At 51.3% G+C, this 115,343-nt stretch carries 104 protein-coding genes, 1 other RNA gene and 1 other annotated feature (2 of these 106 cut by a window edge); of the genes, 64 read left to right on the forward strand and 41 right to left on the reverse strand.

The window, feature by feature from the left end:
* Nucleotides 1–1,058: the 3' portion of a diguanylate cyclase AdrA gene (gene adrA, locus FEK66_RS01835; RefSeq protein ID WP_130260319.1), read on the forward strand. 58 nt of this gene lie to the left of the window's left edge; 1,058 of the gene's 1,116 nt are visible here — the last part of the coding sequence; its start codon lies beyond the left edge, outside the window; it ends in the stop codon at nucleotides 1,056–1,058.
* A gap of 16 nt (nucleotides 1,059–1,074) precedes the next feature.
* Here adrA and proC read toward each other — a convergent pair whose 3' ends face one another.
* Nucleotides 1,075–1,884: a pyrroline-5-carboxylate reductase gene (gene proC / locus FEK66_RS01840; RefSeq protein WP_135494311.1), complete on the reverse strand. Its 810-nt coding sequence runs from the start codon at nucleotides 1,882–1,884 to the stop codon at nucleotides 1,075–1,077.
* 119 nt (nucleotides 1,885–2,003) lie between these two features.
* Between proC and FEK66_RS01845 the strand changes: the two genes are divergently transcribed.
* From FEK66_RS01845 to FEK66_RS01875, 7 genes are all read left to right on the forward strand, one after another.
* Nucleotides 2,004–2,462, forward strand: a complete 459-nt coding sequence (locus FEK66_RS01845; protein ID WP_130223265.1) for a YaiI/YqxD family protein — start codon at nucleotides 2,004–2,006, stop codon at nucleotides 2,460–2,462.
* Between the two features lie 182 nt (nucleotides 2,463–2,644).
* Nucleotides 2,645–3,190 carry a shikimate kinase AroL gene (aroL, locus tag FEK66_RS01850; protein ID WP_130223263.1) on the forward strand — a complete coding sequence of 182 codons (546 nt, stop codon included), beginning with the start codon at nucleotides 2,645–2,647 and terminating at the stop codon, nucleotides 3,188–3,190.
* A gap of 28 nt (nucleotides 3,191–3,218) precedes the next feature.
* The gene (gene yaiA, locus FEK66_RS01855) at nucleotides 3,219–3,410 is read left to right on the forward strand and encodes a protein YaiA (RefSeq protein ID WP_130206195.1); all 192 of its coding nucleotides are present in this window, start codon (nucleotides 3,219–3,221) and stop codon (nucleotides 3,408–3,410) included.
* A 253-nt stretch (nucleotides 3,411–3,663) separates the two neighbouring features.
* Nucleotides 3,664–4,341 carry an AroM family protein gene (locus FEK66_RS01860; protein ID WP_131160963.1) on the forward strand — a complete coding sequence of 226 codons (678 nt, stop codon included), beginning with the start codon at nucleotides 3,664–3,666 and terminating at the stop codon, nucleotides 4,339–4,341.
* 71 nt (nucleotides 4,342–4,412) lie between these two features.
* Nucleotides 4,413–4,697, forward strand: coding sequence for a pyrimidine/purine nucleoside phosphorylase (gene ppnP / locus FEK66_RS01865; protein ID WP_130206199.1), 285 nt, complete (start codon nucleotides 4,413–4,415; stop codon nucleotides 4,695–4,697).
* A 144-nt stretch (nucleotides 4,698–4,841) separates the two neighbouring features.
* On the forward strand, nucleotides 4,842–7,121 hold the full coding sequence (locus tag FEK66_RS01870; RefSeq protein WP_138211395.1) for a DUF2773 domain-containing protein: 2,280 nt from the start codon (nucleotides 4,842–4,844) through the stop codon (nucleotides 7,119–7,121).
* Nucleotides 7,118–7,573: a hypothetical protein gene (locus FEK66_RS01875; RefSeq protein WP_130260317.1), complete on the forward strand. Its 456-nt coding sequence runs from the start codon at nucleotides 7,118–7,120 to the stop codon at nucleotides 7,571–7,573. Before FEK66_RS01870 ends, FEK66_RS01875 begins: the two co-directional genes overlap by 4 nt.
* Before the next feature lie 82 nt (nucleotides 7,574–7,655).
* On the opposite strand, the gene rdgC is transcribed toward FEK66_RS01875, so the two are convergent.
* The gene (gene rdgC, locus FEK66_RS01880; protein WP_130206205.1) at nucleotides 7,656–8,567 is read right to left on the reverse strand and encodes a recombination-associated protein RdgC; all 912 of its coding nucleotides are present in this window, start codon (nucleotides 8,565–8,567) and stop codon (nucleotides 7,656–7,658) included.
* Between the two features lie 124 nt (nucleotides 8,568–8,691).
* Here rdgC and mak point away from each other — a divergent pair, with 124 nt between their 5' ends.
* Complete coding sequence (mak, locus tag FEK66_RS01885) at nucleotides 8,692–9,600, forward strand: fructokinase (RefSeq protein ID WP_135494309.1); 909 nt, start codon at nucleotides 8,692–8,694, stop codon at nucleotides 9,598–9,600.
* Nucleotides 9,601–10,125: 525 nt separating this feature from the next.
* Here the strand turns inward: mak and araJ are convergent.
* The 3 genes from araJ to sbcD form a co-directional block, all read right to left on the reverse strand.
* Nucleotides 10,126–11,310, reverse strand: coding sequence for an MFS transporter AraJ (araJ, locus tag FEK66_RS01890; RefSeq protein ID WP_130260315.1), 1,185 nt, complete (start codon nucleotides 11,308–11,310; stop codon nucleotides 10,126–10,128).
* A gap of 125 nt (nucleotides 11,311–11,435) precedes the next feature.
* Complete coding sequence (gene sbcC, locus FEK66_RS01895) at nucleotides 11,436–14,579, reverse strand: exonuclease subunit SbcC (RefSeq protein ID WP_135494307.1); 3,144 nt, start codon at nucleotides 14,577–14,579, stop codon at nucleotides 11,436–11,438.
* Entirely contained in the window at nucleotides 14,576–15,778 is a 1,203-nt protein-coding gene (sbcD, locus tag FEK66_RS01900; protein ID WP_130206213.1) for an exonuclease subunit SbcD, read from the reverse strand. The genes sbcC and sbcD overlap by 4 nt, the downstream gene beginning before the upstream one ends.
* Before the next feature lie 189 nt (nucleotides 15,779–15,967).
* Between sbcD and phoB the strand changes: the two genes are divergently transcribed.
* The 5 genes from phoB (at nucleotide 15,968) to malZ (ending at nucleotide 23,157) form a co-directional block, all read left to right on the forward strand.
* Nucleotides 15,968–16,657, forward strand: coding sequence for a phosphate response regulator transcription factor PhoB (gene phoB / locus FEK66_RS01905; protein ID WP_000113933.1), 690 nt, complete (start codon nucleotides 15,968–15,970; stop codon nucleotides 16,655–16,657).
* A gap of 57 nt (nucleotides 16,658–16,714) precedes the next feature.
* Nucleotides 16,715–18,010 carry a phosphate regulon sensor histidine kinase PhoR gene (gene phoR / locus FEK66_RS01910; protein ID WP_130206215.1) on the forward strand — a complete coding sequence of 432 codons (1,296 nt, stop codon included), beginning with the start codon at nucleotides 16,715–16,717 and terminating at the stop codon, nucleotides 18,008–18,010.
* A 405-nt stretch (nucleotides 18,011–18,415) separates the two neighbouring features.
* Nucleotides 18,416–19,735 (forward strand): branched-chain amino acid transporter carrier protein BrnQ, encoded by a 1,320-nt coding sequence (gene brnQ / locus FEK66_RS01915; protein WP_130206217.1) that lies wholly within the window; start codon nucleotides 18,416–18,418, stop codon nucleotides 19,733–19,735.
* Between the two features lie 76 nt (nucleotides 19,736–19,811).
* The gene (proY, locus tag FEK66_RS01920; RefSeq protein ID WP_130223251.1) at nucleotides 19,812–21,185 is read left to right on the forward strand and encodes a proline-specific permease ProY; all 1,374 of its coding nucleotides are present in this window, start codon (nucleotides 19,812–19,814) and stop codon (nucleotides 21,183–21,185) included.
* Between the two features lie 154 nt (nucleotides 21,186–21,339).
* A complete protein-coding gene (gene malZ / locus FEK66_RS01925) occupies nucleotides 21,340–23,157 on the forward strand; it encodes a maltodextrin glucosidase (protein ID WP_135494305.1) in 1,818 nt (605 codons plus the stop codon).
* A gap of 4 nt (nucleotides 23,158–23,161) precedes the next feature.
* Here the strand turns inward: malZ and acpH are convergent, their stop codons facing one another.
* The gene (acpH, locus tag FEK66_RS01930) at nucleotides 23,162–23,743 is read right to left on the reverse strand and encodes an ACP phosphodiesterase (RefSeq protein WP_130206223.1); all 582 of its coding nucleotides are present in this window, start codon (nucleotides 23,741–23,743) and stop codon (nucleotides 23,162–23,164) included.
* A 92-nt stretch (nucleotides 23,744–23,835) separates the two neighbouring features.
* Here acpH and queA point away from each other — a divergent pair, with 92 nt between their 5' ends.
* The 8 genes from queA (at nucleotide 23,836) to yajD (ending at nucleotide 30,404) form a co-directional block, all read left to right on the forward strand.
* Nucleotides 23,836–24,906 carry a tRNA preQ1(34) S-adenosylmethionine ribosyltransferase-isomerase QueA gene (gene queA, locus FEK66_RS01935; protein ID WP_135494303.1) on the forward strand — a complete coding sequence of 357 codons (1,071 nt, stop codon included), beginning with the start codon at nucleotides 23,836–23,838 and terminating at the stop codon, nucleotides 24,904–24,906.
* 54 nt (nucleotides 24,907–24,960) lie between these two features.
* Nucleotides 24,961–26,088, forward strand: a complete 1,128-nt coding sequence (gene tgt, locus FEK66_RS01940; RefSeq protein WP_000667317.1) for a tRNA guanosine(34) transglycosylase Tgt — start codon at nucleotides 24,961–24,963, stop codon at nucleotides 26,086–26,088.
* A 22-nt stretch (nucleotides 26,089–26,110) separates the two neighbouring features.
* Nucleotides 26,111–26,443, forward strand: coding sequence for a preprotein translocase subunit YajC (yajC, locus tag FEK66_RS01945; RefSeq protein WP_000007629.1), 333 nt, complete (start codon nucleotides 26,111–26,113; stop codon nucleotides 26,441–26,443).
* Nucleotides 26,444–26,470: 27 nt separating this feature from the next.
* Entirely contained in the window at nucleotides 26,471–28,318 is a 1,848-nt protein-coding gene (gene secD / locus FEK66_RS01950) for a protein translocase subunit SecD (protein ID WP_130206228.1), read from the forward strand.
* Between the two features lie 10 nt (nucleotides 28,319–28,328).
* On the forward strand, nucleotides 28,329–29,300 hold the full coding sequence (secF, locus tag FEK66_RS01955) for a protein translocase subunit SecF (protein WP_130206230.1): 972 nt from the start codon (nucleotides 28,329–28,331) through the stop codon (nucleotides 29,298–29,300).
* A gap of 152 nt (nucleotides 29,301–29,452) precedes the next feature.
* Entirely contained in the window at nucleotides 29,453–29,695 is a 243-nt protein-coding gene (locus tag FEK66_RS01960) for a type II toxin-antitoxin system ParD family antitoxin (RefSeq protein ID WP_001226938.1), read from the forward strand.
* Complete coding sequence (locus FEK66_RS01965; RefSeq protein ID WP_135494301.1) at nucleotides 29,688–29,969, forward strand: type II toxin-antitoxin system RelE/ParE family toxin; 282 nt, start codon at nucleotides 29,688–29,690, stop codon at nucleotides 29,967–29,969. The genes FEK66_RS01960 and FEK66_RS01965 overlap by 8 nt, the downstream gene beginning before the upstream one ends.
* Nucleotides 29,970–30,056: 87 nt before the next feature.
* Nucleotides 30,057–30,404 carry an HNH nuclease YajD gene (yajD, locus tag FEK66_RS01970; protein WP_000974823.1) on the forward strand — a complete coding sequence of 116 codons (348 nt, stop codon included), beginning with the start codon at nucleotides 30,057–30,059 and terminating at the stop codon, nucleotides 30,402–30,404.
* Between the two features lie 216 nt (nucleotides 30,405–30,620).
* On the opposite strand, the gene tsx is transcribed toward yajD, so the two are convergent.
* Together tsx and FEK66_RS01980 are read right to left on the reverse strand one after the other, a co-directional pair.
* Nucleotides 30,621–31,505, reverse strand: coding sequence for a nucleoside-specific channel-forming protein Tsx (gene tsx / locus FEK66_RS01975; protein ID WP_116836751.1), 885 nt, complete (start codon nucleotides 31,503–31,505; stop codon nucleotides 30,621–30,623).
* Between the two features lie 296 nt (nucleotides 31,506–31,801).
* Nucleotides 31,802–32,344 (reverse strand): DUF3251 domain-containing protein, encoded by a 543-nt coding sequence (locus tag FEK66_RS01980; protein ID WP_130206232.1) that lies wholly within the window; start codon nucleotides 32,342–32,344, stop codon nucleotides 31,802–31,804.
* A gap of 150 nt (nucleotides 32,345–32,494) precedes the next feature.
* Between FEK66_RS01980 and nrdR the strand changes: the two genes are divergently transcribed.
* The 6 genes from nrdR (at nucleotide 32,495) to pgpA (ending at nucleotide 36,601) form a co-directional block, all read left to right on the forward strand.
* Complete coding sequence (gene nrdR, locus FEK66_RS01985; RefSeq protein ID WP_064527125.1) at nucleotides 32,495–32,944, forward strand: transcriptional regulator NrdR; 450 nt, start codon at nucleotides 32,495–32,497, stop codon at nucleotides 32,942–32,944.
* Nucleotides 32,945–32,947: 3 nt separating this feature from the next.
* The gene (ribD, locus tag FEK66_RS01990; RefSeq protein ID WP_135494299.1) at nucleotides 32,948–34,051 is read left to right on the forward strand and encodes a bifunctional diaminohydroxyphosphoribosylaminopyrimidine deaminase/5-amino-6-(5-phosphoribosylamino)uracil reductase RibD; all 1,104 of its coding nucleotides are present in this window, start codon (nucleotides 32,948–32,950) and stop codon (nucleotides 34,049–34,051) included.
* An 88-nt stretch (nucleotides 34,052–34,139) separates the two neighbouring features.
* Nucleotides 34,140–34,610 (forward strand): 6,7-dimethyl-8-ribityllumazine synthase, encoded by a 471-nt coding sequence (gene ribE / locus FEK66_RS01995; protein ID WP_001021161.1) that lies wholly within the window; start codon nucleotides 34,140–34,142, stop codon nucleotides 34,608–34,610.
* A 19-nt stretch (nucleotides 34,611–34,629) separates the two neighbouring features.
* Entirely contained in the window at nucleotides 34,630–35,049 is a 420-nt protein-coding gene (gene nusB, locus FEK66_RS02000; protein ID WP_000801121.1) for a transcription antitermination factor NusB, read from the forward strand.
* A 78-nt stretch (nucleotides 35,050–35,127) separates the two neighbouring features.
* Nucleotides 35,128–36,105 (forward strand): thiamine-phosphate kinase, encoded by a 978-nt coding sequence (gene thiL, locus FEK66_RS02005; RefSeq protein WP_135494297.1) that lies wholly within the window; start codon nucleotides 35,128–35,130, stop codon nucleotides 36,103–36,105.
* Nucleotides 36,083–36,601 (forward strand): phosphatidylglycerophosphatase A, encoded by a 519-nt coding sequence (gene pgpA / locus FEK66_RS02010; RefSeq protein WP_130223239.1) that lies wholly within the window; start codon nucleotides 36,083–36,085, stop codon nucleotides 36,599–36,601. The genes thiL and pgpA overlap by 23 nt, the downstream gene beginning before the upstream one ends.
* A 53-nt stretch (nucleotides 36,602–36,654) precedes the next feature.
* Here the strand turns inward: pgpA and yajO are convergent, their stop codons facing one another.
* Genes yajO through xseB form a run of 4 tightly spaced genes read right to left on the reverse strand, consistent with a single transcriptional unit; the run spans nucleotide 36,655 to nucleotide 40,712 of the window.
* A complete protein-coding gene (gene yajO, locus FEK66_RS02015) occupies nucleotides 36,655–37,629 on the reverse strand; it encodes a 1-deoxyxylulose-5-phosphate synthase YajO (RefSeq protein ID WP_032082754.1) in 975 nt (324 codons plus the stop codon).
* A gap of 54 nt (nucleotides 37,630–37,683) precedes the next feature.
* Nucleotides 37,684–39,546, reverse strand: a complete 1,863-nt coding sequence (dxs, locus tag FEK66_RS02020) for a 1-deoxy-D-xylulose-5-phosphate synthase (RefSeq protein WP_123178148.1) — start codon at nucleotides 39,544–39,546, stop codon at nucleotides 37,684–37,686.
* A 24-nt stretch (nucleotides 39,547–39,570) separates the two neighbouring features.
* Nucleotides 39,571–40,470 carry a (2E,6E)-farnesyl diphosphate synthase gene (ispA, locus tag FEK66_RS02025; RefSeq protein ID WP_131160975.1) on the reverse strand — a complete coding sequence of 300 codons (900 nt, stop codon included), beginning with the start codon at nucleotides 40,468–40,470 and terminating at the stop codon, nucleotides 39,571–39,573.
* Nucleotides 40,470–40,712 carry an exodeoxyribonuclease VII small subunit gene (gene xseB / locus FEK66_RS02030; RefSeq protein ID WP_001124935.1) on the reverse strand — a complete coding sequence of 81 codons (243 nt, stop codon included), beginning with the start codon at nucleotides 40,710–40,712 and terminating at the stop codon, nucleotides 40,470–40,472. The genes ispA and xseB overlap by 1 nt, the downstream gene beginning before the upstream one ends.
* Before the next feature lie 205 nt (nucleotides 40,713–40,917).
* Here xseB and thiI point away from each other — a divergent pair, with 205 nt between their 5' ends.
* Nucleotides 40,918–42,366, forward strand: a complete 1,449-nt coding sequence (thiI, locus tag FEK66_RS02035; RefSeq protein ID WP_000668682.1) for a tRNA uracil 4-sulfurtransferase ThiI — start codon at nucleotides 40,918–40,920, stop codon at nucleotides 42,364–42,366.
* Nucleotides 42,367–42,419: 53 nt separating this feature from the next.
* Here the strand turns inward: thiI and yajL are convergent, their stop codons facing one another.
* Both yajL and panE read right to left on the reverse strand, forming a co-directional pair.
* Complete coding sequence (yajL, locus tag FEK66_RS02040; protein ID WP_135494295.1) at nucleotides 42,420–43,010, reverse strand: protein deglycase YajL; 591 nt, start codon at nucleotides 43,008–43,010, stop codon at nucleotides 42,420–42,422.
* Nucleotides 42,973–43,884 (reverse strand): 2-dehydropantoate 2-reductase, encoded by a 912-nt coding sequence (gene panE / locus FEK66_RS02045; protein WP_130206244.1) that lies wholly within the window; start codon nucleotides 43,882–43,884, stop codon nucleotides 42,973–42,975. The genes yajL and panE overlap by 38 nt, the downstream gene beginning before the upstream one ends.
* A 167-nt stretch (nucleotides 43,885–44,051) precedes the next feature.
* On the opposite strand from panE, the gene yajQ reads away from it, so the two are divergent.
* The gene (gene yajQ / locus FEK66_RS02050; RefSeq protein ID WP_001138904.1) at nucleotides 44,052–44,543 is read left to right on the forward strand and encodes a nucleotide binding protein YajQ; all 492 of its coding nucleotides are present in this window, start codon (nucleotides 44,052–44,054) and stop codon (nucleotides 44,541–44,543) included.
* A 127-nt stretch (nucleotides 44,544–44,670) separates the two neighbouring features.
* Here the strand turns inward: yajQ and FEK66_RS02055 are convergent, their stop codons facing one another.
* Nucleotides 44,671–46,035, reverse strand: coding sequence for an MFS transporter (locus FEK66_RS02055; RefSeq protein ID WP_130206246.1), 1,365 nt, complete (start codon nucleotides 46,033–46,035; stop codon nucleotides 44,671–44,673).
* A gap of 393 nt (nucleotides 46,036–46,428) precedes the next feature.
* Between FEK66_RS02055 and FEK66_RS02060 the strand changes: the two genes are divergently transcribed.
* Together FEK66_RS02060 and FEK66_RS02065 are read left to right on the forward strand one after the other, a co-directional pair.
* Complete coding sequence (locus FEK66_RS02060) at nucleotides 46,429–47,928, forward strand: SEL1-like repeat protein (RefSeq protein WP_138211396.1); 1,500 nt, start codon at nucleotides 46,429–46,431, stop codon at nucleotides 47,926–47,928.
* A gap of 10 nt (nucleotides 47,929–47,938) precedes the next feature.
* Entirely contained in the window at nucleotides 47,939–48,877 is a 939-nt protein-coding gene (locus tag FEK66_RS02065) for a tetratricopeptide repeat protein (RefSeq protein ID WP_138211397.1), read from the forward strand.
* Nucleotides 48,878–48,902: 25 nt separating this feature from the next.
* On the opposite strand, the gene cyoE is transcribed toward FEK66_RS02065, so the two are convergent.
* From cyoE to FEK66_RS02100, 7 genes are all read right to left on the reverse strand, one after another.
* Nucleotides 48,903–49,793: a heme o synthase gene (gene cyoE / locus FEK66_RS02070; RefSeq protein WP_130206252.1), complete on the reverse strand. Its 891-nt coding sequence runs from the start codon at nucleotides 49,791–49,793 to the stop codon at nucleotides 48,903–48,905.
* Nucleotides 49,794–49,804: 11 nt separating this feature from the next.
* A complete protein-coding gene (locus tag FEK66_RS02075; protein ID WP_130206254.1) occupies nucleotides 49,805–50,134 on the reverse strand; it encodes a cytochrome o ubiquinol oxidase subunit IV in 330 nt (109 codons plus the stop codon).
* The gene (locus FEK66_RS02080) at nucleotides 50,134–50,748 is read right to left on the reverse strand and encodes a cytochrome o ubiquinol oxidase subunit III (protein ID WP_032328763.1); all 615 of its coding nucleotides are present in this window, start codon (nucleotides 50,746–50,748) and stop codon (nucleotides 50,134–50,136) included. Before FEK66_RS02080 ends, FEK66_RS02075 begins: the two co-directional genes overlap by 1 nt.
* Nucleotides 50,738–52,729, reverse strand: coding sequence for a cytochrome o ubiquinol oxidase subunit I (gene cyoB, locus FEK66_RS02085; RefSeq protein WP_130215449.1), 1,992 nt, complete (start codon nucleotides 52,727–52,729; stop codon nucleotides 50,738–50,740). The genes FEK66_RS02080 and cyoB overlap by 11 nt, the downstream gene beginning before the upstream one ends.
* 21 nt (nucleotides 52,730–52,750) lie before the next feature.
* Nucleotides 52,751–53,698, reverse strand: a complete 948-nt coding sequence (gene cyoA / locus FEK66_RS02090; protein ID WP_001239440.1) for a cytochrome o ubiquinol oxidase subunit II — start codon at nucleotides 53,696–53,698, stop codon at nucleotides 52,751–52,753.
* Between the two features lie 460 nt (nucleotides 53,699–54,158).
* Complete coding sequence (gene ampG, locus FEK66_RS02095) at nucleotides 54,159–55,634, reverse strand: muropeptide MFS transporter AmpG (RefSeq protein ID WP_130260304.1); 1,476 nt, start codon at nucleotides 55,632–55,634, stop codon at nucleotides 54,159–54,161.
* 43 nt (nucleotides 55,635–55,677) lie between these two features.
* The gene (locus tag FEK66_RS02100) at nucleotides 55,678–56,256 is read right to left on the reverse strand and encodes a lipoprotein (RefSeq protein ID WP_130206262.1); all 579 of its coding nucleotides are present in this window, start codon (nucleotides 56,254–56,256) and stop codon (nucleotides 55,678–55,680) included.
* A gap of 305 nt (nucleotides 56,257–56,561) precedes the next feature.
* Between FEK66_RS02100 and bolA the strand changes: the two genes are divergently transcribed.
* The 9 genes from bolA (at nucleotide 56,562) to fadM (ending at nucleotide 66,890) form a co-directional block, all read left to right on the forward strand.
* Nucleotides 56,562–56,879, forward strand: a complete 318-nt coding sequence (gene bolA / locus FEK66_RS02105) for a transcriptional regulator BolA (RefSeq protein WP_000973459.1) — start codon at nucleotides 56,562–56,564, stop codon at nucleotides 56,877–56,879.
* A 343-nt stretch (nucleotides 56,880–57,222) separates the two neighbouring features.
* Nucleotides 57,223–58,521, forward strand: a complete 1,299-nt coding sequence (gene tig / locus FEK66_RS02110; RefSeq protein ID WP_001198386.1) for a trigger factor — start codon at nucleotides 57,223–57,225, stop codon at nucleotides 58,519–58,521.
* A gap of 245 nt (nucleotides 58,522–58,766) precedes the next feature.
* On the forward strand, nucleotides 58,767–59,390 hold the full coding sequence (gene clpP / locus FEK66_RS02115; protein ID WP_000122253.1) for an ATP-dependent Clp endopeptidase proteolytic subunit ClpP: 624 nt from the start codon (nucleotides 58,767–58,769) through the stop codon (nucleotides 59,388–59,390).
* A 125-nt stretch (nucleotides 59,391–59,515) separates the two neighbouring features.
* Nucleotides 59,516–60,790 carry an ATP-dependent protease ATP-binding subunit ClpX gene (clpX, locus tag FEK66_RS02120; protein WP_000130305.1) on the forward strand — a complete coding sequence of 425 codons (1,275 nt, stop codon included), beginning with the start codon at nucleotides 59,516–59,518 and terminating at the stop codon, nucleotides 60,788–60,790.
* A gap of 187 nt (nucleotides 60,791–60,977) precedes the next feature.
* Nucleotides 60,978–63,332, forward strand: coding sequence for an endopeptidase La (gene lon / locus FEK66_RS02125; protein ID WP_064527151.1), 2,355 nt, complete (start codon nucleotides 60,978–60,980; stop codon nucleotides 63,330–63,332).
* A gap of 190 nt (nucleotides 63,333–63,522) precedes the next feature.
* Nucleotides 63,523–63,813: a nucleoid-associated protein HU-beta gene (hupB, locus tag FEK66_RS02130; RefSeq protein WP_254892905.1), complete on the forward strand. Its 291-nt coding sequence runs from the start codon at nucleotides 63,523–63,525 to the stop codon at nucleotides 63,811–63,813.
* 191 nt (nucleotides 63,814–64,004) lie between these two features.
* Complete coding sequence (gene ppiD / locus FEK66_RS02135; RefSeq protein WP_130206268.1) at nucleotides 64,005–65,876, forward strand: peptidylprolyl isomerase; 1,872 nt, start codon at nucleotides 64,005–64,007, stop codon at nucleotides 65,874–65,876.
* 150 nt (nucleotides 65,877–66,026) lie between these two features.
* Nucleotides 66,027–66,398, forward strand: a complete 372-nt coding sequence (locus tag FEK66_RS02140) for a helix-hairpin-helix domain-containing protein (protein ID WP_130206270.1) — start codon at nucleotides 66,027–66,029, stop codon at nucleotides 66,396–66,398.
* Between the two features lie 93 nt (nucleotides 66,399–66,491).
* Nucleotides 66,492–66,890: a long-chain acyl-CoA thioesterase FadM gene (fadM, locus tag FEK66_RS02145; RefSeq protein ID WP_001194534.1), complete on the forward strand. Its 399-nt coding sequence runs from the start codon at nucleotides 66,492–66,494 to the stop codon at nucleotides 66,888–66,890.
* A 51-nt stretch (nucleotides 66,891–66,941) separates the two neighbouring features.
* Here fadM and queC read toward each other — a convergent pair whose 3' ends face one another.
* Complete coding sequence (queC, locus tag FEK66_RS02150; protein WP_135494293.1) at nucleotides 66,942–67,637, reverse strand: 7-cyano-7-deazaguanine synthase QueC; 696 nt, start codon at nucleotides 67,635–67,637, stop codon at nucleotides 66,942–66,944.
* A gap of 63 nt (nucleotides 67,638–67,700) precedes the next feature.
* Entirely contained in the window at nucleotides 67,701–69,401 is a 1,701-nt protein-coding gene (locus FEK66_RS02155) for an SgrR family transcriptional regulator (protein WP_135494291.1), read from the reverse strand.
* A gap of 99 nt (nucleotides 69,402–69,500) precedes the next feature.
* On the opposite strand from FEK66_RS02155, the gene cof reads away from it, so the two are divergent.
* The 6 genes from cof to amtB all read left to right on the forward strand — a co-directional run bounded on the left by cof (nucleotide 69,501) and on the right by amtB (nucleotide 76,341).
* A complete protein-coding gene (cof, locus tag FEK66_RS02160) occupies nucleotides 69,501–70,319 on the forward strand; it encodes an HMP-PP phosphatase (protein WP_135494289.1) in 819 nt (272 codons plus the stop codon).
* Between the two features lie 152 nt (nucleotides 70,320–70,471).
* On the forward strand, nucleotides 70,472–70,930 hold the full coding sequence (gene decR, locus FEK66_RS02165; protein ID WP_000884589.1) for a DNA-binding transcriptional regulator DecR: 459 nt from the start codon (nucleotides 70,472–70,474) through the stop codon (nucleotides 70,928–70,930).
* 29 nt (nucleotides 70,931–70,959) lie between these two features.
* Nucleotides 70,960–72,732, forward strand: a complete 1,773-nt coding sequence (locus FEK66_RS02170) for a SmdA family multidrug ABC transporter permease/ATP-binding protein (RefSeq protein ID WP_135494287.1) — start codon at nucleotides 70,960–70,962, stop codon at nucleotides 72,730–72,732.
* The gene (locus FEK66_RS02175; protein WP_135492533.1) at nucleotides 72,725–74,506 is read left to right on the forward strand and encodes a SmdB family multidrug efflux ABC transporter permease/ATP-binding protein; all 1,782 of its coding nucleotides are present in this window, start codon (nucleotides 72,725–72,727) and stop codon (nucleotides 74,504–74,506) included. Before FEK66_RS02170 ends, FEK66_RS02175 begins: the two co-directional genes overlap by 8 nt.
* Before the next feature lie 180 nt (nucleotides 74,507–74,686).
* A complete protein-coding gene (glnK, locus tag FEK66_RS02180) occupies nucleotides 74,687–75,025 on the forward strand; it encodes a P-II family nitrogen regulator (protein WP_059214988.1) in 339 nt (112 codons plus the stop codon).
* Between the two features lie 29 nt (nucleotides 75,026–75,054).
* A complete protein-coding gene (gene amtB, locus FEK66_RS02185) occupies nucleotides 75,055–76,341 on the forward strand; it encodes an ammonium transporter AmtB (protein WP_138211398.1) in 1,287 nt (428 codons plus the stop codon).
* A gap of 182 nt (nucleotides 76,342–76,523) precedes the next feature.
* Here the strand turns inward: amtB and tesB are convergent, their stop codons facing one another.
* Entirely contained in the window at nucleotides 76,524–77,384 is an 861-nt protein-coding gene (gene tesB / locus FEK66_RS02190; RefSeq protein ID WP_130223207.1) for an acyl-CoA thioesterase II, read from the reverse strand.
* Nucleotides 77,385–77,602: 218 nt separating this feature from the next.
* Here tesB and FEK66_RS02195 point away from each other — a divergent pair, with 218 nt between their 5' ends.
* Nucleotides 77,603–78,175, forward strand: a complete 573-nt coding sequence (locus tag FEK66_RS02195; RefSeq protein WP_064527169.1) for a YbaY family lipoprotein — start codon at nucleotides 77,603–77,605, stop codon at nucleotides 78,173–78,175.
* A gap of 30 nt (nucleotides 78,176–78,205) precedes the next feature.
* Here the strand turns inward: FEK66_RS02195 and FEK66_RS02200 are convergent, their stop codons facing one another.
* A complete protein-coding gene (locus FEK66_RS02200; protein WP_130215477.1) occupies nucleotides 78,206–78,517 on the reverse strand; it encodes an MGMT family protein in 312 nt (103 codons plus the stop codon).
* 162 nt (nucleotides 78,518–78,679) lie between these two features.
* Here FEK66_RS02200 and ffs point away from each other — a divergent pair.
* Both ffs and FEK66_RS02210 read left to right on the forward strand, forming a co-directional pair.
* Nucleotides 78,680–78,776, forward strand: an RNA gene (ffs, locus tag FEK66_RS02205) — signal recognition particle sRNA small type.
* A gap of 119 nt (nucleotides 78,777–78,895) precedes the next feature.
* Complete coding sequence (locus FEK66_RS02210; RefSeq protein WP_064529090.1) at nucleotides 78,896–79,249, forward strand: DUF1428 domain-containing protein; 354 nt, start codon at nucleotides 78,896–78,898, stop codon at nucleotides 79,247–79,249.
* 37 nt (nucleotides 79,250–79,286) lie between these two features.
* Here FEK66_RS02210 and FEK66_RS02215 read toward each other — a convergent pair whose 3' ends face one another.
* From FEK66_RS02215 to acrA, 7 genes are all read right to left on the reverse strand, one after another.
* Nucleotides 79,287–80,837: an EAL domain-containing protein gene (locus tag FEK66_RS02215; protein WP_138211399.1), complete on the reverse strand. Its 1,551-nt coding sequence runs from the start codon at nucleotides 80,835–80,837 to the stop codon at nucleotides 79,287–79,289.
* A 162-nt stretch (nucleotides 80,838–80,999) separates the two neighbouring features.
* Nucleotides 81,000–81,470: a YlaC family protein gene (locus FEK66_RS02220; RefSeq protein WP_130206287.1), complete on the reverse strand. Its 471-nt coding sequence runs from the start codon at nucleotides 81,468–81,470 to the stop codon at nucleotides 81,000–81,002.
* A gap of 113 nt (nucleotides 81,471–81,583) precedes the next feature.
* A complete protein-coding gene (gene maa / locus FEK66_RS02225; RefSeq protein ID WP_130206289.1) occupies nucleotides 81,584–82,135 on the reverse strand; it encodes a maltose O-acetyltransferase in 552 nt (183 codons plus the stop codon).
* Nucleotides 82,136–82,306: 171 nt separating this feature from the next.
* Nucleotides 82,307–82,525, reverse strand: coding sequence for an HHA domain-containing protein (locus tag FEK66_RS02230; protein ID WP_001280991.1), 219 nt, complete (start codon nucleotides 82,523–82,525; stop codon nucleotides 82,307–82,309).
* Nucleotides 82,526–82,550: 25 nt separating this feature from the next.
* Nucleotides 82,551–82,925, reverse strand: coding sequence for an Hha toxicity modulator TomB (tomB, locus tag FEK66_RS02235; protein WP_021532618.1), 375 nt, complete (start codon nucleotides 82,923–82,925; stop codon nucleotides 82,551–82,553).
* 556 nt (nucleotides 82,926–83,481) lie between these two features.
* Nucleotides 83,482–86,631 carry an efflux RND transporter permease AcrB gene (gene acrB, locus FEK66_RS02240; protein ID WP_131160987.1) on the reverse strand — a complete coding sequence of 1,050 codons (3,150 nt, stop codon included), beginning with the start codon at nucleotides 86,629–86,631 and terminating at the stop codon, nucleotides 83,482–83,484.
* 22 nt (nucleotides 86,632–86,653) lie between these two features.
* Complete coding sequence (gene acrA, locus FEK66_RS02245; RefSeq protein ID WP_130206293.1) at nucleotides 86,654–87,847, reverse strand: multidrug efflux RND transporter periplasmic adaptor subunit AcrA; 1,194 nt, start codon at nucleotides 87,845–87,847, stop codon at nucleotides 86,654–86,656.
* A 141-nt stretch (nucleotides 87,848–87,988) separates the two neighbouring features.
* On the opposite strand from acrA, the gene acrR reads away from it, so the two are divergent.
* Both acrR and mscK read left to right on the forward strand, forming a co-directional pair.
* A complete protein-coding gene (gene acrR, locus FEK66_RS02250) occupies nucleotides 87,989–88,642 on the forward strand; it encodes a multidrug efflux transporter transcriptional repressor AcrR (RefSeq protein ID WP_130206295.1) in 654 nt (217 codons plus the stop codon).
* 121 nt (nucleotides 88,643–88,763) lie between these two features.
* The gene (gene mscK, locus FEK66_RS02255) at nucleotides 88,764–92,126 is read left to right on the forward strand and encodes a mechanosensitive channel MscK (protein WP_135406155.1); all 3,363 of its coding nucleotides are present in this window, start codon (nucleotides 88,764–88,766) and stop codon (nucleotides 92,124–92,126) included.
* Between the two features lie 204 nt (nucleotides 92,127–92,330).
* Here the strand turns inward: mscK and rsmS are convergent, their stop codons facing one another.
* Both rsmS and priC read right to left on the reverse strand, forming a co-directional pair.
* A complete protein-coding gene (gene rsmS, locus FEK66_RS02260) occupies nucleotides 92,331–92,498 on the reverse strand; it encodes a pleiotropic regulatory protein RsmS (RefSeq protein WP_130206299.1) in 168 nt (55 codons plus the stop codon).
* A 13-nt stretch (nucleotides 92,499–92,511) separates the two neighbouring features.
* The gene (gene priC, locus FEK66_RS02265; RefSeq protein ID WP_130206301.1) at nucleotides 92,512–93,039 is read right to left on the reverse strand and encodes a primosomal replication protein N''; all 528 of its coding nucleotides are present in this window, start codon (nucleotides 93,037–93,039) and stop codon (nucleotides 92,512–92,514) included.
* Nucleotides 93,040–93,108: 69 nt separating this feature from the next.
* On the opposite strand from priC, the gene FEK66_RS02270 reads away from it, so the two are divergent.
* The 8 genes from FEK66_RS02270 to hemH all read left to right on the forward strand — a co-directional run bounded on the left by FEK66_RS02270 (nucleotide 93,109) and on the right by hemH (nucleotide 101,168).
* A complete protein-coding gene (locus FEK66_RS02270; RefSeq protein ID WP_130215613.1) occupies nucleotides 93,109–93,477 on the forward strand; it encodes a DUF454 family protein in 369 nt (122 codons plus the stop codon).
* Nucleotides 93,478–93,638: 161 nt separating this feature from the next.
* Complete coding sequence (gene apt / locus FEK66_RS02275) at nucleotides 93,639–94,190, forward strand: adenine phosphoribosyltransferase (RefSeq protein WP_064529079.1); 552 nt, start codon at nucleotides 93,639–93,641, stop codon at nucleotides 94,188–94,190.
* 118 nt (nucleotides 94,191–94,308) lie between these two features.
* A complete protein-coding gene (gene dnaX, locus FEK66_RS02280; RefSeq protein ID WP_135494285.1) occupies nucleotides 94,309–96,240 on the forward strand; it encodes a DNA polymerase III subunit gamma/tau in 1,932 nt (643 codons plus the stop codon).
* Nucleotides 95,573–95,637 (forward strand) — a sequence feature (DnaX frameshifting element). It overlaps the preceding gene by 65 nt.
* A gap of 52 nt (nucleotides 96,241–96,292) precedes the next feature.
* Nucleotides 96,293–96,622 carry a YbaB/EbfC family nucleoid-associated protein gene (locus FEK66_RS02285; protein WP_001515903.1) on the forward strand — a complete coding sequence of 110 codons (330 nt, stop codon included), beginning with the start codon at nucleotides 96,293–96,295 and terminating at the stop codon, nucleotides 96,620–96,622.
* Nucleotides 96,622–97,227, forward strand: a complete 606-nt coding sequence (recR, locus tag FEK66_RS02290) for a recombination mediator RecR (protein ID WP_130206305.1) — start codon at nucleotides 96,622–96,624, stop codon at nucleotides 97,225–97,227. Before FEK66_RS02285 ends, recR begins: the two co-directional genes overlap by 1 nt.
* 109 nt (nucleotides 97,228–97,336) lie before the next feature.
* Complete coding sequence (gene htpG, locus FEK66_RS02295) at nucleotides 97,337–99,211, forward strand: molecular chaperone HtpG (protein ID WP_000678201.1); 1,875 nt, start codon at nucleotides 97,337–97,339, stop codon at nucleotides 99,209–99,211.
* A 218-nt stretch (nucleotides 99,212–99,429) separates the two neighbouring features.
* Complete coding sequence (adk, locus tag FEK66_RS02300; RefSeq protein ID WP_001313630.1) at nucleotides 99,430–100,074, forward strand: adenylate kinase; 645 nt, start codon at nucleotides 99,430–99,432, stop codon at nucleotides 100,072–100,074.
* A 131-nt stretch (nucleotides 100,075–100,205) separates the two neighbouring features.
* A complete protein-coding gene (gene hemH, locus FEK66_RS02305; RefSeq protein WP_130206309.1) occupies nucleotides 100,206–101,168 on the forward strand; it encodes a ferrochelatase in 963 nt (320 codons plus the stop codon).
* Here hemH and aes read toward each other — a convergent pair.
* Nucleotides 101,143–102,111 carry an acetyl esterase gene (gene aes / locus FEK66_RS02310; protein ID WP_135494283.1) on the reverse strand — a complete coding sequence of 323 codons (969 nt, stop codon included), beginning with the start codon at nucleotides 102,109–102,111 and terminating at the stop codon, nucleotides 101,143–101,145. The genes hemH and aes overlap by 26 nt on opposite strands.
* 151 nt (nucleotides 102,112–102,262) lie before the next feature.
* On the opposite strand from aes, the gene gsk reads away from it, so the two are divergent.
* Nucleotides 102,263–103,567 (forward strand): inosine/guanosine kinase, encoded by a 1,305-nt coding sequence (gene gsk, locus FEK66_RS02315; protein ID WP_130206313.1) that lies wholly within the window; start codon nucleotides 102,263–102,265, stop codon nucleotides 103,565–103,567.
* Between the two features lie 130 nt (nucleotides 103,568–103,697).
* Here the strand turns inward: gsk and ybaL are convergent, their stop codons facing one another.
* Both ybaL and fsr read right to left on the reverse strand, forming a co-directional pair.
* Nucleotides 103,698–105,374 carry a YbaL family putative K(+) efflux transporter gene (gene ybaL / locus FEK66_RS02320; RefSeq protein ID WP_135494281.1) on the reverse strand — a complete coding sequence of 559 codons (1,677 nt, stop codon included), beginning with the start codon at nucleotides 105,372–105,374 and terminating at the stop codon, nucleotides 103,698–103,700.
* A 238-nt stretch (nucleotides 105,375–105,612) separates the two neighbouring features.
* Entirely contained in the window at nucleotides 105,613–106,833 is a 1,221-nt protein-coding gene (gene fsr, locus FEK66_RS02325; RefSeq protein ID WP_130206317.1) for a fosmidomycin MFS transporter, read from the reverse strand.
* Nucleotides 106,834–107,050: 217 nt separating this feature from the next.
* Between fsr and ushA the strand changes: the two genes are divergently transcribed.
* Nucleotides 107,051–108,703, forward strand: coding sequence for a bifunctional UDP-sugar hydrolase/5'-nucleotidase (ushA, locus tag FEK66_RS02330; RefSeq protein WP_135494278.1), 1,653 nt, complete (start codon nucleotides 107,051–107,053; stop codon nucleotides 108,701–108,703).
* Between the two features lie 36 nt (nucleotides 108,704–108,739).
* On the opposite strand, the gene ybaK is transcribed toward ushA, so the two are convergent.
* The 3 genes from ybaK to copA form a co-directional block, all read right to left on the reverse strand.
* Nucleotides 108,740–109,219, reverse strand: coding sequence for a Cys-tRNA(Pro)/Cys-tRNA(Cys) deacylase YbaK (gene ybaK, locus FEK66_RS02335; protein ID WP_130260288.1), 480 nt, complete (start codon nucleotides 109,217–109,219; stop codon nucleotides 108,740–108,742).
* A 203-nt stretch (nucleotides 109,220–109,422) separates the two neighbouring features.
* Complete coding sequence (locus FEK66_RS02340; RefSeq protein ID WP_138211400.1) at nucleotides 109,423–110,217, reverse strand: TraB/GumN family protein; 795 nt, start codon at nucleotides 110,215–110,217, stop codon at nucleotides 109,423–109,425.
* A gap of 428 nt (nucleotides 110,218–110,645) precedes the next feature.
* The gene (gene copA, locus FEK66_RS02350) at nucleotides 110,646–113,150 is read right to left on the reverse strand and encodes a copper-exporting P-type ATPase CopA (protein ID WP_135490904.1); all 2,505 of its coding nucleotides are present in this window, start codon (nucleotides 113,148–113,150) and stop codon (nucleotides 110,646–110,648) included.
* Between the two features lie 261 nt (nucleotides 113,151–113,411).
* Between copA and glsA the strand changes: the two genes are divergently transcribed.
* Together glsA and FEK66_RS02360 are read left to right on the forward strand one after the other, a co-directional pair.
* A complete protein-coding gene (gene glsA, locus FEK66_RS02355; RefSeq protein WP_130215511.1) occupies nucleotides 113,412–114,344 on the forward strand; it encodes a glutaminase A in 933 nt (310 codons plus the stop codon).
* A gap of 2 nt (nucleotides 114,345–114,346) precedes the next feature.
* On the forward strand, nucleotides 114,347–115,343 hold the 5' portion of the coding sequence (locus tag FEK66_RS02360; RefSeq protein WP_130206329.1) for an APC family permease. It continues 296 nt past the right edge of the window; the window shows 997 of its 1,293 coding nt (coding positions 1–997); its start codon is at nucleotides 114,347–114,349; its stop codon lies off the right edge, out of view.

Raw genomic sequence — 115,343 nt, forward strand, 5'->3', positions numbered from 1 at the left:
AGATACCACCATTAGCTCCTCAAAACGAACATCAGCGATCCGGGCTGCGCTTCGCCCGTCGCGTCAGACTACCGCGAGCGGTAGGACTGGCTGGGATGTTCTTACCAATCGCCTCGACGTTGGTTTCGCACCCGCTGTCAGGCTGGTGGTGGCTGGTGTTGGTTGGCTGGGCATTTGTCTGGCCGCATTTAGCCTGGCAGTTGGCGAGCAGGGCCGTTGATCCGCTTGGCCGGGAAATATACAACTTAAAAACTGATGCAGTGTTAGCCGGTATGTGGGTAGGCGTGATGGGCGTAAACGTGCTGCCTTCGATCGCAATGCTGATGATTATGTGCCTGAATTTGATGGGGGCAGGGGGCCCCCGTCTGTTTGTCGCCGGTTTGGTGTTGATGGTCGTTTCCTGCCTTGTCACACTCGAACTCACGGGGATCACGGTGTCGCTCAAGAGTGCGCCGCTGGAATGGTGGCTCTCCCTTCCCATTATCGTCATTTATCCTCTGCTGTTTGGCTGGGTCAGCTACCAGACAGCGACCAAACTGGCTGAACATAAACGACGATTGCAGGTCATGAGTACCCGCGACGGCATGACGGGCGTTTACAACCGGCGCCACTGGGAAATCATGCTACGTAATGAGTTTGATAACTGTCGCCGACACAATCGCGATGCGACGCTATTGATTATTGATATCGACCATTTTAAGAGTATCAACGATACATGGGGTCACGATGTCGGTGATGAAGCAATCGTTGCCCTTACCCGACAGTTACAAATTACCCTGCGTGGCAGCGATGTGATTGGTCGTTTTGGTGGTGATGAATTTGCGGTGATTATGTCAGGTACGCCAGCCGAAAACGCCATTACTGCCATGTTACGTGTACATGAAGGATTAAATGCATTACGCCTGCCAAATACGCCGCAGGTGATATTACGGATAAGCGTCGGTATCGCGCCGCTGAATCCGCAAATGAGTCACTACCGTGAGTGGCTGAAATCGGCTGATATGGCGCTCTACAAAGCAAAGAGAGCCGGACGTAACCGTACTGAAGTGGCGGCCTGACGTCCAGCGAGAGTCATCAGGACTTGCTGAGTTTTTCTGATTTTTCCATACACTTCGTCATCGCTTCGATCACCGCGGAACGGAATCCTTTCTCTTCCAGAACGCGTACCGCTTCAATGGTTGTGCCTCCTGGTGAGCAGACCATATCTTTCAAGGCGCCCGGATGTTCGCCGGTTTCCAGCACCATTTTCGCGGAACCCATTACCGCCTGGGCGGCAAACTTATAAGCCTGCGCGCGTGGCATCCCGCCCAGCACGGCGGCGTCGGCCATCGCTTCGATAAACATAAAGACATAGGCTGGCGAAGAACCGCTCACGCCAACCACTGGGTGGATCATCGGCTCAGCAATGACTTCCGCCTCGCCAAAGCAGCGGAAAATATTCAGCACATCGGCAGTATCTTCGGGAGTGACCAACGCGTTTGGCGTTACGGATGTCATCCCGGCGTTGACCAACGCGGGGGTGTTCGGCATGGCGCGAATAATTTTCCGGTCGTGACCCAGCGCCCGGGCAAGTTGGTCGAGCGTAACGCCTGCGGCGATAGAAACCACCAGAGAGTCTTTATTCAGGCTGGAAGTGATTTCGTTAAGGACTTTAATCATGATGCCCGGTTTGACGGCAGCAAAGACGATATCGGTGATTTGCGCCACTTCCTGTGCCGATTCTGCGGCGTTGATACCAAACTGTTCATGTAAGGCGGCAACTTTATCCGGGGAGGGGGTATACACCCAGATTTGCCCTGGAAGGACCTGACCGCTGGCAATCAGACCGCCGAGAATGGCTTTTCCCATATTGCCGCAGCCAATAAAACCGATTTTCTTTTCCATTGCACACTCCTGCCGTGAATTCATTATTTTGAAAAGCGCCTGGTCAGAAGCATAAACAGAACTATGCCGGAAGGCAAAAGCGCGACACAATAGAGGATTACCCAACAGAGGATAGCCTTATGACAATATGGGTGGACGCCGATGCGTGTCCCAATGTAATTAAAGAGATTCTGTATCGCGCGGCAGAACGTATGCAGATGCCGCTGGTGTTGGTGGCAAATCAGAGTTTACGCGTGCCGCCATCGCGGTTTATTCGCACGCTGCGCGTCGCGGCAGGTTTTGACGTGGCTGATAATGAAATTGTACGTCAGTGTGAGGCGGGCGATTTGGTAATAACCGCAGATATTCCTTTGGCTGCTGAAGCCATCGAGAAAGGCGCGGCAGCACTTAATCCGCGTGGCGAACGGTACACACCTGCGACTATTCGTGAACGTCTGACGATGCGCGATTTTATGGATACCCTACGAGCCAGCGGGATCCAGACCGGAGGACCAGATAGCCTTTCGCAACGTGACCGCCAGGCATTTGCGGCTGAACTTGAAAAATGGTGGCTGGAAGTTCAACGTAACCGTTCGTAAATGTAATATATTATTTACACTTCTTTCTCGCTCATTTCTTGATATAGTAAGGAATGTATTGAAGTTCGCTCCTTAAGTGGAATTATTTCTTTACAATCGAAATTGTACTAGTTTGATGGTATGATCGTTATTCTTACGAAACCGGCTTTCGCCGCATTGCGACCTTTTGGGGAAAACCCACGATGACACAACCTCTTTTTCTGATCGGGCCTCGGGGCTGTGGTAAAACAACGGTCGGAATGGCCCTTGCCGATTCGCTCAACTGTCGGTTTGTTGATACCGACCAATGGTTGCAATCACAACTCAATATGACGGTAGCAGAGATCGTCGAAAGGGAAGAGTGGGCAGGATTTCGCGCCAGGGAGAGCGCCGCTCTGGAAGCAGTAACTGCACCATCCACCGTTATCGCGACGGGCGGCGGTATTATTCTTACGGAATTTAATCGCCACTACATGCGTAATAACGGGATTGTGGTTTACTTGTGCGCGCCGGTGTCAGTGCTGGTAAATCGTCTGCAAGCAGCGCCAGAAGAGGATTTACGGCCAACACTCACAGGAAAACCGTTAAGTGAAGAAGTTCAGGAAGTGCTGGAAGAACGCGATGCATTATATCGTGAAGTTGCGCATATTATCGTCGATGCTAACAACGAACCCAGTCAGGTGATCTCTGAAATTCGAACCGCTTTGGCACAAACGGCAAACTGTCATTGTCCTGGCACCTATACTTAATGTTCATCCCGTGAAATAAGGAAGAACAATGCCAACGAAACCGCCTTATCCCCGAGAAGCCAGAATTGTTACGGTAGAAAAAGGCCAGCAAGGACAGACTGTGACCTGGTATCAGCTGCGAGCCGATCATCCCAAACCAGACTCTTTGATCAGCGAACATCCTACGGCCCAGGAGGCGATGGATGCTAAAAAACGCTATGAGGATCCTGATAAAGAGTGACCGCATCAAACTGCTCGGAAGGGACTCTGAGTGCTATTGCAACGGACCTGCATCACACTTTTCACAATTCATGTTTTTCAAATAATTAGAATATTAAACAATAACAATCCATTACTGGAACTATTGGGAATCTTTACATTATGCCGTGCGCGTCTGCTGCTACGCTTTTTTGCATTTGTAGCATCGGCAAGCGCCCGCTGTGGTGCTTAGTATTTGCCCGGTAATTAACGACGAAAAAGAAAGGTGGAAGACAATGAGCGCGTCGTTGGCGATTCTGACCATCGGCATTGTACCAATGCATGAAGTTTTGCCGCTTCTGACGGAGTACATTGACGAAAATAATATTTCCCATCATAGCCTGCTGGGGAAATTAAGCCGCGAAGAGGTGATGGCGGAGTATGCGCCAGAAGCAGGCGAAGAAACTATTCTTACATTATTAAATGACAACCAGCTGGCCCACGTTTCACGTCGTAAAGTGGAGCGTGATCTACAAAGCGTGATTGAGGTACTCGATAATCAGGATTATGACGTTATTTTGCTAATGAGTACGGCCAACATTAGCAATATGACAGCGCGAAATACGATCTTCCTCGAGCCTTTGCGCATTCTCCCACCCTTGGTTTCCTCCATTGTTGAAGGTCACCAGGTCGGTGTTATTGTTCCAGTAGAAGAGCTTTTGGCCGTTCAGGCGCAAAAATGGCAAATTTTGCAGAGAACACCACTATTCTCGCTGGGAAATCCCATTCATGATTCTGAACAGAAAATCGTTGATGCCGGGAAAGAATTGCTGGTGAATGGCGCAGATGTCATCATGCTGGATTGTTTAGGATTTAATCAGCGTCATCGCGATTTACTGCAAAAAAAGCTCGATGTACCTGTTTTGCTCTCTAACGTATTGATTGCCAGGCTGGCGGCGGAATTGCTGGTGTAATTTTACGTGACAGTTAGCACCTTTGGCCCCTATAGTGAAGAAGATGTTAAACCACCTGACAGGGCCAGTTTATGCTTCAAAGTAACGAATACTTTTCCGGAAAAGTGAAATCGATCGGCTTTACCAGCAGCGATACTGGCCGCGCCAGCGTCGGTGTGATGGTTGAAGGTGAATACATGTTCAGCACTGCGGAACCCGAAGAGATGACGGTGGTCAGCGGGGCGCTGAATGTTTTGCTGCCTGGCGCTACCGACTGGCGCGTGTATGAAGCTGGTGAAGTATTTAATGTTCCCGGCCACAGCGAGTTCCATCTGCAAGTTGCCGAACCGACCTCCTATTTGTGCCGCTATCTGTAATATCGCGCCTTCCCGTCTGAATGGGAGGGCATTTTTCTGAAATATTCCTTATTTCACGAATAATAAAATCTCCATTGCTGCTAATTTTTCTATTTTCGATATATTCATAATCTATCAAGGTTGATATTAATATCAGTGAAGATTATGAATAAAATAAAAATATTGATCATCTGTATGGTTGTATTTATTGCCACCGAAAATGTTTACGCTGCAGAGTGGATCACGAGCGATGATCTTATTAAGTCAGATTTCCATATCATGACCGCAGAAGAACGTAATGGAGTTAAAGATGAAACCGATGATAGTATGGAAGCCTCTTATATGCTTAAAAATAACATTCGTTGGTATTATCATAATGGAGATTTATCAATACCCAGCAATTTTAGTAATAAGCATACCCTGGTGGTCAAGGGAGATTTAACCATTAATGGTGATTATGATGATTATTCGGCAGGTGATGGTCAACTCATTGTGTTGGGCAATGTGATTGTCGATAACTTTATTAATCATGATTTCGCATACGTCAAAGGTGAGATGCAAGCGAAAGGTTTAGTCTATGCTGATTATAATGATCATAACTTTGAAGTAATGAAAGGTATTACGGCTCGCGGAATTATTGTTTCAGACAAGGCGACGCAATTTGAGGTTAATAACGCTGAGTTTTATATCAACGAAGATACCAGCAATGAAAATTATGACTGGGATGCGAATATTCGAAAAGCGTATTCGCTGTTTGAGCCCGATCTCTATGAGATTACTGAAATTGAAACCGACAATGTTTTAAATGCCTATCCTGATTATGACAGTGTAGCGGCCAGTATTGTCCAGGGATTGCCGTTGTTTCGCGATAAACCTGTATCGGGGTTAAGTGAAAAATTGCAGTGGATTGAACAGGGCAAGGTCGAAAAATTTGCGGCTGGCAACGTTAAGCATGAAGATCCGCTGGTGGCGCGTTTTCTGACTCGCATGGAGAGTCTACCAACTGATGTTATGCTGCAATTGCTACAGCATCCTGATGACCAGACACGAGAATATATGGCGCAGCGTTGGCCCGCCAGGCAAATGCATTTACTCACCGCGCCGTTTATTAAAGACCAGGCAGTGGCGAAAGGACTGATTAAAAACAGCGATATTTCACCAGTAGTGAATGAAAAATTAATGTCGACGCCTGTCGAGAGCGTCCAAGTCGAGCAGGCCAGGCAGGATAATCTTTCTCCGGAAATCATTGCCCTATTAAGTCAGAGTCCGTTTCCGATTGTGCGTAAGACGTTAGTCAGCCAGTACGATTACGCGTGGCTGGTGCCAACATCTGTGGTGGATGAACTGATAAATAGCGATGATGATGAACTACGCGAACGAATTGCTGGTGCCGATTTGACTCCACGACAAGCCGTGGCGCTGAGTAACGATCAATCAATTAAGGTCCGTGAAGCCGTAGCTCATGCCCTTGCGGAACTCAAAGTTACGCGGCTTTCTGCAAACATGAGTATTCCCGATATTGAACGTATTGCAGATCAAATGTATCTCGATAATAAAGACCATAAAAATATCGTTATGGCATTATTTATTGCTTTACCTGAAGCGCGCCAACTGTCGCTGGCAAAAGAAGATATACAATATTTACGTGAAGGTGTGCGTTATCTGACGTCAACTGAAGTGATTAACTATCTCCTGACACATCATGATAACCCCGCTGTCTGGAATAAATTAGCACACGATAAACTGCTGCCGTTGGAATATAAGAAAAAATTGTGGCAGCGCACATTGCAATTAATGATGAGCAAACGGCAAGAAGATCAGGAGCAGGCGTATGATATACAATTGGAACTGATTGATAATGGCATAATAGATGAAGCAATGCTCAATGACGCCATCGATTTGCTGCCTGATTTACCGGCTGAATATCGTTACCGGATGCGCAATCAGTTATTTGATAAAAATGATTTACCCTCAGAGATTATTGCCCGTCTTGATAAGCAATATCGCTTTAATGCTGACTGGGCGCTGTCTGTTACAGACATGGCAAATAGTAATCGTAGGCAGTGTGATAGAGGATTACGTCGCTGGAATGATGATGATAGCGTTATTTTAATCGAGCTGGATAAGCTGACAGATAAGCCTGATGATGAGTTTTGGCTGGCATTACTGCAAAGTCGGCATGAACAATTACGTAAAACGGCGTTGATTAATGCGCATACGCCGACTTCTGCATTCACAGCATTGGTTACACCGCAGGATCGTCAGGGAGCGATTGCCAATCCGCAACTGCCTGCTGAGGTGAAAACGGCGTGGTTAAAAGAGGATCCGTCATTACTGTTATTTGCCGATCATCCGGATCCACAACAATTACGTGAATTAGTTAAAACCGGATCGACACGGAAAATTCGTAGTGAAGCGCGCAATAAGCTTGAGGAATTAAAATGAGGTCACGGCCCTGGAGTAAATTACAGCGGGAAATCTATGATTTACTGACGCCGACCATCAATCTGCAAATTCACTGTACCCGTTATCCAATGCGCAGCCAAAATGGTGGAAGCACCGATTTGCCGCGTTACTGGATCACTCTGGATCAAGATGTTATCTGGGATTATCCAAAAGATTTTGTCGCGGGTAATCATGGAGTGCGAAATTTTCACGGCGAAACTTGCTGGTATCCTTACCTGACGGATATTTGTTCAATTTCTAATTTATTGCGTGAATATATTGATACACCGAAAGCGGAGCTGTTAACGAAACAGTTTGCCAGTGATAAGTGGGGGTTAGTGAATATTCTGCGTGCTGCCGACAGGCGAATCGGGACGAGGCGGTTAGATCAGTTACGGCGTAAAACACACAATATTGCAGCGTTAAAAATCATCATCCGACGTAGCGAATGATTAGATTAATGCCTGGCATGGCTTCGTACGCCGGATAAGACGCACCGAGGCGTCGCATCCGGCATTGAAGGCAAACCAGCTATTAACGTTGCGCTTCGCCGCCCAATCCTTCGATCAGGTTTTGAATTAACGCTGCCAGTTCGCCGGTCATCAGGATGAAATCGGCGTCAAAACGCTGGGCAAAATCTTCGCGGTCGATATCTTCGTTTTGATCGCGCAGCTCGTCGCAGAACTTCAGGCGCTTGAGCGAACCATCGTCGCACATCACAAACTGAACGCGTTGCTGCCAGTCGAGCGCCAGTTTAGTCACCACTTTTCCGGCTTCAATGTGATTGGTGATCTCTTCGCTGGTCAGATCTTGTTTCTTCGCGCGGATCACGCCGCCATCTTCCAGCAGCGATTTCAGCTCGGCTTCATCAAGCAGCTGGAAGCCCTGTGCCGCGCTGCCGGAGCGTACCCATTCGGTCAGCGTCAGTTCAATCGGGTTTTCCATGCTCAATGGCACAACCGGTAACGACCCCAGGCTTTTACGTAGCAGTGCCAGCGTATCTTCCGCTTTTTTGGCGCTGGCGCAGTCCACCATGATCAAACCGTTCACCGTGTCGATCCACATCATGGTTTGGCTGAAACGGCTGAAGGCGCGAGGCAGCAGAGAGTGCAACACTTCATCTTTCAGCGAATCTTTTTCGGTTTTCTTCAGCTTACGCGCCTGTTCCGCTTCCAGTTTGGCGATTTTCGCTTCCAGCGCCTGTTTAATCACCGGAGACGGGAGGATTTTTTCTTCTTTGCGCGCGCAGATAACAATTTGACCATTGGCAACGTGCGTTAACGCATCGCTGTGTGATCCCATCGGAGGAACCCAGCCCATCTTCGCCATATCCTGGCTGCCGCATGGGGTAAATGCCATCGAGGCTAGCTGTTTTTCCATCTCTTCTGCACGCAGCGAAATTTCGCGGCTAAGACGGTAAACCATTAAATTTTTGAACCACAGCATGATAATTTCCACGGCCTTGTCGTTAAATTTAGCGGGCATGATAACGAATTGTCGGCGGCCTTGCATTGCCAATCCGGTTGTCCGTCTCTACGCTATTGATATTGAAAAAAATAAGGAGAGTACCGTGCGTATAGGTATCGATTTAGGCGGCACCAAAACTGAAGTGGTTGCACTGGGCGATGCAGGGGAGCAGTTGTACCGTCATCGTCTGCCCACGCCGCGTGATGATTACCGCCAGACCATAGAAACGATCGCCACGTTGGTTGATCTGGCGGAGCAGGCGACGGGGCAGCGTGGAACAGTGGGGATGGGGATCCCCGGCTCGATTTCACCCTATACCGGCGTGGTGAAAAATGCCAATTCAACCTGGCTTAATGGTCAACCATTCGATAAAGACTTAAGCGCGCGGTTGCAGCGGGAAGTGCGGCTGGCAAATGACGCCAACTGTCTGGCGGTTTCGGAAGCGGTAGATGGCGCGGCAGCGGGAGCGCAGACGGTATTTGCTGTGATTATCGGCACGGGATGCGGCGCGGGCGTGGCATTCAATGGGCGGGCGCATATCGGCGGCAATGGCACGGCAGGCGAGTGGGGACACAATCCGCTACCGTGGATGGACGAAGACGAACTGCGTTATCGCGAGGAAGTCCCTTGTTATTGCGGTAAACAAGGCTGTATTGAAACCTTTATTTCGGGTACCGGATTTGCCACAGATTATCGTCGTTTAAGCGGACATGCACTGAAAGGCAGTGAAATTATTCGTCTCGTTGAAGAAAGCGATCCGGTTGCCGAGCTGGCATTACGTCGTTATGAGCTACGACTGGCGAAGTCGCTGGCGCATGTGGTGAATATTCTCGACCCGGATGTGATTGTCCTGGGCGGAGGGATGAGCAATGTTGACCGTTTATATCAAACGGTTCCGCCGTTGATTAAACAATTTGTCTTCGGTGGCGAATGTGAAACGCCGGTACGTAAGGCGAAACATGGTGATTCGAGCGGCGTACGCGGCGCCGCATGGTTATGGCCACAAGAGTAAAAAAAACAGGCAATTGGTGCATCATGCCTGATGCGACGCTTGTCGCGTCTTATCAGGCGTACAAAATAAGCAGCCGTAGGCCGGATAAGGCGCTCGCGCCGCATCCGGCACCGTGCTCAGATGCCTGATGCGACACTGGCGTGTCTTATCAGGCCTACAAAATGAGCATCCCGTAGGCCGGATAAGGCGCTCGCGCCGCATCCGGCACCGTGCTCAGATGCCTGATGCGACACTGGCGTGTCTTATCAGGCCTACAAAATAAGCAGCCGTAGGCCGGATAAGGCGCTCGCGCCGCATCCGGCACCGTGCTCAGATGTCTGATGCGACGCTTGTCGCGTCTTATCAGGCCTACAAAATGAGCATCCCGTAGGCCGGATAAGGCGTTCACTCCGCATCCGGCACCGTGCTCAGATGCCTGATGCGACGCTTGCCGCGTCTTATCAGGCCTACAAAATGAGCAGCCGTAGGCCGGATAAGGCGTTCACGCCGCATCCGGCAACAAGTAACGTGCATTGTGACTGCAACCTATCTCAGTGGTTTCGCCAGCACCGGACTCTCCGCTACTTGCTGGCGCTTATAGCGACCATACAGCAGCAATGAGGACATCGCAGCAAACGAGAGCAGGGCGGCAGGTAACGCCACGTAATTATACGCCAGCCCCAGCGTCAGCATCATCCCGCCGCAATAAGCACCCACGGCGCTACCGAGGTTAAACGCTATTTGCCCACCCGCGGCACCTAATAACTCCCCACCTTTGGCATTCTGCAGTAACAATATTTGCAGCGGTGCTGAAAGGGCAAATAATCCCGCGCAACATATAAAAGCAAAAATAAGCGACGTTGTTTTCATGCCGCCGAAGAAAAAGAGCATCAACAGTGCCAGTACAATAATAAAGTCAGTCACTGCCGCAATGCGTAGCGGCGAGTAACGTCCAGAAATCCGGCCACTTAGCATATTCCCCAGCACCATCCCCAGTCCGACCAGCATCATAATGAAGGTCATCGCCGTTTCCGAAAAACCGGAAATAAACATCATGTAAGGTTTAACGTAACTAAACCAGGCAAACACACCTGCGTTGCCAAACATCGTGGCGGCAAAAATTAACCACGGGGCCGGGCTGCGCAAAAAGTGAAATTGTTCGCGCAGCTTTCCTTTCGCCTCGTCGCGAATATCCGGTACCCAAAAATAGACCGATGCCATCACCGCAATATTAAAAACAGCGATCAATAAAAAGGTGTAACGCCAGCTAAATTCCTGACTTAAATACGTTCCCAGCGGAATGCCCAGCAAATTGGCGACCGTCATCCCGGAAACCATACCCGCCACGGCGGCGGTGACTTTGCCGGGTTGGATAATTTTCGATAACACGATCGCTCCGACGCCAAAAAATGCGCCATGCGGAAAGCCGGATACCAGGCGACCAATGGCGAGCATCAGGTAAGACGAAGAGAGCGTGAACATGGCGTTGCCAATGACGCACAACGCCACCAGAAACAACAAGATATGTTTGAGTGAGTAGCGACTGGAAAAAAGCGCGATTATTGGCGCACCGACCACCACCCCCAGCGCATAATACGAAATCATATGCCCGGCGGCTGGAATCGAAATTCCCACATTATGCGCCAGCTCCGTGAGCACCCCCATAATGCCAAATTCAGCCATCCCCAGGCCAAATGTGCCGAGTGCCAAAGATAAAATAACTTTTTTCATACCACCATCACAACCAACAGAGCAGCTACGAATCACCGTAGCCAATAAAGTGATAGCTTGCAGGATAACGACCAGCCGGGCCAAGAGATAATTCGCCCCTCTGTATTCATTATCCTGCTGAATAGTTATTTCACCGCAAACGCGCTTTCCAGTTTACTGTAGCCCAGTCCGTTGATCTTCTTCACTTTAATCTGCACCGGAATACGCTCTTTCATCGCTTCAACGTGGCTAATCACCCCGATGGTTTTACCACTGGCGTTCAGGGCATCCAGTGCGTCAAGGGCGGTATCCAGCGTTTCGCTATCCAGCGTGCCGAAACCTTCATCGAGGAACAGCGAGTCAATACGCGTTTTATGGCTGACCAGATCCGAAAGCGCCAGCGCCAGAGCCAGGCTCACGAGGAAACTTTCGCCGCCGGAAAGCGTACGGGTATCGCGTACCGCATCTGCCTGCCAGGTATCGACAACTTCGACCTCCAGCGCCTCGCTGGCTTTACGCTGTAACAGGTAGCGACCGTGCAGCCGGGTAAGTTGCTGGTTAGCCAGATGGACCAGATTGTCCAGCGTCAGCCCCTGAGCGAATTTACGGAATTTATCGCCCTCTTTGGAGCCAATCAGCGAATTAAGATATCCCCAGTCCTCAACCTGCTGCGTCGTCTGTGCAATTTGCTGCATTAAGGTTTGTTGTTGCTGACGGTTGTCTGCATCCTGCTTCAGCTGCTGGCGAATTTCCCCCTGGCGAGTGGTGTTTTCACGCAACTTTTGGTGAGTTTGCGCTAACTCTTGCTGAATCTGTTCCACCGTCACCGTGAGATCCAGTCCGTCAGGTCGGTGTTGCTGATGCTGTGCCAGTGTTTCAGCTGTCTGAGTGGCCAGCGCTTGTGCCTGACGACGCTGGTTTTCCAGATTCTGTTTCAGCTGTTCCAGCTGAGTTAGCGTCTGCTCATCCATTAACGCCGCAAGAAATGCCTGCTGATCGTCAAAAATGCTGTCCTGTAGCGCGGTGTCAAACTGCGCCTGAACTTTTTGCAGACTTTGTGCTGCCAGAACCTCCTGTTGCTGCAACGTTTGCTGCTGGCTTTGCAACGCGAGGCATTGTTCGTGAACTTGCCGCCAGTTTTCCAGCGCCACAGTTTCTTCGCTGTGCGGGAGTTCATCATTTTGCGGCAACGTTTCCAGAATCGGCGTCAGCTGCTGAATACGGTTTTGCAGCGCGGTTAATTCGTTCTGGCGTTGCTGCCAGCTCTGCGCTTCTTGCTGACGTGTCGCCAACCAGCTCTCTTCTTCATCTTCCTGTGGCAATGTCAGTGCATAACCCGCCAATGCTGTTAAGAGTTGCTGCTGGCGTTGTTCAATTTGCTGTTGATACTGGATAATTTGCTGATTATGCGCGGCAATCTGACCTTGTAATTCATACCGTTGGCTGAGTAACCGCAGCTGGCGTTCGTGCTCATCTTGTGCATCTAGCCACGGTTGAATATCGTCCTGTGGCTGCAAGGTGATATTGAGGCTGGCCGTGACGGCTTGCCATTGTTGAGTAAGTGCTTGCTCATCTTGCCGGAGGCTTTGCGCTTCGTTTTCATCACGCTGAAGCTGCTTCGTTAATGCATCCAGTTGCCCGCGCAGCGCCGCGCCTTCTTCGCCGAGCTTTTTCACTTCGTTTTCCAGCGTTAATAGCCGGGCCTGATTAACGCCCGGTTCCAGCGCCTGATACGCCTCGACCGCCGGGTGGCTGGTGGAACCACAAAGTGGACAAGGCTGACCTGCCTGTAACTGCGCGCGCTGGGCTTCCAGCGTTTTAATGCGAGCTTCCTGCTCGCAAATGGTTTTGACATCGGCAAGTTGCTGCGTCTTTTCTTTATAACGCTGGCGCATTTCGTTAAGTGCGGCATTACGTTGCGTCTGTTCCAGAGTGACATTCTGGATAGCGACCTGTAACTGCGCCAGACGTTTTTGTTGGGGAACAATCTGCCCATGCAGCGCAACCAGGCGTTGACGCAGTGGGCGTTGCTCAGCATATTGCGCCTGGGCGCTAGCAACTTCATCGGCAGTTAACGTCAACGTGATCGCCGCAAGCGCATTAAGTTTTTGCTCAGAATGGGTTAACTGTTGCTGCCATTGCCGCAGATGCTCGCGATCGCTGGTTTGTTGGGAGAACTGCGCACGCCAACCTGCCAGTTCGTTGTTCCACTGACGGAAGCGATCGTGTTCCTGTAACCAGGCATTCAGGCTTTGTTGCTGCTGCTGTAATTCTGCTGACTGCTTCGCCGCGTGGTAGCGAATGCTCGCGCGAAGCGCCATTGTGCTCTGTAAGCGAGTATTTACTTCTTCAATCTGCTGGCGAGTATGCGCCAGCGCCGCGCTGTGTTCTGCGATGCGTTCCCAGTGCGGACGAAGATTTCGTGCCGGTTGCGCCAGGCTGAGGGCTGCCAGTTGCGGTTGTGCTTTTTCTTCCTCGGCTAACGCCTGTTGCAGTGCCTGCTGACGGCGACTGGCTTCCTGCTGCAACTCGTCCTTACGCGTTAACCAGTTAAGTGATTGTTGTTCTTGCTGCTGCGCAGTGAGTAACCGTTTCTCTTCGTCAGTGAGTACCTGCAAACTATCTGTAAGCGATTGCAGCTGTTCTGGCGCTAATAACGCAACGCCGCTGGCCTGCGCTTGCAGTTTCTCCAGCTCAGTACGGGCCGATTTATGCTGTTCAAAAACCATCGCCGAGATTTGCCCGTAGATTTCGGTGCCGGTTAACTCCTCGAGCAATTCCGCGCGTTCTTTCGGTTTCGCATTGAGGAAGGCAGCAAATTGCCCCTGCGAAAGCAGCATCGAACGGGTGAAGCGCCCGTAATCCAGTCCGGTTAACGTCGCCGTCAGTTCCAGCTTATCTTTCACTTTGTCGGCGAGAATTTTGCCGTCTGCGCAGCGCGCCAGCTCTACGCGTGGCACCTGCAAATTACCGTCCGGCTGGTTACGCGCCCGATTCTGGCTCCAGAACGCGCGATACGCTTCACCTTTCACTTCAAATTCCACTTCCGCCAGACATTCGGCGGTATCGCGGGTCATGAGATCATTTTGTGATTGCGAAACGTTAGAGAGGCGCGGGGTTTCGTGATACAGCGCCAGACAAATGGCATCGAGTAGGGTCGTTTTTCCCGCACCTGTTGGACCGGTAATGGCAAACAGCCCGTTGCTGGCGAACGGCTCGCGGGTGAAATCAATCTTCCATTCGCCTTTTAATGAGTTCAGGTTTTTCAGGCGCAGGCTGAGAATTTTCATGCTTCGTGTTCTCCGGCGAGGGTCTGCAACGTCGTGGCGAAAAGATTCTGTAGACGTTGCTGCTGCGATTCATCCAGTTCTTCCAGTGCCAGACGGCGATTGAACACCTCTTCGACGCTGAGTTCGCTGAGGGTTTCACGCTGTTGGCTGGCTAACACACGCTCGCGCTGTTCACGACTCCGGCGTACCAGCAATACTTCGACAGGTAATGATTCGGTTAATGCCTGGATTTTGCGCTGAATATCATGCAGATACTCATCGGTAGTGATTTCGATATCCAGCCAGACAGGTGGCTCTTGTGATACATCGCGCCACTGTTCCAGCTGTTCGGTAATCGACGCCAGATCGCCTTTCAGCACCGCCATGGGTTGCGTTACCGGTACGTTCAGATTTTCCACGCTCTCTAATTTGCCGTTTGAAAATGTCACCAGATGGACATATTTACTCTTACCGCATTCATCAAAACTCAGTGGAATGGGGGAGCCGCAATAGCGAACATGTTCCATGCCGCCAATAATCTGCGCGCGGTGAATATGCCCGAGCGCGATGTAGTCGGCTGGCGGAAAGTTTTGTGCCGGAAACGCGTCCAGCGTGCCAATATAGATGTCACGCACGGCGTCACTTTTACTGGCGCCCACGGTCGTTAAATGTCCCGTGGCGATGATGGGCAGAGGCTGATCGCCGCGCAGCTTGCAGGCATCGGCATAGTGTTGTTGATAATAATCAGTAATAGCTGCCAGCAAATGCTGCTGTTTTTCAATACCGTTAAGTCCCGCCTGGCTGGTAATAATGTCACGCGGGCGTAAAAAAGGAATGGGGCACAGCACTGCGCCTGGCGTCCCGTCGCGACGAGGCAAGATTTGCGGCGCATGTCCGGCGCTGGCGACCACGGTAGTATTGAGGAACGCCATGATATCGCGCGATTCATTCAGCGTGGCGACCGAATCATGGTTTCCTGCCAGTACCACCAGATGACAGCCAGTTTGCTGTAAATTGACAACAAAACGGTTGTATAACGTGCGGGCGTAACTGGGCGGTGAGCCGGTATCGAAAACATCACCGGCAACAATAATCGCATCCACCTGATGGGTTTGTGCTGTCTCCAGCAGCCAGTCAAGAAAAGCCTGATGCTCAGCTTCGCGGCTTTTACTGTAGAAGTTCTGGCCGAGATGCCAGTCTGAAGTGTGAAGGATGCGCATAACGATTCTCTGGCGAAAAAGCATGGGCGCGATTATACCCAAACAGGTGCGCTATTTGCTTTTTTCTGCACCACAGAAATCAATAACCTGAAAGGATGTGCGGCGTGCTTTTCATAAATCTGTCATAAATCTGACGCATAATGACGTCGCATTAATGATCGCAATCTATTTATTACAACAGGGCAAATCATGGCGAGACGTATTCTGGTCGTAGAAGATGAAGCTCCAATTCGCGAAATGGTCTGCTTCGTGCTCGAGCAAAATGGCTTCCAGCCGGTCGAAGCGGAAGATTATGACAGTGCTGTGAACCAACTGAATGAACCCTGGCCGGATTTAATTCTCCTCGACTGGATGTTACCCGGCGGCTCCGGTATCCAGTTCATCAAACATCTCAAGCGTGAGTCGATGACCCGTGATATTCCGGTTGTGATGTTGACCGCCAGAGGGGAAGAAGAAGATCGCGTGCGCGGCCTTGAAACCGGTGCGGATGACTATATCACCAAGCCGTTTTCGCCGAAGGAGCTGGTGGCGCGAATCAAAGCGGTAATGCGCCGTATATCGCCGATGGCGGTGGAAGAGGTGATTGAGATGCAGGGGCTAAGTCTCGACCCGACATCTCACCGGGTGATGGCGGGCGAAGAACCGCTGGAGATGGGGCCGACTGAATTTAAACTGCTGCACTTTTTTATGACGCATCCCGAGCGCGTGTACAGTCGCGAGCAACTGCTAAATCACGTCTGGGGAACCAACGTATATGTAGAAGACCGCACGGTCGATGTCCACATTCGCCGCCTGCGTAAAGCACTGGAACCCGGCGGGCATGACCGCATGGTGCAGACCGTGCGCGGTACAGGATATCGTTTTTCAACCCGCTTTTAACGCCTTGCTCATCGGACGCAGAGCAGGGCTTATGATTTCTTAACTGGAGTATCTTACGTGCTGGAACGGCTGTCGTGGAAAAGGCTGGTGCTGGAGCTGCTACTTTGCTGCCTCCCGGCTTTCATCCTGGGTGCATTTTTTGGTTACCTGCCCTGGTTTTTGCTGGCATCGGTAACAGGACTGCTTATCTGGCATTTCTGGAATTTATTGCGCCTTTCATGGTGGCTGTGGGTGGATCGCAGTATGACCCCGCCACCGGGGCGTGGTAGCTGGGAACCGCTGCTGTACGGTTTACACCAGATGCAACTGCGTAATAAAAAACGCCGCCGCGAGCTGGGTAATCTTATCAAACGCTTTCGTAGCGGCGCGGAGTCGCTACCCGATGCGGTGGTCCTGACCACGGAAGAGGGTGGGATTTTCTGGTGTAACGGTCTGGCGCAACAAATTCTTGGTCTGCGCTGGCCGGAAGATAACGGGCAGAACATCCTTAACCTGCTGCGTTATCCGGAGTTTACGCAATATCTGAAAACGCGTGATTTTTCTCGCCCGCTCAATCTGGTGCTCAACACCGGGCGGCATCTGGAAATTCGTGTCATGCCTTATACCCATAAACAGTTGCTGATGGTGGCGCGAGATGTCACGCAAATGCATCAACTGGAAGGGGCGCGACGCAACTTTTTTGCCAACGTAAGCCATGAGTTACGCACGCCATTGACGGTGTTACAGGGTTACCTGGAGATGATGGATGAGCAGCCGCTGGAAGGCGCGGTACGCGAAAAAGCATTGCACACCATGCGTGAGCAGACTCAGCGGATGGAAGGGCTGGTGAAGCAGTTACTGACCTTGTCGAAAATTGAAGCCGCGCCGACGCAGTTGCTGAATGAGAAGGTTGATGTGCCGATGATGCTGCGCGTCGTTGAGCGTGAAGCTCAGACGCTGAGCCAGCAAAAACAGACATTTACCTTTGAGATTGATAACGGCCTCAAAGTGTCTGGCAGCGAAGACCAGTTACGCAGTGCGATTTCGAATCTGGTCTATAACGCCGTGAATCATACGCCGGAAGGTACGCATATCACCGTACGCTGGCAGCGAGTGCCGCACGGTGCCGAATTTAGTGTTGAAGATAATGGACCGGGCATTGCACCGGAGCATATTCCGCGCCTGACCGAGCGTTTTTATCGCGTTGATAAAGCGCGTTCCCGACAAACTGGCGGTAGCGGGTTGGGGTTAGCGATCGTGAAGCATGCGGTAAATCATCATGAAAGCCGGCTCAATATTGAAAGTACGGTGGGCAAAGGTACGCGTTTCAGTTTTGTTCTGCCGGAACGTTTAATTGCCAAAAATAGCGATTAATCCGCCTTTGTCATTTTTTGTTGCCATAAGCCAGCCGATGCTGGCTTTTTTTCTTTGCAGTCAAAAAACGGGCGCTGAATTTTACAATGTATGGTGATTTTTTGTTCGCATGATAAGCCATATCTTTTTCACGGAAATAGTGTTTTATACTGGTTTGTGATTTCTTATCGTTATATCCCTCTGGTTTTTAGATCCCTCCTTGCTTTAAAACGTTATAAGCGTTTAAATTGCGCTTCAGGTGCTGTCATACTGACTGCATTCACGCGGTAAATCGAAAAACTATTCTTCGCCGCGCCTGGTTGGGAGTATTTCCCGCTAAAATTGTTTAAATATACCGCTGTATCATCCCCAGGGATTGGCACAAAATTTAACGTTACAACACCACATCCACAGGCAGTATGATTTATGACCCATCAGTTAAGATCGCGCGATATCATCGCTCTGGGCTTTATGACATTTGCGTTGTTCGTTGGCGCAGGTAACATTATTTTCCCTCCTATGGTCGGCTTGCAGGCAGGCGAACACGTCTGGACTGCGGCATTCGGCTTCCTCATTACTGCCGTTGGTCTGCCGGTATTAACGGTAGTGGCGCTGGCGAAAGTTGGCGGCGGCGTTGACAGTCTGAGCACACCAATCGGTAAAGTCGCAGGCGTGCTGTTGGCAACAGTCTGCTACCTGGCGGTAGGGCCGCTGTTTGCAACACCGCGTACGGCAACAGTCTCCTTTGAAGTGGGCATTGCGCCGCTGACGGGTGACTCCGCACTGCCGCTGTTTATCTACAGCCTGGTCTATTTCGCTATCGTTATTCTGGTTTCGCTCTATCCGGGCAAGCTGCTGGATACCGTGGGCAACTTCCTTGCGCCGCTGAAAATTATCGCGCTGGTCATCCTGTCTGTTGCTGCGATTGTCTGGCCTGCGGGTTCTATCAGCACGGCAACTGAGGCTTATCAAAACGCTGCGTTTTCTAACGGCTTCGTTAACGGCTATCTGACCATGGATACGCTGGGCGCGATGGTGTTTGGTATCGTTATTGTTAACGCGGCGCGTTCTCGCGGCGTTACCGAAGCGCGTCTGCTGACCCGTTATACTGTCTGGGCTGGCCTGATGGCGGGCGTTGGTCTGACTCTGCTGTACCTGGCGCTGTTCCGTCTGGGTTCAGACAGCGCGTCGCTGGTTGATCAATCCGCGAACGGTGCCGCTATTCTGCATGCTTACGTTCAGCACACCTTTGGCGGCGGCGGTAGCTTCCTGCTGGCGGCGTTAATCTTCATCGCTTGTCTGGTAACGGCGGTTGGCCTGACCTGCGCTTGTGCGGAATTCTTCGCTCAATACATCCCGCTCTCATACCGTACGCTGGTGTTTATCCTCGGCGGCTTCTCGATGGTGGTGTCTAATCTGGGCTTAAGCCAGCTGATTCAGATCTCTGTACCGGTGCTGACTGCCATTTATCCGCCGTGTATCGCACTGGTTGTATTAAGTTTTACACGCTCATGGTGGCATAATTCGTCCCGCGTGATTGCTCCGCCGATGTTTATCAGCCTGCTTTTTGGTATTCTCGACGGGATCAAAGCATCTGCATTCAGCGATATTTTACCGTCCTGGGCGCAGCGTTTACCGCTGGCCGAACAAGGTCTGGCGTGGTTAATGCCAACGGTGGTGATGGTGGTTCTGGCCATTATCTGGGATCGCGCAGCAGGTCGTCAGGTGACCTCCAGCGCCCACTAAATCACTGTAAATTTGTTTTAACCACGGGGCTGCGATGCCCCGTGGTTTTTTTATTGTGTTGATGGGTTAGGAATTGATGGAAAGTAAGAACAAGCTAAAGCGTGGGCTAAGTACCCGACACATACGCTTTATGGCACTGGGTTCAGCAATTGGCACCGGGTTGTTTTACGGTTCGGCGGACGCCATCAAAATGGCCGGGCCGAGCGTGTTGTTGGCCTATATTATCGGTGGTGTCGCGGCGTATATCATTATGCGTGCGCTGGGAGAAATGTCGGTACATAACCCGGCTGCCAGCTCTTTCTCGCGTTATGCGCAGGAAAACCTTGGCCCGCTGGCAGGTTATATCACCGGCTGGACCTACTGCTTTGAAATCCTTATTGTCGCCATCGCCGATGTGACCGCTTTCGGTATCTATATGGGCGTCTGGTTCCCGACGGTGCCGCACTGGATATGGGTGTTGAGCGTGGTGCTGATTATCTGCGCCATTAACCTGATGAGCGTGAAAGTATTTGGTGAGCTGGAGTTCTGGTTCTCGTTCTTTAAAGTCGCCACCATTATCATCATGATCGTTGCTGGTTTCGGTATCATCATTTGGGGGATTGGCAACGGCGGGCAACCGACCGGTATCCATAACCTGTGGAGCAACGGCGGCTTCTTCAGTAACGGCTGGCTTGGCATGGTGATGTCGTTGCAAATGGTGATGTTTGCCTACGGTGGTATTGAAATTATTGGTATTACCGCCGGTGAAGCGAAAGAGCCGGAGAAGTCTATTCCGCGCGCGATTAACTCAGTGCCGATGCGTATTCTGGTGTTCTATGTTGGTACGCTGTTCGTCATTATGTCTATCTATCCGTGGAATCAGGTAGGTACTGCTGGTAGCCCGTTCGTGCTGACGTTCCAGCATTTGGGGATTACCTTTGCCGCCAGCATTCTTAACTTCGTTGTGCTGACAGCCTCTTTGTCGGCAATTAACAGCGACGTGTTTGGTGTAGGCCGTATGCTGCACGGCATGGCAGAGCAGGGCAGTGCGCCGAAAATTTTCAGCAAAACGTCGCGTCGCGGTATTCCGTGGGTCACGGTGCTGGTCATGACTACCGCGCTGCTGTTTGCGGTGTATCTGAACTACATCATGCCGGAAAACGTCTTCCTGGTGATTGCCTCGCTGGCGACCTTCGCTACCGTGTGGGTGTGGATTATGATCCTGCTGTCGCAGATTGCCTTCCGTCGCCGCCTGCCGCCAGAAGAAGTTAAAGCGCTGAAATTTAAAGTTCCTGGCGGGGTGGCAACGACCATCACTGGGCTGGTTTTCCTGGTCTTTATCATCGGACTGATCGGTTATCACCCTGAAACGCGTATCTCTCTGTACGTTGGTTTTGCGTGGATTGTGGTGCTGTTGATTGGCTGGATGTTTAAACGCCGCCACGATCGCCAGCTGGCAGAAAACCACTAATTCCTGCCTTTTGTCGCCGGATCAGGAGCAAAACCTGATCCGGCTATTCCGAAAATTATCCGCCCCCGTTCTCCTCCCCCAAATATCCTTCAGATGATGAGTGATCCTGCATTAGGCTATGGCAAGGTGAGCACATTTTCATCACAGGGGAATTATGATGTTAAATGCATGGCACCTGCCGGTGCCCCCATTTGTTAAACAAAGCAAAGATCAACTGCTCATTACACTGTGGCTGACGGGCGAAGAGCCGCCACAGCGCATTATGTTGCGCATGGAAAACGATAACGAAGAAACATCAATACCGATGCATAAACAGCGCAGCCAGCCGCAGCCAGGCGTGACGGCGTGGCGGGGAGCGCTCTCTCTCGCCACCGGGCAACCACGGCGGCGCTACAGTTTCAAATTGCTGTGGCACGATCGCCAGCGTTGGTTTACGCCGCAAGGTTTCAGCCCAATACCACCAGCACGGCTGGAACAGTTTGCCGTCGATGTGCCAGATATCGGGCCACAATGGGCGGCGGATCAGATTTTTTATCAGATCTTCCCGGATCGTTTTGCCCGGAGTCTGCCTCGTAATGCCGATCAGGATCATGTCTATTATCATCACGCCGCCGGGCGGAAAATCATATTGCGTGACTGGGATGAACCGGTCACGGCACAGGCGGGCGGATCAACGTTCTATGGCGGCGATCTGGACGGGATAAGCGAAAAACTGCCGTACCTGAAAAAGCTCGGCGTGACGGCGCTGTATCTTAATCCGGTGTTTAAAGCACCCAGCGTGCATAAATACGATACCGAAGATTATCGCCACGTCGATCCGCAGTTTGGCGGCGACGGGGCGTTGCTGCGTTTGAGAGACAACACGCAGCAGCAAGGAATGCGCCTGATGCTGGACGGCGTGTTTAACCACAGTGGCGATTCTCATGCCTGGTTTGACAGGCACAATCGCGGGACGGGCGGCGCTTGCCATAACCCCGAATCGCCCTGGCGCGACTGGTACTCGTTTCGCGATGACGGCACGGCGCTCGATTGGCTGGGCTATGCCAGCCTGCCAAAACTGGATTATCAGTCGGAAAGTCTGGTGAATGAAATTTATCGCGGTGAAGACAGCATTGTCCGTCACTGGCTGAAAGCGCCGTGGAATATGGACGGCTGGCGACTGGATGTGGTGCATATGCTGGGGGAAGCGGGTGGGGCGCGCAATAATTTGCAGCATGTCGCTGGCATCACTGAGGCGGCGAAAGAAACCCAGCCAGAAGCGTACATTGTCGGTGAATATTTTGGCGATGCGCGGCAATGGTTACAGGCCGATGTGGAAGATGCATCGATGAACTATCGGGGCTTTACTTTTCCGCTGTGGGGCTTTCTCGCTAATACCGATATCTCTTACGATCCGCAGCAGATTGACGCTCAAATCTGTATGACCTGGATGGACAATTACCGTGCCGGGCTTTCTCATCAACAGCAACTGCGTATGTTTAACCAGCTCGATAGTCACGATACCGCGCGATTTAAAACGTTACTCGGACGGGATGTTGCGCGTCTGCCACTGGCGGTCGTCTGGCTGTTCACCTGGCCTGGTGTGCCGTGTATTTATTACGGCGATGAAGTGGGGCTGGACGGCAATAACGATCCATTTTGTCGTAAACCGTTTCCCTGGGACCCGGAAAAACAAGATACGGAACTATTCGCGCTGTACCAGCGAATGATTGCGCTGCGTAAGAAGAGCCTGGCATTGCGTCGTGGCGGCTGTCAGGTGTTGTATGCGGAAGATAACGTGGTGGTGTTTGTGCGTGTGCTCAATCAGCAGCGTGTGCTAGTGGCAATCAACCGTGATGAAGCGTGTGAAGTGGTGCTACCCGCATCGCCGTTGCTTAATGTCGCGCAATGGCAATGCAAAGAAGGGAACGGACAACGGGTCGATGAGATCCTGACGTTGCCCGCGATATCAGCCACGGTGTGGATGAATTAATACCCTACAACGCTTTGCGTGACGCCTGCTCCATCATCCGCGGATAAAATTGCCAGAAGCGGGTTTCAAGGGCGTCGTAATGGGTGTCTAAATCGTACCAGGAGTCACGCAGAGCATCCAGACGTGGGCGACGGCTTGCCATGCCGTTTAACACGCTCTGGATGAAATCCATATCGCGATAGCGCACCAGCCATTGCTCTGACCATAAGTAATTATTCAGATTGATAAAGCGCGGCGGTGAGTCCGGCAAAATCGTCATCACTTGTTCGCGGGCATAACAGACAAATTTCTGTAGCGGAAAGTCCGGCGACAGCTGCGACCAGTGGCGGGAAAGAAAGTGATCCCACATCACATCCAGCGTAATAGGCGCAACGCGGCGAGTTTCGTTGCGAAACCACTCCCGCGCTTCGCGGACTTCCGGCAGATTGTCGGTTAACACATCGATACGCCGATGCATATGAATACCTGCAACCACGTCGGGCGGAAAACTTTCGTCAGGATTTCCGCGAACAAAATCAGCCAGTAAATTGCCGGAAAGCGAACTTTCAGCGAGATGGGCTAAATGCAGGTGAGCTAAAAAATTCATCGATTATATTCTATCCAAAGGGGGGTAAAGGTTGCAGGGAGAGCGCCCCGGCACTAGACTACCCGCCTCTTATTTTAGTCTGAGTCAGTGTCATGCGCGTTACCGATTTCTCCTTTGAATTGCCCGAATCCCTGATTGCCCACTATCCCATGCCTGAACGCAGTAGCTGTCGTTTACTGTCGCTGGACGGGCCGACGGGCGCGCTGACGCACGGTACTTTCACCGATTTATTCGACAAGCTCAACCCCGGCGATCTTCTGGTTTTTAACAATACTCGCGTGATCCCGGCGCGCCTGTTTGGGCGTAAAGCCACTGGCGGTAAAATTGAAGTGCTGGTTGAGCGGATGCTCGACGACAAACGCATTCTCGCGCATATTCGCGCCTCGAAAGCGCCAAAACCGGGCGCGGAGCTACTGCTGGGCGATGATGAAAGCATCAAAGCAACAATGACCGCTCGTCACGGCGCGCTGTTTGAAGTCGAATTTAACGATGAGCGCTCGGTGCTGGATATTCTCAACAGCATCGGCCATATGCCACTGCCGCCGTACATCGACCGTCCGGACGAAGATGCAGACCGCGAACTTTATCAAACGGTTTATAGCGAAAAACCAGGCGCGGTAGCAGCACCGACCGCCGGACTGCACTTTGACGAACCGCTGCTGGAAAAATTACGCGCCAAAGGCGTGGAGATGGCATTCGTGACCCTGCATGTGGGGGCGGGTACGTTCCAGCCGGTACGCGTCGACACCATTGAAGACCACATCATGCACTCGGAATATGCAGAAGTGCCGCAGGATGTGGTTGACGCAGTGCTGGCTGCGAAAGCGCGTGGTAACCGGGTGATTGCGGTTGGCACCACCTCTGTTCGCTCGCTTGAGAGCGCGGCCCAGGCGGCGAAAAACGATCTGATTGAACCGTTTTTCGATGATACACAAATCTTTATCTATCCCGGCTTCCAGTACAAAGTAGTCGATGCGCTGGTGACTAACTTCCATCTGCCGGAGTCAACGCTGATTATGCTGGTTTCCGCATTTGCCGGTTATCAACACACCATGAACGCCTATAAAGCGGCAGTAGAAGAGAAATATCGCTTTTTTAGTTACGGTGATGCGATGTTTATCACGTACAATCCGCAGGCAATTAATGAGCGCGTCGGGGAGTAATTCCGCGGCGCTGGTTTAAACGTTGGACTGTTTTTCTGACGTAGTGGAGAAAAAATGAAATTTGAACTGGACACCACCGACGGTCGCGCACGCCGTGGCCGCCTGGTCTTCGATCGTGGCGTAGTGGAAACGCCTTGTTTTATGCCTGTTGGCACCTACGGCACCGTAAAAGGGATGACGCCGGAAGAAGTTGAAGCCACTGGCGCGCAAATTATTCTGGGTAACACTTTCCACCTGTGGCTGCGCCCGGGCCAGGAAATTATGAAACTGCATGGCGATCTGCACGATTTTATGCAGTGGAAAGGCCCGATCCTTACCGACTCCGGCGGCTTCCAGGTCTTCAGTCTTGGCGATATTCGTAAAATCACCGAACAGGGCGTGCACTTCCGTAACCCCATCAACGGCGATCCGATTTTCCTCGATCCCGAAAAATCGATGGAGATTCAATACGATCTTGGCTCAGACATCGTCATGATTTTTGACGAGTGTACGCCGTATCCTGCTGACTGGGATTACGCGAAGCGCTCTATGGAGATGTCGCTGCGTTGGGCGAAGCGTAGCCGCGAGCGTTTTGACAGTCTCGGCAACAAAAATGCGCTCTTTGGTATCATTCAGGGCAGCGTTTACGAAGATTTACGTGATATCTCTGTTAAAGGTCTGGTAGATATCGGTTTTGATGGCTACGCTGTCGGCGGTCTGGCAGTGGGTGAGCCGAAAGCAGATATGCACCGTATCCTGGAGCATGTGTGTCCGCAAATTCCGGCAGACAAACCACGTTACCTGATGGGCGTTGGTAAACCGGAAGACCTGGTTGAAGGCGTGCGCCGCGGTATCGATATGTTTGACTGCGTAATGCCAACACGTAATGCGCGTAACGGTCATCTGTTCGTGACCGATGGCGTGGTGAAAATCCGCAATGCGAAGTATAAGAGCGACACTGGCCCGCTCGATCCTGAGTGTGATTGCTACACCTGTCGCAATTATTCACGTGCCTACTTGCATCATCTCGACCGTTGCAACGAAATATTAGGCGCGCGACTCAACACCATTCATAACCTTCGTTACTACCAGCGTTTGATGGCGGGTTTACGCAAGGCTATTGAAGAGGGTAAATTAGAGAGCTTCGTAGCTGATTTTTACCAGCGTCAGGGGCGAGAAGTACCACCTTTGAACGTTGATTAATATTAATAATGAGGGAAATTTAATGAGCTTTTTTATTTCTGATGCGGTAGCGGCAACGGGTGCTCCGGCACAAGGTAGCCCGATGTCTTTGATTTTGATGCTGGTGGTATTCGGTCTGATTTTCTATTTCATGATCCTGCGCCCACAGCAGAAGCGCACCAAAGAACACAAAAAGCTGATGGACTCCATCGCGAAAGGTGATGAAGTGCTGACGAACGGTGGCCTGGTCGGTCGCGTAACCAAAGTAGCAGAAAACGGCTACATTGCTATCGCGCTGAATGACACCACTGAAGTAGTTATTAAACGTGACTTCGTAGCCGCCGTTCTGCCGAAAGGCACCATGAAGGCGCTGTAATTAAAATTTTTCCCTAAGGGAATTGCCGTGTTAAACCGTTATCCTTTGTGGAAGTACGTCATGCTGATCGTGGTGATTGTCATCGGTCTGCTGTATGCGCTTCCCAACCTGTTTGGTGAGGATCCGGCTGTTCAGATCACTGGCGCGCGCGGAGTCGCCGCCAGTGAGCAAACGCTGATCCAGGTCCAGAAAACGTTACAAGAAGAAAAAATAACTGCTAAGTCTGTGGCACTGGAAGAGGGCGCTATTCTTGCGCGCTTCGACTCCACTGACACCCAGCTACGCGCTCGTGAAGCATTAATGGGCATTCTGGGTGACAAATATGTCGTGGCGCTTAACCTTGCCCCGGCCACGCCGCGCTGGCTGGCAGCTATTCACGCTGAGCCGATGAAGCTCGGTCTTGACTTGCGTGGCGGCGTTCACTTCCTGATGGAAGTGGATATGGACACTGCGCTTGGCAAACTCCAGGAACAAAATATCGATAGCCTGCGCAGCGATCTGCGTGAAAAAGGCATCCCGTATACCACTGTTCGTAAAGAAAATAATTACGGTCTGAGCATCACTTTTCGCGATGGCAACGCCCGTGATGAAGCTATTGCATATCTGAGCAAGCGTCATCCCGATCTGGTCATTAGCAGCCAGGGTAGCAACCAGCTGCGTGCGGTCATGAGCGATGCGCGTCTCAGTGAAGCGCGTGAATATGCGGTGCAGCAGAACATTAACATCCTGCGTAACCGTGTAAACCAGCTTGGTGTGGCGGAGCCTGTAGTACAACGTCAGGGCGCAGACCGCATTGTCGTTGAGCTGCCAGGTATTCAGGATACTGCACGTGCGAAAGAAATTCTTGGCGCTACCGCGACGCTGGAATTCCGTCTGGTGAATACCAACGTTGACCAGGCTGCTGCTGCATCTGGACGCGTACCGGGCGACTCTGAAGTGAAACAGACCCGCGAAGGTCAGCCGGTTGTGCTGTACAAACGCGTGATTCTGACCGGTGACCATATCACCGATTCCACTTCCAGCCAGGACGAATACAACCAGCCGCAGGTTAACATCTCGCTCGACAGCGCAGGTGGTAACATCATGTCTAACTTCACTAAGGACAACATCGGCAAACCGATGGCGACCCTGTTTGTGGAGTATAAAGACAGCGGTAAGAAAGATGCTAATGGTCGTGCGGTTCTGGTGAAACAGGAAGAGGTGATTAACATCGCGAATATCCAGTCTCGTCTGGGTAACAGCTTCCGTATCACTGGTATCAACAACCCGAACGAAGCGCGTCAGCTGTCGCTGCTGCTGCGTGCCGGTGCGTTGATTGCACCGATTCAGATTGTTGAAGAACGTACCATTGGTCCGACCCTGGGTATGCAGAACATTGAACAGGGGCTGGAGGCATGTCTCGCCGGTCTGCTGGTTTCTATTCTGTTCATGATCATCTTCTATAAGAAGTTTGGTCTGATTGCGACCAGTGCTCTGATTGCGAACTTGATCTTGATTGTCGGCATTATGTCGCTGCTGCCTGGCGCGACGCTGAGTATGCCGGGGATCGCGGGTATCGTCTTAACCCTTGCGGTAGCGGTCGATGCGAACGTACTGATCAACGAACGTATTAAAGAAGAGTTAAGCAACGGGCGTACTGTTCAGCAGGCAATTGATGAAGGTTATCGTGGCGCGTTCAGTTCCATCTTCGATGCGAACATCACCACGCTGATTAAAGTCATCATCCTGTACGCAGTGGGTACCGGGGCAATTAAAGGGTTCGCGATTACTACCGGTATCGGTGTGGCGACGTCGATGTTTACCGCGATTGTCGGTACGCGTGCCATCGTAAACCTGCTATATGGCGGCAAGCGCGTCAAGAAGCTGTCAATCTGAGGAGTGCGATGTGGCACAGGAATATACTGTTGAACAACTAAACCACGGCCGTAAAGTCTATGACTTTATGCGCTGGGACTACTGGGCTTTCGGCATCTCTGGTCTGCTGTTAATCGCCGCGATCGTCATTATGGGCGTGCGCGGTTTTAACTGGGGGCTGGATTTCACCGGTGGTACGGTTATTGAAATTACGCTTGAAAAACCGGCTGAAATCGATGTAATGCGTGATGCATTGCAGAAAGCGGGCTTTGAAGAGCCGATGCTGCAAAACTTCGGTAGCAGCCACGACATCATGGTCCGCATGCCGCCAGCTGAAGGCGAAACCGGTGGTCAGGTGCTGGGCAGCAAAGTTCTGAAGGTGATTAACGAAGCTACCAATCAGAACGCGGCGGTGAAGCGTATTGAGTTCGTCGGTCCGAGCGTAGGGGCAGACCTTGCGCAAACCGGTGCGATGGCGCTGATGGCGGCACTGCTGTCTATCCTTGTATATGTCGGTTTCCGCTTTGAGTGGCGACTGGCGGCAGGGGTAGTAATCGCGCTGGCGCACGACGTTATCATTACGCTGGGTATTTTGTCGTTATTCCATATCGAGATTGACCTGACCATTGTGGCATCGTTGATGTCGGTTATCGGTTACTCGCTTAACGACAGTATCGTGGTATCGGACCGTATTCGTGAAAACTTCCGCAAAATCCGTCGCGGTACGCCTTACGAAATCTTTAACGTGTCCTTGACCCAGACGCTGCACCGTACTTTGATCACATCCGGTACCACCTTGATGGTTATCCTGATGCTGTATCTCTTCGGTGGCCCGGTGCTGGAAGGCTTCTCGCTGACCATGCTGATTGGTGTAACCATCGGTACCGCATCTTCCATCTATGTTGCATCTGCGCTGGCCCTGAAACTGGGTATGAAGCGTGAGCATATGCTGCAACAGAAAGTGGAAAAAGAAGGGGCGGACCAGCCGTCAATTCTGCCGTAAGGGTGTTTTTAAATCCGTTCAGTTAAAAAACCGTGGCGTATTTACGCTGCGGTTTTTTTTCGATTGTTGCTTATTGTACTGAATACAGCTTTGGTTGTAGAAAGAGTTCTGACATATACTTTGTATTAATAGTTAATACGTGGAGATCGCTTATGCGCAAAATTACCTCAGTAAGCGTTGGCGAACAATTAGATAGTTTTATTACCCGGATGGTTCAGTCTGGTCGTTATGGCTCGGCTAGTGAAGTGATGCGTTCGGCGCTTCGTCTATTGGAACAACAAGAATCCAGGGATGAAGCTGTCAGAAATGCTGTTATTGAAGGTCTTGAGAGCGGTGAAAGTTCGATGACGCTTCGTGATATCGCGGCAGAAAGGAAGCAAAAACATCGTGTATAAGCTTAGCGGAAAAGCTGTTGAAGATTTCAGAGGGATCTATGACTACACGCTGGGAAAGTTTTGTGAGGAGCAGGCGGATCGCTATACCGACTCTCTCGGCATTTTTCTGGATACACTCTCTCAAATGCCCGAGATAGGGCAAGACTATGATGCGATTCCAGAGGTAAAGAAGATCGCATTCAGGTTTCACACTGTTTATTACATTATAAGAGTAGATGACATTCTCATTGCGCGTATTCTTCATCAGCAGATGGAACCTCGCCGTCACTGGTAATGTGAGAATTTCTTTACTCAGGATTGCGAAAATCCCCGCATCTTGGGAAACTGCGCGTAACCCTACATTTCATCCAGGTAACTTTTCATGGCTATCATCCCAAAAAACTATGCGCGGTTAGAAAGCGGCTATCGCGAAAAAGCATTAAAACTCTATCCGTGGGTCTGCGGTCGCTGTTCCCGCGAGTTTGTCTATTCCAACCTGCGTGAACTTACCGTTCACCATATTGATCACGACCATACCAATAATCCGGAAGATGGTAGTAACTGGGAATTGCTTTGTCTCTATTGCCATGATCATGAGCATTCGAAATATACCGAAGCGGATCAGTATGGTACGACGGTTATCGCAGGGGAAGATGCGCAGAAAGATGTCGGTGAAGCGAAATACAACCCGTTTGCTGATTTAAAAGCGATGATGAATAAGAAGAAGTAATAAAAAATGCCGGATATAAAATCCGCTATTTGAGCTTTGTGACAAACGAAAAATTGCCTGATGCGCTACGCTTATCAGACCTACGTAATCTCAGCAATGTATTGAATTTGCGTGCTTTTGTAGACCAGATAAGGCGTTTACTCCGCATCCGGCATGAACAAAGCGCACGTTGTCGACAATCTGAAATGCCGGGAATAAATCCCGGCATTTTCACAATCAGAAGTTGTAACCTACCACCAGGTAACCACCCCAGCCGGTAGAGCGAACGTTGAAGTTGCCGTTACCGAAGTTCAGCTCTGCATCATCGTTCCACTGACCACCGTCATGCCAGTAACGTGCAACGACAGAGTAGTGCCAGTGATCGTAGTTCAGCGCCAGAATATGGCTGGAAGCGATGGAGTTATTGCTGCGCGTCTTAATACCGTTGATTGCGTTACCGCTGTCATCACCCAGATCGGAACCCCAGTCGAAGTTGGTGAAGCCGATGTAGCTCAGCTGACCGCCCCACAGATCGGTAATCGGCACAAAGTATTTAATTTTGAAACGGTAACCGTCCCACTCGTTTTCGTTCGCTGCGCCGTAGTTCTGCCACTGGTATTTCGCATACACGTTCATGGACAGGCTCATCGGCAGGCCAGTGTCGATGTCAGTACCCAGACCCATATACCAGGTGCTCTGGCGACCATCTTTGTTACGGCCCATGTCGTAAATGTAGTTGTTCGCGAAGTACCACTCTTTGAACGGACCGAAGCTAAGGTCAGTATTGGTCAGCTTATCGATGGAGAAACGCGGTTCGATTTCCATAAACAGCGGAGAACCGTGGTTCCAGATACCTTTGGCATCGGAGTTACCGCCGAAGAATACCGGCGCATCCGCGTAACCATAGAAATCGAACCAGTCTTTTTTAGCGAATGCTTCATACTCCAGGTAAGTATCGTTACGGATCTGCGGTCCGAAACGAGTGTGATAGCTACCAACTACGTTAACGCTCTGGTGCCACCAGTCGGAAAGGTACTGCGGTTTATCGTTTTCAGCTGCGTTGACAGTAAAAGACGAAGAGAGCGCCAGTACCGCACCGGCTGCCAGTAATGTTTTTTTCATATGTATGCCACTGTTTGAAAATCCCTTACGGGAGTGAAAAAGGCGCAAATTGCGTTTCTAAATATTTCCTATACAGAGGAGCCTATTATAAAAATCATTGCTCACAAAAATATGTTGTATTTCACAGTTCTATCATTTACGTAATCGATTGCGTTCACGAATACACATATTCGGGCGGGAATTGTACTGACTTTCACCCTTGTTGCAAACTTTTACTATCAATCTGGGTGATGTAAGCAGAGTAACAAAATGATGGGGAGGATGTTGCGGGACGCACAAAACGCCCCGAAAAACGTTTACTGCATAACAGGTTGAATGTCGTGGATGCGTACAAAGCCTAACTGATCCACAGAAATGCCCTTTAACTGTAACGGAATGTCAACATCACTGGGCGCGAGGAGGCTGGCCGGCGCGTTAATCAATTGATTCTGCACATTGATTTCCTGAAAGCTGTCGATTGTTCCCTGAATTTGCCCATATTCAACGGTTCCGCTGAAAGCGGGTAAGGGATCATTGGACTCACCCTGAATACGCAGCGTCAGAGTGGTGCCATCTGCAATTGGCGTAATATTCACCAGCGACATACGTAAAGTGCCAATTTGGCTTTCCAGCCGTGCCGGTGTATTTGCACCAGGCAACAGGTAAACCCCACTGCTGGATTTTGCGTTCAGCGTATTTTGCTGGGTGATTTTGACGGTTTCTTTGTTGAGCTGAGTCATCTCTTTATTCAACGTGTTGACGCTGTGTTTCATCTGGCGCACTTCGCTTTGCTGTACGCAGGCGCTCAGGCTGAACAGGCTTCCCAGCAGGAATAGTCGAAAACATACTTTAATGTTCATAGGTCGTCCCTTTCTCATCTCAATAAGTCTAATGGTAGAGGCTTAAAGCCGTGAAAGCATCGATCCTTTATCTCAAAAGCGTTGCGCCTTTGTTGTATCGTCAGTTCAGGGTAAAATAGATTTCTATTAACCACCTGGTCAGGACGCCGTATGCATTGCCCATTCTGTTTCGCCGTGGACACTAAGGTAATTGACTCTCGTCTCGTGAGCGAGGGCTCTTCCGTACGCCGCCGTCGGCAGTGTCTGGTGTGTAATGAACGTTTCACTACTTTTGAAGTTGCGGAACTGGTTATGCCGCGTGTCGTGAAAAGCAACGACGTGCGCGAACCGTTTAATGAAGAAAAATTGCGTAGCGGAATGCTGCGGGCGCTGGAAAAACGTCCGGTGAGTTCCGATGACGTCGAAATGGCGATCAACCATATTAAATCGCAACTCCGCGCCACCGGTGAGCGCGAAGTGCCGAGCAAAATGATTGGCAATCTGGTGATGGAGCAATTGAAAAAGCTCGATAAAGTCGCCTATATCCGTTTTGCCTCTGTCTATCGCAGTTTCGAAGATATCAAAGAATTTGGCGAAGAGATTGCGCGCCTGGAGGATTAAACCGTGCAGGACGAGTTATACATGGCGCGGGCGCTAAAGCTGGCGCAACGAGGGCGCTTCACCACTCACCCTAACCCGAATGTCGGTTGCGTCATTGTGAAAGATGGCGAAATTGTCGGTGAAGGTTACCATCACCGCGCGGGCGAACCGCATGCAGAGGTACACGCGTTGCGCATGGCAGGTGAAAAAGCCAAAGGCGCAACGGCGTATGTGACACTCGAACCTTGTAGTCATCATGGTCGTACGCCACCGTGTTGTGACGCATTAATTGCTGCTGGCGTGGTGCGCGTTGTGGCTGCGATGCAGGACCCTAATCCGCAGGTCGCTGGGCGTGGACTTTACCGTTTGCAACAAGCTGGCATTGACGTCAGCCACGGCCTGATGATTAGCGAAGCCGAGCAATTGAATAAAGGCTTCCTCAAGCGCATGCGCACCGGCTTTCCTTATATACAGTTGAAACTCGGCGCGTCGCTAGATGGCCGCACTGCGATGGCCAGCGGTGAAAGCCAGTGGATCACTTCACCTCAGGCTCGACGCGATGTACAACGACTGCGCGCGCAAAGTCATGCCATTTTAACCAGCAGCGCCACGGTGCTGGCGGACGATCCAGCCTTAACGGTGCGTTGGTCTGAACTGGATGAACACACTCGGGCGCTCTATCCGCAACAAAATCTCCGTCAGCCGGTACGTATTGTGATTGATAGCCAAAATCGCGTGACGCCGGAACACCGCATCGTGCAACAGCCGGGCGAAACCTGGTTCGCGCGTACGCAGGAAGATTCTCGTGAATGGCCGGAAACGGTGCGTACTTTGCTGATTCCAAAGCATAAAGGTCATCTGGATCTGGTTGTGCTGATGATGCAACTCGGCAAGCAACAGATTAACAGTATCTGGGTGGAAGCGGGGCCAACGCTCGCTGGCGCATTGCTACAGGCGGGTTTAGTCGATGAGCTGATTGTCTATATCGCACCTAAACTATTAGGCAGCGACGCCCGCGGATTATGTACGCTGCCGGGGCTTGAGAAATTAGCCGACGCGCCCCAATTTAAATTCAAAGAGATACGTCATGTAGGCCCGGATGTTTGCCTGCATTTAGTGGGTGCATGATCTCCCGGCTCGAAAGGGAAGCAGCGCACGAAATATTATGCTAAAATCCGCCCCCCTGCGGGGCCATACTCGAACCCGAAGGAAGAAAATGAACATTATTGAAGCTAACGTTGCTACCCCGGACGCTCGCGTCGCCATCACCATTGCGCGTTTCAACAACTTTATCAATGACAGCCTGCTGGAAGGTGCAATTGACGCACTGAAACGTATCGGTCAGGTAAAAGATGAAAATATTACCGTTGTTTGGGTGCCTGGTGCCTATGAGCTGCCGCTGGCGGCGGGTGCACTGGCTAAAACCGGTAAATACGACGCGGTGATTGCGCTGGGGACGGTTATTCGTGGTGGCACTGCCCACTTTGAATATGTCGCTGGTGGTGCAAGCAACGGCCTGGCGCATGTTGCCCAGGACAGCGAAATTCCGGTTGCTTTTGGGGTTTTGACCACTGAAAGCATTGAACAAGCGATCGAACGTGCTGGCACCAAAGCTGGTAACAAAGGTGCAGAAGCTGCACTGACCGCGCTTGAAATGATTAATGTATTGAAAGCCATCAAGGCCTGAAATTAGTAAGGGGAAATCCGTGAAACCTGCTGCTCGTCGCCGCGCTCGTGAGTGTGCCGTCCAGGCGCTCTACTCCTGGCAGTTGTCCCAGAACGACATCGCTGATGTTGAATACCAGTTCCTGGCTGAACAGGATGTAAAAGACGTTGACATCCTGTACTTCCGTGAGCTGCTGGCCGGGGTGGCGACTAACACCGCATACCTCGACGGACTGATGAAGCCATATCTGTCTCGCCTGCTGGAAGAGCTGGGCCAGGTAGAAAAAGCGGTACTGCGCATTGCGCTGTACGAGTTGTCTAAACGTAGCGATGTGCCGTACAAAGTGGCCATTAACGAAGCGATCGAACTGGCGAAATCGTTCGGCGCAGAAGACAGCCATAAGTTCGTCAATGGCGTACTGGATAAAGCAGCACCTGTGATTCGCCCTAACAAAAAGTGATATCCAGGCCGGCAGAGTAACGGAAAAACAGTTCCGCACTCGCCGGCCTTTTCTTTTTTACCTGCTGAGGCATAACGTATGGCATGTGGCGAGTTCTCCCTGATTGCCCGTTATTTTGACCGTGTAAGAAGCTCTCGTCTTGATGTCGAACTTGGCATTGGCGACGATTGCGCACTTCTCAATATCCCCGAGAAACAGACCCTGGCGATCAGCACTGATACGCTGGTGGCGGGCAACCATTTCCTCCCTGATATCGATCCTGCGGATCTGGCATATAAAGCACTGGCGGTAAACCTAAGCGATCTGGCAGCGATGGGCGCCGATCCGGCCTGGTTGACGCTGGCATTAACTTTACCGGACGTAGACGAATCGTGGCTTGAGTCCTTCAGCGACAGTTTGTTTGAGCTCCTCAATTATTACGATATGCAACTCATTGGCGGCGACACCACGCGTGGGCCATTATCAATGACGTTGGGTATCCACGGCTTTGTTCCGATGGGACGAGCCTTAACGCGCTCTGGGGCGAAACCGGGTGACTGGATTTATGTGACCGGTACACCGGGCGATAGCGCCGCCGGGCTGGCGATTTTGCAAAATCGTCTCCACGTGGCGGATGGCAAAGATGCTGACTACTTGGTCAAACGTCACCTCCGTCCGTCGCCGCGTATTTTACAGGGACAGGCATTGCGCGATCTGGCAAATTCAGCCATCGATCTCTCTGATGGTCTGATTTCCGATCTCGGGCATATCGTGAAAGCCAGCGACTGCGGCGCACGCATTGACCTGGCGTTGTTACCATTCTCTGACGCACTTTCACGTCATGTTGAACCGGAACAGGCGCTGCGCTGGGCGCTCTCTGGTGGCGAAGATTACGAGTTGTGTTTCACTGTGCCGGAACTGAACCGTGGCGCGTTGGATGTCGCTTTGGGACATCTGGGCGTACCATTTACCTGTATCGGGCAAATGACCGCCGATATAGAAGGACTCTGTTTTGTTCGTGACGGCGAACCTGTCACGTTAGACTGGAAAGGATATGACCATTTTGCCACGCCATAAAGATGTCGCGAAAAGTCGCCTGAAGATGAGTAATCCGTGGCATTTGCTTGCCGTCGGATTCGGAAGTGGATTAAGCCCGATTGTTCCTGGCACGATGGGATCGCTGGCGGCGATTCCGTTCTGGTATCTGATGACCTTTTTACCCTGGCAGCTTTATTCGCTGGTAGTCATGCTTGGGATCTGTATTGGCGTTTATCTTTGTCATCAGACCGCGAAAGATATGGGCGTGCACGATCATGGCAGCATTGTCTGGGACGAATTTATCGGCATGTGGATCACTCTGATGGCGCTGCCGACTAATGACTGGCAGTGGGTCGCCGCCGGGTTTGTGATTTTCCGTATTCTGGATATGTGGAAACCGTGGCCGATCCGCTGGTTTGATCGCAATGTACATGGCGGCATGGGGATCATGATCGACGATATTGTCGCCGGGGTGATTTCCGCAGGCATCCTGTACTTTATCGGTCATCACTGGCCGTTGGGTCTTCTGTCATAGTTTTGCACCAGAGCCTGATGTGACGCTTGTTGCGTCTTATCAGGCCTGCATACCTATTTAAATCCCACTATCGGATGCGGTTTATAGGGTGTCTCCAGTTCGGCAATCTGTTCCGGTTTCAACGTGATATCTACCGCGTTTAGTAGTTCATCAAGCTGTTCTTCCCGCGAAGTTCCGATAATCGGCGCGGCAATGCCCGGCTTACTCAACAACCAGGCCAACGCAACTTGTGCTCGTGTCGCACCAAGTTCTTCACTGACGCCCGTTAACCGCTCTGCGATCTGCGCGTCATTTTCATCGCTTTCTTTATAGAGATTTTTCCCAACCTCATCAGACACCAGCCGTGCAGTGGTTTCTCCCCACGGACGAGTCAGACGTCCCCGTGCCAGCGGGCTCCACGGAATCACCGCCACGCCCTCCTGATAACACAGCGGCAGCATCTCACGTTCTTCTTCGCGATAAATCAGATTGTAGTGATCCTGCATACTGACAAACTGCGCCCAGCCGTGCTGTTTTTGCAGTTCCAGCGCCTGAGCAAACTGCGAGGCGTGCATTGATGACGCGCCGATATAACGCGCTTTCCCGGCTTTTACCACGTCGTTCAGGGCTTCCAGCGTCTCTTCGATCGGCGTGTTGTAATCCCAGCGATGAATTTGCAGGATATCGACATAATCCATGCCGAGACGGCGCAGGCTGTCGTCGATAGAGCGTAAAATTTGCGCACGGGATAATCCTTCCGGTAAATCACCAACGCGATGGAACACTTTGGTGGCAACGACCACGTCTTCACGACGGGCGAAATCCCGCAGTGCGCGACCGACGATCTCTTCGCTGCTGCCGTCAGAATAACTGTTGGCGGTATCAAAGAAATTTATGCCGCCTTCCAGCGCGCGTTTAATGATGGGACGGCTGCTCTCTTCCGGCAGTGTCCATGCGTGATTACCGCGATCTGGCTCGCCAAAGGTCATACAGCCGAGGCAAAGTCGGGAAACGCGAAGGTCGGTTTTTCCTAAGGGGTTGTATTGCATGCTGCCACTCCTGCCATGAATAATTTCTTAAGCATAGCAGGAGTGGAGTAGGGATTATGCCAGCCAGACCTTGATTTTGGCTTCCATACCGGCGGCATCGAGGCCGAGTTCGGCGCGCATTTCTTCCTGAGTTCCTTGCGGAATAAAGAAATCCGGCAGGCCAATGTTCAGCACGGGTACTGGTTTACGATGGGCCATTAGCACTTCGTTCACGCCGCTGCCTGCACCACCCATAATGGCGTTTTCTTCAACGGTAACCAGCGCCTCATGGCTGGCGGCCATTTCCAGAATTAACGCTTCATCAAGCGGCTTCACAAAACGCATATCGACCAGCGTAGCGTTCAGCGATTCGGCGACTTTCGCCGCTTCTGGCATCAGCGTACCAAAGTTAAGGATCGCCAGTTTCTCGCCACGACGCTTCACAATGCCTTTGCCAATTGGCAGTTTTTCCAGTGGCGTCAGCTCCACGCCGACCGCGTTGCCGCGCGGGTAGCGCACCGCTGACGGGCCATCGTTATAGTGATAGCCGGTATAGAGCATCTGGCGACATTCGTTTTCATCGCTCGGGGTCATAATGACCATTTCCGGAATGCAGCGCAGGTAAGAGAGATCAAAAGCACCCTGATGGGTTTGACCGTCAGCACCAACAATGCCCGCACGGTCGATGGCGAACAGGACCGGAAGCTTTTGAATTGCCACGTCATGCAGCACCTGATCATAGGCGCGTTGCAGGAAGGTGGAGTAGATCGCGACAATGGGTTTGTATCCACCAATCGCCAGACCCGCAGCAAAGGTCACTGCGTGTTGCTCGGCAATCGCCACGTCGAAGTAGCGATCCGGGAATTTACGTGAAAACTCGACCATGCCGGAGCCTTCACGCATCGCCGGAGTAATCGCCATCAGCTTGTTGTCTTTCGCTGCCGTTTCGCACAGCCAGTCGCCAAAGATTTTTGAATAGCTTGGCAAACCGCCACTACTTTTCGGCAAACAACCGCTGGAGGGATCAAATTTAGGTACAGCGTGGAAAGTGATTGGGTCTTTCTCTGCCGGTTCATAACCACGACCTTTTTTGGTCATGATATGCAGGAACTGCGGGCCTTTCAGGTCGCGCATGTTCTTCAGTGTGGTGATAAGCCCCAGCACATCGTGACCGTCAACCGGGCCGATGTAGTTAAAGCCCAGCTCTTCAAACAATGTGCCAGGCACTACCATGCCTTTAATATGTTCTTCGGTACGTTTGAGTAGCTCTTTAATTGGCGGCACGCCAGAGAAAACTTTTTTCCCGCCTTCGCGCAGCGAAGAGTAAAGCTTACCGGAAAGCAGCTGCGCCAGATGGTTGTTGAGCGCGCCAACATTTTCGGAAATCGACATTTCATTGTCGTTGAGGACCACCAGCATATCAGGACGGATATCGCCCGCGTGATTCATCGCTTCAAACGCCATGCCAGCGGTAATCGCGCCATCGCCAATGACACAGACGGTGCGGCGATTTTTGCCTTCTTTCTCGGCAGCAACCGCAATACCAATTCCGGCACTGATGGAGGTTGATGAATGCCCGACGCTTAATACGTCATATTCGCTTTCGCCGCGCCACGGGAACGGGTGCAGGCCGCCTTTCTGACGGATGGTGCCGATTTTGTCGCGGCGTCCGGTCAAAATTTTATGCGGATAAGCCTGATGCCCCACATCCCAAATCAATTGGTCAAACGGGGTGTTGTAGACATAGTGCAGCGCCACGGTCAGTTCGACCGTGCCCAGCCCGGAGGCGAAGTGCCCGCTGGAACGGCTCACGCTGTCGAGTAAATAGCGGCGCAGTTCGTCGCAGAGTTTCGGTAAACTCTCTTTTGGCAACAGTCGTAACTCCTGGGTGGAGTCGACCAGTGCCAGGGTCGGGTATTTGGCAATATCAAAACTCATCAGGGGCCTATTAATACTTATTGTTTATTTATTACGCTGGATGATGTAGTCCGCTAGCGCTTCCAGTGCCGAGGTATCGAGTGACTGTTCAGCCAGTTGTTTCAGCGACTGACGGGCATCGTCGATCAGATCCCGGGCTTTCTTCCGGGCTTGCTCAAGACCCAGAAGTGCAGGGTAGGTACTTTTACCAAGTTGCTGGTCGGCACCCTGGCGTTTTCCCAACGTTGCAGTATCTCCCACCACATCCAGGATGTCATCCTGAACCTGGAAGGCAAGGCCGATGCTCTCTGCGTACTTGTCGAGTACTGGCAGAGCATGACGTCCTTTATCTCCGGCGCTTAATGCACCAAGGCGAACGGCGGCGCGAATCAATGCGCCGGTTTTATGACGATGAATACGCTCGAGTGCGTCCAGAGGTACGTGTTTGCCTTCCGCATCTAAATCTAATGCCTGACCACCGCACATTCCGGCAATACCGCTGGCGCTCGCCAGTTCAGAAATCATCGAAATCCTGTCGCGGTCCGACACTTCCGGCATATCGGCATCGCTTAAAATCGAGAACGCCAGCGTTTGTAAAGCGTCGCCAGCGAGAATCGCGTTCGCTTCGCCAAACTTCACATGACAGGTCGGCAAGCCGCGACGCAGATCGTCATCATCCATTGCCGGTAAATCATCATGAATTAATGAGTAAGCGTGGATACACTCTACGGCGGCGGCGGGTGCGTCCAGAGTATTCAGACTTACGCCGAGCATTTGACCGGTGGCATAAACCAGGAAAGGTCGCAGGCGCTTACCACCTAATAATGCGCCATACTGCATGGTTTCTACCACGGGAGTGTTCTGAAAGGGCAGTGGGGCGATAAAACGGCTCAGCGCCTGGTTGGCCTGCTTAACGCAGGCTTCGAGTTGCTGCGGAAAGTCCATTACTCATTGTCCGGTGTAAAAGGGGTTAGAGAGGCGTCTTCATTGTCAGACAGCAGAATTTGTACGCGTTGTTCGGCTTGTTGTAATTTGGCCTGCCCCTGACGTGCCAGCTGCACGCCGCGTTCGAACTCGTTCAGCGCCTCTTCCAGCGGCAGGTCGCCACTTTCCAGGCGGGTTACAATCTGTTCCAGCTCGCTCAGCGCCTTTTCAAAGCTGGCGGGCGCCTCATTTTTCTTCGGCATAATGAATGTCTGACTCTCAATATTTTTCGCCCCGTCATGGTAACGGACTCAGGGCAAATAGCAAATAACGCGCAATGGTAAGGTGATGTGCGCAGCAAAGCGATGTTAGTGGTATACTTCCGCGCCTGGATGCAGCCGCAGGTGTGGGCTGCTGTATTTTTCCCTATACAAGTCGCTTAAGACTTGCCAACGAACCATTGCCGCCATGAAGTTTATCATTAAATTGTTCCCGGAAATCACCATCAAAAGCCAATCTGTGCGCTTGCGCTTTATAAAAATCCTTACCGGGAACATTCGTAACGTTTTAAAGCACTATGATGAGACGCTCGCTGTCGTCCGCCACTGGGATAACATCGAAGTTCGCGCGAAAGATGAAAACCAGCGTCTGGCCATTCGCGACGCCCTGACCCGTATTCCGGGTATCCACCATATTCTCGAAGTTGAAGACGTGCCGTTTACCGACATGCACGATATTTTCGAGAAAGCGTTGGTTCAGTATCGCGATCAGCTGGAAGGCAAAACCTTCTGCGTGCGCGTGAAGCGCCGCGGTAAGCATGATTTTAGTTCGATTGATGTGGAACGTTACGTCGGCGGCGGTTTAAATCAGCATATTGAATCCGCGCGCGTGAAGCTGACCAATCCGGAAGTGACTGTCCATCTGGAAGTGGAAGACGATCGTCTGCTGCTGATCAAAGGTCGCTACGAAGGTATTGGTGGTTTCCCGATCGGCACCCAGGAAGATGTACTGTCGCTCATTTCCGGCGGTTTCGACTCCGGTGTATCCAGCTATATGTTGATGCGTCGCGGCTGCCGTGTGCATTACTGCTTCTTTAACCTCGGCGGCGCGGCGCATGAAATCGGCGTTCGCCAGGTGGCGCATTATCTGTGGAACCGCTTTGGCAGCTCCCACCGCGTGCGTTTTGTCGCTATTAATTTCGAACCGGTCGTCGGGGAAATTCTCGAGAAAATCGACGACGGTCAGATGGGTGTTATTCTCAAACGTATGATGGTGCGTGCCGCGTCGAAAGTGGCTGAACGTTACGGCGTACAGGCGCTAGTCACCGGCGAAGCACTGGGTCAGGTGTCCAGCCAGACGCTGACCAACCTGCGCCTGATTGATAACGTCTCCGATACGCTGATCCTGCGTCCGCTGATCTCTTACGACAAAGAGCACATCATCAACCTGGCCCGCCAGATTGGCACTGAAGACTTTGCTCGCACTATGCCGGAATATTGCGGTGTGATCTCCAAAAGCCCGACGGTGAAAGCGGTTAAATCGAAGATTGAAGCGGAAGAAGAGAAGTTCGACTTCAGCATTCTCGATAAAGTGGTTGAGGAAGCGAATAACGTTGATATCCGCGAAATCGCCCAGCAGACCGAGCAGGAAGTGGTGGAAGTGGAAACCGTCAATGGCTTCGGTCCGAACGACGTGATCCTCGATATCCGTTCTATCGATGAACAGGAAGATAAGCCGCTGAAAGTTGAAGGGATTGATGTGGTTTCTCTGCCGTTCTATAAACTGAGCACCAAATTTGGCGATCTCGACCAGAACAAAACCTGGCTGCTGTGGTGTGAGCGCGGGGTGATGAGCCGCCTGCAGGCGCTCTATCTGCGCGAGCAGGGCTTTAACAATGTGAAGGTATATCGCCCGTAATTTGTGGTTTTTACGTCGCATCTGGTCAGATGCGACGTTTGCCGCATCCGACACTACTCGTAATAATTATAAATTCCTGCCGCCATCACCAGTTGTGATGCCACTTCATGGGCTTTTTCACGTCCAACCAGCAAGTCAATAATTTTCAGACCAAAGTCGATAGCTGTACCCGGCCCCTGGCTGGTCAGCAATTTTACTCGTGCATCCCAGACGACGCGCTTGTCCTGCCATTGTTCGGCGGGAATTTTATCTTTCAGCGTCGGGAAGCCGGTCATATTGCCAATCGGGAAGATATCGTGCGGCACCAGCACGGTGGCTGGCGCGGCGCAAATAGCCGCGACGATACGCCTGGAACGGTGGAACTGTTTAACAGTTTCAACCAGCAGAGTGCTATCGCGAAAACATTCCGCGCCTTTAATGCCACCAGGCAGCACAATCACGTCATATTCGCCATCGGCAACTTCGACCAGCGGCGCATCCGCCAGCAGCTTCACGCCGCGCGAGCAGGTAATTGCCAGGTTGCCATCGCTGGCGACGCTGGCAGTGGTGACTTTGATCCCGCCGCGAACCAGCAGATCGATAGTGGTGACGGCTTCAGTCTCTTCACTACCAGGGGCGAGGCAAACCAGTGCCGATGCGCTCATATTCACTCTCCTTTCTTTTTACCATTTCAAACAGGCGGGTGTTTTCCGGTACGGCAATCCCATGCGCGCGGGCGCGACGTAAGAGAAAACCATTGATATAGTCGATTTCAGTGTGGCGCAGCGCGTGGATATCCTGCAACATCGACGAGATATTTTCCGCTGTGGCATCAATCACCTGCATCACGTAATCACGCAAATCTTCCGCTGAAGTATGATGCCCTTCGCGTTCAATCACTGCCGCGACTTCTTCGCATATCTGCATAATTTCTTGCGGATGATGACGTAATTCACCGTTCGGGCAATTCCAGATGGCGGTTAGTGGATTAATCACACAGTTGACTGCCAGCTTGCGCCACAGCTCGGCGCGAATATTGTTATGCCACGCGACGTCAGGTAACACGGTTTGTAAAATATCCGCCAGATAACTGTAATCGCCGTCCTGTTGCCGTGCCGGACCAATATGCGTGATACCGTTTGCCACATGAATAATGACATTTCCGTCGCGGCGCGCCGCATGGGTGGTCGTGCCCATCAGTAACGGCTGCTCAATGCTTTGCAACTCTTCGATGGTACCCATGCCGTTGTGAATTAACAGTATTGGCGTGGTTACAGGCAGTGTGGACGCCAGACTTTTGACGGCATCGGAAACCTGCCAGGCTTTCAGAGTCACCAGTAACAGGTCGCTGGTGGCCAGAAAATCGGGATCGTTAGCGGTCAGAGACTCGTTAAATATCGAACCGTCAGTCTCAACCAGATTCACGCTACAATAAGGTTGCGGTACGCGCAGCCAGCCCTGAACTTCGTGACCCTGTTTGCAAAGTGCTGTAAGCCATAATTGCCCTAAGGCACCGCATCCCAATACGGTAATTTTCATTGTTCCTCCTCACCCGCAACCACTCCGGGTGTTCAATAAGGCTATCCCTTAATTGTGCATGCTGTTGCGACTATGCACAATTAAGGGATACGTCCTGGTGCAGGACTGTTGGTTATTTAACTTTGCAGGTATTATGCTTCGCATCAAAAATGAAGGGAGAGGAAAAGATGCCATCTTTCGATATTGTTTCTGAAGTTGATCTTCAGGAAGCGCGTAACGCGGTCGATAACGCGAGCCGCGAAGTGGAGTCCCGTTTTGACTTCCGTAACGTTGAAGCCTCATTTGAGCTGAACGACGCCAGCAAAACCATCAAAGTGTTGAGCGAGTCCGATTTCCAGGTCAATCAGTTGCTGGATATTCTGCGTGCCAAGCTGCTGAAGCGCGGCATTGAAGGCAGTTCGCTGGATGTACCGGAAAATATCGTTCATAGCGGTAAAACCTGGTTTGTGGAAGCGAAACTGAAACAGGGCATTGAGAGCGCGACCCAGAAGAAAATCGTCAAGATGATCAAAGACAGCAAACTGAAAGTGCAGGCGCAAATTCAGGGCGATGAGATCCGCGTAACGGGTAAATCTCGTGATGATTTGCAGGCTGTCATGGCGATGGTACGCGGTGGCGATCTCGGTCAGCCGTTCCAGTTCAAAAACTTCCGCGATTAATCGCGACAACATGCGCTTTGTTCATGTCAGATGCGGCATGAACGCCTGATTCGGCCTACAAAGGTTTGTAACTCAGAAGCTTTGTAGGCCTGATAAGCGTAGCGCAGCAGGCAATTCGCCTCGTTTTTTATGCCTGACGAATTGCCTGTTCAACCTCAAAGCGATTCGTCACTTTGCTGTCGATTTTCACATAAGCTGAATGTTCTTCTTCTGCAATCAACACTTCTTTGACGCCTGCGGTTTCCAGTAAACGCACTTTTAACGCCTCGTTTGCGGCAATGTCCGCCGGGATTTCAATGCGCAAACTGCTAACATACGGCGGTTCTTTCATGGTACTGGCGACTGCCAGCCACACTGCTGCCAGCATTGCGCCAGCGAGAAATACGCCCTGACCGTCAAACATGCCGTCAATCCAGCCGCCCAGCGCACCGCCAATCGCCACGCCAAGAAACTGGCTGGTGGAGTAAACACCCATCGCCGTACCTTTGTAACCAGCTGGCGACTCTTTACTGATAAGCGAAGGCAGAAGGGCTTCCATCAAATTAAACGCCACAAAGAAAAGCTGCACGCCGACCACCAGTTGCCAGAACTGCGTTTGTGCGTTCCACAACACAATTTCCGCAACCACGATCAACCCGACGCAGAAGACAAAGACTTGCTTCATTTTGCGCTTAACTTCAGCGTAGATAATGAAAGGCACGACAGAGCCAAAGGCGATTAACATCGTTGCCAGATAGACCTTCCAGTGTTCAGCCGCCGGGAAACCCGCATCAGCCAGTTGCCCTGGCAGGGCAACAAACGTCGACATCAGCAGCATGTGCAGACACATAATGCCAAGGTTGAGTTTCAGCAGCCGCGGTTCTGCCAGCACTTTGCTGAAACTGCCTTTCACCATCCCGGATTCACGGTTGAGTACGTGCGTGCTGCTGTTAGGTACAACCCAAATGGTCAACGCAATGCCGATCGTTGCCAGAATAGCGATCATCCAGAACAGCGCGTGCAGCCCAAGTTTGTGAGTAATGATCGGGCCAAGCACCATCGCAATGGCGAAGGTAATGCCGAAGCTCACGCCAATAAACGCCATCGCTTTGGTGCGGTTTTGTTCGCGAGTGAGATCGGAAAGCAACGCCATAACGGCTGCGGCTATGGCGCCGGAGCCTTGTAACGCACGACCCAGAATGATTCCCCAGATGGAGTCAGAGAGCGCAGCAATAACGCTGCCGGCAGCAAACACTGCCAGTCCGCCGACAATTAATGGTTTGCGACCAATGCGGTCGGAAAGCAGGCCAAACGGAATCTGAAAAACGGCCTGGGTCAAACCATAAATACCAATGGCAATACCGATTAACGCTTCGCTGGCCCCTTGCAGTGCCATACCGTACGTAGTCAGAACCGGCAGTACCATAAACATGCCCAGCATGCGCAATGAAAATACGGTCCCTAAACCCCAGGTCGCGCGCCGCTCACCTGGCGTCATTTTATAATCGTTCATTACCACCTCTTAAAAAATTGCCCACATAGTGTAGTGCGGAGCGCATGTTGGGTAAACAGAGTGTTAATGAGTAAATATTACATAAGAGAGTGGTTTTTACGTCAGGTATGAGCTTCTTTCGTATTCTTGCCATTAATACTTTGTGCGTTAAATATAACAAATGAAAATCTCACATGATTTTATCCTCCAGGCAATGACATTATTTTTGGCTTTATTGAGTGGCATGTAACTTTTTATCAAAGGATGATGTTATTTTAACTCAATAAATAGAGGTGTAGGAGGCACTGATTATGCTGTTTCAGCTTAAATGCTTGCTTATTACCTGGGCCGTTATGGCAGTGTATTTATTCATGAAGTGGATGTTTGGTGGTTAGGTATAATAAGGGGTTATATATGTGGTCTGGTAAAGTTATTTTATTATCATTTGGTTTGTCTCTGGCTTCTTTTTGTCATGCTTCAACGGATATTAATCAACTGTATGAACGTATTGTCAATAAAGATCGGATGGCGTTAAAAGAACTGCAAAAATTAGCTGACTCCAATAACACGCAGGCGCTAGTGCTACTGGGATTTATTTATGAACACGGAGTGACAGTATCTGTTGACATCCCAAAGGCGATTCAGTGGTATGAGAAAGCCTGTAACCAGGGGGGAGAATACGGTTGCTATAATGCACGTTATTTCTTTCAATATGGTAAAGGCGTAACCCTGGACGTGACACGAGCACAGATGTATGCCAGTAAGTCGAAAACTGACGATCTTAATATTCCTCCTGATTTGATGAATAAAATAATCAATCAGGCCTATGAATTGAAATCCGGGGCCGAGACAGACAAAACGAAACGGGCGAGTTTAATTGAATTTGTCAGTCGTTATGTCGGTCAGGCACCCGAGAATGATTTGCTTTTTTGGGGGCGAATTGGTTTCAGTAAACCAGAAATTTTGCGTCTGGCGACTCTATGGGCGCAGGAAGACGACCCAAAAATGGATTATATTGTCGGAAATCTTTATCTCGATGATTTTTCACCTTCTGATGATAGACGTTCTTTAGACACCAAAAAGAAAGCACTGCAATGGTTTCGCACTGCGGCAGAAAAAGGTTATCCGATGGCGCAGTATACCATGGGCGATGCCTACGAAACTGGCAGTGCTGGTTTAAAGATTGATGCTGTCGAAGCCAAAAAATGGTACGAATTAGCTGCAAATAAGAATGACGAAAAAGCATTAGTAGCCCTGGGGAATATATACTATTCTGGGTTGACCGGCGAAGTTGATTATTCTAAAGCGAGCGTGCTTTTTAACAAGGCTGAACAGCAAGGGGCAAAAAAAGCCGCATTGTGGTTAAGTTGGATGTATTACAACGGATTAGGTGAAAGGCTTGATTGTGATAAGGCCTGGGATTATTACGAAAAAGGTGCGGGGAAATATTCATTGAAATTCAGTAAGGATGAATATTTAAACCGTTGTAATCAAGATCAGAAAATCCGAGAAACACAGGGTGATATTTTACCTTATCTCACGTTAAAACATTACGGGACCTATGGTTTTAACGCAAATGAAAAACCAAAAATATGCGATGTCAGTATTAAAATTAATGCTGATAAAATCAGTGGTATAACTAATTTGCAGTTGACGCTTGAGCTAAAGGGAAGTGAAGGTATCAGTGAAGAATATACCATTGTCGTACCGCCTTTTAGTCTAAATACACTTGGCGTGGATATGTATAATAACTCCACTCATATAAGACAGACCTATATAGATATCCCAGTTTATAATCGTAATTTATGCGATTTTCATGATTTAACTTATTCTGTTAAATCTGCGACGACGATACTGAATGGGAAACAACGCGACTTGTTAAAAGAAGAGCATATTCAGGTGCAAGATAAATAAGGGATATTTTATGTTGCCTAAAAGAATATTATTTTCTTTAATGCTGATAGTTCCACCAGGCGTGGTGGCAAGCGAGAAAGCGCATGAATTGTATGACAGCATATACAGTAAAAAGCCAGCCCCCGATGTTATAAGTACACTACATAAAATGGCTGAGTCGGGGGATGTCGACGCGCAAAGCCTGTTAGGCTGGGAATATCATCAGCCCCGCTACGATACGAAACCCAACGTTCAGGAAGCCATTAAATGGTTCGAGTTAGCCGCTAAACAAGGTGACAGAGAAGCTCCGTTAGCGCTGGGGGATATCTACTACGACGGTGAGCAGGTGCGGGTGGATTATGCCAAAGCGTATGCGTTATTTAATCAGGCCGCGCAACACGGTATAAATTTAGCATGGTCCAGATTGGGTATGATGTACACCAATGGTCAGTATGTTGAGGTAGATTGTAAGAAAGCGAAGGAATATCTTGATAAGGGTGTCCACATTTATGGTGGTCCGCAGAACTTTCTTGCCGCCTGTCGAAAAGACATGATTGACAGAAAAACGGTTGATGATATGTTGCCAGCCATCACAATTACCCATTCTGGAATGCGGGATAATTTTTTAGATGAGAGCTTTTCCTGTATGGACAGCCTCTTTGCCGAAACCAATAAATTAGGCGAAGTGGCCAATCTTCGTGTTACGTACAACATTAAGAGTCCGTCTGGTAAAGAAATTATCCAAACGGTTGGTTTCAAGCCTTTCGGCTTAAACCGGCTGAATATTAACTTTACTGATTACATAATCGGTTCGTTTAGCAGCAATTCATTGCTCCTTCTTTATAGATCCGATTTTGAGTCGAAAATGTGTTCACAGGTGAAGACTCGCATTATTGCCGCAACGGCAACGATAAAGGGTAAAGAAGTGGATCTGCTAAAAGTGGGGGCAATAAAAAACCCGCCAGAGTAAGCGGGTTTTTTGATGACGATAAGATTTACCAAACAGACGCCAGCAGCGTATGCGAGTCCGGCACCATAAAATCAACGGACATCATTACCGAGAGGGCGGTGATGGCGATGATAGAGAAGCCGAACAGCTTACGCGCCCAGATTCTGTCATCAGCGACTTTATAACCGCGTAGGGCCATGCCTAACCACCAGACGCTAACCGCTGCGGCGACCACCAGATATTTATACCCAGCGTAACCGCCAAGAGAGAGCATCAGCGTGGCAACGGCAAAGGCGATGATATACAGCGTAATGTGGTTCTTCGCTACCGAAATGCCTTTTACCACCGGCAGTACCGGAATGTTCGCCGCCTGATAATCCTTAAAGCGGAAAATGGCGATGGCATAGGAGTGAGGCATCTGCCACAGGCTGAAGATAGCCAGCAGGATCGCTGCGCCGCTATCGAACTCGCCGGTTACCGCACAGTAGCCGATCACCGGTGGCGCAGCGCCGGAGAGCGAACCAATCAATGTGCCGTAGACCGAGTGGCGTTTCATGTACAGGCTATAAACGCCGACATAAACCACGAAGCCCATCACCCCCAGCCAGCAGGCCAGCGGATTCGCGCCAAACCACAGCAGCATAAAGCCAGCAATACCCAGCAAGGTGGCGTACACCAGCGAGACAGCAGGAGAGATCAGGCCTTTAACCAGCACCCGATTCTTCGTCCTTTCCATCTTTCTGTCGATATCCCTGTCGATGTAGTTGTTAAACACACAACCCGACGCCACAACCAGTGACACCCCAACCAGCGTGTAGATAAACAGGGGATAATCAATGCTGCCCTTTGAGGCCAACAGGAATCCCCCAATCACCGAGATCAGGTTGCCAAAGATGATGCCTGGTTTCGTTACTTGCAGGTATTGCTTAAACATCATAACCGCCGCTCTTAGTGCATCATCATGTTGTAGTTGAGGTTCCACATAATCCAGATGGAGCCTACAACCAGGATAGCGATGATTAGCACGGTGAAGACAAACGCCGTCATGTTCCAGCCTTCATCTGATTTGGTATTCATGTGCAGGAAGCACACCAGATGCACCAGAACCTGTACCACTGCCATTGCCAGGATTGTTCCCAGAATTACGGCCGGAGAGGCAGCTCCTGTCATTACCATCCAGAACGGAATCACCGTCAGGATTACCGACAGGATAAAGCCTGTCATGTAGGTTTTTACGCTGCCATGGGATGCGCCGCTATGTTCGTTAGAATGACTCATTACATCGCCCCCATCAGATAAACAACAGTGAACACACAGATCCAAACCACATCCAGGAAGTGCCAGAACAAGCTCAGGCACATGATGCGGGTACGGTTAGTGCTGGTCAGGCCGCGACGGGCGATTTGCACCATCAGCACCGCCATCCAGATAAGGCCGGAAGTGACGTGCAGACCGTGGGTACCAACCAGCGCAAAGAACGCTGACAGGAAGCCGCTGCGATCCGGGCCCATGCCGTTAACAATCAGGTGATGGAATTCATAGAGTTCCATCCCGATAAATCCGGCACCAAACAACCAGGTCAACGCCAGCCAGGAGATAACCTGGCTTTTGTTGTTTTTGTACATGGCGATAGCCGCCATGCCGTAGGTGATGGAGCTGAACAACAGCAAGAAAGTTTCAACCAGAACGAACGGCAGTTCGAAAATGTCCTTACCTGTCGGGCCGCCTGCGGTGCCGTTCACCAGAACGGCATAGGTAGCAAACAAAATAGAGAACAGAATGCAGTCGCTCATCAGGTAGATCCAAAATCCGAAGATTTTGGTTCCGCCTGCATCGTGGTGCCCGTGTTCGTGCGCGTGGGCAGTCGCGTGCGTCAAAGTATCAGTTGCCATTTTTCAGCCCTGCCTTAGTAATCTCATCGAAATGCTGGTTTTCCAGTTTTTCGATTTCTGCCACCGGCACGTAGTAATCCACGTCCTCGTCGAAGCTTTTCACGATCCAGGTGATGATCATGCCTGCGAAGCCAACAATCGCCAGCCACCAGATATGCCAGATCATGGCGAAACCGAAGATGGTGGAGAAAGCCGCAATGACGATACCGGCGCCGCTGTTTTTCGGCATATGAATTTCTTCATAGTGGTCAGGCTTTTTGTACGCTTCGCCTTTCTCTTTCATTTCCCAGAATGCATCACGCTCGTGAACGTGCGGCACAATGGCAAAGTTATAGAACGGAGGCGGGGAAGAGGTTGCCCACTCCAGCGTACGGCCACCCCACGGGTCGCCAGTCAGGTCACGGTTCTGGTCGCGGTCGCGAATGGAAACGTACATCTGAATAACGAGGCAGAGGATACCCAGCGCAATCAGTACCGCACCGCTGGCTGCAATCATCAGCATGGTGTGGAACTGCGGGTCAATCTGCTGGCTCAAGCGACGAGTCATGCCCATGAAGCCCAGCGCATACAGCGGCATAAAGGCAACGAAGAAGCCGATGATCCAGAACCAGAACGCGCGTTTACCCCAGGTTTCGTTCAGTTTGAAACCGAACGCTTTAGGCCACCAGTAGGTCATCCCTGCGAAGCAGCCGAAGACCACGCCGCCGATGATAACGTTATGGAAGTGCGCAATCAGGAACAGGCTGTTATGCAGAACGAAGTCCGCGCCCGGTACTGCCAGCAGCACGCCAGTCATACCGCCCACCGAGAAGGTGACGATAAAACCGATGGTCCACAGCATCGCAGAATGGAACACGATGCGGCCCTGATACATGGTGAACAGCCAGTTGAAGATCTTCACCCCGGTCGGGATGGCGATAATCATGGTGGTGATACCAAAGAAGGCGTTTACGTTCGCGCCCGCACCCATCGTAAAGAAGTGGTGCAGCCAGACGATGAACGACAGCACGGTGATACAGACGGTTGCCCATACCAGCGAGGTATAACCAAACAGGCGTTTACGCGAGAAGGTTGCCGCAATTTCGGAGAACACACCGAAAACAGGCAGGATCAGGATGTAAACTTCCGGATGGCCCCAGGCCCAAATCAGGTTGATGTACATCATCATGTTGCCACCCATATCGTTGGTAAAGAAATGGGTGCCCAGATAGCGATCCAGGGTCAACAACGCGACGGTAACCGTCAGAATTGGGAAGGAAGCAATAATCAGAATGTTTGCGCACAGTGATGCCCAGGTAAATACCGGCATCTTGAACATGGTCATGCCCGGTGCACGCATCTTCAGAATGGTAACGAAGAAGTTGATACCGGTTAGCGTCGTACCTATACCGGATAGCTGGAGACTCCATATCCAGTAATCGACACCGACTCCCGGACTGTACTCTATTCCCGATAGTGGTGGATAGGCCAGCCAGCCGGTCTGCGCAAATTCGCCCACGCCGAGAGAAACGTTAACCAGAATCACACCAACAACGGTAAACCAGAAGCTTAAGTTGTTGAGGAACGGGAACGCAACGTCACGCGCGCCGATCTGCAGCGGAACCACCAGGTTCATCAGACCGATAACGAAAGGCATCGCCACGAAGAAGATCATAATCACGCCGTGCGCGGTGAAGATCTGATCGTAGTGGTGAGGTGGCAGGAAGCCCGCTTCACCCGCCGAGGCAAGGGCCTGTTGGCTACGCATCATAATGGCGTCAGCAAAACCACGCAGCAACATCACAATCGCCACGATGATATACATGATACCGAGGCGTTTATGGTCGACGGAGGTCAGCCACTCTTTCCACAGGTAGGTCCACTTACCGAAGTAAGTGATCAGGCCAACGAGCGCCAGACCTCCCAAAATAATGCCAGCGATCGTAACCATGACGATAGGTTCATGGTACGGGACTGCATCAAGTGATAATTTTCCGAACATCTTTATTCTTCCTCAACCCCTTTAATGGGCGGATTCCGCGTGGCTCATGTCCATGCCTTCCATACCTTCGTGTGCGCTGTGCTCACCTTCTGGCTGGGTCATGTCCATGCTCTTACCGTGAGCCATAAACTTATTAATCACATCGGCAAACAAGTCTGGTTTCACGTTGGAGAAATATTCCACCTGGTTGTATTCGCTAGGCGCGGCCAGTTTTTCGAACGCTGCCATGTCAGACATGCTGTTCGGTGACTGTTTCGCTTTTGCGACCCACTGGTCGAATTCGGCGCGATCCGGCGTTGCGATAGCTTTGAACTTCATGCCTGAGAAGCCCGGACCGCTGTAGCTGGCGGAGATACCGTCATAAGTACCGGGTTCGTTGGCGATCAGATGCAGGCGAGTCTGCATACCGGCCATGGCATAAATCTGGCTACCCAGACGCGGAATGAAGAAGGAGTTCATCACGGAGTTGGAGGTCACTTTGAAGTACACCGGAGTGTTCGCCGGGAAAGCGATTTCATTCACGGTAGCAATTCCCTGTTCCGGGTAGATGAAGAACCATTTCCAGTCCATGGAAACCACTTCGATGGTAATGGGCTTCTCGTCATGTGCCAGCGGCTTGCTAGGCTCAAGAGCGTGAGTAGTTTTCCAGGTCAGTACCGCAAGGAAGATGATGATTAAGATAGGTACCGTCCAGACCACAGCTTCCACTTTATTGGAGTGTGACCAGTTCGGGCTGTACTTAGCATCTTTATTGCTCGCACGGTACTTCCAGGCGAAACCAACAGCCATCAAGATTGCGGGAATAACGACAATCAACATCAGGCCAAATGCCGTCAGTATCAGTGAACGTTGCTCCAGACCAATCTGTCCTTTGGGATCTAACAGCGCAGAATTACAACCACTGAGCAATACAGTGCCTGCAAATAATGACAACCATCCCAAACTTTTATTGTATTTCCTGAGTCTCATTTAACGACCTCAATTCCACGGGATCTGGTGGCGTTTAAAGTGTGTGGGCATTTTACGGGAAGGTTACATTACTGTAAACATGATTAAATTCCTGTTACTTGGATTTGGCTGCCAGGTCACATATGTTGCAAAACATATCAAGTTGGTTTTAAGAAGCTGTTGCAAAAGGGCGTTATAACGAAAGGGGCGCGCGGAAGGGGGGTTGCAGGGCAATTGGTATAACCAATCTCAAAATAAAACAATTATTTAACAAATAATTATCATTGAAGTGACAACTCAGGTGAGGGGAAATAAAGTGTCATTAGCTGAATCGTGTAAGAAAAATAGAATCTATAAATGCCGTCAATAATTTTAGAAATCTAAGCCGCACAAAAGAACAAATATTATTAAGCGATGCTGATGTTTATTTAGCCGTAATAATTACGCCGGGTGATTACTACAGCTAAATAATATTTACAGATTACGTCAGATGTGTTTTTCGTAGTGCCAGATAATCCAGCAAACCACCAAGCACGACTCCGCCCAGGGCGACTAAAACGCCGACTTCCAGCAGAGCAGGCAGGAAAGAGAAGTGGGTCAAATCCAGCGCGTCCATCGTCAATAGCAGTAACCACACTGCTAACAGACTGACGCCCGTTGCCAGCGTCGACATGGCAAAGGCATAACCTGCCGGATACCCGGTACGAGGGATAAAGTCGTTATTGACCCATGTGTACTCCAGCGTGCGACGGCAAACCAGTAGCAAAATAAGTCCAGGTACGGCGGCGGCAACAGAGAACAGATAGAACGTCGGCCAGCCGTGAGCTTCAACAAACCAACCTGCTACTGGCCCTACATAAACCCGTCCTACAGCAGAAAGCGCCGAGAGCAGGGCGAACTGGGTAGCGGAAAATGACTTATTACACAGGGTCATTAATAGCGCCACAAATGCTGATGTTCCCATCCCGCCACACAGATTTTCGAAAAAGACAGCCGCGCCCATGCTGTAGAGATGCTTATCAGTCACGGAAAGTAGCCAGTAACCGGCGTTGGACGCTCCTTGTAAAAGTCCGAAAATCATGAGCGCACGGAACAATGACAGGCGCTGCATCAAAATTCCGCCGAACAATGCGCCGATGATGGTCGCCAGTAGACCGAGCGTTTTGTTAACTACACCCACTTCGCCGGCATCAAATCCGACGCCGCGAATCAAAAACGTGGTTGTCAGGCTCATGGCGAAAGCATCGCCCAGTTTGTACAGTACGATTAAAAGCAGAATCAGCCATGCGTTATTGCGGCCAAAGAAATCACGCAATGGTGCTACAACGGCCCGTTCCAGCGTTTTGGGTACAGGAATGGTGTCGGTTGGTTCTGGTGCAAGCAGTGTCGCGATAATACAGGGGATCAACAGCGCTGCCATCAACCAGTACATGCCTTGCCAGCCCAGCCATTTATCTGCCAGCCATAAAGCCAGGCCGCCGGATACCAGCATCCCCAGGCGATACCCCAGCACGCTGATTGCCGCACCTGCGCCGCGTTCTTCCGCTGGCAGCACATCCGTTTTCCAGGCATCAAAGACGATATCCTGGGAGGCGGAGCAAAAAGCGATCACCACCGCCAGAGCTGCCATCCAGCGTAATTGGGTGCCAGGTTCGAGAAAACCCATCGCCGCAATGGACAGTAACAATAGAGTTTGTGTCGCGAGCAGCCAACCGCGCCGACGTCCGAGGAACGGTGGGGTGTAGCGGTCCATCAGCGGGGACCAGAGAAATTTAAATACATAAGCCTGGCCTACCAGAGAGAAGAAACCGATGGTTTTAAGATCGATATTCTCAACGGTCATCCACGCCTGTAACGTGCCGGATGTCAGGGCTAGCGGTAGCCCAGAAGCAAAACCCAGGATCAGCAAAATGGCTGAACGCGGCTGTTGGAAAATACGTAAATATTGACTGGACATGGGCGTCTACAGGCCCGGCTTGCACCGGGCCAGAGGGCAGAAATTAACGCGCGTTCTGCTTGATGAATTCGTGAATGCTGGTGTCCTGAGACATGTCAGCAATGGTGTCGGTCAGCACACTGTTAACCGCATCGGCGATATTTTTGTTGGAAGCCTGAAAAGCGCCTTCAACGTTGTAGCTGGCACGATAGTTTTTGGTCATCTTGTTGCCATTCTGCGCGGTGGCGATGATGGCGATATCTGCTTTAGTGGCGATATTGTAACGCACGTTACCCTGGGACACGTCAGCATACAGTTGGCTAACGATGATTTGCAGATTAACCGGACCATTTGGGCCGACCATGTAACCACGCGCGGTCATTTGTTTTTCCAGCACTTCTTGCAGCAGGAAACGCAAATCGCGAGAGGCGGTCAGGGTGACAATCTGATTATCGCGGGTCACTTTCGCCAGCGCCTGATCGGTACGTTGATCGGCACCATTAATGCTAACGGTGACGCCCATCAGGCTTGGATCCTGCTGCGGTAGCGTCATCGTTGGGGAAACGTCAATCGTCGTTGGTGGTGTTGCGCATCCTGCAAGCATAAACAGAGCAACTAATGGGAAGAGGATTTTTTTGAACATGTTCTGGCTCTCAGAGACTGGTAAGCGTGTTTGGTAAAAAATTCTCGCCATCATAACATTGCCAACGACGAGGGGAAGTGGGTAAGGCATGTAAATTCATCGTGTTGACGAAATAATCACCGTGAGTAAAAGAATCACTCGTGCGCAGCCTGCGAATTAATCTTTAAATCAGTAAACTTCATACGGTTGACTGAAAAACTGGGACGAAAGCTAAATATTTGTTGCTAAGCTGTAATGGTAACGGTAAAAGCGGCTAGTATTTAAAGGGATGGGTGACATCTCAGCGTTGTCGGAGGAGATATTTCATGATGATACGTGAGCGGATAGAAGAAAAATTAAGGACGGCGTTCCAACCCGTATTCCTCGAAGTTGTGGATGAAAGCTATCGTCACAATGTCCCAGCCGGCTCTGAAAGCCATTTTAAAGTTGTGCTGGTCAGCGATCGTTTTACGGGTGAACGTTTTCTGAATCGTCATCGAATGATTTACAGTACTTTAGCGGAGGAACTCTCTACTACCGTTCATGCGCTGGCTCTGCATACTTACACTATTAAGGAATGGGAAGGGTTGCAGGATACCATTTTTGCCTCTCCTCCCTGTCGTGGAGCAGGAAGCATCGCGTAAAAACGCATTTGCAACCGTCAGCGCTTTTCCAGTATGTTGCTAAAGATTTTATGAAAAACGGCCTGCGGGCCGTTTTGTTTTGTCTGGATTTTGTGCTTTTTGCCCAGCATTCAGACGAAAATTCCCCGGGAATTGTGAAAAAATACGCGGTAGCGCGCAATAACCGTTCTCGACTCATAAAAGTGATGCCGCTATAATGCCGCGTCCTATTTGAATGCTTTCGGGATGATTCTGGTAACAGGGAATGTGATTGATTATAAGAACATCCCGGTACCGCGAAGCCAACAACCTGTGCTTGCGGGGTAAGAGTTGACCGAGCACTGTGATTTTTTGAGGTAACAAGATGCAAGTTTCAGTTGAAACCACTCAAGGCCTTGGCCGCCGTGTAACGATTACTATCGCTGCTGACAGCATCGAAACCGCTGTTAAAAGCGAGCTGGTCAACGTTGCGAAAAAAGTACGTATTGACGGCTTCCGTAAAGGCAAAGTGCCAATGAATATCGTTGCTCAGCGTTATGGCGCGTCTGTACGCCAGGACGTTCTGGGCGACCTGATGAGCCGTAACTTCATTGACGCCATCATTAAAGAAAAAATCAATCCGGCTGGCGCACCGACCTATGTTCCGGGCGAATACAAGCTGGGTGAAGACTTCACCTACTCTGTAGAGTTTGAAGTGTATCCGGAAGTTGAACTGCAGGGCCTGGAAGCGATCGAAGTTGAAAAACCGATCGTGGAAGTGACCGACGCTGACGTTGACGGCATGCTGGATACTCTGCGTAAACAGCAGGCTACCTGGAAAGAAAAAGACGGCGCTGTTGAAGCAGAAGACCGCGTAACCATCGACTTCACCGGTTCAGTTGACGGCGAAGAGTTCGAAGGCGGTAAAGCGTCTGATTTCGTACTGGCGATGGGCCAGGGTCGCATGATCCCGGGCTTTGAAGACGGTATCAAAGGCCACAAAGCTGGCGAAGAGTTCACCATCGACGTGACCTTCCCGGAAGAATACCACGCAGAAAACCTGAAGGGTAAAGCAGCGAAATTCGCTATCAACCTGAAGAAAGTTGAAGAGCGTGAACTGCCGGAACTGACTGCAGAATTCATCAAACGTTTCGGCGTTGAAGATGGTTCTGTAGAAGGTCTGCGCGCTGAAGTGCGTAAAAACATGGAGCGCGAGCTGAAGAGCGCCATCCGTAACCGCGTTAAGTCTCAGGCGATCGAAGGTCTGGTAAAAGCTAACGACATCGACGTACCGGCTGCGCTGATCGACAGCGAAATCGACGTTCTGCGTCGTCAGGCTGCACAGCGTTTCGGTGGCAATGAGAAACAAGCGCTGGAACTGCCGCGTGAACTGTTCGAAGAACAGGCTAAACGCCGCGTAGTTGTTGGCCTGCTGCTGGGCGAAGTTATCCGCACCAACGAGCTGAAAGCTGACGAAGAGCGTGTGAAAGGTCTGATCGAAGAGATGGCTTCTGCGTACGAAGATCCGAAAGAAGTTATCGAGTTCTACAGCAAAAACAAAGAACTGATGGACAACATGCGCAATGTTGCTCTGGAAGAACAGGCTGTAGAAGCTGTACTGGCGAAAGCGAAAGTGACTGAAAAAGAAACCACTTTCAATGAGCTGATGAACCAGCAGGCGTAATTTCCGCAGCATAACGCGCTAAATTCGCACAAAGGCCCGTCACCGCCAGGTGGTGGGCTTTTTTTTGTCATGAATTTTGCATGGAACCGTGCGAAAACGCTCTTTCGGTGTTAGCGTAACAACAAAAGATTGTTATGCTTGAAATATGGTGATGCCGTACCCATAACACAGGGACTAGCTGATAATCCGTCCATAAGGTTACAATCGGTACAGCAGGTTTTTTCAATTTTATCCAGGAGACGGAAATGTCATACAGCGGCGAACGAGATAACTTTGCACCCCATATGGCGCTGGTGCCGATGGTCATTGAACAGACCTCACGCGGTGAGCGCTCTTTTGATATCTATTCTCGTCTACTTAAGGAACGCGTCATTTTTCTGACTGGCCAGGTTGAAGACCACATGGCTAACCTGATTGTGGCGCAGATGCTGTTCCTGGAAGCGGAAAACCCAGAAAAAGATATCTATCTGTACATTAACTCCCCAGGCGGAGTGATCACTGCCGGGATGTCTATCTATGACACCATGCAGTTTATCAAGCCTGATGTCAGCACCATCTGTATGGGCCAGGCGGCCTCGATGGGCGCATTCCTGCTGACCGCAGGGGCAAAAGGTAAACGTTTCTGCCTTCCGAACTCGCGCGTGATGATTCACCAGCCGCTGGGCGGCTATCAGGGCCAGGCGACCGATATCGAAATTCATGCCCGTGAAATTTTGAAAGTTAAAGGGCGCATGAATGAACTTATGGCGCTCCATACGGGTCAATCATTGGAACAGATTGAACGAGATACCGAGCGCGATCGCTTCCTTTCCGCCCCTGAAGCGGTGGAATACGGTCTGGTCGATTCGATTCTGACCCATCGTAATTGATGCCAGAGGCGCAACTGTGCCGCTATACTTATCCAGGGCGGCACAACGCTATAAGCGACTTGCGCCTGAGAATGGCATTTGCGTCGTCGTGTGCGGCACAAAGAACAAAGAAGAGGTTTTGACCCATGACAGATAAACGCAAAGATGGCTCAGGCAAACTGTTGTACTGCTCTTTTTGCGGCAAAAGCCAGCATGAAGTGCGCAAGCTGATTGCCGGACCATCCGTGTATATCTGCGACGAATGTGTTGATTTATGTAACGACATCATTCGCGAAGAGATTAAAGAAGTTGCACCGCATCGTGAACGCAGTGCGCTACCGACGCCGCATGAAATTCGCAACCATCTGGACGATTACGTAATCGGTCAGGAACAGGCGAAAAAAGTGCTGGCGGTCGCGGTATACAACCACTACAAACGTCTGCGTAATGGCGATACCAGCAATGGCGTCGAGTTGGGTAAAAGTAACATTCTGCTGATCGGTCCGACCGGTTCCGGTAAAACGCTGCTGGCTGAAACGCTGGCACGCCTGCTGGATGTTCCGTTCACTATGGCCGATGCGACTACACTGACCGAAGCCGGTTATGTGGGCGAAGACGTTGAAAACATCATTCAGAAGCTGTTGCAGAAGTGCGACTACGACGTACAGAAAGCGCAGCGCGGTATTGTCTACATCGATGAAATTGACAAGATTTCACGTAAGTCTGACAACCCGTCTATTACCCGTGACGTTTCCGGTGAAGGCGTACAGCAGGCACTGTTGAAACTGATCGAAGGTACAGTTGCTGCCGTTCCACCGCAGGGCGGGCGTAAGCATCCGCAGCAGGAGTTCTTGCAGGTAGATACCTCTAAGATACTGTTTATCTGTGGTGGTGCGTTTGCTGGTCTGGATAAAGTGATTTCCCATCGTGTAGAAACCGGCTCCGGCATTGGTTTTGGCGCGACGGTAAAAGCGAAGTCCGACAAAGCAAGTGAAGGCGAACTGCTGGCGCAGGTAGAACCGGAAGATCTGATCAAATTTGGTCTGATCCCTGAGTTCATCGGTCGTCTGCCAGTTGTAGCAACGCTGAATGAACTGAGCGAAGAAGCCCTGATTCAGATCCTTAAAGAGCCGAAAAACGCCCTGACCAAGCAGTATCAGGCGCTGTTTAATCTGGAAGGCGTGGATCTGGAATTCCGTGACGAGGCGCTGGATGCTATCGCTAAGAAAGCGATGGCGCGTAAAACCGGTGCCCGTGGCCTGCGTTCCATCGTAGAAGCCGCACTGCTCGATACCATGTACGATCTGCCGTCCATGGAAGATGTCGAAAAAGTGGTTATCGACGAATCGGTAATTGATGGCCAGAGCAAACCGCTGCTGATTTATGGTAAGCCGGAAGCGCAACAGGCATCTGGTGAATAATTAACCATTCGCATACAGTCAGTTAACCAAAAAGGGGGGATTTTATCTCCCCTTTCATTTTTCCTCTATTCTCGACGTTGAATGTGGGGGAAACATCCCCATATACTGACGTACATGTTAATAGATGGCGTGAAGCACAGTCGTGTCATCTGATTACCTGGCGGAAATTAAACTAAGAGAGAGCTCTATGAATCCTGAGCGTTCTGAACGCATTGAAATCCCCGTATTGCCGCTGCGCGATGTGGTGGTTTATCCGCACATGGTCATCCCCTTATTTGTCGGGCGGGAAAAATCTATCCGTTGTCTGGAAGCGGCGATGGACCATGATAAAAAAATTATGCTGGTCGCGCAGAAAGAAGCTTCAACGGATGAGCCGGGTGTAAACGATCTTTTCACCGTCGGGACCGTGGCCTCTATATTGCAGATGCTGAAGCTGCCTGACGGCACCGTCAAAGTGCTGGTCGAGGGGTTACAGCGCGCGCGTATTTCTGCGCTCTCTGACAATGGCGAACACTTTTCTGCGAAGGCGGAGTATCTGGAATCGCCGACCATTGAGGAGCGGGAACAGGAAGTGCTGGTGCGTACTGCAATCAGCCAGTTCGAAGGCTACATCAAGCTGAATAAGAAAATCCCACCAGAAGTGCTGACGTCGCTTAACAGCATCGACGATCCTGCGCGTCTGGCAGATACCATTGCCGCGCATATGCCGCTGAAACTGGCTGATAAACAGTCTGTTCTTGAGATGTCCGACGTTAACGAGCGTCTGGAATATCTGATGGCGATGATGGAGTCGGAAATCGATCTGCTGCAGGTTGAGAAACGTATTCGTAACCGCGTGAAAAAGCAGATGGAGAAATCCCAGCGTGAGTACTATCTGAACGAGCAGATGAAAGCCATTCAGAAAGAACTCGGCGAAATGGACGACGCACCGGACGAAAACGAAGCCCTGAAGCGCAAAATCGACGCGGCGAAAATGCCGAAAGAGGCAAAAGAAAAAGCGGAAGCAGAACTGCAGAAGCTGAAAATGATGTCTCCGATGTCGGCAGAAGCAACCGTGGTGCGTGGTTATATCGACTGGATGGTACAGGTGCCGTGGAATGCGCGTAGCAAGGTCAAAAAAGACCTGCGTCAGGCGCAAGAAATCCTCGATACCGATCATTATGGTCTGGAGCGCGTGAAAGATCGTATCCTTGAGTACCTCGCGGTTCAAAGCCGTGTAAACAAAATCAAGGGGCCGATCCTCTGCCTGGTAGGGCCGCCGGGGGTAGGTAAAACGTCCCTGGGTCAGTCCATCGCCAAAGCCACAGGACGTAAATATGTTCGTATGGCACTGGGTGGCGTGCGTGATGAAGCGGAAATCCGCGGTCACCGCCGTACTTACATCGGTTCTATGCCGGGTAAATTGATCCAGAAAATGGCGAAAGTGGGCGTGAAAAACCCGCTGTTCCTGCTCGATGAGATCGACAAAATGTCTTCTGACATGCGTGGCGATCCGGCCTCCGCACTGCTTGAAGTGTTGGATCCAGAGCAGAACGTGGCGTTCAGCGACCATTACCTGGAAGTGGATTACGACCTGAGTGACGTGATGTTTGTCGCGACGTCGAACTCCATGAACATTCCGGCACCGCTGCTGGATCGTATGGAAGTGATTCGCCTCTCCGGTTATACCGAAGATGAAAAACTGAACATCGCCAAACGTCACCTGCTGCCGAAGCAGATTGAACGTAATGCGCTGAAAAAAGGTGAGCTGACCGTCGACGATAGCGCCATTATCGGCATTATTCGTTACTACACCCGTGAGGCAGGCGTGCGTGGTCTGGAGCGTGAAATCTCCAAACTGTGCCGTAAAGCGGTTAAGCAGTTACTTCTCGATAAGTCATTAAAACATATCGAAATTAACGGCGATAACCTGCATGACTACCTCGGCGTACAACGTTTCGACTATGGTCGCGCGGATAACGAAAACCGCGTCGGTCAGGTAACGGGTCTGGCGTGGACAGAAGTCGGCGGCGACTTGCTGACCATCGAAACTGCGTGTGTACCAGGCAAAGGTAAACTCACTTATACCGGTTCGCTGGGCGAAGTGATGCAAGAGTCCATTCAGGCGGCGTTAACGGTGGTTCGTGCGCGTGCGGAAAAACTGGGGATCAATCCAGATTTTTACGAAAAACGCGACATCCACGTGCACGTACCGGAAGGTGCGACGCCGAAAGATGGTCCGAGCGCTGGTATTGCCATGTGCACTGCGCTGGTTTCTTGCCTGACCGGTAACCCGGTTCGCGCCGATGTGGCGATGACGGGCGAGATAACCTTGCGTGGCCAAGTGTTACCAATCGGCGGTTTGAAAGAAAAACTGCTGGCGGCGCATCGTGGTGGAATTAAAACTGTGTTAATTCCGTACGAAAATAAACGCGATCTGGAAGAGATTCCAGACAACGTGATAGCCGATCTGGACATTCATCCGGTGAAACGTATTGAGGAAGTTCTGACTCTCGCGTTGCAAAATGAACCGTCTGGCATGCAGGTTGTAACCGCAAAATAGTGACCTCGCGCAAAATGCACTAATAAAAAAAGGGCTGGCAGGTAAATTCGGACTTGCCAGCCTTTTTTTGTCTCGTTAAGTTAGAGGGCGGATTAGGCTTGCCCTTATTAAGGGGTGTTGTAAGGGGATGGCTGGCCTGATATAACTGCTGCGCGTTCGCACCTTGAAGGATTCAAGTGCGAGATAAATTATAAAGAGGAAGAGAAGAGTGAATAAATCTCAATTGATTGACAAGATTGCTGCAGGGGCTGATATCTCTAAAGCTGCGGCTGGCCGTGCGTTAGATGCTATTATTGCTTCCGTAACTGAATCCCTGAAAGAAGGGGATGATGTAGCACTGGTAGGTTTTGGTACTTTTGCCGTTAAAGAGCGTGCTGCCCGTACTGGTCGCAACCCGCAGACCGGTAAAGAGATCACCATCGCTGCAGCTAAAGTACCGAGCTTCCGTGCAGGTAAAGCACTGAAAGACGCGGTAAACTAAGTGTTGTCCCCATTGGGGATGTGACGAAGTTCAAGGGCGCATCTACTGATGTGCCTTTTTTATTTGTATTCCGTGACTTTCTGCGCATTGTGGGCTGACAATTGCCCCCGTTTCTTGTCACAATAGGCCTTTGCGCGCAGCGATAAGTTGCGTGAGGTATACAGTCATCTACAGCGGAGTGTTGTTACACCATGATGGACAGCTTACGCACGGCTGCAAACAGTCTCGTGCTCAAGATTATTTTCGGTATCATTATCGTGTCGTTCATATTGACCGGCGTGAGTGGTTACCTGATTGGCGGAGGCAATAACTACGCCGCAAAAGTGAATGACCAGGAAATCAGCCGTGGGCAGTTCGAGAACGCCTTCAACAGCGAGCGTAATCGCATGCAGCAACAGCTGGGCGATCAATACTCCGAGCTGGCGGCGAACGAAGGCTATATGAAAACCCTGCGTCAACAGGTGCTGAATCGTCTTATCGACGAGGCTCTACTGGATCAGTACGCTCGCGAACTGAAACTGGGTATCAGCGATGAGCAGGTCAAGCAGGCTATTTTCGCGACCCCGGCTTTCCAGGTTGACGGCAAGTTCGATAACAGCCGCTACAACGATATCCTCAACCGAATGGGAATGAGTGCCGATCAGTACGCGCAGGCGCTGCGTAACCAGCTCACCACCCAACAGCTGATTAATGGCGTTGCTGGCACCGATTTTATGCTGAAAGGTGAAACTGACGAACTGGCTGCACTGGTCGCTCAACAACGTGTAGTGCGTGAAGCGACTATCGACGTTAATGCGCTGGCGGCTAAGCAAGCCGTGACCGAACCAGAAATCGCCAGCTACTACGAGCAAAACAAAAACAATTTCATGACTCCGGAACAGTTCCGCGTGAGCTACATCAAGCTGGATGCCGCTACAATGCAGCAACCGGTTAGCGATGCGGATATCCAGAGCTACTACGATCAGCATCAGGATCAATTCACCCAGCCGCAGCGCACGCGCTACAGCATCATCCAGACCAAAACTGAAGATGAAGCGAAAGCTGTACTTGATGCGCTGAACAAAGGCGGTGATTTTGCCGCGTTAGCAAAAGAAAAATCTGCTGATATTATCTCTGCCCGTAACGGCGGTGATATGGGTTGGTTAGAAGACTCCACCACCCCAGACGAACTGAAAAATGCCGGTCTGAAAGAAAAAGGCCAGCTTTCTGGTGTGATCAAATCCTCGGTAGGTTTCCTGATCGTCCGTCTGGATGACATTCAGCCAGCAAAAGTGAAGTCGTTAGACGAAGTGCGTGACGAAATCGCAGCGAAAGTGAAACACGAAAAAGCGCTGGATGCATACTACGCGTTGCAACAGAAAATAAGCGATGCAGCAAGCAACGACACTGAATCTCTGGCAGGTGCAGAGCAGGCAGCGGGCGTTAAAGCTACTCAGACTGGTTGGTTCAGCAAAGATAAGCTGCCGGAAGAGTTAAACTTCAAACCGGTGGCGGACGCTATCTTTAACGGCGGTCTGATTGGTGAAAATGGCGCACCGGGCATCAACTCTGACATCATCACCGTAGACGGCGATCGTGCATTCGTTCTGCGTATCAGTGAGCATAAACCGGAAGCGGTTAAACCGCTGGCAGATGTTCAGGAACAGGTTAAAGCGATGGTTCAGCACAACAAAGCTGAACAGCAAGCGAAAGTGGATGCTGAAAAACTGCTGGTTGATCTGAAAGCGGGCAAAGGTGCGGAAGCTATGCAGGCTGCCGGTGTGAAATTTGGTGAGCCGAAAACCTTAAGCCGTTCTGGCCGTGACCCGATTAGCCAGGCGGCATTTGCTCTGCCTCTGCCAGCGAAAGACAAACCGAGCTACGGTATGGCGACCGATATGCAGGGCAATGTCGTTCTGCTGGCGCTGGACGAAGTGAAACAAGGTTCAATGCCGGAAGAGCAGAAAAAAGCGATGGTGCAGGGTATTACCCAAAACAACGCACAAATCGTCTTTGAAGCTCTGATGAGTAACCTGCGCAAAGAGGCGAAAATCAAAATTGGCGATGCGCTGGAACAGCAATAATCCTGAAGCCGCCTCGCAAAAAAATGCTTTGCAGCTGTAACAAGAAAAGGTCGCTTTCGCGGCCTTTTCCATTTCTGAACATTGCCATTTGTTTACTGTTTTCACTGCCGTTAAGGTGATTCCACTGTTAACAAACAAGGAGAAAACAGTATGAAACACGGAATCAAAGCACTGCTCATTACCCTGTCCCTGGCCTGTGCTGGAATGTCTCACTGTGCGCTGGCGGCAGCTCCTGCAGCGAAACCGGCGGCGGTCGAAACCAAAGCGGAAGCACCTGCAGCACAAAGCAAAGCGGCAGTACCGGCGAAAGCCAGTGATGAAGAAGGCACCAGAGTCAGCATTAATAATGCCAGCGCGGAAGAGCTAGCCCGCGCGATGAATGGCGTTGGCCTGAAGAAAGCGCAGGCGATTGTCAGTTATCGCGAAGAGTATGGCCCGTTTAAAACGGTGGAGGATCTAAAGCAGGTGCCGGGGATGGGCAATTCGCTGGTGGAACGTAATCTGGCGGTATTAACCCTGTAATTAATTTGCATAGTGGCAATTTTTTGCCAGACTGAAGAGGTCATACCAGTTATGGCCTCTGTACTTATAACAACAACGTAAGGTTATTGCGCTATGCAAACACAAATCAAAGTTCGTGGATATCATCTCGACGTCTACCAGCACGTAAACAACGCCCGCTACCTTGAGTTTCTCGAAGAAGCCCGCTGGGATGGACTGGAAAACAGCGACAGTTTTCAATGGATGACCGCCCATAACATCGCTTTCGTGGTGGTGAATATCAATATCAACTATCGCCGCCCGGCGGTATTAAGCGACCTGTTAACCATTACGAGCCAGTTACAGCAATTAAACGGTAAAAGCGGCATCTTAAGCCAGGTTATTACTCTGGAGCCGGAAGGGCAGGTGGTGGCGGATGCGCTTATCACGTTTGTTTGTATTGATCTTAAAACGCAGAAGGCTTTAGCTCTGGAAGGGGAGCTGCGCGAAAAGCTGGAGCAGATGGTTAAGTAAACGTTTTGTTGTGCCGGATGCTCAAGCCGCATCCGGCAACACCCGGAATAATTACTTCAACCCTGTTTTCTGCTTCATCGCCGCCATCACAGCCGGTTTATCGGCCAGATAATGATTCAACCCATTACTGCGCAGATTACACGCCGCACATTGACCGCAACCGTCGCCTTTAATGCCGTTATAGCAGGTCAGTGTTTCGTTACGCACTAAATCCAGCTTGCCGTAATAATCCGCCAGCGCCCAGGTTTCCGCTTTATCAATCCACATCAGCGGCGTTTCAAAACGAATCTCTTTCGCCATGCCCAAACTGACGGCATGGTTTAGTGCTTTCACAAACTCATCGCGGCAATCCGGGTAGCCGGAGAAATCTGTTTCGCAGACGCCGGTGATCACCGCTTCGGCTTTCACCTGATATGCGTAAATCGCCGCGAGCGTCAGGAACAAAATATTACGCCCTGGAACAAACGTATTCGGGATGCCATCGGCTTCAGGTTCATAATCTGGCACTGGAATGCTGTCACGCGTCAGACTGCTGACTGCCAGCTCGTTAAGCAGGGTGACATCCAGCACCTTATGCGCGCGTGCGCCCAGTTTCAGCGCCAGATCGCGCGCAACGTCGATCTCTGCGCGATGGCGCTGACCGTAATCAAACGTCACGCAATGGACTTCATCATATTGTTGCAATGCCTGCACCAGACAGGTTGTAGAGTCCTGGCCCCCACTGAATACAACGACAGCACGTTTCATAAATCATCCTGCTAAATCGATAAAACGTTATGGTAACGCCTGCGGTTAACCCGGGCCAGCTCTTCATTGCGACGGTGCGGGTAGCCAGGCCTCGGTAAATTCAAACCAGCCGCGCGGTGTCAGTCGCACACCGTTCACGCCTGGCGGCGCACTAATGCGATAGTGATAGTTGAACAGTGGTGTCAGCGTTGCGTCAGCCATTAACTGGCTAAACACCATTTTCAGGGCATTAAATCGCTTTTCTTCATCAGGCATTATTTGCACGGCATCCAGTGTCGATTGCAGATGTGCGTATGTACTGGCAGTAAAAACATGTGGCCACAGCGGATCGCAGCGCAGCCACTGTTCAAGGGTATATTCCGGCGCTTCGCCAATTAATCTGTCGCCCATCATGAGGTCTGCTTGCTCCAGTGGCGTGGCTCCATCCCAGTTTTTCGCGTTATGAAAAATAATCTTTAGCTCGCAACCTTCTGCTGCCAGCTTCGTTCGTAGCTGTTCTGCCATGGCATGAAGTTCCACCGGCAGGTGATAAACCAGCGTCAAAGTTTCCGGTAGTTTGACCTCATCCGGTACTTGCCATTGCGGAATAGTCCAGCCTGGCAGCAATGCATGACTGGCGGTGATCAGGTTTTCTCCGACTTCTAACGTTTGTAGTAAACCGGATTGATGAATAATGGTGATCACTTTTCGTGCCTGCCAGAGAGTCAGTCGGGGGCTTTTGCGCAACGTTAAATAGCAAAAACCTAAACTGATGCCGCTACTGACCTGACTGACCCGTGGCAATTCCTCTGGTTTGCCGATGGTGATTTGGACGGGATGCCGACAACTCGTACCCAAATCTTTTTCAAAAAGCGGCGGGGTTATCCAGTACTCAACCGCTTTTAGTAGCGGATGACGTAAATGGTAATAATCATGGCTTTCGAGTCGCACCAGTTCCGGTGTGAATTGTGTTAAGCGGAAAGGTCCGGTTCCTACCAGTGGTAATTGCGGATGCGCCAGATGGCAGCAATAGCTCGCCAGTCGGTGTGCCAGCCAGTAATCGGGGCGATTTAAAAAGAAGGTCAGACACTGCGGGTGGGTGACTTCAATACGCTGTACGCTAATAAATAACTGCCTCAGGGCAGGCAACTGTAGCAGCATCAGCAAGCGTTGATGTAGCTGTGTTGCTTTTACTGCATCACCGTTATGCCAGTGTAGGGTTGAGCGAAGATAAAAATCCCAGCGTAACCCGTCAGCAGACGTTTCCCAGTGATGCGCTAAATCGCCAATTGGGCGTTGGAAGTTATTGTCGAAACGGCTCAGGCCGGAAAAAATTTGCCCGGCGAGATGCTGTTCGGCACGTCCGGCTAAAAAACCCGGTTGCAGTGGTTCGAGCGGGCGATAATAAGGAATACGCAATGTCGGGGTATCGTTTTGCCATTGCCCGCCCATAAACGGTTGTAACATGGTACGCAGTTCGCCAGGCGCCAGCTGCGCGAGTTCCAGCACATCCTGTTGTTTTCCACTTTCCAGCGCCTGTTCCATCATCGTATTGCGCAAGGATTCCGGCGTCACCAGAAAGCGCAGTTGCCCGCGTTTTCCGCGCCCGGATTGTGCCTGCCACTCCAGCCATCCCGCATCCTGCGCCTGACGTAACAATGTGCGTACATGGCGTTCGCTGCAAAAGCAACGTTCCGCCAGTTCGCTGACGGTAACGGATTGTGGTGCTCCGGCGGAAGGTTGCCACAAACGTTGATACTGGTTAAGACGATTAAGCAGTCGCATATAAACCCGGAACAATATTTTTTATCTATTCACTATTACTTCCGTATATATCAAGTGATACTCAATCACCATTAACCGTGTCACAGAGTGGAGAAAGAAATGGCTCGTCTGGCAGCATTTGATATGGACGGCACTTTATTGATGCCTGACCATCATTTAGGTGAGAAAACGCTCTCTACTCTGGCGCGCCTGCGTGAACGCGATATTACCCTTACATTTGCTACGGGTCGTCATGCGTTGGAGATGCAACATATTCTCGGGGCGCTATCGCTGGATGCGTATTTAATTACCGGCAACGGCACGCGTGTGCACTCTCTGGAAGGCGAACTTTTACATCGTGATGATTTACCTGCGGATGTGGCGGAGCTGGTGTTGTATCAGCAATGGGATACCCGAGCCAGCATGCATATCTTCAATGACGATGGTTGGTTTACCGGGAAAGAGATCCCTGCGCTGTTGCAGGCATTTGTCTATAGCGGTTTTCGTTATCAGATAATCGATGTCAAAAAAATGCCACTCGATCGAGTCACCAAGATCTGTTTCTGTGGCGATCACGACGATCTTGCACGCTTGCAGATCCAACTACACGAAGCTTTAGGTGAGCATGCACATTTGTGTTTTTCCGCGACTGATTGCCTGGAAGTGCTGCCGATGGGCTGCAATAAAGGCGCTGCGTTGACGGTGCTGACCCAACATTTAGGTTTTTCGCTGCGTGACTGTATGGCCTTTGGTGACGCGATGAATGATCGCGAAATGTTAGGCAGCGTCGGTAAGGGCTTCATTATGGGTAATGCGATGCCGCAATTGCGTGCGGAACTCCCTCATTTACCGGTGATTGGACACTGCCGTAATCAGGCTGTCTCTCACTTTTTGACGCACTGGCTGGATAATCCACATCTACCTTATTCCCCCGAATAACGAGATCCCTTCCAGCACCGGGCAACTGCCCGGTTTTTTTTGCCCCGAATTTGTCATTTTGTGCATTCTCTGTGAAATCGCACGGAATAAATTGTCGCTATTTGGCCTTTAAAATAGAATCAAAAGAGAAAATAATTCTCTGTGGATTGGCTATGTTAGATAAAATTGACCGTAAGCTGCTGGCCTTATTACAGCAGGATTGCACCCTTTCTTTGCAGGCACTGGCAGAAGCCGTTAATCTGACAACCACGCCTTGCTGGAAGCGTCTGAAACGGTTGGAAGATGACGGTATTCTTATCGGCAAAGTCGCGTTGCTGGATCCGGAAAAAATTGGCCTGGGTCTGACTGCTTTTGTGCTGATTAAAACGCAACATCACAGCAGTGAATGGTATTGTCGCTTTGTTACGGTCGTCACGGAAATGCCGGAAGTTCTCGGTTTCTGGCGCATGGCCGGTGAATACGATTATCTGATGCGGGTTCAGGTTGCTGATATGAAGCGCTACGATGAGTTTTATAAGCGTCTGGTTAACAGTGTGCCGGGGCTTTCGGACGTCACTTCCAGCTTCGCGATGGAACAGATTAAGTACACTACCTCGTTACCTATCGAATAATTATCCAGGATCAGGTCAGGACATAACGCGTGCGATTATTTGCTCAACTAAGCTGGTATTTCCGCCGGGAATGGCGCCGCTATCTCGGGGCTGTTGCCTTGCTTGTCATTATTGCGATTCTGCAACTGATCCCGCCAAAAGTCGTTGGTATTGTTGTCGATGGCGTGACAGAAAAACACTTTACTACCGGGCAGATCCTGATGTGGATCGCCACCATGGTGTTGATTGCAGTCGTGGTTTATCTCCTGCGTTACGTCTGGCGCGTACTGCTGTTCGGCGCGTCTTATCAACTGGCTGTTGAACTGCGTGAAGACTATTACCGCCAGCTAAGCCGCCAGCATCCAGAGTTTTATCTGCGTCATCGTACGGGCGATCTTATGGCCCGTGCGACAAATGACGTCGATCGTGTGGTATTTGCCGCCGGTGAAGGGGTGCTAACGCTGGTAGATTCGCTGGTGATGGGTTGCGCAGTGCTGATAATGATGTCAACGCAGATTAGCTGGCAGTTAACTTTAATAGCGCTGTTGCCGATGCCAGTGATGGCAATCATGATTAAACGCAACGGCGATGCCTTGCATGAACGCTTTAAGCTGGCACAAGCCGCCTTTTCCAGCCTTAACGATCGTACCCAGGAGAGTCTGACCAGTATTCGCATGATTAAATCCTTTGGTCTGGAGGATCGCCAGTCTGCGCTGTTCGCCGCAGATGCCGAAGATACCGGTAAGAAAAACATGCGAGTAGCGCGCATTGATGCTCGTTTCGATCCGACCATTTATATCGCGATTGGCATGGCGAATTTACTGGCGATTGGCGGTGGTAGTTGGATGGTCGTGCAGGGCAGCTTAACGTTGGGCCAGCTCACCAGTTTTATGATGTACCTTGGTTTGATGATTTGGCCGATGCTGGCGCTGGCGTGGATGTTTAACATTGTGGAGCGCGGCAGCGCGGCGTATAGCCGAATTCGTACCATGCTGGCCGAAGCGCCAGTCGTTATTGATGGTAAAGATAAGGTGCCAGAAGGTCGTGGTGAACTGGATGTGAATATTCGCCAGTTTACGTATCCTCAAACTCATCATCCTGCGCTCGAGAACGTCAGTTTTGCGCTGAAACCGGGTCAGATGCTGGGAATTTGCGGGCCGACCGGCTCCGGAAAAAGTACTGTGCTGTCATTAATTCAACGTCATTTTGATGTCACCGAGGGTGATATCCGTTTTCATGATATTTCTTTGACGCAGTTGCAACTCGACAGCTGGCGTAGCCGCCTGGCAGTAGTTAGCCAGACACCGTTCCTTTTTTCTGACACGGTTGCTAATAACATCGCGCTGGGTTGCCCAAATGCCACCCAGCAAGAAATTGAACACGTAGCGCGGTTAGCCAGCGTGCATGACGATATTTTGCGTCTGCCGCAAGGTTACGACACAGAAGTGGGCGAACGCGGCGTGATGCTTTCCGGTGGGCAAAAACAGCGAATCTCCATTGCCAGGGCATTGCTGGTGAATGCGGAAATCCTCATTCTTGACGATGCTCTATCGGCGGTAGATGGTCGCACGGAATACCAGATTCTCCATAACCTGCGCCAGTGGGGGCAGGGGAGAACGGTGATTATCAGCGCCCATCGCCTTTCTGCCCTGACCGAAGCGAGTGAAATTATTGTGATGCAGCATGGGCATATTGCCCAGCGCGGCGATCATGATGTGCTGGCGCAACAAAGCGGCTGGTATCGCGATATGTATCGCTATCAACAACTGGAAGCGGCGCTCAACGATGCTCCGGAAAATCACGAGGAGGCCGTTGATGCGTAGTTTTAGCCAACTCTGGCCGACTCTGAAGCGCCTGTTAGCTTACGGTTCACCATGGCGTAAACCGCTGGGTATCGCAGTGTTGATGATGTGGGTGGCAGCGGCGGCAGAAGTGAGCTGCCCGCTGCTCGTCAGTTACTTTATCGACAATATGGTGGCGAAAAATAATCTGCCGCTGAAAATGGTTGTCGGGCTGGCGGCGGCATATGTCGTACTGCAACTGTTTGCCGCCGGGCTACATTACGCGCAGTCGCTGTTGTTTAACCGGGCGGCAGTAGGCGTTGTACAACAGTTACGTACCGATGTGATGGATGCTGCACTGCGCCAACCGTTGAGTGAGTTTGATACTCAGCCGGTCGGGCAGGTGATTTCCCGCGTTACCAATGATACTGAAGTTATCCGCGATCTCTACGTTACCGTGGTCGCGACTGTTTTGCGTAGTGCCGCCCTGGTAGGGGCGATGCTGGTAGCGATGTTCAGTCTCGACTGGCGAATGGCGCTGGTAGCGATAATGATATTCCCGGTTGTGTTGGTGGTGATGGTGATATACCAGCGTTACAGTACGCCGATTGTCCGCCGTGTACGCGCCTATCTGGCTGATATCAACGACGGCTTTAACGAAGTTATTAACGGCATGAGCGTCATCCAGCAGTTCCGCCAGCAGGCGCGATTTGGCGAACGTATGGGCGAAGCCAGCCGTTCACACTATATGGCGCGAATGCAAACGCTACGGCTGGACGGCTTTTTACTGCGTCCCCTGCTGAGTCTGTTTTCATCGCTCATTCTTTGTGGCTTGTTGATGCTGTTTGGCTTCTCCGCCAGCGGCACCATTGAAGTGGGTGTGCTGTATGCGTTTATCAGCTATTTGGGGCGACTTAACGAACCCTTAATCGAACTGACCACGCAGCAGGCGATGCTGCAACAGGCTGTTGTTGCTGGCGAGCGTGTGTTTGAACTGATGGACGGACCGCGCCAGCAATATGGCAATGATGATCGCCCGTTACAGAGCGGCACCATTGATGTCGATAACGTGTCGTTTGCTTATCGCGATGACAATCTGGTGCTGAAAAATATTAATCTTGCCGTTCCTTCGCGCAGCTTTGTGGCGTTGGTGGGGCATACCGGTAGCGGCAAAAGTACCCTGGCAAGTTTGCTGATGGGCTATTACCCACTAACAGAAGGTGAGATTCGCCTTGATGGACGTCCGTTAAGTTCGCTCAGTCATAGCGCGCTGCGTCAGGGCGTGGCGATGGTGCAGCAAGATCCGGTAGTGCTGGCGGATACCTTCCTCGCCAACGTGACGCTGGGACGTGATATCTCCGAAGAGCGCGTCTGGCAGGCGCTGGAAACCGTGCAACTGGCGGAACTCGCGCGCAGCATGAGTGATGGTATTTATACGCCGCTGGGCGAGCAGGGGAATAATCTCTCGGTCGGGCAAAAGCAACTGTTGGCACTGGCACGCGTGCTGGTGGAGACGCCGCAAATCCTGATCCTTGATGAGGCAACCGCTAGCATTGACTCCGGTACTGAACAGGCGATTCAGCACGCTCTGGCGGCGGTGCGTGAACACACTACGCTGGTGGTGATTGCTCACCGCTTATCGACCATTGTTGATGCTGATACCATTCTGGTGCTTCATCGTGGTCAGGCTGTGGAACAGGGCACTCACCAGCAACTGCTGGCCGCCCAGGGGCGCTACTGGCAGATGTATCAACTGCAACTTGCGGGCGAAGAGCTGGCAGCCAGCGTGCGTGAAGATGAATCCCTGAGCGCCTGATTAGCGCAAAATTTCATCGGTGGTGCAAAAATGTAACGCACTGTGCACTGTCATAGTGCGTTTTTATTTTCAATCTTCTTAACTTCCTGCTCTCTTTCTCGTTTTTCATTTCTGGCACACCGCTTGCAATACCTTCTTCGTGTAGCAGAACCATTACCGAATTCTGACCGGAGAGGATCTATGAAGCTGGTGACCGTGATAATCAAACCATTCAAGCTGGAAGACGTTCGTGAAGTGTTATCTTCCATTGGTATTCAGGGCCTGACCGTCACCGAAGTGAAAGGTTTCGGGCGTCAGAAGGGCCATGCTGAGCTGTACAGGGGCGCGGAATACAGCGTCAACTTCCTGCCAAAAGTAAAAATTGATGTGGCGATTGCTGATGATCAACTCGATGAAGTGATCGATATCGTCAGTAAGGCGGCTTACACCGGAAAAATTGGCGATGGCAAAATCTTCGTCGCTGAATTGCAACGCGTCATTCGTATTCGCACCGGCGAAGCCGACGAAGCGGCGCTGTAATCTCTGGCACACAGCAACAGGAACGAAACATGAAGATAGCGACGATAAAAACTGGGCTTGCTTCACTGGCGATGCTGCCGGGACTGGTAATGGCTGCACCTGCGGTAGCCGATAAAGCCGACAATGCGTTTATGATGATTTGTACTGCGCTGGTACTGTTTATGACTGTTCCGGGGATTGCCCTGTTTTACGGCGGGTTGATTCGCGGCAAAAACGTGCTGTCGATGCTAACGCAGGTGACCGTGACGTTTGCACTGGTCTGTATTCTCTGGGTGGTTTACGGTTACTCGCTGGCGTTTGGTGAGGGCAACAATTTCTTCGGCAACATTAACTGGTTGATGCTGAAAAATATTGAACTGACCGCAGTCATGGGCAGCATTTATCAGTACATCCACGTGGCGTTTCAAGGATCGTTTGCCTGCATTACCGTCGGCTTGATAGTCGGGGCGCTGGCGGAACGGATCCGCTTTTCAGCTGTGCTGATCTTCGTGGTGGTGTGGCTGACGCTCTCCTACATTCCAATTGCACATATGGTGTGGGGCGGCGGCTTGCTGGCTTCTCATGGTGCGCTGGATTTCGCGGGTGGCACGGTGGTGCACATTAACGCCGCAATCGCCGGTCTGGTGGGCGCGTATCTGATAGGTAAACGCGTGGGCTTTGGCAAAGAGGCGTTTAAACCGCACAACCTGCCGATGGTCTTCACCGGGACTGCCATTCTCTATATCGGTTGGTTTGGATTTAACGCCGGGTCAGCGGGTACGGCGAATGAAATCGCGGCACTGGCATTTGTGAATACTATGGTGGCAACGGCGGCGGCAATTCTTGGCTGGATCTTCGGTGAATGGGCGCTGCGTGGTAAGCCTTCACTGCTGGGGGCGTGTTCTGGCGCGATTGCCGGTCTGGTCGGCGTGACGCCAGCCTGTGGCTACATTGGGGTTGGCGGTGCGTTGATTATCGGCGTGGTAGCTGGTCTGGCGGGCTTGTGGGGCGTTACCATGCTCAAACGCCTGTTGCGGGTCGATGATCCTTGCGATGTCTTCGGTGTGCACGGCGTTTGTGGCATTGTCGGCTGTATCATGACCGGGATTTTTGCCGCCAGCTCGCTGGGCGGCGTGGGCTTCGCTGAAGGTGTGACTATGGGCCATCAGTTGCTGGTACAGCTGGAAAGCGTCGCCATTACGATCGTCTGGTCCGGTGTGGTGGCATTTATCGGCTACAAACTGGCGGATCTGACGGTTGGCCTGCGTGTGCCGGAAGAACAGGAGCGAGAAGGGCTGGACGTCAACAGCCACGGCGAAAATGCCTATAACGCGTAACAAGCAATCAAATGCAATTTAGCCTGATGCGCTGCGCTTATCAGGCCTACATTAAAAATCACAATTTGTTGAATTTACAATAATTGGTGGGCCGGATAAGGCGTTTACCCCGCATCCGGCATCAACAAAAGCATGTTACCAACTATCTGGCAGCCGGACGGTTTTCACCTCCGGCTGTTTTTTTAATTGTGATTACGCATTACCCCTTCCTGAACGGTCGAGGCAACTAGTACGCCGTCCTGGGTATAAAACTCACCGCGCACAAATCCTCGGGCGCTGGACGCTGACGTGCTCTCCACGCTATACAGCAGCCATTCGTTTAAATTAAATGGTCGATGGAACCACATCGAATGGTCAATGGTGGCTATCTGAATCCCCGGTTCGAGAAAACCGATGCCGTGCGGCTGTAGAGCTACCGGCAGGAAGTTAAGATCAGAAGCGTACCCCAGCAGATACTGATGAACGCGCAGATCATCCGGCACGCTACCATTTGCGCGGATCCACACCTGACGATGCGGCGCGGCGACGTGACCTTTCAGTGGGTTATGAAATTCCACCGGACGCACTTCCAGCGGACGATCGCAGATGAATTTATCTTTCAGCACTGGCGGCAGCAGGTGCGCCAGCGACTGGGCGATCTGTGTTTCCGAAGGCAAACCATCGGGCGCTGGGGCCGGAGGCATCTCTTTTTGGTGTTCGAATCCAACTTCTGGCGCCTGGAAAGACGCTGTCATATAAAAAATGGGTTTGCCGTTCTGAATCGCTGCCACACGGCGAGCACTGAAACTGTTGCCGTCACGCAGTGTTTCGACATCATAAATAATCGGCTTCTTGCTATCACCAGGGCGAAGAAAGTAGCTGTGGAATGAATGCACCAGACGCTCTTCGGGTACTGTCTCCTTTGCGGCATACAGGGCCTGACCCACGACCTGGCCGCCAAACACCTGGCGTAAACCTAAATCTTCACTCTGGCCGCGAAAGAGTCCTTCCTCAATTTTTTCCAGATTCAACAATGTCAGTAAATTTTTTAAGGCCTGACTCATATTAACTCTCCAGTAACAAAGCTGCCGCAGCAAGCCAAAGTGAGTTGAGTATAACGCAATTTTGTCACTGGTCCGATGGGTGCAATGGTCTGAATTACGGGCTAAATGCAGGCGTAAATACGTGATTTGTGCCACACTTATTGACGTTACGATTTTGTTAACCACTCTTCCGGCGAGGAAAGTTAGCCCGCTGGTGCATTGATAATAAGGAGAAGTGAATGAAACTCGTGCACATGGCCAGTGGTTTAGCGGTTGCGATTGCGTTGGCGGCTTGCGCTGATAAAAGCGCGGATATCCAGACGCCAGCACCTGCTGCAAATACCTCTATTGCGGCGACACAACAACCTGCTATACAGCAACCTAATGTCTCCGGTACGGTCTGGATCCGTCAGAAAGTCGCACTGCCTCCTGATGCTGTGCTGACCGTGACACTTTCTGACGCGTCTTTAGCCGATGCGCCGTCTAAAGTACTGGCGCAAAAAGCGGTGCGTACCGAAGGTAAACAGTCGCCATTCAGCTTTGTTCTGCCATTTAACCCGGCAGACGTTCAGCCGAACGCGCGTATTCTGTTAAGTGCGGCGATTACCGTAAACGACAAATTGGTGTTTATTACCGATACCGTCCAGCCGGTTGTCAATCAGGGGGGAACCAAAGCCGACCTGACATTGGTGCCGGTTCAGCAAACCGCCGTGCCTGTCCAGGCCAGTGGTGGCGCAACAACTACCGTACCATCGACTTCACCGACCCAGGTGAATCCGTCTTCGGCAGTTCCAGCTCCTACGCAATATTAAGCGAAGTTAACCCTCTCCGCCCGGAGAGGGTTAGTAGTTCCAGCGATAACGCTGTAAGTCGATTTGTCCGTTTCCCGATACCATCACGCCTTCTGCCAGTAATGCCTGCCGCTGACGCTGTAAATCTGGTCCGGTTAATGAGATTGTGCCGTGGCGGTTAACCACCCGATGCCAGGGCAAAGTGCTGCCTTCGGGCAGGCGCTTTAACACACCGCCCACCTGGCGCGCGGCACGGGGCGATCCTGCCAGTTTCGCGACATCGCCGTAAGTAGTGACATACCCTTCGGGAATAGCGGCTACGATTTGCCACACGCGTTGGGGAAATGAATCTTCTTTTTCCATCTTTTCTTCCTGAGGTAATTTTTCAGCATAATCTGGAAAAACGTCCGAGTGAAGTCGCATTGCGCAAGAAACCAGCATCCGGCACGCAATGGGTTGCAATTAGCAGGGGCAGCAGTGATAATGCGCCTGCGCGTTGGTTCTCAACGCTCTCAATGGGGGCTCTGTTGGTTCTCCCGCAACGCTACTCTGTTTACCAGGTCAGGTCCGGAAGGAAGCAGCCAAGGCAGATGACGCGTGTGCCGGGATGTAGCTGGCAGGGCCCCCACCCATTTCTGCCTCCCACCGTTTCGTCAAAAAATCTCAATGTGGCTAAACTTTAACCACGACTGATGCCGCAAGAATTTTCTGGCTGCACGGTACGCTTCGGAGGTATGTCTGATGAAGTATGTTGATGGTTTTGTGGTTGCTGTTCCTGCCGACAAAAAGGATGCCTATCGTGAAATGGCCGCAAAGGCCGCGCCGCTGTTTAAAGAGTTTGGCGCCCTGCGCATTGTTGAATGCTGGGCCAGCGATGTACCGAATGGCAAAGTGACCGATTTTCGTATGGCGGTCAAAGCGGAAGAGAATGAGGAAGTGGTTTTTAGCTGGATTGAATACCCTTCAAAAGAGGTCCGCGACGCTGCCAATCAGAAGATGATGTCGGACCCACGGATGAAAGAGTTCGGCGAGTCCATGCCGTTTGATGGTAAACGAATGATCTACGGTGGGTTCGAGTCAATCATTGACGAGTAGCGTGACGGGCTGTGCGGCGTGCCGCCAGCCCCAAAATTCACAGATGGTGTTCTGCCCAGCGTATAAACTCCTCTTTCGGTAATGCTTTGCTGTACAACCATCCCTGGCCGTAATGCACGCCATGCTGGCGTAGCCACTCTTCCTGTTTGCTGGTTTCGATCCCTTCCGCCACCATTTTAAGTTTCAGTGTTTTTGCCATTTCGATGATATGCGGTGTGACATTTTTATATTCCAGCGCATCAACAAAAGATTTATCGATCTTCAGAATATCGACATCCAGATCCTGCAAATAACTTAAGCTCGAATAACCGGTACCAAAATCATCAAGATAAATTTCATGACCAACCTGTCGATATCGGGAGATTACCGGGGCGCTGATTTTTGGATCAGCAAACTCGCGTTCAGTGAGTTCAAGAGCGATCTGTTTGGGATTGACCTGGTAGTGATTGATCATTTCACGCAGCAATTGCGGGATTTTTTCCGAGGTGAGCACAGTGGATTCAAGATTGATCGAAATATGTTGCTGCGGATGCTGACGCAGCCAGTCGCCCATATCTTCAAAGACCGTTTTGATAATAAGCAGAGTCAGAGATTCTGACAGGCCCGTTTGTTGCGCCAGCGGGATAAAACTATCCGGTGACAACCAGCTACCGTCTGTCTGCGGCCAGCGCGCCAGCGCTTCGGCTCCGACAATCTTTCCATTCGATAAGGAGATAATAGGCTGATAGTGCACGCAAATATCGCGGTTCTCGATAGCATCCTGCAGGCGATGATGCGGTGACTGGATACGGCGTAAAATCCGCAGGACGAACATTGCCGCCAGTAGGCCAATTAACAATCCGACAGGCAACCAGATAAAGACCTGCCGATGCCAACCTTTTTGTAACGTTTTTGTCGAAGCCCAGGTGATTATGGAAATATTCATCTCGGGGAGAGGCAGGATATCGTAAATGATTCCATTCTTTTCGATGTGTTCACCCGGTGTTTTTTGCAGCTGGGTAATAATTCCCTGGGCTAATTCGTCACTGCTGGTAATGATAATGTTATGCACATTGCCAATAATCGCGGCATCAATTTGCCACGAGCTATAAGGAATCACATCTATAAATGAGGCGGGGTCAATCATCACTATGTAATGTGCAGTTCCCATTGCAACCATGTAGCGGGTAATACCTAAATCGTTGTGCGAGGTTAACCATACCCGATAACCATCGTTCGATATTTTACCTGGCTCGGGGAAGGTATCTGGCGGACTTTCATGTTCCAGAGAAGAGCACTGAGGCACGTTGTTATCAACATAGACCACTTCCTGAATATAACGATAACTATAAGATACCCGGCGCATTTCCATTAGATGAGCCTTGCTACAGGCTGCGCCTTGCCATTTTTCCAGTTTTTGTAGTGCATCTTTCCCTTGCGACGCCACTTTGTTGGCGCGAATAGCGACGCGGGATGAGTAGGTATGTAGCTCCTCAACAAATGACGTTTCTACCTGTTGATGAGCCAGCCAGATGCTTAAGCCCACTGGTAGAAGTACGGAAAGGATCAGTACTCCTGAAATTAGGCTGACCAGATGTCGTGTTCTCACCAGCATGTCCTTATTTACGCAGTGTAGGGAGAGTATATCCGATAGCGAATAAGGGCATGCAAAAGATAAGTGATGCGGGGGAGTTTCGTTAAATGCGTTGTGGCAACGATTGTTGTCAATTCACCAGGCGCGGATGTTTACGCCTGGTGAGGGCGATACAACTTATGGTGTCGCTTCGGTGCGGGCGAGAGTGAAAATATCGTAAAAGGACAACTCACCTTTACGAGCGATCATTTTCTGCAACTGTTCTTTGTGGATGTTCGCGACACGCGGCGAGTTCAGAATAGCGTCGACCAATGCAGTTGGAACAAAGCGTGTATTGTACCATTCGCCGTTGTAGCAAACCCGGAAATCAAGAACGTCGATATCTTCGTAATGGTAACGCGGATAAACGTCAAAAAAGAAGAAACCGTTAAGCAGGATGAACAATACCACCAGGAGCCAGACTGAACCAACCAGCGTTTCAGACTGTAACATCACAGCCAGAGTGGCAAAAAAAGCGACATACATACCGATAAACAGCCCCGGATGTTTACGGATAAAACTGATACTAAAGCGAGGTTTATTATCGCGTTTTTCGTGTGCATTTAGTGCATCAATTGTTTCGGTCAGCAGGCGTTGTATTTCAGTCATCTTTTGCCTTTGTGGTATCTGCAACTTTTCAGGGAACACCCTATTTTAACGTGGGAATCATATGATGAAAGTAACAGATTAACCACAATTTTGCATAACAGTTGCAACTATGGTTACAGTTTTTTAATGACAGTAGCCGGGTTACCGCCCACGACAACATTAGCCGGAACATCTTTTGTGACGACGGCGCCAGAGGCCACCACGACGTTATCGCCAATGGTTACACCAGGGTTGATGACAGCACGTCCGCCAATCCAGACGTTATTACCGATAGTCACAGGTTTCCCCAGTTCAGCGCCACTATTACGGGCTACTGGGTCAACAGGGTGCGTTGCGGTATAAATGTGAACACCTGGTGCCAACATGCAATTATCACCGATACGAATTGGGCAGACATCGAGCATCACGCAATCGAAGTTGGCGTAAAATCCTTTGCCCAAAAAAATGTTATAGCCATAGTCGCAGCGAAAAGAGGGTTCAATATAAGCATCTGCTACCTGACCGAATAAATCGGTGAGAATTTTCTGGCGTAATGTTTGTTCTTCCGGTGCGGAGTGATTGTATTGGTGAATAAGCTGACGAGCGCGCAGGCGATCGCGAGATAACTCCTCATCTGCCGAGCGATACAACTCACCAGCAATCATTTTTTCTTTTTCTGTGCTCATTACTGACCTCCCGTTGCTGAAAATGCGGCAACACGGTAATGCGAATAGTCAGTTAAGAGAACGTTCCCGTTTTCCGAATGTGATGAAGGTCACATGCAGTATGCTTTCATTGCGAATAATATAATAATGTTAATAAACAGTCGGTTACATTTTCGAATGTCTGCTATTTAATTACCGAATAAATTTCCATACAGAGGAGGGGATCTTGTCGTACAGTTTATTCATGGTCAATTCTGCGAGGCGGTGATCTGCGGCTGAGTAAAATACCGCCAGTTCATTATCTGATAATTCGTATTTATTTTTCTCGATAACACGCTCTAGCGTGTCAATTGTCTGGCAACGACGCAGACGCATCAAATAATCGGTTTTCGTTAAAGGTTTATCGGACATACTTCTACCCATGGTTGTAATAATTCTAACAAGATAAACTCGCAGGATTCTCTTTAGTGGCATTCACAAAACAACGGAACAGTCGGTTACCTGACTTCCGCCATTTCTGGAGATCCTGCATATTAATACCATAACTACTGAACAACATAAAGGTGTCGTCCAGATATTCATCTATCTGCTCAATGAGCTTATTGTCTTCATTATACTTAATTTTGTAATTAAGTGCGAAGGTTGCTATATGTTCAATGAGTTCATTAAGCTGCAGATTGATGGCCGAGGTAGGGTCGTTAACCCAACCATGGTTACTTTCTTCAAGGTTTGCAAGACAGTCATGATACAAGGTTTCGCAGAGAAATTTAAGCTGCGCGACATCATGTCTTTTTGGTGAGTATTCATCCATAACGCGTCCCCCTTCTTAGCGGTTGAACTAACGGACACCTTTTGGGATGGAAAACTTACAGACCTGGCCTGCCCTCTCACTTGTTAGATTAACTATAAGCTACTCTTTGGCGGTTTTCATCGTATTATTACGAAAAATTACAATTAGGAGGAGGGAAGGGAAAAGACTCTCTTCCTCATTCCAGCGCTGACGACGTAATGGCTAAAGCACTTTGTCTGATGCTATTCATAACATAATGTAATCAGGATGTTTGAGAGTGATAAAATGGTCTGACGATTTGTCACACTAATACCCAGGATTACTCTGATTATGATGTAATTGACATGAACAAATAAAGAATTGCCGCAAATAATTAAGAATAGCCTCTAGATGCCTGGGGGTTATTAAATCCATCGGTACGACTTAATATAAATTAACTAACAATAAGTATTTTTTATGAATTTTATGCGGCGTTAAAACTAACTTACGTTTGAAATCATTAACTATAAACATTTCACCATTAAGATTACGCGTATAAAAAAGGCCGCTTGCGCGGCCTTAGTGATTACGACGTTAATCAATGATGATCGACTGTATGGTTATGTTCGATATCTTCATTTTTGCGGCTAAAGCGGCGGCGAACCACCACGAAGAACACCGGAACGAAGAAGATAGCCAGTACCGTTGCGGTCACCATCCCGCCCATTACACCAGTACCTACTGCGTTCTGCGCGCCGGAACCAGCACCGGTGCTGATAACCAGCGGCATAACACCGAGGATAAATGCCAGTGAAGTCATCAGGATTGGGCGTAAACGCATCCGCACCGCATCCAGAGTTGCTTCAATCAGACCTTTACCTTCTTTATCCATCAAGTCTTTGGCGAATTCGACGATAAGTATCGCGTTCTTCGCCGACAACCCAATGGTTGTGAGCAGGCCCACCTGGAAGTAAACGTCGTTGGTCAGGCCGCGGAAGGTGGCTGCCAGCAACGCACCGATAACCCCCAGCGGCACGACCAGCATAACGGAGAACGGAATCGACCAGCTCTCGTACAATGCCGCCAGACACAGGAACACGACAATCAACGAAATCGCATACAGCGACGGCGCCTGGTTGCCGGAGAGACGTTCCTGATAGGACATCCCCGTCCAGTCGTAGCCAACACCGGTAGGCAGTTTGCTCGCCAGTTGTTCCATCAGCGCCATTGCTTCACCGGTACTCTTACCTGGTGCCGCCTGGCCTAAGATCTCCATGGATGGCAGGCCGTTGTAACGTTCCAGACGCGGCGAACCGTACTCCCAACGCGAAGAGGAGAATGCCGAGAACGGCACCATCTGGCCATCAGCAGCACGCACATACCAGTTACCGATATCTTCCGGCAGCATGCGGTATTTTGCTTCTGACATGACGTAAACTTTTTTCACACGACCGCGGTCGATAAAGTCGTTCACGTAGCTGCCGCCCCATGCAGCGCCCAGGGTAGTGTTAATATCGTTAATAGAAACACCCAGTGCCTGAGCTTTCTCCTGGTCGATATCAATCTTGAACTGCGGAGTATCTTCCAGACCGTTTGGACGCACGCTGGTCAACAGATCAGGATGTTTCGCCGCTTCGCCCAGCAGCTGGTTACGCGCTTGAGTCAGTTTTTCGTGACCGAGGCCCGCCTGGTCAATCAGCTCAAAGTCGAAGCCCGTTGCCGTACCCAGTTCCACAATCGCAGGCAGGTTAAAGGCGAAGACCATCGCATCTTTAATCTGCGAGAAAGCGCGCGTTGCACGCGTGGTAATCGCTTCAACTTTGTTTTCATCACCCGGACGGTCAGCCCAGTCCTTCAACGAAACGAACGCAATACCGGTGTTCTGACCACGTCCCGCAAAGCCGAAGCCGTTAACGGCGAATACCGACTCAACGTTGTTCTTCTCTTTGGTCAGATAGTAATCCGTCACCTCATTGAGCACTTTCTGCGTACGTTCCTGCGTCGCACCCGCTGGCAGTTGGACCATGGTCATAAATACACCCTGGTCTTCATCTGGCAAGAAGGAACTTGGCAGACGTATAAACAGATAAGCCATGCCGACCACAATGATCAGATACAGCACCAGATAACGCCCCGTACTGCGCAGAATACCGCCTACGCTGTCGGTGTAGTGGTGCGTGCTCTTCTCGAACATGCGGTTAAACCAGCCGAAGAAGCCTTTTTTGCCTTCGCCGTGATCGCCTTTAGCGATAGGTTTCAGCATAGTGGCACAAAGTGCCGGAGTCAGGATCAACGCCACCAGCACTGACAGTGCCATTGCCGAAACAATGGTAATGGAGAACTGACGATAGATTGCACCAGTAGAGCCGCCGAAGAAGGCCATCGGGATAAATACCGCCGACAGCACCATCGCGATACCCACCAGTGCGCCCTGAATCTGTCCCATCGACTTACGTGTGGCTTCTTTCGGCGGTAAACCTTCTTCCGCCATTACACGCTCAACGTTTTCTACCACAACGATGGCGTCATCAACCAACAGGCCGATGGCGAGCACCATCCCGAACATCGTTAGCGTGTTTATCGAGAAGCCAAAGGCGGCAAGGACGGCAAAGGTCCCCAGCAATACCACCGGTACGGCAATGGTCGGAATCAACGTCGCGCGGAAGTTCTGCAGGAACAGATACATAACCAGGAACACGAGGATGATCGCTTCGACCAGGGTTTTAACCACTTCGTGAATAGAGATTTTCACGAACGGCGTCGTGTCGTACGGATAAACGATTTTCAGACCTGACGGGAAGAATGGCTCCATCTTCGCCAGTTCAGCACGGATTGCCGCAGCAGTTTCCAGCGCGTTCGCACCGGTTGCCAGCTTGATACCCAGACCAGAAGCCGGTTGTCCGTTAAATTCCGCGATGATGTCGTAGTTCTCACCACCCAGCTCAATCTTCGCCACATCACGTAGCAGCACGCGGGAACCATCCTGATTCACTTTCAGCAGAATTTTGCCGAACTCTTCAGTAGAGGTCAGACGCGTCTGAGCAATAATAGAGGCGTTAAGCTGCTGGCCTTTCACCGGCGGTGTACCGCCGAGCTGACCGGCTGCGACCTGGGCGTTCTGTGCTTTGATAGCGGTAATGACATCAACCGGCGTTAGCTGGTATTTGTTCAACTCATTCGGGTTCATCCAGATACGCATCGCGTACTGTGAACCGAACAGCTGAACGTCACCAACGCCCGACGTACGGCTAATGGCATCTTTCATATTTGCCGCTACGTAGTCGGAGATATCTTCCTGCGTCATGGTGCCGTCAGTGTTGATAACACCGACAACCATCAGGAAGCTGCTGGAAGATTTCTCAACGCTCACCCCTTGCTGCTGTACTTCTTGCGGCAGCAACGGCATCGCCAGTTGCAGTTTGTTCTGCACCTGAACCTGCGCGATATCCGCATCAGTACCAGACTCAAAGGTCAGGGTGATCTGCACAGTACCCGTGGAGTCACTGTTAGAGGACATATACATCAGGTTATCGATACCGTTCATATTCTGTTCGATAACCTGTGTCACCGTGTCCTGCACTGTTTTCGCATCAGCGCCGGGGTAGGAAGCGGAGATCGTGACCGCCGGTGGTGCAATCGTAGGATATTGCGCCACCGGCAGTTTGAGGATCGCCAGCCCCCCTGCCAACATGATAATGATGGCGATCACCCACGCAAAAATCGGGCGATCGATAAAGAAATTAGGCATGTCTTAACGGCTCCTGTTTAAGTTAAGACTTGGACTGTTCAGGCTGAGCACCGCTTGCGGCTTGCTGGTTATTATCAGCGGTAACTTCTTGTGCTTTTACCTGGACACCAGGACGCACTTTCTGCAGCCCACTTATTACTACGCGGTCGCCTGCTTTCAGACCTTCTGTCACCAGCCACTTATCGCCAATAGCCTGGCTTGCGACGATTGGGCGGGTTTCCACTTTGTCATCCGCGCCAACCACCAGAACGGTAGCCTCACCGCGTGGTGTACGAGTTACACCCTGTTGCGGAACTAAAATGGCGTTAGGATTAAGCCCTTCTTCCAGACGAGCGCGCACGAACATACCCGGCAGCAGAGTGTGATCCGGGTTCGGGAAGATAGCGCGTAAAGTGATAGACCCAGTGGTCTGATCGACAGTCACGTCAGAGAACTCCAGCGTACCGTCCTGCGGGAACTTAATGCCGTCGCTGGTGATCAGCGAGACTTTGGCCTTGCCGTTCTCTTGCTTCAGCGTACCGTTTGCCAGTTCCTGTTTCAGACGCAGGAAGTCGTTGCTGGACTGGGTAACATCCACATAGATAGGATCAAGTTGCTGCACGGTTGCCAGCGCAGTCGCCTGACCGTTTTGCACCAGGGCACCTTCCGTCACGTTTGATTTACCAATACGGCCAGTAATCGGAGAGGTGACTTTGGTGTAAGCCAGATTGATCCGCGCGGTTTCAACAGCCGCTTTTGCCGCAGTGACAGCCGCATTTGCCTGTTGCGCATCAGCCAGAGCCTGATCGTACTCTTGCTTACTGATGTACTGAGTACCCAGCAGTTTCTGGTAACGATTAACAGTCAGTTGTGCGATATTGGCTGCCGCCTGCGCTTTCGCCAGATCGCCTTTTGCACTGTCGTACGCCGCCTGGTAGGTAGCAGGATCAATCTGATAAAGAGAGACACCTGCTTCGATGTCGCTACCCTCTTTGAAATTACGCTTCAGGATAATCCCGCTAACTTGAGGACGAACTTCTGCGATCCGGAAAGCACTGGTGCGGCCCGGAAGCTCGGTTGTGATCTGCAGAGGTTCAGTTTTGACTGTTACTACCCCAACGGCGGGCATCTGCTGGCCACCTTGTTGGGCCTGTTTGTCGTCACATCCTGTAAGCGCTAAGCTGCCTGAGAGCATCAGAACGATCGCCAGAGGCGTAAACCCTCTGTTTTTGTTCATATGTAAACCTCGAGTGTCCGATTTCAAATTGGTCAATGGTCAAAAGTCGATAAACCCATTGCTGCGTTTATATTATCGTCGTGCTATGGTACATACATTCATAAATGTATGTAAATCTAACGCCTGTAAATTCACTAACATATGGCACGAAAAACCAAACAAGAAGCGCAAGAAACGCGTCAACACATCCTCGATGTGGCGCTACGTCTTTTCTCACAGCAGGGGGTATCATCCACCTCACTGGGAGAGATTGCAAAAGCGGCAGGCGTTACGCGCGGTGCAATCTACTGGCATTTTAAAGACAAGTCGGATTTGTTCAGTGAGATCTGGGAGCTGTCAGAGTCCAATATTGGTGAACTAGAGCTTGAGTATCAGGCAAAATTCCCTGACGATCCACTCTCAGTTTTAAGAGAAATACTAATTCATGTGCTTGAATCGACGGTGACGGAAGAACGGCGTCGATTATTGATGGAGATTATTTTCCACAAATGCGAGTTTGTCGGAGAAATGGCGGTTGTCCAACAGGCACAACGAAATCTCTGTCTGGAAAGTTATGAACGTATAGAGCAAACGTTAAGACATTGTATTGAAAAAAAATTATTACCAACCAATTTAATGACGCGCCGTGCGGCGATAATTATGCGCGGTTATATTTCCGGCCTGATGGAAAACTGGCTGTTTGCACCGCAATCTTTTGATCTCAAAAAAGAAGCCCGCGATTACGTAGCCATCTTGTTGGAAATGTATCTTCTTTGCCCGACTCTTCGTACTCCCGCCGCCAACGAAAAATCCTGAATCAGACTCCAGGATTTATCCTGGACATTTTCGCTGTTGCTATTCTGGCTCTCTACACCGTGATATTCTAGCCACCCGACTCGTTCAGGTCGTTCTTCAGGTTCAGAAACCTTCATTCATCATGACTATGTTCCAGTATTACAAACGATCACGGCATTTTGTTTTTTCAGCATTTATTGCTTTTGTTCTTGTCTTGTTATGCCAGAACACGGCGTTTGCGCGGGCGTCATCGAATGGTGATCTACCGACGAAAGCAGACCTGCAGGCACAACTTGACTCACTGAATAAACAAAAAGATCTTTCTGCCCAGGACAAGCTGGTGCAGCAAGATATTACTGACACGTTAGCCACCCTTGAGAAAATCGATCGCATAAAAGACGAAACGGTGCAATTACGGCAAAAAGTTGCTGAAGCGCCAGAGAAAATGCGTCAAGCGACTGCAGCGCTAACTGCGCTCAATGATGTGGATAACGACGAAGAAACCCGCAAAATTCTGAGTACGCTATCGTTGCGCCAGTTGGAGTTACGCGTCTCCCAGGCGCTGGACGATTTGCAGAATGCACAAAATGATCTGGCTTCTTATAACAGCCAGTTAGTTTCGTTACAGACGCAGCCTGAACGCGTGCAAAATGCGATGTATACCGCCTCGCAGCAATTGCAACAAATTCGCAGCCGCCTGGATGGAACCGAGGTCGGCGAAGCCGCCTTACGTCCCAGCCAGAAAGTGTTAATGCAGGCGCAGCAGGCTTTGCTGAATGCCGAGATTGACCAACAGCGTAAAAGCCTGGAAGGGAACACAGTCTTACAGGATACCCTGCAAAAGCAGCGTGATTACGTGACGGCGAACAGTACGCGACTTGAACATCAGCTACAACTGTTGCAGGAGGCGGTGAACAGCAAGCGCCTGACATTAACCGAAAAAACGGCGCAGGAAGCCGTTACCCCGGATGAAGCTGCGCGTATTCAGGCTAATCCGCTGGTGAAGCAGGAGCTGGAAATAAACCAGCAATTAAGCCAGCGTCTGATTACCGCTACCGAAAACGGTAATGTCCTGATGCAGCAAAACATCAAAGTCAAAAACTGGCTGGAGCGGGCGCTGCAATCGGAACGTAACATCAAAGAGCAGATTTCTGTCCTGAAGGGCAGTCTGCTGCTTTCACGCATTCTTTATCAGCAACAACAAACGCTGCCCTCGGCGGATGAACTGGAAAATATGACCAACCGCATCGCGGACTTGCGTCTCGAACAGTTTGAAGTCAACCAGCAACGTGACGCGCTGTTCCAGAGCGATGCGTTCGTCAGCAAGCTGGAAGAAGGTCACGCCAACGAAGTCAACAGCGAAGTTCACGATGCGTTATTGCAAGTGGTTGATATGCGTCGCGAACTGTTGGATCAGCTTAACAAACAGTTGGGTAACCAGCTGATGATGGCCATTAACCTGCAAATCAACCAGCAGCAGTTAATGAGCGTATCGAAAAACCTGAAATCCATCCTGACTCAGCAAATTTTTTGGGTGAACAGTAACCGTCCGATGGACTGGGACTGGATCAAAGCGTTCCCGCAAACCCTGAAAGATGAGTTTAAATCGATGAAAATTACGGTGAACTGGGAAAAAGCCTGGCCCGCCGTATTTATCGCTTTCCTTGCCGGTTTGCCGCTGCTGTTGATTGCCGGGCTGATTCACTGGCGTTTAGGCTGGCTGAAAGCATATCAACAAAAACTGGCTTCGGCGGTAGGTTCCCTGCGTAACGATAGCCAGCTCAATACGCCAAAAGCGATTCTTATTGATCTGATCCGCGCACTGCCGGTGTGCCTGATTATTCTCGCTGTCGGCCTGATTCTACTGACGATGCAACTCAACATCAGCGAGTTATTGTGGTCGTTCAGCAAAAAACTGGCGATTTTCTGGCTGGTGTTTGGCCTGTGCTGGAAAGTGCTGGAGAAAAACGGTGTTGCCGTGCGTCACTTTGGTATGCCGGAACAGCAGACCAGCCACTGGCGTCGGCAAATTGTCCGCATCAGCCTCGCGTTGCTGCCGATCCATTTCTGGTCTGTGGTGGCAGAACTTTCCCCGCTGCATCTGATGGATGATGTGCTGGGGCAGGCGATGATTTTCTTCAACCTGCTGCTGATTGCCTTCCTGGTGTGGCCGATGTGCCGCGAAAGCTGGCGTGATAAAGAGTCGCACACCATGCGACTGGTCACCATTACCGTGCTGTCGATTATCCCGATTGCGCTGATGGTGCTGACCGCTACAGGCTATTTCTACACCACGCTGCGCCTCTCCGGGCGTTGGATTGAAACCGTTTATCTGGTGATCATCTGGAACCTGCTCTACCAGACAGTATTGCGCGGTTTAAGCGTAGCGGCGCGGCGTATCGCCTGGCGTCGTGCGCTGGCGCGTCGGCAGAATCTGGTGAAAGAGGGCGCAGAAGGTGCCGAACCGCCGGAAGAACCCACCATCGCGCTGGAGCAGGTTAACCAGCAGACGCTGCGTATTACCATGTTGCTGATGTTTGCGCTGTTCGGTGTCATGTTCTGGGCAATTTGGTCCGATTTGATCACCGTGTTCAGCTATCTCGACAGCATCACGCTCTGGCATTACAACGGCACTGAAGCTGGCGCTGCGGTGGTGAAAAACGTCACCATGGGCAGTCTGTTGTTTGCGATTATCGTCTCAATGGTGGCCTGGGCGTTGATTCGCAACCTGCCTGGTTTGCTGGAAGTGCTGGTGCTGTCGCGCCTGAACATGCGCCAGGGGGCATCGTATGCCATCACCACTATCCTTAACTACATCATCATTGCCGTTGGTGCGATGACGGTGTTCGGATCGCTGGGCGTCTCGTGGGATAAACTCCAGTGGCTGGCAGCAGCATTATCCGTAGGTCTTGGTTTTGGCTTACAGGAGATCTTCGGTAACTTTGTCTCCGGTTTGATCATCTTGTTCGAACGTCCGGTGCGCATTGGCGATACGGTAACCATTGGTACCTACTCTGGGACGGTCAGTAAGATCCGTATTCGTGCGACAACGATTACCGATTTCGATCGCAAAGAAGTGATCATCCCGAACAAAGCGTTTGTTACCGAGCGTCTGATTAACTGGTCGTTGACTGATACCACCACGCGTCTGGTGATCCGTCTGGGCGTGGCCTATGGCTCCGATCTGGAAAAAGTCCGCAGAGTCCTGCTCCAGGCAGCGACAGAGCATCCAAGGGTGATGCACGAGCCAATGCCAGAAGTCTTCTTTACTGCATTTGGCGCCAGCACGCTGGATCACGAACTGCGCTTGTATGTTCGTGAACTGCGCGACCGTAGCCGCACCGTCGATGAACTGAACCGTACTATCGATCAGTTATGCCGTGAAAACGACATCAACATTGCCTTTAACCAGCTTGAAGTGCATTTGCATAACGAGAAGGGCGATGAAGTGACGGAAGTGAAACGTGACTACAAAGGTGATGATCCGACGCCTGCGGTAGGATAATAACGAAAGGGGCGGCATTTAGTTGCCCCCGAGATTGCTGACAAAGTGCGCGTTGTTCATGCCGGATGCGGCGTAACCGCCTTATCCGGCCTAGGAAACCGCGAAAATTCAATATATTGCAGGAGCGGTGTAGGCCTGATAAGCGTAGTGCATCAGGCAGTTTTGCGTTTGCCCGCAATCTTAGGGGACATTTAGCGGCCCCATTTATTTATCACTTTGCGCCTCATCATCGCGCGTTAATTTCTTTTCATAATCACGCTTTACAATATCCAGCGCGCGCAGCACGGTGCTGGCAGGGATTTGATTTTCTTCCAGTAGCACAATTAAATCGACGGCCAGTTTGACATCGTCAGGGGCATTTTCCAGTGACATACTTTCTCCATTGTTAGCGGGTTAAACGCGCTAACCTGTTTTCGATTTTTTCCAACGCATGACGGCAACGCGCCAGGCGCGCTTCATAGGCTTCCACTTCACGATGTAGCGTTTGCTGTTCCACGAGATCGGTCGCCCGCACCAGACGGGCTTTACGTTCGGCAACCATTTCACGTAGCCGTCGTTCAAACTCCTGATGCTGAATACGTTTACGCTGCCAGCGGGCAATTTTTGGTGGTGCGCTATCCCACTCGCGTAGCGACCAGGCTGCGGCTTCACGCGCGATGGCTTCCAGTTGTGCCGCCAGATGTTCTGCCAGCCAGGCGACTTGCGGCAGTTGCTGTTGCTCAACCGCATGGCGAAGCGCTGACAAATTATCTCCCGCTTCTTCCAGGTACGCCTGTAACGTTGTCGCACGGGTCTGAAAAAGGTGCCTGTCGAAACGGGCGCTTAACGTGGCGAACTGCGCCACCGGGGCACAACGCTGGCGCAGCGTGGCGAGCTGACCTTCCAGTTTTTCCAGCAGCAGGGCAGTTTTCACGATAAGACCTCAATGAAAATGATAATTGTTATGCTAAAGTAGCCACTCTGTATGCTGACTACACATAATATGCAACGAATCATTTTAATCATCATTGGCTGGCTGGCGGTAGTGTTGGGTACGCTGGGCGTGGTATTACCGGTATTGCCGACTACGCCATTTATCCTGCTGGCCGCCTGGTGCTTTGCCCGTTCATCGCCGCGCTTCCACGCCTGGTTGCTGTACCGTTCATGGTTTGGCAGCTATTTACGCTTCTGGCAGAAATATCATGCAATGCCACGCGGCGCAAAGCCTCGGGCGATATGCATTATTTTACTGACTTTTGCTATTTCACTTTGGTTCGTACATATGACGTGGGTGCGGATTCTGTTATTGGTGATCCTCGGCTGTTTGCTGATTTTTATGTGGCGAATCCCAGTGATTGATGAAAAGCAATAAAAACGGCAAAGCACAACAATCGCTGTTGCAATTATCGCCCACAGCCAGTACATTCTGGCGTTTTCGAGCACAGGCGCAGGCGGTCAAAGGTTAAACAACTGTTACTTTTGACTCGTTTAAAACGCGCCGTGAGTACCACCGTAACAAGCAGGCATACACTTATGACCGCGACTGCACAGCAGCTTGAGTATCTCAAAAATAGCATCAAAAGCATTCAGGACTACCCGAAACCCGGCATTCTTTTCCGCGATGTCACCAGCTTACTGGAAGACCCGAAAGCTTACGCTCTCAGCATCGATTTACTGGTTGAGCGTTACAAAAATGCGGGCATTACCAAAGTTGTCGGCACTGAAGCTCGTGGCTTCTTGTTCGGCGCTCCGGTAGCATTGGGTCTGGGCGTTGGTTTTGTGCCGGTACGTAAACCAGGCAAACTGCCGCGCGAAACTATCAACGAATCTTATGAACTGGAATACGGCACCGATAAGCTGGAAATCCACGTTGATGCCATTAAACCTGGCGACAAAGTGCTGGTGGTTGATGATTTGCTGGCAACAGGCGGCACCATTGAAGCGACGGTTAAACTGATCCGCCGTTTAGGTGGTGAAGTTACTGACGCTGCGTTCATCATTAATCTGTTCGATCTTGGCGGCGAACAGCGCCTCGAAAAGCAGGGCATTACCTGTTATAGCCTTGTCCCGTTCCCGGGCCATTAATTTTCGCCAGCCCACGTCATGGGCAGCACAAGTTGTACATTCAGCCTCGCCGTTCTGACGGGGCTGTGTTAGCATTACCCCTTCGTGAATCCACCTTCCAGCGTTTCAGAGCCTGCCAATGAGTTATCAGGTCTTAGCCCGAAAATGGCGCCCACAAACCTTTGCTGACGTCGTCGGCCAGGAACATGTGCTGACCGCACTGGCGAACGGCTTGTCGTTAGGGCGTATTCATCATGCTTATCTTTTTTCCGGCACCCGTGGCGTCGGAAAAACCTCTATCGCCCGACTGCTGGCGAAGGGGCTAAACTGCGAAACCGGCATTACCGCGACGCCGTGCGGCGTATGCGATAACTGCCGTGAAATCGAGCAGGGGCGCTTTGTCGATTTGATTGAAATCGACGCCGCCTCGCGCACTAAAGTTGAAGATACCCGCGACCTGCTGGATAACGTTCAGTACGCTCCGGCGCGTGGTCGTTTTAAAGTCTATCTGATCGACGAAGTGCATATGCTGTCGCGTCACAGCTTTAACGCACTGTTAAAAACCCTTGAAGAGCCGCCAGAGCACGTCAAGTTCCTGCTGGCGACGACCGATCCGCAGAAATTGCCAGTGACGATTTTGTCACGTTGTCTGCAATTCCATCTTAAGGCGCTGGATGTCGAGCAAATTCGCCACCAGCTTGAGCACATCCTCAACGAAGAACATATCGCTCACGAGCCACGCGCACTGCAACTGCTGGCGCGCGCCGCCGAAGGCAGTTTGCGAGATGCCTTAAGTCTGACCGACCAGGCGATTGCCAGCGGCGACGGCCAGGTTTCGACCCAGTCAGTAAGCGCGATGCTGGGTACGCTTGACGACGATCAGGCGCTGTCGCTGGTTGAAGCGATGGTCGAGGCCAACGGCGAGCGCGTAATGGCGCTGATTAATGAAGCCGCTGCCCGTGGTATCGAGTGGGAAGCGTTGTTGGTGGAAATGCTCGGACTGTTGCACCGCATTGCGATGGTACAACTTTCGCCTGCAGCACTTGGCAACGACATGGCCGCCATCGAGTTGCGGATGCGTGAACTTGCGCGCACCATACCGACGACGGATATTCAGCTTTACTATCAGACGCTGTTGATTGGTCGCAAAGAATTACCGTATGCGCCGGATCGCCGCATGGGCGTTGAGATGACACTGCTGCGCGCGCTGGCGTTCCATCCGCGTATGCCGCTGCCTGAGCCAGAAGTGCCACGCCAGTCCTTTGCGCCCGTCGCGCCAACGGCAGTAATGACGCCAACCCAGGTGCCGCCGCAACCGCAACCAGCGCCGCAGCAGGCACCGACTGTACCGCTCTCAGAAACCACCAGCCAGGTGCTGGCGGCGCGTCAGCAACTGCAGCGCGCTCAGGGAGCAACCAAAGCAAAAAAGAGTGAACCGGCAGCCGCTACCCGCGCGCGGCCGGTGAATAACGCTGCGCTGGAAAGACTGGCTTCGGTCACCGATCGCGTTCAGTCGCGTCCTGTGCCATCGGCGCTGGAAAAAGCGCCAGCCAAAAAAGAAGCGTATCGCTGGAAGGCGACCACCCCAGTGATGCAGCAAAAAGAAGTGGTCGCCACGCCGAAGGCGCTAAAAAAAGCGCTGGAACATGAAAAAACGCCGGAACTGGCGGCGAAGCTGGCGGCAGAAGCCATTGAGCGCGACCCGTGGGCGGCACAGGTGAGCCAACTATCGCTACCCAAACTGGTCGAGCAGGTGGCGTTAAATGCCTGGAAAGAGGAGAGCGACAACGCTGTATGCCTGCATTTGCGCTCCTCTCAGCGGCATTTGAATAACCGCGGCGCACAGCAAAAACTGGCTGAAGCGTTGAGCACGTTAAAAGGTTCAACGGTTGAACTGACTATCGTTGAAGATGATAATCCCGCGGTGCGTACGCCGCTGGAGTGGCGTCAGGCGATATACGAAGAAAAACTTGCGCAGGCGCGCGAGTCCATTATTGCGGATAATAATATTCAGACCCTGCGTCGATTCTTTGATGCAGAGCTGGATGAAGAAAGTATCCGCCCCATTTGATCGTAAGCACTGCTTACGATCGTCATCCTTAACGTGATTGAGAGAGAAACCTATGTTTGGTAAAGGCGGTCTGGGCAACCTGATGAAGCAAGCCCAGCAGATGCAAGAAAAAATGCAGCAGATGCAGGAAGAAATCGCGAAGCTAGAAGTGACTGGCGAATCCGGCGCAGGTCTGGTGAAAGTGACCATCAATGGCGCTCACAACTGCCGTCGCGTAGAGATCGACCCGAGCCTGCTGGAAGACGACAAAGAGATGCTGGAAGATTTGGTCGCTGCGGCATTCAACGACGCAGCGCGTCGCATCGAAGAAACCCAGAAAGAAAAAATGGCCTCTGTTTCCTCCGGAATGCAGCTGCCGCCAGGCTTTAAGATGCCGTTCTGATGCAAACCAGCCCGCTGTTAACACAGCTTATGGAAGCACTGCGCTGTCTGCCGGGCGTTGGCCCAAAGTCGGCGCAGCGTATGGCGTTCACGCTGCTTCAGCGCGATCGTAGCGGCGGGATGCGTCTGGCGCAGGCGCTCACCCGGGCGATGTCGGAAATCGGCCACTGCGCCGATTGTCGGACCTTCACTGAACAGGAAGTCTGTAACATCTGTTCAAATCCGCGTCGTCAGGAAAACGGTCAAATCTGCGTGGTGGAGAGTCCGGCGGACATCTACGCCATTGAGCAGACGGGGCAGTTTTCCGGTCGTTATTTTGTGTTGATGGGGCATCTGTCACCGCTGGACGGTATTGGCCCGGATGATATCGGACTTGATCGCCTGGAACAGCGTCTGGCGGCAGAAAAAATCACCGAAGTGATCCTCGCCACCAACCCGACGGTCGAAGGTGAAGCCACCGCTAACTACATTGCCGAGCTTTGCGCGCAATATGACGTGGAAGCCAGCCGAATCGCTCATGGCGTACCGGTTGGCGGCGAGCTGGAAATGGTCGATGGCACCACGCTGTCACACTCCCTTGCCGGGCGTCATAAGATTCGTTTTTAAGCAAACGAGAGCAGGATCACCTGCTCTCGCTTGAAATTATCCTTCCTTGTCCCCATTTACCCCTCATCCTGTTTTTAACCTTAAAATGGCATTATTGAGGTAGACCTACATGAAAGGACAAGAAACTCGTGGTTTTCAGTCAGAAGTGAAACAGCTTCTGCACCTGATGATCCATTCTCTGTATTCCAATAAAGAAATCTTCCTGCGTGAGCTTATCTCTAACGCCTCCGATGCGGCGGACAAGCTGCGTTTCCGCGCGCTCTCTAACCCGGATCTGTACGAAGGTGACGGCGAACTGCGCGTTCGTGTTTCTTTCGATAAAGACAAGCGCACGCTGACCATCTCCGATAACGGCGTGGGGATGACCCGCGACGAAGTGATTGACCATCTGGGGACTATCGCTAAATCCGGCACCAAATCATTCCTCGAATCCCTGGGCTCTGACCAGGCAAAAGACAGCCAGCTGATCGGTCAGTTCGGTGTTGGTTTCTACTCTGCGTTTATCGTGGCCGATAAAGTGACCGTGCGTACTCGTGCGGCGGGCGAAAAACCAGAAAACGGCGTGTTCTGGGAATCGGCTGGTGAAGGTGAATACACCGTTGCCGACATCACCAAAGAAGATCGTGGTACTGAAATCACCCTGCATCTGCGTGAAGGCGAAGACGAGTTCCTCGATGACTGGCGCGTGCGTTCCATCATCAGCAAATACTCCGACCATATCGCGCTGCCGGTAGAGATCGAAAAACGCGAAGAGAAAGACGGCGAAACCGTTATCTCCTGGGAGAAAATCAACAAAGCGCAGGCGCTGTGGACCCGTAACAAGTCGGAAATCACCGATGAAGAGTACAAAGAGTTCTACAAACACATCGCCCACGACTTTAACGATCCGCTGACCTGGAGCCACAACCGCGTTGAAGGTAAGCAGGAGTACACCAGCCTGCTGTACATTCCGTCTCAGGCACCGTGGGATATGTGGAACCGCGATCATAAACACGGTCTGAAACTGTACGTCCAGCGTGTGTTCATCATGGACGACGCAGAACAGTTCATGCCGAACTATCTGCGCTTCGTGCGTGGTCTGATTGACTCCAGCGATCTGCCGCTGAACGTTTCCCGTGAAATCCTCCAGGACAGCACCGTAACCCGCAATCTGCGCAATGCGCTGACCAAGCGTGTGCTGCAAATGCTGGAAAAACTGGCGAAAGACGACGCGGAAAAATACCAGACCTTCTGGCAACAGTTTGGCCTGGTACTGAAAGAAGGTCCGGCGGAAGATTTCGCTAACCAGGAAGCGATCGCCAAACTGCTGCGTTTTGCGTCTACCCATACCGATTCTTCTGCGCAGACCGTGTCTCTGGAAGACTACGTTTCCCGCATGAAAGAAGGGCAGGAGAAAATCTACTACATCACCGCAGACAGCTATGCGGCAGCGAAGAGCAGCCCGCACCTGGAACTGCTGCGTAAGAAAGGCATCGAAGTTCTGCTGCTTTCCGACCGCATCGATGAGTGGATGATGAACTATCTGACTGAGTTCGACGGTAAACCGTTCCAGTCGGTGTCTAAAGTTGATGAATCGCTGGAAAAACTGGCTGATGAAGTCGATGAAAGTGCGAAAGAAGCGGAAAAAGCACTGACTCCGTTCATCGACCGTGTGAAAGCACTGCTTGGCGAGCGCGTGAAAGATGTCCGTCTGACTCACCGTCTGACCGATACGCCAGCGATTGTTTCTACCGACGCGGACGAAATGAGCACCCAGATGGCTAAACTGTTCGCCGCAGCGGGCCAGAAAGTGCCAGAAGTGAAATACATCTTCGAACTGAATCCGGATCACGTACTGGTGAAACGTGCTGCAGATACTGAAGATGAAGCCAAGTTCAGCGAGTGGGTAGAACTGCTGCTGGATCAGGCGCTGCTGGCAGAACGCGGTACGCTGGAAGATCCGAACCTGTTTATTCGTCGTATGAACCAGCTACTGGTTTCCTGATGTAATGCCGGATGAATTTTATCCGGCATACAGCTGAATGTGGTGCCGGATGACCTTCGTGTCATCCGGCATTTTTCTTTTCATCCTCTGCACTTTCCGCAAATTATCTCACCATTAACCGTTTCAGCCCCGGGCGCCTTTCTTGAGGCAATCGCCTGTTGGTGGTATCGTTTATCGCTTTTTCAAAAAATTCGACACAATTTAAGGGGATTTTCGCAATGCGTATCATTCTGCTTGGCGCTCCGGGCGCGGGGAAAGGGACTCAGGCTCAGTTCATCATGGAGAAATATGGTATTCCGCAAATCTCCACTGGCGATATGCTGCGTGCCGCAGTCAAATCTGGCTCCGAGCTGGGTAAACAAGCTAAAGACATTATGGACGCTGGCAAACTGGTCACCGATGAACTGGTGATCGCGCTGGTTAAAGAGCGCATTGCTCAGGAAGATTGCCGTAATGGTTTCCTGTTGGACGGCTTCCCGCGTACCATTCCGCAGGCAGACGCGATGAAAGAAGCGGGCATCAATGTTGATTACGTTCTGGAATTCGACGTGCCGGACGAACTGATTGTTGATCGTATCGTGGGCCGCCGCGTTCACGCGCCGTCTGGTCGTGTATATCACGTTAAATTCAATCCGCCGAAAGTAGAAGGCAAAGACGACGTGACCGGTGAAGAGCTGACTACTCGTAAAGACGATCAGGAAGAAACCGTACGTAAACGTCTGGTTGAATACCATCAGATGACTGCACCGCTGATTGGCTACTACTCCAAAGAAGCAGAAGCGGGTAACACCAAATACGCGAAAGTTGACGGCACCAAACCGGTTGCTGAAGTTCGCGCGGCTCTGGAAAAAATCCTCGGCTAATCAAGCCGCAGCAGATCTGCTCTCGGGCAGGTCTGCGTATCCTCCTCAGGCCAGGCCTCTCACAGCAATTAGTTCTTCTTCCTCACTTTTCCGCTACAATTATCAACAAGTTGAATCGATAAGAGGCGGTAATGCGTCAGACTAAAACCGGTATCCTGCTGGCAAACCTGGGGACGCCCGATGCCCCCACTCCTGAAGCGGTAAAACGCTATCTGAAACAATTTTTAAGCGATAGACGCGTGGTTGATACCTCACGGCTGTTGTGGTGGCCGTTGCTGCGTGGTGTGATTTTGCCGCTGCGCTCACCGCGCGTGGCGAAGCTGTACGCCTCGGTCTGGATGGAAGACGGCTCGCCGCTGATGGTTTACAGCCGCCAGCAACAGCAGGCGCTGGCACAACGTTTACCGGATACGCCAGTGGCGCTGGGCATGAGCTACGGCTCGCCATCACTGGAAAGTGCCGTCGATGAACTACTGGCAGAACATGTTGATCATATTGTGGTGCTGCCGCTCTATCCGCAATACTCCTGCTCTACGGTTGGCGCTGTGTGGGATGAACTTGCACGCATTCTCGCGCGCAAGCGTAGCATTCCGGGGATTTCGTTTATTCGTGATTACGCCGATAACCACGATTACATTAATGCGCTGGCGAACAGCGTGCGGGCCTCTTTCGAAAAACATGGCGAGCCGGATCTGCTGCTGCTCTCTTATCATGGCATTCCTCAGCGTTACGCGGATGAAGGTGATGATTACCCGCAGCGTTGCCGCACAACGACTCGCGAACTGGCTTCCGCACTGGGGATGGCACCGGAAAAAGTGATGATGACCTTTCAGTCGCGCTTTGGTCGGGAACCCTGGCTGATGCCTTATACCGATGAAACGTTGAAAATGCTCGGAGAAAAAGGTGTCGGTCATATTCAGGTGATGTGTCCAGGCTTTGCGGCGGATTGTCTGGAGACGCTGGAAGAGATTGCCGAGCAAAACCGTGAAGTCTTCCTCGGCGCTGGCGGGAAAAAATACGAATATATTCCGGCGCTTAATGCTACACCGGAACATATCGAAATGATGGCTAATCTTGTTGCAGCCTATCGCTAAAGAATCGAGCACCGTCGCGTAGAGCATCGTCGGCGGTTTTCATCATCCGTGAATAATGCAAAAAGGCGTGCAGCGTACCGGAGTAGAGTTTGAACTCACAAGGTTGCTGGTGTGCCGCTAACGTCTGGTAAAGCAGGCGACTGTCATCCAGCAGCGGATCGAACTCCGCTCCGGCGATATAACAGGGCGGCACATTTCGAGTGAGATCATTATTAAACAGGCAGTAATACGGCGATTCGCGATCCGCTTCGCTGCCTAAATATGCCTCTTCATACATCTGTAAATCCTGTTGCGTTAAGCCATCCCAGGCACCGCCCAGCAGGCGACGAGTCACGGAATCCCGTAACCCATAAAGTCCATACCACAGCAAAACGCCCACAACCTTACCGCAATCGATCTGTTTATCCCGCAGCCACAAGGCGCTGGCGAGCGCCAGCATTGCGCCAGCGGAATCACCGGCAAAGCCAATACGTGACATATTAATTTGATAATCGCCCGCCTGCTGGTGGAAGTGACAACAGGCGGCCACGATTTCCTCTATCGCCTGCGGAAAACGCGCTTCTGGCGAAAGGGTGTAATCAATGCCAATCACCGTACACTGAGTGTAGATTGCCAGAAGTCGCATGATGCGATCGTGAGTATCGAGATTGCCGAGAATAAAACCACCGCCGTGAAGATAAAATAGCGTCGCTGGGCTATCTGAATTTGGACAAAATAAACGGGCCTCCACTTGTCCATATTTTGTCGGAACTGCGTAATCCCTGGTTTCCATTTCTGGAGCGCCCGCATTCCAGAGTCGCCGCTCGAGCGAGTAATGCTGACGCTGCTCGGCAAGTGTTCCTTCTGCGGGCCAGGGCGGTAAATCAGGCTGAAGCGTATTAACAACGGCCCTCATTTCGGCAGAAATCAGTTCCAGTGCGGGTAATTTGTTTTCCATCTTCATAGAAAAACTCCTTTCAAATTACGCCATTGTAAGGAAGCTCTGCCATGATAATGCGATCTCGTCTGCTGATATTGAAACTGGCTGCATCTCGCGCGTTCCCGTGAGATTGTGTTAACATTCGCCGCTCAGTTAACCACCCGTAAAAACAACCATGAAATTTCCCGGTAAACGTAAATCCAAACATTACTTCCCTGTAAACGCACGCGATCCGCTGTTGCAGCAAATCCAGCCAGAAAACGAAACCAGCGCGGCCTGGGTGGTGGGTATCGACCAGACGTTGGTAGATATTGAAGCAAAAGTGGATGATGAATTTATTGAGCGTTATGGATTAAGCGCCGGGCATTCACTGGTGATTGAAGATGATGTTGCCGAAGCGCTCTATCAGGAACTTAAAGAGAAAAACCTGATTACCCATCAGTTTGCGGGTGGCACTATTGGTAACACCATGCATAACTACTCGGTACTGGCGGATGACCGCTCGGTACTACTGGGCGTGATGTGCAGCAATATTGAAATTGGCAGCTACGCCTATCGTTATTTGTGTAATACCTCCAGCCGTACCGATCTTAACTATCTGCAAGGCGTAGACGGCCCGATTGGACGCTGCTTTACGCTGATTGGTGAGTCTGGCGAACGCACTTTTGCCATTAGCCCTGGCCACATGAACCAGCTACGGGCAGAAAGCATTCCGGAAGATGTGATTGCCGGAGCGTCGGCGCTGGTACTCACCTCATATCTGGTGCGCTGCAAGCCGGGCGAACCGATGCCGGAAGCGACCATGAAAGCCATTGAGTACGCGAAGAAATATAACGTGCCGGTGGTGCTGACGCTGGGGACTAAATTTGTCATCGCCGAGAATCCGCAGTGGTGGCAGCAATTCCTCAAAGAACACGTTTCCATCCTTGCGATGAACGAAGAAGAAGCCGAAGCGTTGACCGGAGAGAGCGATCCGCTGCTGGCGTCTGACAAGGCGCTGGACTGGGTGGATCTGGTGCTGTGTACCGCCGGGCCAATCGGTTTGTATATGGCGGGCTTTACTGAAGACGAAGCGAAACGCAAAACCCAGCATCCGCTGCTGCCGGGCGCTATCGCGGAATTTAACCAGTATGAGTTTAGCCGCGCTATGCGCCACAAGGATTGCCAGAATCCGCTGCGCGTCTATTCGCACATTGCGCCGTATATGGGCGGACCAGAAAAAATCATGAACACCAACGGTGCCGGAGATGGGGCGCTGGCGGCGCTGTTGCATGACATTACCGCTAACAGTTATCACCGTAGCAACGTACCAAATTCCAGCAAGCATAAATTCACCTGGTTGACGTATTCGTCATTAGCGCAGGTGTGTAAATACGCCAACCGTGTGAGCTATCAGGTACTGAACCAGCATTCTCCACGCTTAACGCGCGGGCTGCCGGAGCGTGAAGACAGCCTGGAAGAATCTTACTGGGATCGTTAAGTTATCGTCGGTTCGTAGGCCAGATAAGGCGTTCACGCCGCATCTGGCATTTTGCGCTCGATGCCTGATGCGACGCTGACCGCGTCTTATCAGGCCTACATATCCGCGCCTATTATCCGGCAACCACCGTTTACCCCGTCACCACTTCACCTGCCGGTGGCGTTTCCAGCAGTTCCAGCATGGTGCGGGCAATTTCACGCTCGCCCATCACCACCTGATTTGCGCCACGTTCGGTGATATATGCCACCTCGTCGTCATAATGGGCGCGGGCGATAATCTCAATATCCGGGTTTTTCGCGCGAGCAGACGCCACAATCTCGCCTGCTTCGTAACCGTTGGGAATCGTCAGGATCAGCCATTTTGCGCATTCCAGATGCGCCAGTTGCATGATCTCTTCGTTAGCCGCGTTGCCTAATACCGCCCGGACTCCGCGCTCACGCAGTTCGTCGACGCGAGTACGTGACGTCTCAATCACCACTAAAGGAATATCAGACGCGAGCAATTTCTCCCCCAGCAGGCTGCCCACACGACCATAACCTACCAGCAGCGCATGGTTGCAGATATCCACCGGAATCTGCTTCTCTTCTTCGATAGCTTCCTCCAGCGTCTGCTCTTCCAGCGTTTCGGTTTTCGCCAGGTATTTCTCCAGCAGCGCGAACAGCACCGGGTTGAGCATAATCGACAAAATCGCCCCCGCCAGCACCAGGTTTTGCCCCGCCTGCGGCAGCAGATTCAACGCCATCCCCAGACCCGCCAGAATAAAGGCGAACTCACCAATTTGCGCCAGGCTGGCGGCGATGGTCAACGCCGTACGCTGGGAGTGACCAAACAACCGGACGAGGAAAAGCGCCGCAACCGATTTACCAAACAGAATAATCGCCAGCGTAGCCAGCACCGCCAACGGCTGCTGAATCAGGATTAACGGATCAAACAACATCCCGACAGAGACGAAGAACAACACTGCAAACGCATCACGTAATGGCAGTGTATCGTGGGCAGCACGGTGGCTAAGTTCGGACTCATTCAGCACCATCCCGGCAAAGAACGCGCCGAGTGCAAAGGAGACGTCAAACAGCTCCACCGCGCCAAAAGCAATCCCTAACGCCAGCGCCAGCACCGACAAGGTAAACAGCTCGCGCGAACCCGTTGCCGCGCTACGTGCCATAATCCACGGCACCAGACGGCGACCTACCAACATCATAATGGCAATAAACGCGACGACTTTGCCGATGGTGATACTCATATCCAGCGCCAGCGTCGCAAAGCCCACATCGCCCTGTTCCAGCATTCCGGCTACCGCTGGCAGCAACACCAGCGTCAGGACCATCACCAGGTCTTCCACAATCAGCCAGCCAATGGCGATTTGCCCTCGCTGGCTGTCTATCAACTGCCGTTCTTCAAGTGCGCGCAGCAGCACCACGGTACTGGCGGTGGAAAGACACAGGCCGAACACGATGCCGGTCATCAACGACCAGCCGATCACGGCAGAAAGAGCCATACCCAGCAACGTCGCCACGGCTATCTGGGCAATTGCGCCGGGAATGGCGATAGACTTTACCGCCATCAAATCCTTGAGTGAAAAATGCAGGCCGACGCCGAACATCAACAGAATAACGCCCAGCTCCGCCAGTTCAGGCGCAAGTTTTGTATCGGCAACAAAACCTGGGGTAAAGGGGCCTGCCAGCACACCCGCTAACAGATATCCCACCAGAGGAGAAATACGCAGTTTATTGGCCAGCATGCCGAGGATAAAGGCAAGCACAAGGCCGCCAACAATTGTGGTGATAAGCGGGGTGGCGTGATGCATTCCGTCTCCTTTTCCTGGTGGTGGTTGTCCATATTTTGGCCGGGAAAACCAAAATTACAGGTAATAGTTTATGACAATTTCATAGATGATGTTTATGAATAATTATTGAATTTTGCAGAAAAATGGAATTAGCCGCAAAAAAGGCACGGATCGGAAAAGTGATGAGGTGTATGAAGAGGAAAGGCTTATGGTTACTGCAAAATGAAGCAGCCAAAGTTTACCTTTGGCTGCCGGGAATTCAGGATTTATGCCGATTATCAGGTAAGAATATGGTCAACATGCCAAGAAGCGGCAGGAAAGCACAGATTTTATAAACTAACTCGATACTGGTATGGTCGGCGATAAGCCCCAGAACTGCGGCTCCAAGGCCACCCATGCCAAAAGCAAAACCGAAAAAGAGCCCGGAAACCATGCCGATACGCCCCGGCAACAGCTCTTGCGCATAAACCAGAATGGCAGAAAACGCAGAGGCGAGGATAAATCCAATAATCACCGTCAAAACCCCCGTCCAGTGCAGGCTTGCGTACGGTAAAATAAGCGTAAAAGGCGCAACGCCGAGGATAGAGCCCCAAATTACATATTTTCGACCAATCTTATCGCCAACAGGCCCGCCAATCACCGTCCCCGCCGCAACGGCAAACAGGAAGGCAAACAGATGAAGTTGGGCATTCTGGATGGATAATCCGAATTTTTCCATCAGATAAAAGGTGTAATAGCTGCTGATGCTCGCCATATAGAAATATTTCGAGAAAATCAGCACTAACAGTACGCAAACAGCCAGCACGACCTTATTTCGTGGCAGCGGATTGATTATTGGCGCTTTCGGCTTGCCTTTACTCATTCGGTGCTGCGCAGAGTACCAGCGGCTGATTTGCGCCAACACCACGATTGCCAGCAGTGCCGCCAGTACAAACCATGCAACGTTGCCTTTGCCATAGGGGGCGATGAGCACCGCCGCCAGCAAAGGTCCCAACGAACTGCCAAAGTTACCGCCGACCTGGAAGATGGATTGCGCCAGACCATGACGTCCGCCTGACGCCATACGTGCCACGCGGGAAGATTCCGGATGAAAGACCGACGAACCGGTACCGACCAGCGCCGCCGCCAGCAACACCGAGCCAAAACTGCCCGCCAGCGCCAGCAATACCAGGCCGCTTAAGGTAAAGCACATGCCAATTGGCAATGACCACGGCATTGGGTATTTATCTGTCCAGTAGCCGACGACCGGTTGCAGCAGCGAAGAGGCGAGTTGGAAGGTGAGGGTTATCAGCCCAATCTGCATAAACGTCAGGGAAAACTCTGACTGTAAGAGCGGATAAATCGCCAGAATCAGCGATTGGATCATGTCGTTCAGCAGATGCGAAAGGCTGATAGCGCCTAAAATGCCAAACGATGTGCGAGCCTTAGTGGTCGATGCAGCCGCGCCCGCCACAGGCTGGGTTTGTTCACTCATTGCCATAGGAAAGTCACTTTTTTAGGGTTGCGATGTAAAGAATGATCTTATTTGTGATTATTACCCGACTAACATACCTGCATGCGCTGATTGAAGGAAGTCTCAATGTGGAAAACAGAATTTCCAATCTGGATGTAGATTTATCGTAACCGAACGCAGACTTGTCTATGATGTCGCGTCATACTAATTTTCAACACGTTATTATCTGGTCAGGGAGAGAAGTATGAAATTATTGCAGCGAGGTGTGGCATTAGCACTGTTAACCACATTGTCACTGGCGAGTGAAACTGCGTTGGCCTATGAGCAGGATAAAACCTATAAAATTACGGTTCTGCATACCAACGACCATCACGGTCATTTCTGGCGCAATGAATATGGCGAATACGGTCTGGCGGCACAAAAAACGCTGGTGGACGGTATTCGTAAAGAGGTCGCCGCTGAAGGCGGGAGCGTGCTGCTACTTTCTGGTGGCGACATTAATACCGGTGTGCCGGAGTCTGACTTACAGGACGCAGAGCCAGATTTTCGCGGCATGAATCTGGTGGGCTATGATGCAATGGCGATTGGCAATCATGAATTTGATAACCCGCTCACCGTATTACGCCAGCAGGAAAAGTGGGCAAAGTTCCCGTTGCTCTCTGCCAATATCTATCAAAAAAGTACCGGCGAGCGCCTGTTTAAACCCTGGGCGCTGTTTAAGCGCCAGGATCTGAAAATCGCCGTTATCGGTTTAACAACTGATGAAACAGCGAAGTTAGGTAACCCAGAAAACTTCACCGACATTGAATTCCGTAAACCTGCCGACGAAGCCAAACTGGTGATCCAGGAGCTGCAACAGACAGAAAAGCCGGACATTATTATCGCGGCGACCCATATGGGGCATTACGACAACGGTGAGCACGGTTCTAACGCGCCGGGTGATGTAGAGATGGCGCGCAGTTTGCCTGCCGGATCGCTGGCGATGATTGTCGGCGGACATTCGCAAGATCCAGTCTGTATGGCTGCGGAAAATAAAAAGCAGGTAGATTACGTTCCTGGTACGCCATGCAAACCGGATCAACAAAACGGCATCTGGATTGTACAAGCACATGAGTGGGGCAAGTACGTTGGTCGGGCCGACTTTGAGTTTCGCAACGGCGAAATGAAAATGGTCAACTACCAGCTGATTCCGGTGAACCTGAAGAAAAAAGTCACCTGGGAAGACGGGAAAAGCGAGCGTGTGCTGTACACCCCTGAAATAGCTGAAAACCAGCAAATGATCTCGCTGTTATCGCCGTTCCAGAACAAAGGCAAAGCGCAGCTGGAAGTGAAAATAGGCGAAACCAACGGTCGTCTGGAAGGCGATCGTGACAAAGTGCGTTTTGTACAGACCAATATGGGGCGGTTGATTCTGTCAGCCCAAATGGATCGTACTGGTGCTGACTTTGCGGTGATGAGCGGAGGCGGGATTCGTGATTCTATCGAGGCAGGCAATATCAGCTATAAAAACGTGCTGAAAGTGCAGCCGTTCGGCAATGTGGTGGTGTATGCCGACATGACCGGTAAAGAGGCGATTGATTATCTGACTGCCGTCGCGCAGATGAAGCCGGATTCCGGTGCCTACCCGCAATTTGCCAACGTCAGCTTTGTGGCGAAAGACGGCAAACTCAACGACCTGAAAATCAAAGGCGAACCGGTCGATCCGGCAAAAACCTACCGCATGGCAACATTAAACTTTAATGCTACTGGCGGTGATGGTTACCCGCACCTTGATAACAAACCGGGCTATGTGAATACCGGCTTTATTGATGCCGAAGTGCTGAAAGCGTATATCCAGAAAAACTCGCCGCTGGATGTGAGTGTCTATGAACCGAAAGGTGAGGTGAGCTGGCAGTAATCTGAAAGTGCCGGATGCTCACATCCGGCACAATGCTTAATCGCGACGGGCGATATCAGCAAATTTAGCATCGAGGATCTTCGCCAAGTCGCCTGCCGCCAGTTCGATATCCAGCCCGCGTTTACCGCCGGAAACATAAATAGTGGCAAATTCTTGTGCGGGGGCGTCGATAATCGTCGGCAGACGTTTTTTCTGCCCTAATGGGCTAATTCCCCCAACCAGATATCCCGTTGAACGCTGCGCGACCATCGGATCGGCCATCTCTACTTTCTTGGCACCCAGCGCCTTTGCTACTTTTTTGAGATCTAATTGACCTGCGACTGGCGTGACGGCCACGGCAAGGTGTTTCATATCGCCATTCACTGCGACCAGCAGCGTTTTGTAGACCTGATCCGGATTCAAACCTAATTTTTTGACGACTTCATCGCCAAAATTGGTTTCTGCCGGATCGTGTTCGTAGGTATGAACCTGAAAAGAAATTTTGTTTTTTTCGAGTAATTTAACTGCCGGTGTCATCGTAATTTTCCTGCCTTAAACAAAAAAACGAAGCAAGCATACGCCTGATGGTGGTCCAAAAAAAAGTGCCATCTTGCCTAAGAGTATTGGCAGGATGGTGAGATTGAGCGACAATCGACTTACACCGTCGTTTAAAGCGACGGCATAATAATAAAAATATGAAATTCCTCTTTGACGGGCCAATAGCGATATTGGCCATTTTTTTAGCGCAACATTTGCGGCAAATTTCCTTCTCCATACAGATGTAAAGCACCGACCGCGACCACATAGCGCCCTGGCGGCATGGCATGCAGTTTATCCCGCCAGGCGAGATTTCTCTGGTGCATCAGTACATCGTACAGCGACTGGCTGAACGTATTCGGCAGCGTTATTTCATTATTTTGTGGCGGTGCATTCAGCCACCAGCTCATCATTTGTTGCAGCAACCGTGCGTTGGTATGCCAGTGGGTCAGCGTATCGTCCAGCAGCGCCAGTCCTTTGTCAGGGAGCTGGAGCAACATGGCAATCTGGTTTTCTGCCCCTTCCAGTTCAATCACGGGTTTATGTTGTTGCTTCGCCGCCTGCAATAGCTGGTAATCGATACCGTATTCTGCCCGCAGCCCCAGCTTTTGCGCCTGCGTCGCCTGGAGAACCATCGCGATTTGCCACAACGGTTGGGTAGAAAACAGCGAAGGGGAAATGCCCATCTCCTGGCTGATATGTTGCAGGTTTTGCAATTGCTCCTCGCTGATACGCTCTTCCAGCGCCTCGCAGGCGGGCAAATTGGCGAATGGGGTATCGCTGGTGGAAACATCCGCCTCGACGATCAGCGCATCGGCGTTTTTGAGCTTTTTGAGCAAACGGGGGGGCAGGGGAGCCATATCGTGACTCCCCATATGAATACTGCCAATCAGATGAAAATGGCGATTGCCGGGGAGGGTTATATCGATGGCAGGCCAGGTGTAATGATTACCGCGCAGCGCGGCCCAAAGCGTTTTTACCCGGTACAACAGATCCATACGACCTCCCTTTGTGAAATATCATGCTAGCGCGCGGGGAGGGATGGCGCAAATAGAGTTATGAGGCTTGTTCAGTGGTAGCTTAAATATGATCGAAAAATTGTTTTTGCTTTGAAACGAAAGACTGCACGGGTGTTGGTGGCGTCAAAATCGCCGAGGCGTTCCCTGAAGGCCGGGGCAGCCCACATGGATGTGGGCTGAGGGCGCGTTTTACAGGGATGTTACCTCGCGCCCGACCCGGTAGCCGCAAGGGATAAGCTGAGGGTACCGCGCAGCGGCGATTTTGTTCGCCAGAGCCCGGGGGTGCAGGGGGCGGCGGCGATTGGCCGCCCCCTGCGCGCTCCCTGCGCCAGTCACTTTATATGGCATTACTCATAAAAGGAGCGCAACAAGAACTGGATCTCACAAACGCATTAAGTAAATACCAATCATTCCTTCGGTTTAAACCGCAGCAATCGGTTGGCGTTACTCACTACGGTAATCGACGAGAGCGCCATTGCCGCTCCGGCAACTACCGGGTTAAGCAGTGTTCCAGTGAATGGCCACAAAATACCGGCGGCGACCGGAATACCGATACTGTTGTAGATAAATGCGCCGAGCAGGTTCTGCTTCATGTTGCGCAGCGTTGCACGGGAAATCGCGAGCGCATCCGCAACACCCATCAGGCTATGGCGCATCAGGGTAATCGCCGCGGTTTCAATGGCAACATCACTGCCGCCCCCCATCGCAATACCGACATCCGCCTGGGCCAGCGCTGGCGCGTCGTTAATGCCGTCGCCCACCATTGCCACCTGACGTCCTTCACTTTGCAGACGTTTGATCGCTTCGGCTTTGCCGTCCGGCAGCACCCCGGCAATCACTTCATCAATTCCAGCTTCTTTGGCGATTGCTTTGGCGGTGGTTGGGTTATCCCCGGTCAACATCACCAGACGATATCCCGCTTTATGCAGACGTTGCAGCGCCGCCACGCTATCATTACGCAACGGATCGCGTACTGCCAGTAAGGCCACCGCTTTCCCGTCAACCGCCAGCAGCACAGGCGTTGCGCCTTGCGATGCCTGAGCTGAAATATCTGCTTCAATCGCTTTAGTATCGACTTGCTGGTCATTTAGCAACGCCTGATTACCCAGCAATAACGCATGACCTTCTGCTTCACCGCTCACGCCCAGCCCGCGCAATGTGCGGAAACCGTTGACCTGCGGTAGCTGCATATCGCCTGCTTTATCGAGGATCGCTCGTGCCAGCGGATGGCTGGAACCTTGCTCCAGCGCCGCCGCCAGACGCAATGCCTGCGCTTCATCAACATCAGCAAATGTTTTTACCGCGACAACCTGCGGCTTCCCTTCGGTCAGCGTCCCGGTTTTATCGAACACGACGGTATCAAGCGTACTGGCGCGTTGCAGTGCGTCGGCGTCCCGCACCAGCACACCAAACTCAGCCGCCCGCCCGACGCCGGAAATAATCGACATCGGCGTCGCCAGCCCCAGCGCACACGGACAGGCGATAATCAGCACCGTGGTGGCGATCACCAGGGTATAGACAATCTGCGGTGCCGGACCAAAGAAATACCAGATTGCCGCACTGATCAGCGCAATAACCACCACTACAGGCACAAATACGGCAGAGATTTTATCCGCCAGCTGGCCGATTTCTGGCTTGCTGCTCTGGGCCTGGCGCACCATACGAATAATCCGTGACAGCGTGGTATGGCTGCCAACCGCACTGGCGCGAAACAGCACGCTACCGTCCTGAACCACTGTCCCGGCATGGACGCTATCGCCTTCGCCCTTTTGCTGCGGGATAGGTTCGCCCGTCAGCATCGCTTCATCCAGCCACGCTTCGCCCTGGGTAATTTCACCATCTACCGGCACGCGGTCGCCCGTCGTCAGGCGCAGTAGCATGCCTGGCTGAACTTCCGCCAGCGGCACGCTTTTTTCACCTTCGTCAGTAACCAGGCGCGCCGTTGGCGGCGTTAAATCGAGTAACTTCTCCAGCGCCTTTGAAGAACGCTGACGTGCGCGCGCTTCCAGCATATGACCGAGATTGATCAGACCGATAATCATCGCGCTGGCTTCGTAATAAAGATGTCGCGCTTCCATCGGGAACCACTGCGGCCACAGGTTGACGCTCATTGAATAGAGCCACGCCACGCCCGTACCCAGCGCCACCAGCGTATCCATCGTCGCCGCACCGTTGCGCAGGCTTTTCCATGCGCTGCGGTAAAAATGCCCACCGGCAAAAATCATCACCGCCAGGGTTATCAGACCGATAACTAACCACAGGCTGCGGTTGTCAGCGGTGACCATCATGTTATCGCCGATCATCCCCCAGACCATCACCGGGATACCCACCGCCAGGGCGACAATCGCCTGCCAGCGGAAGCGCTTCATTGTAGCGATGGCGGTTTCTTGCTGGCGCTCACGACGTTTAGCGTCATCTTCAATTGCCTCTGCGCCGTAACCTGCTTTCTCCACCGCCTGGACTAAATCTTGTGGGGAGGCACTGCCCATCACCAGCGCAGTACGCTCCGCCAGGTTTACCCGTGCCTGGGTGACGCCCGGTACGCTTTGCAGCGCATTTTGTACGCGGGTGACACAGCTGGCGCAGCTCATGCCGCTCAGCAGCAACTGCTGGCTGTCATCGTCATCGGCGGTCGCTGCCGGAAGCTCATCAGAAACCGCTGTCAGTGCTTCCGACGGGATTGATGACTCCGCCAGCGGTTTAGCCTTTGGGTGGCTTACAGATGCGTCATAACCCGCTTGTTTGATGGTTTCGATCAGCTGTTCTGCACTGGCAGTGCCGGTAACGTGTGCTTCAGTGACAGACACATCCGCCTGCTCAACGTCCGGGCGCTGTTCGAGACTTTCTTTCACGCGTTTAACGCAGTGACCGCAGGACAGGCCGTCCAGGATCAGGTCGATAGTTTGTGACATAACGTACTCCTTTAAGACAGTGTTGACTGACTGTGATAAAGGGTAAACCTTCCAGCAAGGGGAAGGTCAAGAAATTATTTATCAGCGAAATGAAAAGTCGGCAGAGATTAAACAATTGGCGCAATTAGCATCAGAATTAGACATTTATCTCTTTGTTTTCCTTTATCTAAAGTACGGGTGCTAAGTTAAATCAGGATGCCTGAAAACTGGCATCGGGGTGAGGAAATACCTCCCGCATCTATAAAAAGGAGTTAACAAAAGATGTTAGATGCAAACAAACTACAACAAGCAGTGGATCAGGCGTACACCCAATTTCACTCACTTAGCGGCGGACAAAACGCCGACTACATCCCCTTTCTGGCGAATGTACCCAGTCAACTGGCGAGCGTCGCTATCGTAACCTGCGATGGCAATATCTATAGTGCCGGTGACAGTGATTACCGCTTTGCGCTGGAATCCATCTCCAAAGTCTGTACGCTAGCCCTCGCGTTAGAAGATGTCGGCCCGCAGGCTGTACAGGATAAAATTGGCGCAGATCCCACCGGACTTCCCTTTAACTCGGTCATTGCCTTAGAGCTTCATGGTGGCAAACCGTTATCACCGCTGGTTAATGCGGGGGCTATCGCCGCCGTCAGTCTGATTAAAGCCGAGAATGCAGAACAACGCTGGCAGCGAATTTTACATATTCAACAACAGCTTGCAGGAGAACAAGTCGCGCTCTCTGACGAAGTCAACCAGTCGGAACAAACAACCAACTTCCATAACCGCGCTATTGCCTGGCTGCTGTACTCCGCCGGATATCTCTATTGCGATGCGATGGAAGCCTGTGATGTCTACACTCGCCAATGTTCCACGCTCATCAATACCGTGGAACTGGCGACGCTTGGCGCGACGCTGGCGGCGGGCGGGGTTAATCCGCTAAGTCAAAAACGTATTCTGCAGGCCGACAACGTGCCATACATTCTGGCCGAAATGATGATGGAAGGGCTGTATGGTCGCTCCGGTGACTGGGCGTATCGCGTTGGTTTGCCAGGAAAAAGCGGCGTTGGCGGCGGCATTCTGGCGGTAGTACCTGGCGTGATGGGGATTGCCGCGTTCTCCCCGCCGCTGGATGAAGACGGTAATAGTGTTCGGGGTCAGAAAATGGTGGCATCTGTTGCTAACCAACTCGGCTATAACGTGTTTAAGGGCTGATCATGATGAACGCGGAAGGTGATAACGGTAACAAACCCCTCGGGCTATGGAACGTCGTTTCCATTGGCATCGGGGCAATGGTGGGGGCAGGGATCTTTGCCCTGCTGGGGCAGGCGGCGTTGTTAATGGAAGCCTCAACCTGGGTCGCCTTTGCCTTTGGCGGCATAGTGGCGATGTTTTCCGGTTATGCCTATGCGCGACTTGGGGCGAGTTATCCCAGTAATGGCGGGATTATTGACTTCTTTCGCCGGGGATTAGGGAACGGCGTCTTTTCACTGGCATTATCCTTGCTTTACCTGATGACGCTGGCGGTGAGTATTGCTATGGTTGCCCGCGCATTTGGTGCTTATGCCGTGCAGTTTCTGCATGAAGGCAGCCAGGATGAGCATCTTATTTTGCTGTACGCGCTGGCTATCATTGCGCTGATGACTCTCTTCAACTCTTTAAGCAACCACGCGGTAGGTCGACTGGAAGTTATCCTTGTTGGCATCAAAATGATGATCCTGTTGTTGTTGATCATTGCGGGTGTCTGGTCGCTACAACCTGCGCACATTTCTGTCTCCGCGCCCCCCACTTCCGGCGCGTTCTTCTCTTGTATCGGGATTACCTTCCTTGCCTACGCGGGCTTTGGCATGATGGCGAACGCAGCGGATAAAGTGAAAGATCCGGCGGTCATTATGCCACGGGCGTTTCTGGTGGCGATTGGCGTTACTACGCTGCTTTACATCGCACTAGCGCTGGTACTGCTTAGCGATGTTTCGGCATTAGAGTTAGAAAAATATGCCGATACCGCGGTAGCGCAGGCCGCTTCTCCGCTGCTCGGGCATGTGGGGTATGTGATTGTGGTGATCGGCGCTTTACTGGCGACGGCTTCAGCCATTAACGCTAACCTGTTCGCGGTATTTAATATCATGGACAACATGGGCAGCGAGCATGAACTGCCGAAGCTAATGAATAAATCCCTGTGGCGGCAGAGCACATGGGGCAACATCATCGTGG

It is taken from the genome of Escherichia sp. E1130, assembly GCF_005781065.1.
Taxonomy (GTDB): Bacteria; Pseudomonadota; Gammaproteobacteria; order Enterobacterales; family Enterobacteriaceae; genus Escherichia.

Excerpts from the sequence above, each read along its gene's own strand:
- tgt (WP_000667317.1), top strand. The coding sequence starts at position 24,961 with ATGAAATTTGAACTGGACACCACCGACGGTCGCGCACGCCGTGGCCGC.
- glsA (WP_130215511.1), top strand. The coding sequence starts at position 113,412 with ATGTTAGATGCAAACAAACTACAACAAGCAGTGGATCAGGCGTACACC.
- proY (WP_130223251.1), top strand. The coding sequence starts at position 19,812 with ATGGAAAGTAAGAACAAGCTAAAGCGTGGGCTAAGTACCCGACACATA.
- panE (WP_130206244.1), bottom strand. The coding sequence starts at position 43,884 with ATGAAAATTACCGTATTGGGATGCGGTGCCTTAGGGCAATTATGGCTT.
- FEK66_RS02220 (WP_130206287.1), bottom strand. The coding sequence starts at position 81,470 with ATGACTGAAATACAACGCCTGCTGACCGAAACAATTGATGCACTAAAT.
- tsx (WP_116836751.1), bottom strand. The coding sequence starts at position 31,505 with ATGAAAAAAACATTACTGGCAGCCGGTGCGGTACTGGCGCTCTCTTCG.
- FEK66_RS02270 (WP_130215613.1), top strand. The coding sequence starts at position 93,109 with ATGCAACGAATCATTTTAATCATCATTGGCTGGCTGGCGGTAGTGTTG.
- FEK66_RS02230 (WP_001280991.1), bottom strand. The coding sequence starts at position 82,525 with ATGTCCGATAAACCTTTAACGAAAACCGATTATTTGATGCGTCTGCGT.
- aroL (WP_130223263.1), top strand. The coding sequence starts at position 2,645 with ATGACACAACCTCTTTTTCTGATCGGGCCTCGGGGCTGTGGTAAAACA.
- aes (WP_135494283.1), bottom strand. The coding sequence starts at position 102,111 with ATGAAGATGGAAAACAAATTACCCGCACTGGAACTGATTTCTGCCGAA.
- FEK66_RS02065 (WP_138211397.1), top strand. The coding sequence starts at position 47,939 with ATGTTGCCTAAAAGAATATTATTTTCTTTAATGCTGATAGTTCCACCA.
- FEK66_RS02195 (WP_064527169.1), top strand. The coding sequence starts at position 77,603 with ATGAAACTCGTGCACATGGCCAGTGGTTTAGCGGTTGCGATTGCGTTG.
- thiI (WP_000668682.1), top strand. The coding sequence starts at position 40,918 with ATGAAGTTTATCATTAAATTGTTCCCGGAAATCACCATCAAAAGCCAA.
- yajL (WP_135494295.1), bottom strand. The coding sequence starts at position 43,010 with ATGAGCGCATCGGCACTGGTTTGCCTCGCCCCTGGTAGTGAAGAGACT.
- FEK66_RS02210 (WP_064529090.1), top strand. The coding sequence starts at position 78,896 with ATGAAGTATGTTGATGGTTTTGTGGTTGCTGTTCCTGCCGACAAAAAG.
- ushA (WP_135494278.1), top strand. The coding sequence starts at position 107,051 with ATGAAATTATTGCAGCGAGGTGTGGCATTAGCACTGTTAACCACATTG.
- pgpA (WP_130223239.1), top strand. The coding sequence starts at position 36,083 with ATGACCATTTTGCCACGCCATAAAGATGTCGCGAAAAGTCGCCTGAAG.
- nrdR (WP_064527125.1), top strand. The coding sequence starts at position 32,495 with ATGCATTGCCCATTCTGTTTCGCCGTGGACACTAAGGTAATTGACTCT.
- lon (WP_064527151.1), top strand. The coding sequence starts at position 60,978 with ATGAATCCTGAGCGTTCTGAACGCATTGAAATCCCCGTATTGCCGCTG.
- FEK66_RS02075 (WP_130206254.1), bottom strand. The coding sequence starts at position 50,134 with ATGAGTCATTCTAACGAACATAGCGGCGCATCCCATGGCAGCGTAAAA.
- queC (WP_135494293.1), bottom strand. The coding sequence starts at position 67,637 with ATGAAACGTGCTGTCGTTGTATTCAGTGGGGGCCAGGACTCTACAACC.
- tomB (WP_021532618.1), bottom strand. The coding sequence starts at position 82,925 with ATGGATGAATACTCACCAAAAAGACATGATGTCGCGCAGCTTAAATTT.
- amtB (WP_138211398.1), top strand. The coding sequence starts at position 75,055 with ATGAAGATAGCGACGATAAAAACTGGGCTTGCTTCACTGGCGATGCTG.
- ribE (WP_001021161.1), top strand. The coding sequence starts at position 34,140 with ATGAACATTATTGAAGCTAACGTTGCTACCCCGGACGCTCGCGTCGCC.
- fadM (WP_001194534.1), top strand. The coding sequence starts at position 66,492 with ATGCAAACACAAATCAAAGTTCGTGGATATCATCTCGACGTCTACCAG.
- mscK (WP_135406155.1), top strand. The coding sequence starts at position 88,764 with ATGACTATGTTCCAGTATTACAAACGATCACGGCATTTTGTTTTTTCA.
- cyoB (WP_130215449.1), bottom strand. The coding sequence starts at position 52,729 with ATGTTCGGAAAATTATCACTTGATGCAGTCCCGTACCATGAACCTATC.
- FEK66_RS02060 (WP_138211396.1), top strand. The coding sequence starts at position 46,429 with ATGTGGTCTGGTAAAGTTATTTTATTATCATTTGGTTTGTCTCTGGCT.
- dnaX (WP_135494285.1), top strand. The coding sequence starts at position 94,309 with ATGAGTTATCAGGTCTTAGCCCGAAAATGGCGCCCACAAACCTTTGCT.
- FEK66_RS02080 (WP_032328763.1), bottom strand. The coding sequence starts at position 50,748 with ATGGCAACTGATACTTTGACGCACGCGACTGCCCACGCGCACGAACAC.
- FEK66_RS01960 (WP_001226938.1), top strand. The coding sequence starts at position 29,453 with ATGCGCAAAATTACCTCAGTAAGCGTTGGCGAACAATTAGATAGTTTT.
- FEK66_RS02155 (WP_135494291.1), bottom strand. The coding sequence starts at position 69,401 with ATGCGACTGCTTAATCGTCTTAACCAGTATCAACGTTTGTGGCAACCT.
- FEK66_RS01875 (WP_130260317.1), top strand. The coding sequence starts at position 7,118 with ATGAGGTCACGGCCCTGGAGTAAATTACAGCGGGAAATCTATGATTTA.
- FEK66_RS02200 (WP_130215477.1), bottom strand. The coding sequence starts at position 78,517 with ATGGAAAAAGAAGATTCATTTCCCCAACGCGTGTGGCAAATCGTAGCC.
- malZ (WP_135494305.1), top strand. The coding sequence starts at position 21,340 with ATGATGTTAAATGCATGGCACCTGCCGGTGCCCCCATTTGTTAAACAA.
- FEK66_RS01980 (WP_130206232.1), bottom strand. The coding sequence starts at position 32,344 with ATGAACATTAAAGTATGTTTTCGACTATTCCTGCTGGGAAGCCTGTTC.
- yajD (WP_000974823.1), top strand. The coding sequence starts at position 30,057 with ATGGCTATCATCCCAAAAAACTATGCGCGGTTAGAAAGCGGCTATCGC.
- araJ (WP_130260315.1), bottom strand. The coding sequence starts at position 11,310 with ATGAAAAAAGTTATTTTATCTTTGGCACTCGGCACATTTGGCCTGGGG.
- recR (WP_130206305.1), top strand. The coding sequence starts at position 96,622 with ATGCAAACCAGCCCGCTGTTAACACAGCTTATGGAAGCACTGCGCTGT.
- ybaL (WP_135494281.1), bottom strand. The coding sequence starts at position 105,374 with ATGCATCACGCCACCCCGCTTATCACCACAATTGTTGGCGGCCTTGTG.
- brnQ (WP_130206217.1), top strand. The coding sequence starts at position 18,416 with ATGACCCATCAGTTAAGATCGCGCGATATCATCGCTCTGGGCTTTATG.
- sbcD (WP_130206213.1), bottom strand. The coding sequence starts at position 15,778 with ATGCGCATCCTTCACACTTCAGACTGGCATCTCGGCCAGAACTTCTAC.
- proC (WP_135494311.1), bottom strand. The coding sequence starts at position 1,884 with ATGGAAAAGAAAATCGGTTTTATTGGCTGCGGCAATATGGGAAAAGCC.
- rdgC (WP_130206205.1), bottom strand. The coding sequence starts at position 8,567 with ATGCTGTGGTTCAAAAATTTAATGGTTTACCGTCTTAGCCGCGAAATT.
- adk (WP_001313630.1), top strand. The coding sequence starts at position 99,430 with ATGCGTATCATTCTGCTTGGCGCTCCGGGCGCGGGGAAAGGGACTCAG.
- ybaK (WP_130260288.1), bottom strand. The coding sequence starts at position 109,219 with ATGACACCGGCAGTTAAATTACTCGAAAAAAACAAAATTTCTTTTCAG.
- gsk (WP_130206313.1), top strand. The coding sequence starts at position 102,263 with ATGAAATTTCCCGGTAAACGTAAATCCAAACATTACTTCCCTGTAAAC.
- yajO (WP_032082754.1), bottom strand. The coding sequence starts at position 37,629 with ATGCAATACAACCCCTTAGGAAAAACCGACCTTCGCGTTTCCCGACTT.
- ispA (WP_131160975.1), bottom strand. The coding sequence starts at position 40,470 with ATGGACTTTCCGCAGCAACTCGAAGCCTGCGTTAAGCAGGCCAACCAG.
- maa (WP_130206289.1), bottom strand. The coding sequence starts at position 82,135 with ATGAGCACAGAAAAAGAAAAAATGATTGCTGGTGAGTTGTATCGCTCG.
- acrA (WP_130206293.1), bottom strand. The coding sequence starts at position 87,847 with ATGAACAAAAACAGAGGGTTTACGCCTCTGGCGATCGTTCTGATGCTC.
- glnK (WP_059214988.1), top strand. The coding sequence starts at position 74,687 with ATGAAGCTGGTGACCGTGATAATCAAACCATTCAAGCTGGAAGACGTT.
- thiL (WP_135494297.1), top strand. The coding sequence starts at position 35,128 with ATGGCATGTGGCGAGTTCTCCCTGATTGCCCGTTATTTTGACCGTGTA.
- htpG (WP_000678201.1), top strand. The coding sequence starts at position 97,337 with ATGAAAGGACAAGAAACTCGTGGTTTTCAGTCAGAAGTGAAACAGCTT.
- cyoA (WP_001239440.1), bottom strand. The coding sequence starts at position 53,698 with ATGAGACTCAGGAAATACAATAAAAGTTTGGGATGGTTGTCATTATTT.
- yajQ (WP_001138904.1), top strand. The coding sequence starts at position 44,052 with ATGCCATCTTTCGATATTGTTTCTGAAGTTGATCTTCAGGAAGCGCGT.
- sbcC (WP_135494307.1), bottom strand. The coding sequence starts at position 14,579 with ATGAAAATTCTCAGCCTGCGCCTGAAAAACCTGAACTCATTAAAAGGC.
- acpH (WP_130206223.1), bottom strand. The coding sequence starts at position 23,743 with ATGAATTTTTTAGCTCACCTGCATTTAGCCCATCTCGCTGAAAGTTCG.
- cof (WP_135494289.1), top strand. The coding sequence starts at position 69,501 with ATGGCTCGTCTGGCAGCATTTGATATGGACGGCACTTTATTGATGCCT.
- FEK66_RS02100 (WP_130206262.1), bottom strand. The coding sequence starts at position 56,256 with ATGTTCAAAAAAATCCTCTTCCCATTAGTTGCTCTGTTTATGCTTGCA.
- phoB (WP_000113933.1), top strand. The coding sequence starts at position 15,968 with ATGGCGAGACGTATTCTGGTCGTAGAAGATGAAGCTCCAATTCGCGAA.
- FEK66_RS01870 (WP_138211395.1), top strand. The coding sequence starts at position 4,842 with ATGAATAAAATAAAAATATTGATCATCTGTATGGTTGTATTTATTGCC.
- ppiD (WP_130206268.1), top strand. The coding sequence starts at position 64,005 with ATGATGGACAGCTTACGCACGGCTGCAAACAGTCTCGTGCTCAAGATT.
- clpP (WP_000122253.1), top strand. The coding sequence starts at position 58,767 with ATGTCATACAGCGGCGAACGAGATAACTTTGCACCCCATATGGCGCTG.
- acrB (WP_131160987.1), bottom strand. The coding sequence starts at position 86,631 with ATGCCTAATTTCTTTATCGATCGCCCGATTTTTGCGTGGGTGATCGCC.
- FEK66_RS02140 (WP_130206270.1), top strand. The coding sequence starts at position 66,027 with ATGAAACACGGAATCAAAGCACTGCTCATTACCCTGTCCCTGGCCTGT.
- FEK66_RS02340 (WP_138211400.1), bottom strand. The coding sequence starts at position 110,217 with ATGGATCTGTTGTACCGGGTAAAAACGCTTTGGGCCGCGCTGCGCGGT.
- clpX (WP_000130305.1), top strand. The coding sequence starts at position 59,516 with ATGACAGATAAACGCAAAGATGGCTCAGGCAAACTGTTGTACTGCTCT.
- queA (WP_135494303.1), top strand. The coding sequence starts at position 23,836 with ATGCGCGTTACCGATTTCTCCTTTGAATTGCCCGAATCCCTGATTGCC.
- yaiA (WP_130206195.1), top strand. The coding sequence starts at position 3,219 with ATGCCAACGAAACCGCCTTATCCCCGAGAAGCCAGAATTGTTACGGTA.
- ampG (WP_130260304.1), bottom strand. The coding sequence starts at position 55,634 with ATGTCCAGTCAATATTTACGTATTTTCCAACAGCCGCGTTCAGCCATT.
- rsmS (WP_130206299.1), bottom strand. The coding sequence starts at position 92,498 with ATGTCACTGGAAAATGCCCCTGACGATGTCAAACTGGCCGTCGATTTA.
- acrR (WP_130206295.1), top strand. The coding sequence starts at position 87,989 with ATGGCACGAAAAACCAAACAAGAAGCGCAAGAAACGCGTCAACACATC.
- decR (WP_000884589.1), top strand. The coding sequence starts at position 70,472 with ATGTTAGATAAAATTGACCGTAAGCTGCTGGCCTTATTACAGCAGGAT.
- xseB (WP_001124935.1), bottom strand. The coding sequence starts at position 40,712 with ATGCCGAAGAAAAATGAGGCGCCCGCCAGCTTTGAAAAGGCGCTGAGC.
- dxs (WP_123178148.1), bottom strand. The coding sequence starts at position 39,546 with ATGAGTTTTGATATTGCCAAATACCCGACCCTGGCACTGGTCGACTCC.
- tesB (WP_130223207.1), bottom strand. The coding sequence starts at position 77,384 with ATGAGTCAGGCCTTAAAAAATTTACTGACATTGTTGAATCTGGAAAAA.
- copA (WP_135490904.1), bottom strand. The coding sequence starts at position 113,150 with ATGTCACAAACTATCGACCTGATCCTGGACGGCCTGTCCTGCGGTCAC.
- fsr (WP_130206317.1), bottom strand. The coding sequence starts at position 106,833 with ATGGCAATGAGTGAACAAACCCAGCCTGTGGCGGGCGCGGCTGCATCG.
- cyoE (WP_130206252.1), bottom strand. The coding sequence starts at position 49,793 with ATGATGTTTAAGCAATACCTGCAAGTAACGAAACCAGGCATCATCTTT.
- FEK66_RS02055 (WP_130206246.1), bottom strand. The coding sequence starts at position 46,035 with ATGAACGATTATAAAATGACGCCAGGTGAGCGGCGCGCGACCTGGGGT.
- yajC (WP_000007629.1), top strand. The coding sequence starts at position 26,111 with ATGAGCTTTTTTATTTCTGATGCGGTAGCGGCAACGGGTGCTCCGGCA.
- tig (WP_001198386.1), top strand. The coding sequence starts at position 57,223 with ATGCAAGTTTCAGTTGAAACCACTCAAGGCCTTGGCCGCCGTGTAACG.
- ppnP (WP_130206199.1), top strand. The coding sequence starts at position 4,413 with ATGCTTCAAAGTAACGAATACTTTTCCGGAAAAGTGAAATCGATCGGC.
- hemH (WP_130206309.1), top strand. The coding sequence starts at position 100,206 with ATGCGTCAGACTAAAACCGGTATCCTGCTGGCAAACCTGGGGACGCCC.
- bolA (WP_000973459.1), top strand. The coding sequence starts at position 56,562 with ATGATGATACGTGAGCGGATAGAAGAAAAATTAAGGACGGCGTTCCAA.
- FEK66_RS02285 (WP_001515903.1), top strand. The coding sequence starts at position 96,293 with ATGTTTGGTAAAGGCGGTCTGGGCAACCTGATGAAGCAAGCCCAGCAG.
- FEK66_RS01845 (WP_130223265.1), top strand. The coding sequence starts at position 2,004 with ATGACAATATGGGTGGACGCCGATGCGTGTCCCAATGTAATTAAAGAG.
- FEK66_RS01860 (WP_131160963.1), top strand. The coding sequence starts at position 3,664 with ATGAGCGCGTCGTTGGCGATTCTGACCATCGGCATTGTACCAATGCAT.
- FEK66_RS02175 (WP_135492533.1), top strand. The coding sequence starts at position 72,725 with ATGCGTAGTTTTAGCCAACTCTGGCCGACTCTGAAGCGCCTGTTAGCT.
- apt (WP_064529079.1), top strand. The coding sequence starts at position 93,639 with ATGACCGCGACTGCACAGCAGCTTGAGTATCTCAAAAATAGCATCAAA.